Annotated in this window: 85 protein-coding genes, 1 tRNA gene and 2 pseudogenes (2 of these 88 running past the window's edge); 57 read left to right on the forward strand and 31 right to left on the reverse strand. The window is 67.8% G+C overall.

Going from position 1 to position 115,343, the window contains the following annotated elements; all coding sequences use genetic code 11:
- Both IPK85_21410 and IPK85_21415 read right to left on the reverse strand, forming a co-directional pair.
- A protein-coding gene (locus IPK85_21410) for a response regulator (GenBank protein MBK8249924.1) crosses the window boundary here: on the reverse strand, positions 1–1,478 show its 5' portion. 535 nt of this gene lie to the left of the window's left edge; only the first 1,478 of its 2,013 coding nucleotides appear in the window; it begins with the start codon at positions 1,476–1,478; the stop codon falls past the left edge of the window.
- A gap of 284 nt (positions 1,479–1,762) precedes the next feature.
- Positions 1,763–2,677, reverse strand: a complete 915-nt coding sequence (locus IPK85_21415) for a hypothetical protein (protein ID MBK8249925.1) — start codon at positions 2,675–2,677, stop codon at positions 1,763–1,765.
- A 324-nt stretch (positions 2,678–3,001) separates the two neighbouring features.
- Here IPK85_21415 and IPK85_21420 point away from each other — a divergent pair, with 324 nt between their 5' ends.
- The 3 genes from IPK85_21420 to IPK85_21430 all read left to right on the forward strand — a co-directional run bounded on the left by IPK85_21420 (position 3,002) and on the right by IPK85_21430 (position 9,847).
- Entirely contained in the window at positions 3,002–5,266 is a 2,265-nt protein-coding gene (locus IPK85_21420) for a hypothetical protein (protein MBK8249926.1), read from the forward strand.
- A 202-nt stretch (positions 5,267–5,468) separates the two neighbouring features.
- Positions 5,469–7,904: an ABC transporter permease gene (locus tag IPK85_21425; protein MBK8249927.1), complete on the forward strand. Its 2,436-nt coding sequence runs from the start codon at positions 5,469–5,471 to the stop codon at positions 7,902–7,904.
- Positions 7,905–8,035: 131 nt separating this feature from the next.
- The gene (locus tag IPK85_21430; protein ID MBK8249928.1) at positions 8,036–9,847 is read left to right on the forward strand and encodes an amidase; all 1,812 of its coding nucleotides are present in this window, start codon (positions 8,036–8,038) and stop codon (positions 9,845–9,847) included.
- 13 nt (positions 9,848–9,860) lie between these two features.
- Here the strand turns inward: IPK85_21430 and IPK85_21435 are convergent, their stop codons facing one another.
- Both IPK85_21435 and IPK85_21440 read right to left on the reverse strand, forming a co-directional pair.
- Positions 9,861–10,952 (reverse strand): 6-bladed beta-propeller, encoded by a 1,092-nt coding sequence (locus tag IPK85_21435; GenBank protein MBK8249929.1) that lies wholly within the window; start codon positions 10,950–10,952, stop codon positions 9,861–9,863.
- A 102-nt stretch (positions 10,953–11,054) separates the two neighbouring features.
- The gene (locus IPK85_21440; protein MBK8249930.1) at positions 11,055–12,782 is read right to left on the reverse strand and encodes an amidohydrolase; all 1,728 of its coding nucleotides are present in this window, start codon (positions 12,780–12,782) and stop codon (positions 11,055–11,057) included.
- Between IPK85_21440 and IPK85_21445 the strand changes: the two genes are divergently transcribed.
- Positions 12,754–14,913, forward strand: a complete 2,160-nt coding sequence (locus tag IPK85_21445; GenBank protein ID MBK8249931.1) for a M28 family metallopeptidase — start codon at positions 12,754–12,756, stop codon at positions 14,911–14,913. The genes IPK85_21440 and IPK85_21445 overlap by 29 nt on opposite strands.
- Positions 14,914–14,921: 8 nt before the next feature.
- Here IPK85_21445 and IPK85_21450 read toward each other — a convergent pair whose 3' ends face one another.
- Complete coding sequence (locus IPK85_21450) at positions 14,922–15,371, reverse strand: hypothetical protein (protein MBK8249932.1); 450 nt, start codon at positions 15,369–15,371, stop codon at positions 14,922–14,924.
- Positions 15,371–15,598 (reverse strand): hypothetical protein, encoded by a 228-nt coding sequence (locus IPK85_21455; protein MBK8249933.1) that lies wholly within the window; start codon positions 15,596–15,598, stop codon positions 15,371–15,373. The genes IPK85_21450 and IPK85_21455 overlap by 1 nt, the downstream gene beginning before the upstream one ends.
- A 275-nt stretch (positions 15,599–15,873) precedes the next feature.
- Between IPK85_21455 and IPK85_21460 the strand changes: the two genes are divergently transcribed.
- From IPK85_21460 to IPK85_21485, 6 genes and pseudogenes are all read left to right on the forward strand, one after another.
- Positions 15,874–17,145 (forward strand): trypsin-like peptidase domain-containing protein, encoded by a 1,272-nt coding sequence (locus IPK85_21460; GenBank protein MBK8249934.1) that lies wholly within the window; start codon positions 15,874–15,876, stop codon positions 17,143–17,145.
- On the forward strand, positions 17,136–18,158 hold the full coding sequence (locus IPK85_21465) for an FHA domain-containing protein (GenBank protein ID MBK8249935.1): 1,023 nt from the start codon (positions 17,136–17,138) through the stop codon (positions 18,156–18,158). Before IPK85_21460 ends, IPK85_21465 begins: the two co-directional genes overlap by 10 nt.
- Before the next feature lie 98 nt (positions 18,159–18,256).
- A complete protein-coding gene (locus IPK85_21470) occupies positions 18,257–18,787 on the forward strand; it encodes a putative metal-dependent hydrolase (GenBank protein ID MBK8249936.1) in 531 nt (176 codons plus the stop codon).
- Positions 18,788–18,801: 14 nt separating this feature from the next.
- Positions 18,802–19,257 (forward strand): annotated as a pseudogene (locus IPK85_21475) (Lrp/AsnC family transcriptional regulator).
- Entirely contained in the window at positions 19,254–20,144 is an 891-nt protein-coding gene (locus tag IPK85_21480; GenBank protein ID MBK8249937.1) for a DMT family transporter, read from the forward strand. The pseudogene IPK85_21475 and the gene IPK85_21480 overlap by 4 nt, the downstream one beginning before the upstream one ends.
- 75 nt (positions 20,145–20,219) lie before the next feature.
- Positions 20,220–21,032, forward strand: coding sequence for an MBL fold metallo-hydrolase (locus IPK85_21485; GenBank protein ID MBK8249938.1), 813 nt, complete (start codon positions 20,220–20,222; stop codon positions 21,030–21,032).
- A 198-nt stretch (positions 21,033–21,230) separates the two neighbouring features.
- Here the strand turns inward: IPK85_21485 and IPK85_21490 are convergent, their stop codons facing one another.
- The 3 genes from IPK85_21490 to IPK85_21500 are packed head-to-tail and all read right to left on the reverse strand — an operon-like array spanning position 21,231 to position 25,475.
- Entirely contained in the window at positions 21,231–23,606 is a 2,376-nt protein-coding gene (locus tag IPK85_21490) for a carbohydrate binding family 9 domain-containing protein (GenBank protein ID MBK8249939.1), read from the reverse strand.
- Positions 23,603–24,388 carry a cytochrome c oxidase assembly protein gene (locus IPK85_21495; GenBank protein ID MBK8249940.1) on the reverse strand — a complete coding sequence of 262 codons (786 nt, stop codon included), beginning with the start codon at positions 24,386–24,388 and terminating at the stop codon, positions 23,603–23,605. The genes IPK85_21490 and IPK85_21495 overlap by 4 nt, the downstream gene beginning before the upstream one ends.
- Positions 24,389–24,401: 13 nt before the next feature.
- On the reverse strand, positions 24,402–25,475 hold the full coding sequence (locus tag IPK85_21500) for an SCO family protein (GenBank protein MBK8249941.1): 1,074 nt from the start codon (positions 25,473–25,475) through the stop codon (positions 24,402–24,404).
- 64 nt (positions 25,476–25,539) lie between these two features.
- Here IPK85_21500 and IPK85_21505 point away from each other — a divergent pair, with 64 nt between their 5' ends.
- Both IPK85_21505 and IPK85_21510 read left to right on the forward strand, forming a co-directional pair.
- Positions 25,540–26,043: a histidine phosphatase family protein gene (locus IPK85_21505; GenBank protein MBK8249942.1), complete on the forward strand. Its 504-nt coding sequence runs from the start codon at positions 25,540–25,542 to the stop codon at positions 26,041–26,043.
- A 41-nt stretch (positions 26,044–26,084) separates the two neighbouring features.
- Entirely contained in the window at positions 26,085–26,513 is a 429-nt protein-coding gene (locus tag IPK85_21510) for an SET domain-containing protein-lysine N-methyltransferase (protein ID MBK8249943.1), read from the forward strand.
- Positions 26,514–26,589: 76 nt separating this feature from the next.
- On the opposite strand, the gene IPK85_21515 is transcribed toward IPK85_21510, so the two are convergent.
- Together IPK85_21515 and IPK85_21520 are read right to left on the reverse strand one after the other, a co-directional pair.
- Positions 26,590–27,888 (reverse strand): MFS transporter, encoded by a 1,299-nt coding sequence (locus tag IPK85_21515; GenBank protein ID MBK8249944.1) that lies wholly within the window; start codon positions 27,886–27,888, stop codon positions 26,590–26,592.
- A gap of 4 nt (positions 27,889–27,892) precedes the next feature.
- Complete coding sequence (locus IPK85_21520; protein ID MBK8249945.1) at positions 27,893–29,053, reverse strand: epimerase; 1,161 nt, start codon at positions 29,051–29,053, stop codon at positions 27,893–27,895.
- 293 nt (positions 29,054–29,346) lie between these two features.
- Between IPK85_21520 and IPK85_21525 the strand changes: the two genes are divergently transcribed.
- The 5 genes from IPK85_21525 to IPK85_21545 all read left to right on the forward strand — a co-directional run bounded on the left by IPK85_21525 (position 29,347) and on the right by IPK85_21545 (position 37,766).
- Positions 29,347–30,756: a M20/M25/M40 family metallo-hydrolase gene (locus IPK85_21525; GenBank protein MBK8249946.1), complete on the forward strand. Its 1,410-nt coding sequence runs from the start codon at positions 29,347–29,349 to the stop codon at positions 30,754–30,756.
- Positions 30,757–30,826: 70 nt separating this feature from the next.
- Complete coding sequence (locus IPK85_21530; GenBank protein ID MBK8249947.1) at positions 30,827–32,296, forward strand: oligosaccharide flippase family protein; 1,470 nt, start codon at positions 30,827–30,829, stop codon at positions 32,294–32,296.
- A 40-nt stretch (positions 32,297–32,336) separates the two neighbouring features.
- Positions 32,337–35,066, forward strand: a complete 2,730-nt coding sequence (locus IPK85_21535) for a S9 family peptidase (protein MBK8249948.1) — start codon at positions 32,337–32,339, stop codon at positions 35,064–35,066.
- A 187-nt stretch (positions 35,067–35,253) separates the two neighbouring features.
- Complete coding sequence (locus IPK85_21540; protein MBK8249949.1) at positions 35,254–37,143, forward strand: PQQ-binding-like beta-propeller repeat protein; 1,890 nt, start codon at positions 35,254–35,256, stop codon at positions 37,141–37,143.
- A 38-nt stretch (positions 37,144–37,181) separates the two neighbouring features.
- Positions 37,182–37,766 carry a nitroreductase gene (locus tag IPK85_21545; protein ID MBK8249950.1) on the forward strand — a complete coding sequence of 195 codons (585 nt, stop codon included), beginning with the start codon at positions 37,182–37,184 and terminating at the stop codon, positions 37,764–37,766.
- Positions 37,767–37,805: 39 nt separating this feature from the next.
- Here IPK85_21545 and IPK85_21550 read toward each other — a convergent pair whose 3' ends face one another.
- The gene (locus IPK85_21550) at positions 37,806–40,697 is read right to left on the reverse strand and encodes a tetratricopeptide repeat protein (protein MBK8249951.1); all 2,892 of its coding nucleotides are present in this window, start codon (positions 40,695–40,697) and stop codon (positions 37,806–37,808) included.
- A gap of 273 nt (positions 40,698–40,970) precedes the next feature.
- Here IPK85_21550 and IPK85_21555 point away from each other — a divergent pair, with 273 nt between their 5' ends.
- On the forward strand, positions 40,971–42,608 hold the full coding sequence (locus IPK85_21555) for a DEAD/DEAH box helicase (GenBank protein MBK8249952.1): 1,638 nt from the start codon (positions 40,971–40,973) through the stop codon (positions 42,606–42,608).
- 14 nt (positions 42,609–42,622) lie between these two features.
- On the opposite strand, the gene IPK85_21560 is transcribed toward IPK85_21555, so the two are convergent.
- From IPK85_21560 to IPK85_21570, 3 genes are read right to left on the reverse strand one after another with little or no spacing between them, the layout of a single operon-like run.
- Positions 42,623–43,600, reverse strand: coding sequence for an ankyrin repeat domain-containing protein (locus IPK85_21560; protein ID MBK8249953.1), 978 nt, complete (start codon positions 43,598–43,600; stop codon positions 42,623–42,625).
- A 13-nt stretch (positions 43,601–43,613) separates the two neighbouring features.
- The gene (locus tag IPK85_21565) at positions 43,614–44,429 is read right to left on the reverse strand and encodes a fumarylacetoacetate hydrolase family protein (protein MBK8249954.1); all 816 of its coding nucleotides are present in this window, start codon (positions 44,427–44,429) and stop codon (positions 43,614–43,616) included.
- 58 nt (positions 44,430–44,487) lie between these two features.
- The gene (locus IPK85_21570) at positions 44,488–44,865 is read right to left on the reverse strand and encodes a DUF4345 domain-containing protein (GenBank protein MBK8249955.1); all 378 of its coding nucleotides are present in this window, start codon (positions 44,863–44,865) and stop codon (positions 44,488–44,490) included.
- A 228-nt stretch (positions 44,866–45,093) separates the two neighbouring features.
- Here IPK85_21570 and argJ point away from each other — a divergent pair, with 228 nt between their 5' ends.
- From argJ to IPK85_21585, 3 genes are all read left to right on the forward strand, one after another.
- On the forward strand, positions 45,094–46,266 hold the full coding sequence (gene argJ / locus IPK85_21575) for a bifunctional glutamate N-acetyltransferase/amino-acid acetyltransferase ArgJ (GenBank protein ID MBK8249956.1): 1,173 nt from the start codon (positions 45,094–45,096) through the stop codon (positions 46,264–46,266).
- Positions 46,267–46,352: 86 nt separating this feature from the next.
- Entirely contained in the window at positions 46,353–47,027 is a 675-nt protein-coding gene (locus tag IPK85_21580) for an alpha/beta hydrolase (GenBank protein ID MBK8249957.1), read from the forward strand.
- Positions 47,028–47,107: 80 nt separating this feature from the next.
- Positions 47,108–47,626 carry an FKBP-type peptidyl-prolyl cis-trans isomerase gene (locus IPK85_21585; GenBank protein ID MBK8249958.1) on the forward strand — a complete coding sequence of 173 codons (519 nt, stop codon included), beginning with the start codon at positions 47,108–47,110 and terminating at the stop codon, positions 47,624–47,626.
- A 31-nt stretch (positions 47,627–47,657) separates the two neighbouring features.
- Here IPK85_21585 and IPK85_21590 read toward each other — a convergent pair whose 3' ends face one another.
- Entirely contained in the window at positions 47,658–49,637 is a 1,980-nt protein-coding gene (locus tag IPK85_21590; GenBank protein ID MBK8249959.1) for a S9 family peptidase, read from the reverse strand.
- Between the two features lie 164 nt (positions 49,638–49,801).
- Between IPK85_21590 and IPK85_21595 the strand changes: the two genes are divergently transcribed.
- Positions 49,802–50,050, forward strand: a complete 249-nt coding sequence (locus IPK85_21595; GenBank protein MBK8249960.1) for a DUF2007 domain-containing protein — start codon at positions 49,802–49,804, stop codon at positions 50,048–50,050.
- Positions 50,051–50,106: 56 nt separating this feature from the next.
- Positions 50,107–50,559 carry an SET domain-containing protein gene (locus IPK85_21600; GenBank protein MBK8249961.1) on the forward strand — a complete coding sequence of 151 codons (453 nt, stop codon included), beginning with the start codon at positions 50,107–50,109 and terminating at the stop codon, positions 50,557–50,559.
- Positions 50,560–50,592: 33 nt separating this feature from the next.
- On the opposite strand, the gene IPK85_21605 is transcribed toward IPK85_21600, so the two are convergent.
- Positions 50,593–52,065, reverse strand: a complete 1,473-nt coding sequence (locus tag IPK85_21605) for an arylsulfatase (protein ID MBK8249962.1) — start codon at positions 52,063–52,065, stop codon at positions 50,593–50,595.
- Between the two features lie 90 nt (positions 52,066–52,155).
- Between IPK85_21605 and IPK85_21610 the strand changes: the two genes are divergently transcribed.
- From IPK85_21610 to IPK85_21630, 5 genes are all read left to right on the forward strand, one after another.
- Positions 52,156–52,836: a TetR/AcrR family transcriptional regulator gene (locus IPK85_21610; GenBank protein MBK8249963.1), complete on the forward strand. Its 681-nt coding sequence runs from the start codon at positions 52,156–52,158 to the stop codon at positions 52,834–52,836.
- A 55-nt stretch (positions 52,837–52,891) separates the two neighbouring features.
- A complete protein-coding gene (locus IPK85_21615) occupies positions 52,892–54,256 on the forward strand; it encodes a TolC family protein (GenBank protein MBK8249964.1) in 1,365 nt (454 codons plus the stop codon).
- A gap of 11 nt (positions 54,257–54,267) precedes the next feature.
- On the forward strand, positions 54,268–55,347 hold the full coding sequence (locus IPK85_21620; GenBank protein MBK8249965.1) for an efflux RND transporter periplasmic adaptor subunit: 1,080 nt from the start codon (positions 54,268–54,270) through the stop codon (positions 55,345–55,347).
- Positions 55,344–58,430 carry an efflux RND transporter permease subunit gene (locus tag IPK85_21625; GenBank protein MBK8249966.1) on the forward strand — a complete coding sequence of 1,029 codons (3,087 nt, stop codon included), beginning with the start codon at positions 55,344–55,346 and terminating at the stop codon, positions 58,428–58,430. Before IPK85_21620 ends, IPK85_21625 begins: the two co-directional genes overlap by 4 nt.
- A gap of 103 nt (positions 58,431–58,533) precedes the next feature.
- On the forward strand, positions 58,534–59,640 hold the full coding sequence (locus tag IPK85_21630) for a hypothetical protein (GenBank protein MBK8249967.1): 1,107 nt from the start codon (positions 58,534–58,536) through the stop codon (positions 59,638–59,640).
- Positions 59,641–59,669: 29 nt separating this feature from the next.
- Here the strand turns inward: IPK85_21630 and IPK85_21635 are convergent, their stop codons facing one another.
- A complete protein-coding gene (locus IPK85_21635) occupies positions 59,670–60,695 on the reverse strand; it encodes a proline iminopeptidase-family hydrolase (protein ID MBK8249968.1) in 1,026 nt (341 codons plus the stop codon).
- Between the two features lie 90 nt (positions 60,696–60,785).
- Here IPK85_21635 and IPK85_21640 point away from each other — a divergent pair, with 90 nt between their 5' ends.
- Positions 60,786–62,492, forward strand: coding sequence for an amidohydrolase family protein (locus IPK85_21640; protein MBK8249969.1), 1,707 nt, complete (start codon positions 60,786–60,788; stop codon positions 62,490–62,492).
- 45 nt (positions 62,493–62,537) lie between these two features.
- Here IPK85_21640 and IPK85_21645 read toward each other — a convergent pair whose 3' ends face one another.
- Positions 62,538–64,199: a L,D-transpeptidase family protein gene (locus tag IPK85_21645; GenBank protein MBK8249970.1), complete on the reverse strand. Its 1,662-nt coding sequence runs from the start codon at positions 64,197–64,199 to the stop codon at positions 62,538–62,540.
- Positions 64,200–64,285: 86 nt separating this feature from the next.
- On the opposite strand from IPK85_21645, the gene IPK85_21650 reads away from it, so the two are divergent.
- Positions 64,286–65,281: a threonine/serine dehydratase gene (locus IPK85_21650; protein ID MBK8249971.1), complete on the forward strand. Its 996-nt coding sequence runs from the start codon at positions 64,286–64,288 to the stop codon at positions 65,279–65,281.
- A 218-nt stretch (positions 65,282–65,499) separates the two neighbouring features.
- Here the strand turns inward: IPK85_21650 and IPK85_21655 are convergent, their stop codons facing one another.
- Positions 65,500–68,310 (reverse strand): hypothetical protein, encoded by a 2,811-nt coding sequence (locus IPK85_21655; protein ID MBK8249972.1) that lies wholly within the window; start codon positions 68,308–68,310, stop codon positions 65,500–65,502.
- A gap of 338 nt (positions 68,311–68,648) precedes the next feature.
- Here IPK85_21655 and IPK85_21660 point away from each other — a divergent pair, with 338 nt between their 5' ends.
- A complete protein-coding gene (locus IPK85_21660; protein ID MBK8249973.1) occupies positions 68,649–68,921 on the forward strand; it encodes a hypothetical protein in 273 nt (90 codons plus the stop codon).
- A gap of 301 nt (positions 68,922–69,222) precedes the next feature.
- On the opposite strand, the gene IPK85_21665 is transcribed toward IPK85_21660, so the two are convergent.
- Positions 69,223–71,424, reverse strand: coding sequence for a glutamine synthetase III (locus IPK85_21665; GenBank protein ID MBK8249974.1), 2,202 nt, complete (start codon positions 71,422–71,424; stop codon positions 69,223–69,225).
- Positions 71,425–71,740: 316 nt separating this feature from the next.
- On the opposite strand from IPK85_21665, the gene ggt reads away from it, so the two are divergent.
- Complete coding sequence (gene ggt / locus IPK85_21670; protein MBK8249975.1) at positions 71,741–73,390, forward strand: gamma-glutamyltransferase; 1,650 nt, start codon at positions 71,741–71,743, stop codon at positions 73,388–73,390.
- A 52-nt stretch (positions 73,391–73,442) separates the two neighbouring features.
- Positions 73,443–74,393 (forward strand): DUF882 domain-containing protein, encoded by a 951-nt coding sequence (locus IPK85_21675; protein MBK8249976.1) that lies wholly within the window; start codon positions 73,443–73,445, stop codon positions 74,391–74,393.
- Positions 74,394–74,423: 30 nt separating this feature from the next.
- Here the strand turns inward: IPK85_21675 and IPK85_21680 are convergent, their stop codons facing one another.
- Positions 74,424–74,858, reverse strand: coding sequence for a hypothetical protein (locus tag IPK85_21680; protein ID MBK8249977.1), 435 nt, complete (start codon positions 74,856–74,858; stop codon positions 74,424–74,426).
- A 78-nt stretch (positions 74,859–74,936) separates the two neighbouring features.
- On the opposite strand from IPK85_21680, the gene IPK85_21685 reads away from it, so the two are divergent.
- The 3 genes from IPK85_21685 to IPK85_21695 all read left to right on the forward strand — a co-directional run bounded on the left by IPK85_21685 (position 74,937) and on the right by IPK85_21695 (position 78,088).
- Positions 74,937–76,931, forward strand: coding sequence for an Ig-like domain-containing protein (locus IPK85_21685; GenBank protein ID MBK8249978.1), 1,995 nt, complete (start codon positions 74,937–74,939; stop codon positions 76,929–76,931).
- A 7-nt stretch (positions 76,932–76,938) separates the two neighbouring features.
- Positions 76,939–77,580: a carbonic anhydrase gene (locus IPK85_21690; protein ID MBK8249979.1), complete on the forward strand. Its 642-nt coding sequence runs from the start codon at positions 76,939–76,941 to the stop codon at positions 77,578–77,580.
- 64 nt (positions 77,581–77,644) lie between these two features.
- Entirely contained in the window at positions 77,645–78,088 is a 444-nt protein-coding gene (locus IPK85_21695; GenBank protein MBK8249980.1) for an OsmC family protein, read from the forward strand.
- Between the two features lie 137 nt (positions 78,089–78,225).
- Here the strand turns inward: IPK85_21695 and IPK85_21700 are convergent, their stop codons facing one another.
- Positions 78,226–79,659 (reverse strand): beta-lactamase family protein, encoded by a 1,434-nt coding sequence (locus IPK85_21700; protein MBK8249981.1) that lies wholly within the window; start codon positions 79,657–79,659, stop codon positions 78,226–78,228.
- An 81-nt stretch (positions 79,660–79,740) separates the two neighbouring features.
- Entirely contained in the window at positions 79,741–80,691 is a 951-nt protein-coding gene (locus IPK85_21705; protein ID MBK8249982.1) for a pyridoxal-phosphate dependent enzyme, read from the reverse strand.
- Between the two features lie 101 nt (positions 80,692–80,792).
- On the opposite strand from IPK85_21705, the gene IPK85_21710 reads away from it, so the two are divergent.
- Positions 80,793–80,864, forward strand: a tRNA-Cys gene (locus IPK85_21710).
- A gap of 417 nt (positions 80,865–81,281) precedes the next feature.
- On the opposite strand, the gene IPK85_21715 is transcribed toward IPK85_21710, so the two are convergent.
- The gene (locus IPK85_21715) at positions 81,282–81,521 is read right to left on the reverse strand and encodes a hypothetical protein (GenBank protein ID MBK8249983.1); all 240 of its coding nucleotides are present in this window, start codon (positions 81,519–81,521) and stop codon (positions 81,282–81,284) included.
- Positions 81,522–82,024: 503 nt separating this feature from the next.
- Here IPK85_21715 and IPK85_21720 point away from each other — a divergent pair.
- From IPK85_21720 to IPK85_21730, 3 genes are all read left to right on the forward strand, one after another.
- Positions 82,025–82,645 (forward strand): DUF126 domain-containing protein, encoded by a 621-nt coding sequence (locus IPK85_21720; GenBank protein MBK8249984.1) that lies wholly within the window; start codon positions 82,025–82,027, stop codon positions 82,643–82,645.
- A gap of 118 nt (positions 82,646–82,763) precedes the next feature.
- Positions 82,764–83,240, forward strand: a complete 477-nt coding sequence (locus IPK85_21725) for a hypothetical protein (GenBank protein ID MBK8249985.1) — start codon at positions 82,764–82,766, stop codon at positions 83,238–83,240.
- A 2-nt stretch (positions 83,241–83,242) separates the two neighbouring features.
- Positions 83,243–83,770 carry a hypothetical protein gene (locus tag IPK85_21730; protein MBK8249986.1) on the forward strand — a complete coding sequence of 176 codons (528 nt, stop codon included), beginning with the start codon at positions 83,243–83,245 and terminating at the stop codon, positions 83,768–83,770.
- A 119-nt stretch (positions 83,771–83,889) separates the two neighbouring features.
- Here IPK85_21730 and IPK85_21735 read toward each other — a convergent pair whose 3' ends face one another.
- Positions 83,890–86,106 carry a S9 family peptidase gene (locus IPK85_21735; protein MBK8249987.1) on the reverse strand — a complete coding sequence of 739 codons (2,217 nt, stop codon included), beginning with the start codon at positions 86,104–86,106 and terminating at the stop codon, positions 83,890–83,892.
- Between the two features lie 160 nt (positions 86,107–86,266).
- Here IPK85_21735 and IPK85_21740 point away from each other — a divergent pair, with 160 nt between their 5' ends.
- Entirely contained in the window at positions 86,267–86,629 is a 363-nt protein-coding gene (locus tag IPK85_21740) for a hypothetical protein (GenBank protein ID MBK8249988.1), read from the forward strand.
- 130 nt (positions 86,630–86,759) lie between these two features.
- Entirely contained in the window at positions 86,760–87,017 is a 258-nt protein-coding gene (locus IPK85_21745; protein ID MBK8249989.1) for a hypothetical protein, read from the forward strand.
- Between the two features lie 1,791 nt (positions 87,018–88,808).
- Here IPK85_21745 and IPK85_21750 read toward each other — a convergent pair.
- From IPK85_21750 to IPK85_21760, 3 genes and pseudogenes are all read right to left on the reverse strand, one after another.
- A pseudogene (locus IPK85_21750) lies at positions 88,809–89,462 on the reverse strand (carbohydrate binding family 9 domain-containing protein).
- Positions 89,463–89,493: 31 nt separating this feature from the next.
- Positions 89,494–90,333 (reverse strand): polysaccharide deacetylase family protein, encoded by an 840-nt coding sequence (locus IPK85_21755; GenBank protein MBK8249990.1) that lies wholly within the window; start codon positions 90,331–90,333, stop codon positions 89,494–89,496.
- A 59-nt stretch (positions 90,334–90,392) separates the two neighbouring features.
- Positions 90,393–92,447, reverse strand: coding sequence for a CocE/NonD family hydrolase (locus IPK85_21760; GenBank protein MBK8249991.1), 2,055 nt, complete (start codon positions 92,445–92,447; stop codon positions 90,393–90,395).
- A 53-nt stretch (positions 92,448–92,500) separates the two neighbouring features.
- Between IPK85_21760 and IPK85_21765 the strand changes: the two genes are divergently transcribed.
- The 11 genes from IPK85_21765 to IPK85_21815 all read left to right on the forward strand — a co-directional run bounded on the left by IPK85_21765 (position 92,501) and on the right by IPK85_21815 (position 105,773).
- Positions 92,501–93,562, forward strand: coding sequence for a patatin-like phospholipase family protein (locus tag IPK85_21765; protein MBK8249992.1), 1,062 nt, complete (start codon positions 92,501–92,503; stop codon positions 93,560–93,562).
- Between the two features lie 149 nt (positions 93,563–93,711).
- Positions 93,712–95,280, forward strand: a complete 1,569-nt coding sequence (locus IPK85_21770) for an amidohydrolase family protein (GenBank protein ID MBK8249993.1) — start codon at positions 93,712–93,714, stop codon at positions 95,278–95,280.
- Between the two features lie 5 nt (positions 95,281–95,285).
- On the forward strand, positions 95,286–98,132 hold the full coding sequence (locus IPK85_21775; protein MBK8249994.1) for a hypothetical protein: 2,847 nt from the start codon (positions 95,286–95,288) through the stop codon (positions 98,130–98,132).
- 41 nt (positions 98,133–98,173) lie between these two features.
- Entirely contained in the window at positions 98,174–98,797 is a 624-nt protein-coding gene (locus IPK85_21780) for a class I SAM-dependent methyltransferase (protein MBK8249995.1), read from the forward strand.
- A 52-nt stretch (positions 98,798–98,849) separates the two neighbouring features.
- Positions 98,850–100,010 carry a DUF2891 family protein gene (locus IPK85_21785; GenBank protein MBK8249996.1) on the forward strand — a complete coding sequence of 387 codons (1,161 nt, stop codon included), beginning with the start codon at positions 98,850–98,852 and terminating at the stop codon, positions 100,008–100,010.
- Between the two features lie 154 nt (positions 100,011–100,164).
- Positions 100,165–100,548, forward strand: coding sequence for a transcriptional repressor (locus IPK85_21790; protein ID MBK8249997.1), 384 nt, complete (start codon positions 100,165–100,167; stop codon positions 100,546–100,548).
- Positions 100,549–100,550: 2 nt separating this feature from the next.
- A complete protein-coding gene (locus tag IPK85_21795) occupies positions 100,551–101,333 on the forward strand; it encodes a ZIP family metal transporter (GenBank protein ID MBK8249998.1) in 783 nt (260 codons plus the stop codon).
- 53 nt (positions 101,334–101,386) lie between these two features.
- A complete protein-coding gene (locus IPK85_21800) occupies positions 101,387–101,740 on the forward strand; it encodes a cupin domain-containing protein (GenBank protein ID MBK8249999.1) in 354 nt (117 codons plus the stop codon).
- Complete coding sequence (locus IPK85_21805; protein ID MBK8250000.1) at positions 101,741–102,604, forward strand: CopD family protein; 864 nt, start codon at positions 101,741–101,743, stop codon at positions 102,602–102,604. It abuts the gene before it with no gap.
- A gap of 101 nt (positions 102,605–102,705) precedes the next feature.
- Positions 102,706–103,053: a PadR family transcriptional regulator gene (locus IPK85_21810; GenBank protein ID MBK8250001.1), complete on the forward strand. Its 348-nt coding sequence runs from the start codon at positions 102,706–102,708 to the stop codon at positions 103,051–103,053.
- Positions 103,050–105,773 (forward strand): ABC transporter permease, encoded by a 2,724-nt coding sequence (locus tag IPK85_21815; GenBank protein ID MBK8250002.1) that lies wholly within the window; start codon positions 103,050–103,052, stop codon positions 105,771–105,773. Before IPK85_21810 ends, IPK85_21815 begins: the two co-directional genes overlap by 4 nt.
- A 24-nt stretch (positions 105,774–105,797) precedes the next feature.
- On the opposite strand, the gene IPK85_21820 is transcribed toward IPK85_21815, so the two are convergent.
- Positions 105,798–107,990: a S9 family peptidase gene (locus IPK85_21820; GenBank protein MBK8250003.1), complete on the reverse strand. Its 2,193-nt coding sequence runs from the start codon at positions 107,988–107,990 to the stop codon at positions 105,798–105,800.
- A 199-nt stretch (positions 107,991–108,189) separates the two neighbouring features.
- Between IPK85_21820 and IPK85_21825 the strand changes: the two genes are divergently transcribed.
- Both IPK85_21825 and IPK85_21830 read left to right on the forward strand, forming a co-directional pair.
- Positions 108,190–109,272 carry a hypothetical protein gene (locus tag IPK85_21825; GenBank protein MBK8250004.1) on the forward strand — a complete coding sequence of 361 codons (1,083 nt, stop codon included), beginning with the start codon at positions 108,190–108,192 and terminating at the stop codon, positions 109,270–109,272.
- A 1,670-nt stretch (positions 109,273–110,942) separates the two neighbouring features.
- Positions 110,943–112,085, forward strand: coding sequence for a tetratricopeptide repeat protein (locus IPK85_21830; protein MBK8250005.1), 1,143 nt, complete (start codon positions 110,943–110,945; stop codon positions 112,083–112,085).
- An 8-nt stretch (positions 112,086–112,093) separates the two neighbouring features.
- Here IPK85_21830 and IPK85_21835 read toward each other — a convergent pair whose 3' ends face one another.
- Positions 112,094–112,648 carry a sigma-70 family RNA polymerase sigma factor gene (locus IPK85_21835; GenBank protein ID MBK8250006.1) on the reverse strand — a complete coding sequence of 185 codons (555 nt, stop codon included), beginning with the start codon at positions 112,646–112,648 and terminating at the stop codon, positions 112,094–112,096.
- 212 nt (positions 112,649–112,860) lie between these two features.
- On the opposite strand from IPK85_21835, the gene IPK85_21840 reads away from it, so the two are divergent.
- Positions 112,861–114,525, forward strand: coding sequence for a beta-N-acetylhexosaminidase (locus IPK85_21840; GenBank protein MBK8250007.1), 1,665 nt, complete (start codon positions 112,861–112,863; stop codon positions 114,523–114,525).
- A 52-nt stretch (positions 114,526–114,577) separates the two neighbouring features.
- A protein-coding gene (locus IPK85_21845) for an FAD-dependent oxidoreductase (GenBank protein ID MBK8250008.1) crosses the window boundary here: on the forward strand, positions 114,578–115,343 show its 5' portion. It continues 473 nt past the right edge of the window; the window shows 766 of its 1,239 coding nt (coding positions 1–766); its start codon is at positions 114,578–114,580; its stop codon lies off the right edge, out of view.

Below are 115,343 nucleotides of genomic sequence, written 5' to 3' on the forward strand. Positions count from 1 at the left end.
GTGATCCGTTCGCCGGAGAAGGAGGCAAACTCCCGCGTGCGCATGGCGGCCATCACCTCGCGCACGCGAACGGTGGCATTCTCGGCTGTGGCGTCAAACAGACCGACGACGAACTCGTTCGGGCCCCACTGAGAAACGACGTCCTCTGTGCGGAACGACTGCACAAGCAGCTGGCTGAGTGACAACGATGCGGCGTCCAGGGTGGCCTGTCCCACGCGACCCAGCTGCTGCCCAAAGCGATCCAGCCGGAAGACGGCGAGGGTGACCGCGTGCCCGTGGCGTCGGCCGAGTCGCAGGAAGCGATCGATGTCCCGCTCAGCCTTGCTGCGCCCGGTAAGGCCGGTGAGCGCATTGGTCTCGCCGTGGCGCCGCAGGAGCCGCGCGCGCTGCAGGCGGTTCTCGACGCGGGCGATCAGGTCTTCGCGCACCAGCGGCTTGCGCAGGACGTCGTCGCCACCGGCGCGATAGGCATCGCGTACCAACGCAGCATCTGTCGGCGAGGCGACGAACATGACCGGTAACTCCCGCCAGCGCGGGTCGGCGCGCAGGGCGCGACACAACTCGGTGCCGGTGAACGCCCCCAAGGCGATTCCCATCACGATGAGGTCCGGCGCCACCGTCTCAAGCGTTTCCCAGTAACGCTCCGGGTCGGCGAGGGCATGCACACGATGCCCGGCCTGCTCCAGCACCAGGGTGGCGAGTTGCAGCGACCACGGGTCGGTGTCGACGACGAGGATGTTCGCTGCCGGCATCGCGCGAGCGGCGAGCTGGGCTTGCACGCGTTCGAGCGACACGGCGGGCGGCAGGCCGGGCTGCAGAGGGCCGATGGCGCCCGCGCGGGCGATGGCGAGGCGCAGGGCCATGCTGTCGTTAGGCGCGATCACCACCACCGGGCCCGGTGCGCGTCGGGCCAGGGTATCGAGGAGGAAGGTGGCCCGCTCGATCGGTGCGTCGCCCCAGTCGAGGATGATCGCGTCCGGGACCTCCTCGCCGATCGCCTCGAGGGCGGAGGCAACACTTCGCACCACCACCTCGAGTCCGGCGGCGACCCCCTCGGTGACAAAGTGATCGCCGCGGCTGCCGTCGCTCACCAGCATCACGCGCCGCGGCGCTTCGCCGTCGGGTGACAGCGACTCGGCGAGGACCGGGCGTTCGAGTTCGCGCCGGAGGGCGAGCACTTGGTCAGCGAGGCGGGCTGCGAGCCCGCGCTCCAGGGTGTGGCGCGCCGCGAAGGTCTGCTCCAGTGCGCGCGCCAGGCGTGAGCCCGTCCGAAGTCCGAAGGTCCCGACGGCCCCGGCGAGCGAATGTGCCTCGGTCTCGGCGAGTTCACGCAGCGTCTCGTCGAGAGCGCCGTCCATGAGCGCCAACACCGCGCGCTCGAGTACCTCGACGCGCTCGAGGTGCCGGTCCCGTGAGCGGGACCAGACCTCGGTGGCGTGTTGACCGAGGAAGGCGGCGGGAGCGGCGGAGTCGATCACCGGCGTGTGATGACTCCAATGCGCGTGCGGCGCACCTGGCACGCATGCACGTGGCACTTAGGCGAAAGGCGCCCGTCGTGCGGTGTCGCACAACGCGCGCGAATGGCGCCGTGACATGCCGTTCGGATCAATCGGTCCAACTGCCCATGCGGCGAAAAACTCCGGGTGCGGCTGGTGCTGCCGCACCGAACCGTCGGAAGGGCTCAATCCCTTCCCGGAGAAGGACTTAGGCCGCGCGATCGCGTCACGCTGGCGGCAGGTTTTGCCGGGCTGTTGGTCGCGCGCTACGGCGGCAGCAGGCGGGCGAGGAAGGCGGCCATGCCGTGGAGGTGATCCACGTGATCTGGCGCACTATTTCCGGCAAACCCGATCACTTCGAACCCCCCGGCGCGGGCCCGCGACAGCCCCTGCATCCCGACGGGCCCCCACTCGAGGATGGGGGTGCGGGGGAGCCCGAGCTGGGACAGGAGCCAGTCCGAGGCCTCGGTCGTCGAGGCATAGGTCCCGGGAAAGACCTCGCTGTGGGTGATGAGCATGCGCTTGTCGCCCGCGACGGCTCGGCGAGCGAACGGGAGGAAGGGGGCGAGATCGAGGGAGTCGATGGTGCCGCCGTCGGCGAGTGGCCGTCCGTCAGGGCGATAGGACGCGTGCAGTCCGTCCATGAGCAGGATGCCGCGAATTCGTTCCGCGTTGGGAGCCGTGCGCAGGATCTGGCGAATGGCACCGTAGCCGGCGGACCAGGCGGTCAGGTAGAGGTCGCTGACCTGCGGGGCGCCATTGGCGGATGCCAGGCGTGAGTCGATGGCGCTGAGGAGTTGGGTGAAGCGCGTCGAGTCGTCGACGAACGGTCGTGCATTGATTGCCGAGCCACTGCCCAGGTGTATCGTCGCCACCATGACAGGTTGTGGCATCGACGCGATGGCCTGACGCGGGAGCCAGGTGGCGCCCATGAAGTGAATGACGAGAGGCACGTTGGAAAGTCCAACGGCGCGTTGCGGGACAAACAGGTCGACCGCTGTGGGAAGTACGCCCTCGATGCGCAGCTGGAGCCCCGGGGTCTCGCCGTCGATGAGACGTTCGTGCGTCCGTGTGGTCTCGCGCATGGGCGAGGCCTGCTGGGGCGCCACCAGGGGGGCCGCGGTGGGATGGCAGCCCATGGTGAGGGCTGCCGTGCAGGTGAGCAGGATGGAGGTGCGCACACGGAGGAGGGTGCACTGCGCGCGCCCACCGCGCAACGTGCCCCTCCCTCGCGCCCCCTCCCCGTGCCCCCCGTGCTGCCCGTGCCGCTCGTGCTGCCCGTGCCGCTCGTGCCTCCTGCTTCTACCGCCGTTGCCTGAAGCCGAGCCCCACGTTAGGCGCCGTCCCATGAGAATACCGACGAAGAGTCGTTTCGTACACTCGGGGATCTCCCAGTACGAACGTGACCTGCCAATCTCGACCGTAGAGCAGGGCATGCACATTGCCTTGCTGAGAGATGCTCGCTCACGCGACGGGTGTCGCAACCGTGACGAGCGCAACCTTGTATGGAGACGACCATGGCGGAGATGAAGGGAGGGAGGGGAGGTGGTGCGTCGCGTGACGTGTATCACCTCGAGCTTGCGGGACTCGCGACGGGTGTCGAACGCCCCAACGCGATTGTGCAGGCGGTGGGCAAGGGGCGTGACGTGCTGGCGACGGTCGAGGTCGGCGGCGATGGGACCTTCGCGATCGCGGCGGACGTCGTGGCCAAGGCGGATCGGATCGTCATTGGGCCCATGGGGACGGATGGCGCGGTGGCTCGTGAGGCCGCTCTCACGTTACGTGCCCGTGAGTTCTCGCAGTTCGCTCACGGTGGGGTGCTGTCGGTGGCCGAGGGGATCTGGGTCCGTTGGCCGGGATTCCGCACCTGCGTGAGCGGGAGTGTGCGCGTCTGTCGTCGCCGCCCCTGGTGGTACGACCAGGTCTTCACGGTGGCGACGACGGTGCAGCCGCGCCTCAGCTTGAAGGCGGCGAGTCTCATCCGGCCCGAGTTGTCGTTTGCGCCCTCGCTCAACGAACTGATCATCTGGCCGTTCCGCTGCGAGCCGGTGTGCCTGGGCACGGTCGAGGTCTATCGGCGCACCTGCTGCTGCCGTCCGCTCGTGATCGACGACCTGCGCCTGGACGACCTCATTCGTCACCTCGAGATTCAGGTGTCGCGCTTCCCGGTGCCACCGCGTCCCCCGGAGCCGATCGACCCGCTCAAGACGCCGTTCTTCAAGGGTGGCGGGCTCAACGACTTCGCCCTGCATGCGGCGAGCGACCTCAACATCCTGCGCTCGCTCTCGCGTGACCAGGCGGCGCTCTACATCAATGCGCGCCCCTACCTGTTGCACCGCATCTGCACGTGCAGCACGCCGGTCAAGGTCGGGTCCGGTTCGCTCCTGCCCAACGGGGCGTTCAACATCTGCTGGTTCGACCGCAAGCGCGTGCTCGGCCCCGGCTGCAGCGACCAGTACGCCTATGTCGTCAAGCAGACCATCGGCCTCACCACGACCGTCATTTATGACGGGGTCGCGGCCGGAGGGTGGTACAAGCTGTCGGATACGCCGGTCCTGACGACGTACGATCACCGTGCGTATGGCTGCAACGACGCGGGGAGCAGCGATGGCAACGCGTACGTCTTCCTCGACCTGGTGGGAGATACGGAAAGCCATGAACTCACGACGCCAAATTCCACGGCGTGGGGGAGCGTGAACGCACCGACGGCGACGTCGGGGCTGCTCTTCCTCAATCCGGACCCGATGGGGCGCGGCCACTTGCGCAACCTCGGCGGTGGCGTCGAGCTGACCTACAACTTCAGTGAAGGGATGAAGGCGCTGGGGGCCCGGTACTATCGCCTCAGCATCACGCAGGCCGATGCGGTCGGCAACCCGACCGGTCCGCGCCACTTCTACGGCACCGGGCTTTCGTGGCAGAAGGTGAACGGGGGCAACATCGAGCCCGAATCGCTCGGACCGCAGACCGTTGGCGGGCAGTCGTTCCTCTATAAGATCCCGTTTGCGACGGATGCCAACTGGACGGGTGCCGGTCGGTACCACGCGCTTGTCGATACGACCAGCGCGCAGCTGAACGTGCCCGTGGGCACCGACATCGCCTCACCCGCGAGCAACCACCTGGTGACGCTCGAGGTGTTCGATGCCGGTGGACAGCGACTGCGGCCGTTGGGCGCGTTGGACAGTGCGACGGGACCTGGTGGCCTGCCGGGAGCCGAAGCCAACGCGGCGTTCGAGTACCGTCGGTGGTTCCAGCCGGGTGGCAGCGTGGGCGACGACACCGCAGTGGTGCCGTACGCAGCGCTGACGCACCTCTTCTGCTGGGACAATCGCCTGCCCGAGGCGGACATCACCCAGCTGGTGAAGAACGGGGTGGCGTCATCGCAGGAGTGCCAGTTCCTGGTCGGCAGTCCCGCGAGCACCTTCGGAATCGAGTATCGCGCGTATGTGCCAGATGAACGATTCCAGTACCTACACGGGATTTCGTGGGTGCGCGGGCTCAACGGGTCGTCGGCGAACGGTGGCGCTGGGTCGCTGCCAACGCCGCTCAGTCCGGCCAACGTGGGCAAGCCGCCCGCGGCGGCCCAGAACAGCGGGACGAACACGTTCCAGCAGTTGCTGACGCGCATCGATCCCATCACGGGCGCGGTGACGGTGATGAACCGGTGTTCGTTCGCGGTGACGCTCACCACGTACAGCAAGACGACCAATGGTGAGTCGTTCGGGTATCCGCACGACAGCGAGACGGCGGCGTTCGCGTTGCAGATCGAGTAGAACGTAGAAGCCAGGCAGCACGGTCGGGGCGGCGGCGCGCGAGCGTCGTCGCCTCTCCGCGTTTCGGGGTCTCGCGGCTGGTGGTGTCCGGGTGAATGTTCTGTGGGATCAGGTCACCCTTGCTTGCTCCCCGTGAAGGTCGCGGCGGGCAGCCGGGGCGCCAAGTGGCACGGAAGCACGTTCCTCCCGACCGAGTCTGACCATGGGTCGCTTAGAAACAGACATGCAGGCGAACACTGCATCGCTGACGGCGTCGACCTCCGCCTCTCTACGTGTGCACACGGCGTGGATGGTCCTGCGGACCACGGCACGCGATCGCTCCTACGTTGCGGCGTGCATCGCTACGGTTGCGTTGACGCTCGCTCTGAACAGCGCGATCATCGGCTTCGTACGAGGGAACATCCTCGGTCCGACTCCATTTCCGAACGTCGAGCGCACGTACGCCATTGCGGCATCGGGCACACAGGGCCCCGATGACATCGCCGAGCCGACCTATGATTCCCTCACGTATGCGGTTCCTGCCCTCGCGCGGACTGCGGCCTATCAGTGGGCGACCTTTGCCGTGGAGGGTGGCGGCAGCAGGCAGGAAGTCTCAGGTGCATACGTAACTCCGCGCCTGTTCCTGGAGCTGGGGGTCGCGCCGCTCATTGGCAGGTTGCCTGCGGCCACCGAGCCGCTCGAGGCCTTGATATCGCACAGCCTCTGGATGCGTCAATTCTCCAGCAGCCTACAGGTCCTCGGCAGCACCATTCTCATCAACAACGTGGCGCTCGCCGTCGTTGGCATCATGCCCGAGGGCTTCCATTTTCCTGCGCGCCAGGAGCTTTGGCTCTCGCTCGACGCCCGTCAGATCACGGGCGCAGAACCCGGACGCCGACTGTTTGCGCTGGGCTTTCCCGACCAAAAAACGTCGCTCGCGCTGGTCAACCAGCAGCTCCGCGCGATGGCTGGTCCGCGAACAGGTGAGGTGGGATACCAGGGTGTCCTGCAAGCGACGCCGTTTCGCGAGAGTCTGGTCACTTCGGACGCGCGGAATCTGGCGTACCTGCTCCTCGTGGCCGGGGCGATCCTCGCTGCGCTTGCCGCAATGAATCTTGCGGCGCTCACTGCAGCCCGCGAGATCACACGGCTGCGTGAACGCGCGGTGCAACGAGCTCTGGGCGCGTCGGATCAACGAATTCTTGGGGAGATTGTGGTTGCCGTTGCGGGGCCGGTGCTGCCCGGTGTGCTCCTCGGAGTCCTGCTCGGCACGCAGTTGCTGAACGTCGTGCGTGCGCGCGTGGCCGGTCAGTTCCCGTACTGGGCAACCTTCGAGTTCGGGATGGTGGGCCTTGTCTGGTGTGGACTCCTCAGTGGCCTGCTCGTGCTTGTGGCAGTGGGAGCAGCATCGTCTCAGCTTCGGCGGACCGATCCTTCCGCCGGACTGCGAGAAGGTACGAGAGGGTCGTACGACAGCCCCGGTGCTGCGAAGCGCCGAAGAGCAATCGTCTTTAGCCAGATCGCCTGCGCGGTAGCGATGCTGATTACTTCTGCGCGGCTGGTTCTCAGCATGCAGGAGTATCTCCAGCGATCACCTGGCTTCACCAGCTCCGGCCTCCTGACCTTTCGCCTGGTCAAGGTGCCGATGGAGGCTGGCGCCCCGAATGACGCTCTTGAGGATGTGTTGCAGGCTGTCGAACGAGTGCGCAGCATGCCGGGAGTCGCCTCTGCATCCCTGGCAAGTAGTGCTCCGTCAGCCGGTAATGCGGGCATCGCGCAGGTCCAGCTCGGCCCCGGCGCTCAAGACTCGGCGGCCCTCTCTGCCATCGTTACCGGTATTGGGACGGGGTTCCTTGAGACACTTGGGCTGCGGATGGAGGTGGGTCGCAGTCTCCGCCTCGACGACGGCAGCGAGAACGGCCGATCCGATGTGATCGTGAATGAGAGGTTTGTGGCTCGCCTGCTCAATGGAAGTGACCCGCTCGGTAGAGCGTTTACGCTCACCCTCGGCACCACGAGCATCCAGGCAAACATCGTTGGAGTCGTGCCAGACATTTCTGACCTTCTGGTGTCGGAACCGATTGAACCGGCGGTCTATGTTCCTGTTGGAGTCCTTGGGACGTCCAGCTTGTACGTCCTCGCTCGAGCTGCCGAGGGAGACGGCGCGATGCTTCTCCCTCGCGTCGGATCCCTACTGCGCTCGGAGTTGCCGCGTACAACGCTGGGCCGGCAAGCGTCGTTGAATGAGCTCCGACGCGATCTATATGCGCAGGAGTACCTGCTTACTTCCCTCGCGGTATTGCTTGCGACCGTGGCAGGCGCCCTCGCGCTCATCGGCATCGTGTCCCTTGTCCGCCTCGAGGTGGCGAGAGCGCAGCACGACGCGGCGGTGAAGCTCGCGCTCGGAGCCAACCCGCATCGCGTGGGCGCGAGATTGCTTCTGGAGATCACTTCTCTCGGCATCGGAGCGGTGAGTGGCGGGGCGCTGTTGGCATACTGGGCGGCGGGCGGTCTCAGCTTTCTCATGTACGGCATGGTAGCGCACGGGGCAGCCCCATACATCTCGACGTGTATCGGGGTTGCTTGCCTGGTCATCGGGACCGGAACACGGGGCTGGCTGCAGCTAGCTCGACTGGACCCAGCCACGGCACTCAAGTGACCTGCGGGCGTCGCAGCGGCGCGTGAGCATGGTCGCGTAAGCGGCGTGCGAATGACGGCGTTTCGGGGTCTCGCGGCTGGTGGTGTCCGGGTCCATGTTCCGTGCCATCCGGTCCCCCTCGACTTCGCCCCATGAACACGCGTCGCCAGTTCCTCATCAAGGCCCCGCTGGGCCTGGCCACCGTTGCCGCCGCCTGTCGCGGTGAACCACAGGCGGGCGCCCCGGCCGCGGGTACGCCGGCGACACCGGGTGCACCGGTCGCCTTCGGGACCGGGCCGGATTCGGGTCCCCCTGTCGACGCCGGGACCTTTGCCGCGGCCGACAAGCTGTTGCAGCTGAACACGACGGACGCCGAGCGTGGGCAGATGGCGCAGGCATGGCGTCGCACGTTTGGCGCAACGATGGAGCGTCGCGCGGGGCCGCGTGTGGTCGCGCTCGGCAACGAGCTGGCGCCGGCGACCGTCTGGAATCCTGCGGCGGCGGTGGGTTTCGTGCCGCCGACCCGTGATCGATTCGTCCGCTCGTCGGGTGATCCCGGGCCGCTTCCGGCGAGCGACGCCGAGATCGCGTTCAGTCCCGTGACGTCACTGTCGCGGTGGATCGAGCGGAAGCAGCTGACGTCGGAGCGCCTCACGGGGATCTACCTCGCGCGGATCGCGAAGTATGACCCGCAGCTCCGCTGTGTGATCACCGTGACGACGGAACGGGCGATGCAGCAGGCGCGCGCGGCTGACGCGGAGATCGCGCGCGGACGGTACCGTGGCCCGTTGCACGGGATCCCGTTCGGGGTGAAGGACCTCCTGGATACGGCGGGGATCGCGACGACCTGGGGGGCGGAGCCGTTCCGCGATCGCGTGCCGACGGCGGACTCCGTGGTCGTGCGGCGCTTGCAGGATGCGGGGGCGGTGCTCGTGGCCAAGTTGTCGTTAGGCGCTCTGGCGCTCAACGACATCTGGTTTGGCGGCCAGACGATGAACCCGTGGTTGCTCGAGGAAGGCGCGTCGGGTTCGAGTGCGGGTCCCGGATCGGCGACGGCGTCGGCGCTTGTCGCCTTCTCGATCGGGAGCGAGACGGGGGGGAGCATTGTGGCGCCGAGCATGCGGTGCGGCGTCACCGGGTTGCGCCCCACCTTCGGGCGGGTGCCGCGCACCGGGGCGATGGCCCTTTGTTGGTCGCTCGACAAGCTCGGGCCGATGACCCGCACGGTCGAGGACGCGATGCTGGTCCTGCAGGCCATCACTGGACCAGATGGTGATGACGTCGCCAGTGTGGCGTCGCACCTCGACTACGACGCCGCTGCGCCCGTGCGCGGGCTCAAGGTGGGGTATTTCCCGACGTGGATGGAGGCCGCGACCCCGGTGGATCGTGCGGCGCTTGACTTGCTCACGCAGCAGGGGATGCAGGGGGTGGAGCTGACGTGGCCCGACCTGCCACAGGCCTCACTCATGCCGGTGTTGTTCGCCGAGGCGGCGGCCGCGTTCGAGGAGATGACGCTGTCGGGGCGTGACGACCAGCTGAAGGTGCAGGTTCCGGATGCCTGGCCCAACCTGTTCCGGATGACGCGGTACCTGTCGGCGGTGGACCTGGTGCAGGGGGATCGGCTGCGTCGTCGCTTTGCGGTGGAAGTGGCAAAGCTGTTCGAGCAGGTGGATGTGTTGCTCGTCCCTTCACTGCGCGACGAGGCCCTCACGGTCACGAACTTCACGGGCCAGCCGTCGCTGACCGTGCGCACGGGCTTCGTGGAGGTCCGCGAGGCGCGCAGTGACTGGGCGCCTGACCCGGCGAATCCGCTTCCGACCTTTGATCCTCCGCGGCGGGTGCCGCACGGGGTGACGGTGATCGGTCGTCTGTTCGACGAGGGGACGGTCGCCCGCGTCGGGTTGGCGCTGGAGCGCGCGGCGGGAGTGGCGAAGGAGCGGCCGTCCGGATTCGACGCGGTGTGATCGCAGGAGACGACTATCGAGCCGGGGTTGCGCTCGGCAGGGTGACCCACGGGCACCGCGCGGTGCCCACGTGATATCGGGTGATGAAGGTCGCGGCATCGCCCGATGCTGTTTCGCCCCCTTGGAGTACCACCAGCGTATCGCCGGAGAAGGCCACGGCTGGCAGGGGATCTGGTAAGGCTGGGATTCGCATGTCAACGCACGCACGGCGCCGGGCGAGGTCGAGCACGGTAAGCCGCAAGGTCCCGACGAAGTTCGTGCCTTTCTCCAGCTGTCCGTCCACCGTCACAAAGCCGAGGATGCCCGGCGCGAGGCGCTGCAGAGCGACGCCAATGGACCGGTCGTACGCGATGGGCCCTGCCTTCTCCGGGTTGCGCAGCATCTCCTGAAAGAGTTCCGGGCGCACCCCGCGCCGCTCCCGCAATGGGATGGTGGTCACGTCAGCGGACCGAAGGCCTCGCTTCCAGTGATACAGGGCATTCTCGACCTCGAACACGGCATAGGTGTCGTCGCCGTCGTCCGCGGACATCACGATCCCGAACCCACCCACGAGCGGTGGAGCCGCGCGAAAGGCCGGTGGGATAGCCCCCGCACTGCTGCGCCGCGTGCCATCGGGCGCAAGGAGCTGGAGCGGAGGTTCGGAGGCGTCGGCGGAGAGGACCCCGACGGTGAGTACGCCTCGATCGTATCGCAGCTGCGGGAACCATCCTTTGAGCGGGAAGGTGGCTCGCACGTCGAGGGTGCGAAGGTCCCAGGTCACCACACGCTGGTTCCCCGCATCCCACACACTCAGCAGCGAGTCGCCAGCGATGGCCACGGACGCCGGGCGACGCAACTCACCAGGCCCTGCGCCATTGCGACCGATCCGTCGCACCAAGCGCCCATTCGCTTGCAGCTCAATGAGCCGCGGATCGCGCGAGTCGGCGACGAAGTAGTGGCCCCGCGGGCCAACGACCAGGCGTGTCGGCCGGCTGAGCAGGAAGGTGTCCGACTCCGCAACCCGCACGGAGTCGATGAGCCGCAGCAGAGAAGGGCCGGGCTGCCCGGCGAGCGGGCGACCGAGGGCGATGAGGCTGATGACGCAGGCGAGAAGGCGTCGCGACATGAGGCAGGCGAGCAGTTGACCACCACGATACGCCACGCCGCCGGAGATCGCAATCCAACTGCGGATTACGTTTGGGTGAGTGGCTACCCCGTTGTTGCCCTGCTATTGGCGAACGCCGTCGACGACCAGCGCGCGGACGGTGATGCGCTCGATGCTGTCGCGCGCCACGCGAAGCGGATGGCCGCTCCAGACGACAAACGTCGCTGCGTCCCCCGACTTAAGCTGCGGAAGCTGACTCTCCCCGGACGGCGCGAACCAGCGTGTCGCGAGCTCCAGGGCACGGGCGCGCGCTTCCACGTCGGGGAGGCCGTCCCCAACCGCGTAGCGGCGCTCCATGGACGCCAGGAAGCCGGCGAGGGCACTCCCGGGTCGCGTGAAGTAGTCCGAGCCATCGGCGAGCACCGCTCCCATCTCGCGCAACCGTCGCCACGGATAAACCCGCGGCTCGTTCACCGCACCGACACGCGCGGCCCCAAAGGTTGGCACGTCGGTTGGCATGGCGTTGAAGTTCCCCTGGATCGAGAGCACGACTCCCAACCGTACTGCGCGCTCCATGTCGCGTGCGCTGGCGTACGAGAAGTGCTCGATGCGCAGGCGACCGGGGGTGGTGCCCGGTCGTTGGGCCAGGAGCTGCTCGTAGGCGTCGAGCGTGCGCCGAACGGCATCATCGCCGATCGCATGCGTGGCCACGCCGAGCCCGGCGTCGAGGGCACGGGCGGCGGTGCTTCGGATCTCTTCCACCGTCATGCGGGGCACACCATGAGTCGCCGCATCGTCCGCATAGGGATGGGACAGCGCCGCGCCGCGACTGCCTAACGCGCCGTCCACAAATAACTTGATGTGCGTGACGCGTATTCGCGGCGACCAGGTCCAGCGCGCCGGATCCGGTGGCAGGGACAGGACCGAGTCGGCGAACGGACTCGGCGCGGGAAGCATCAGGTGGACCTGGAGCGGCAGGGGGGCGAGGGAGTCCGCCCGTCGCAGCAGGGTCAGGTATCTCTCGAAGGGTGCGTTCATGGCCACCACCCCCGGCAATGGCAGGACGCCGGCATCGTAGACGCGGGTCACGCCGCGCTCCGCCAAGGCCCGGGCCGCCAACTGCCATGCGCGTACCACGTCCGAGTCGGCGAGGACGGGGACGAGTGGCGTCAGGAGTTCGTTGGCACGTTCCAGCAACACGCCATCGGGGGTGCCATCGCGTGCGTGGCCGATCGTCCCGCCCATTGGGGGCGGGGTGGAGCGTTCGACACCGCCAGCCGCGAGGGCACGGCCGTTGGCCCAGCCGGCGTGCCCATCGGATCGGCCAAGGTAGACCGGGTGGTCGGGAGCAGCGGCGTCGAGGATGGTGCGATCCGGGAGAGGGCCCAACCCCCAGGCCGCCTGGTTCCACCCCGCGCCGATGATCCAGCCACCCTTTGGCGTTGCGGCCGCACGAGCCGCGACGGCCGCGCGCACGTCGTCGAGCGACCGGGAACGGGACAGGTCGAGGAACAGTCGTTCACGGTCCCGATCGTTGAGCAGCGTGAGCCCAACGTTGAAGAGATGAACGTGATGGTCGACCAGCGGCGGGGTGATGGCGGCGCCCCGAAACGCGAGGACTTCTGCCCCCGCGGCGCGGGGGTCGTCTACCAGGGTGCTGTCGCCGGTCGCGACGATCCGACCGTCGCGCACGAGGAGCGCCGTGGTCCCGGCGGGGGCGGCCACCACCTCCTCGGCCAGGTAGACCGTCCCGTCGTCGCGCGCGGGCTCAGACGTGCACGCGACGAGGCCGAGCCAGAGGGCCCAACCCGACTTACGACCCGTGAAGGCGCGACGTACGTTCGGCGGCATGACACCAGCTTGGACCGCGGGCTGCCCCCGCGCAATACGTCGGGCGACGTTCGGGGTCGCCATCGCCGCCCTCGCGTCGTCGGCGCAGGCGCCTAACGATCCGCCCCTGCGCGGCTTCTCCCCGGCCGCCGCCGCGGAGCAACATGCCATCGAGCGGCGCCTCGCCGCCCTCATCAGTCGCGACTCGACCGGGGCCGCCTTCCGCGCGTTCACGCGCGTGCCGCATCCAGCCGGCACGGTGGCCAATCGCAGGATAGCCGAGGATATCGCGGCCCGGTTTCGGCGCTACGGATGGGAGGATGTGAAGATCACGTCGTACGACGTGCTGCTTCCATTCCCCGATTCCGTGAGCGTGCAATTGGTCGCGCCCACGCGGTTCACCGCGACGCTGCGCGAGCCTGCGGTGTCCGTCGATCCCGATACGCGTGCGGATGCGGGCCCCACCTACCTGGGGATGTCGGCCTCCGGCGACGTCACGGGGGAGCTGATCTACGCCAACAGCGGCAACCCGGCCGACTACGACTGGTTGGAGTCTCAGGGGATCTCCGTGCGCGGCAAGATCGCGATCGTTCGGTATTCCAATCCCTACAGCTACCGCGGCTTCAAGGCGCAAACCGCCGAGCAACGCGGCGTGAAGGCGATGTTGATCTACTCGGACCCGCAGGAAGACGGGTACCGGCGCGGGCTCACCTTCCCCGATGGGCCCTGGGGGCCGGAGGGGCACCTGCAACGCGGGGCGATCTCCTACGACTTCATTGCGTCCGGGGACCCCCTGACCCCCGGGTGGGCCTCGGTGACTGGTGCGCGCCGACTGGCCGAGGCCGAGGTGCCGTCGATCCCGAAGATCATTGCCGTTCCGCTCTCGGCGCGTGATGCCGCCCCCCTGCTGCGGAGCTTGCGGGGGCCGGTCGCGCCGCCGGGCTGGCAGGGGGCGCTTCCGTTTACGTATCGGGTTGGCAGCGGACCCGGGGTGGTCAAGGTGGTCGTGCAGATGGACGGCAAACGACGCACCATCCACAATGTCGAGGCGCGCCTCCGCGGCTCGGCTGAACCGGATCGCACCGTCCTGCTTGGCAACCATCACGACGCCTGGGTCTATGGCGCGGTGGATCCGTCCAGCGGCACGGCGACGCAGATGGAATTGGCGCGCACGCTCGGGTTGCTGAAGGCGCAGGGGGTGCGCCCCCGGCGGACCCTGGTGATGAACAGCTGGGACGCCGAGGAATGGCACCTCACCGGGTCGACCGAGTGGGGCGAGGAGTTTGCGGAGGAGCTGCGACGGGGAGCGGTGGCGTACCTTAACGTCGACGGCTCCACCAGCGGACCGGCGTTCGGCGCCTCGGCGGTGGCGAGCCTCAACCCGATCATCACCGAGACGGTGCGTGACGTGATTGACCCCGGGACGAACGAGTCGATCCTGGCCACCTGGGCGAAGCGCGAGGGGAAGGGGGGCGATCCGTCGAGCCTGCCGACGAACACCCTCGGCTCCGGGTCGGACTACACCGTGTTCCTCAACTTCCTCGGCATCCCGATCGTCGACATGGCCTTTTCGGGGCCGTACGGGGTGTACCACTCGATCTACGACAACCACTACTGGATGACCCGCCACGGCGATCCGGGCTTTCGCTACATGACGGCGATGGTCGAGGTGTGGGGACGCATGGCGCTCCGCCTGGCCAACGCCGAGGTGCTGCCTCACGACTTCGTCGCGTACGCGGACCGGGTGCGTGGCTTCGTCCGGGCGCTCGAGGGGCTGGATGGTGTGGCCGCCAACCTCGACCTGTCCGACCTGCACGCTGCCGTTGGTGAGTGGGCGCGCGTGGCAGCGGAGGTGGACGGCGCGCTGGCGCGCGCCACGTCGACCGGGGGTTCAGAGAATGCCGCCGTCCTGAATGAGGCACTGCGTTCCGCCGAGCAGGGCTTCCTGCTGGACGAGGGCATCCCCGGTCGGCCGACCTTCAAGCACGCCCTGTATGCCCCGCGACCGACCTACGCGGCGCTCGAGCTCCCGGGGGTCCGTGAGGCGATCGAGGCGAAGGATTGGACGCGGGCACGTGCGCAGGGGGTCGCGCTGGCGGCGCGGATCCGCGCCGTGACCGCACGGCTGCGTGCGGGGCTCGGCCCACGGTAGTCCCGCCCTCAGGTCAGGTCCGGATACGGCGTCACATACTCGAAGCTGAACACACGCCGGATCCGCTCCATGTCGCGGCTGTTGCGGGTAACCAGCACCACGCCCGCCTCGCGACAAGAGTGCGCCAACAGGACGTCGAACGCGAAGCTCCGCGTCACCTTGTTCAGCTGCAGTCCCGCATCATCGTGTAACGTCCCGAGGGCGGTCCCCAGCGCTTCCCACGCGCGTGCACTGGGCGTCAGGATGCGCCCGCGCCGCTCAAAGGGGCCCAGGATCTCGCCCTCGACCAGTTTGCGCGCACGCGCATCCCGCGTACCCGCGCGCAGCTCCGCGCTCACGATCGCGCTCAGGTAGAGGCCGGGCGCCGCCCACTGAGTGAACTCCTGCAACGCCGTCAGCGCACCGGCGTCGTGACTGGCATCGATGTAGCAGTTCGTGTCGAGTGCGTACTTCCGCACTAGCCGCGCCGCGCCAAGGCCAGCCCCGCCAACGCCTGCACGCCGCGCGCCACCTCGGCTCGGAACGCGACGAGATCGATGGCCCGTTCGACGGTCTCGCGCTCGGTCGTCGCCCCGAGGACCGCCTGGGCCCGTTTGAGCGCCTTCGGGTCGAGCCAGAACTCCTTCCGCACCTTCCCCTCGCGCCCCTCGGGGCGCGGACGACTGGGTCGCTTCGTGGAAGACATCGCGCGCCTCGGCTGGTGTACGGACAAGTATCGCCGCCTGTCCGTACGCTGCGCAAGGGATGCCAACTGGCATAATCGAACGCAACATCATGCGGACCAAGCGGGGTGGTCGTCCCGCCGGGGCTGCGGTGGGATCACGGGGCGACAGTCCAAGCGGTCTGGCCACAGCTTCAGTTAGCCCGCACGTGAGTCTTGGGTCGCTGGACGGCGCGCGCGGACTGTCGCCCAACGTGATCTGTCTGCAGCTTAGGCACTCGCGACTCCACCGGACGCCCATGCGAACACCGTGTCTTGCCTTTTGCACCGCCGTCTGCCTCGGCACCGCCCCGGGGATGGCGGTCGCTCAGCCGCCGAGTGTCGCGACGTCCGACGTGTTCCAGCGCTACGCGGACCGCGTCGTCAAGATCCAGGTCGTGGAGACCGGCTCGGCGGCGAAGTCCGGGATCGGCTCCGGGTTCTTTGTCAGTGCCGACGGCCAGCTCGTCACGAACTACCATGTGATCGCCGAGCTGATCCAGTCGCCGGGCCGCTATCGCGCCGAGTACCTCGACGCGCAGGGACAGGCTCATACGGCCGAGGTGCTCGGCGTGGACGTCATCAGCGACCTCGCGGTGCTCTCCACGACCACGCGGCCGAGTCGGTTCTTCGAGATCGCGGCCGGGGCGGTGCCACAGGGGACGCGCTTGTATTCGCTTGGACATCCCCGTGACCTGGGGTTGAGCATCGTCGAGGGCACCTACAACGGCCAGCTGGCGCATACCCGGCATCCGCGCATCCATTTCACGGGGGCGATCAACCAGGGGATGAGTGGCGGGCCGACGATCACGGAGGATGGGCGCGTGATCGGGGTCAATGTCGCGACGGCGGGGAACCAGATCGGATTCCTTGTCCCGGTGGCGCAGGTGGCGAACCTGCTTGGCCAGGTGCGGAATCCGTCGGCGAACCCGCCAGTGCGCACCCTTGCGCAGGTCGCGGCGGCGTTGCGACAGGACCAGGACGGGTGGCTGGGACGGCTCTTTGTCGAGCGGCCGAAGGAGATCACCCTCGGCCCCTGGCGTGTGCTGACGGAGCCCACACCAACATTCCGCTGCTGGGCCGATGCGGACCGGACCCGCGAACGCACGTACGAGAGTGTCGTGCACTCGTGTGAGACCGACGACGACGTCTATCTCGCGAGTGACCACAGTACCGGGACCGTGCGCGTCGAGCACCAACTGCTGACGACGCAGCAGATGAACGCGGTGCGCTTCTACAGCTTGTTCAGTTCCACCTTCGGCGCGGATGGGGCGCCGGGGGGGGACGTGGAGCACGTGACGAGCTGGCGGTGCGAGTCGCGCAACGTGAAGCACGAGGCGATGCGGATGCGCGCGGTGTTGTGCCTCCGCCGGTATCGCAAGCTGGAGGGGTTGTATGACGGACAGCTCAAGGTGGCCGTGCTCGGCCGTCGCAACGCAGGCCTCATCTCCACGATGACTGTGGCTGGCGCGTCGTTCGAGAACCTGCAGCGCCTCACGACGCGCTACCTGGAGTTCATCACATGGAACTGATCCTTGAGGTGGAGCGGGCCGGTGGGGCAAAGAGCTGGCATGCGCTGGGAGAGACGCCGCTCACGATCGGGCGCGGGCTGCGCAACGCGGTGATCCTGGAGGATCCGTACGTGGACGCCCAGCACCTCCAGGTCGTGCATGGTGACGATGGGAGCTGGTGCATCGAGGATGTGGGGAGCAGCAACGGCGTCTGGCTTGGTGCGCAGCGGCTGGCGGGCCGGCTGGCGCTGCACCCCGGGCAGGAGTTCCGCGCGGGTCGCACGATCATTCGGGTGCGCGACCGCGATGAGCCGGTGGCCGCGGCGTTGCCCGACCGTCCGGTCGCTGTGCCGGTGGCGGAGGCGGCGGTGGTTCCCCACGAGCCCGTGTTGGCACCGCGACTTGGCGCGCGCCGCGGAGGACCGGTGGCGGCTGCCGCAATCGCCGCGATCACCGTGTTCTCCTGGTCGACCTCCACGGCACGCACGGTCGGCAGCGAATTGTTTGCCTCGGCAAGTGCCAGCTGGCTCTTCCTCGCCGTGTGGGCCGGGATCTGGGCGATACTGGGTCGCATCATCTCGCAGCGTTTCTTCTACCAGGGGCACCTGGTCATCGCGTCGGTGGCGAGCCTGGTGGCGCTTGCGCTCGTCACGCTGAGCGGCTGGGTGACCTTCCTGTTTCCGGGGTCGGTCGTGTGGGACGGCGTGATGACGGCCGGTGCGATCGCCTTTGTGGCGGCGACGGTGACGGCGCACCTCGGCCTGGCCACGCACATCCGGCGCGAGCGGCTGGTGCGGACGGCCGTGACGATGTGTGCGACGATGCTGACGCTCCTTGGGGTGTCGGCCCTGCTGGATGACGATCGCTTCTCGGACGTTCCGTCGATCGTCTCGGTGCTCAAGCCGCTACGCCCCGGCCTGGTGCCGGCCATTTCGGTTGCCGAGTTTGGCGAGGCGATCGCCGGGCTGCGTGAGGAGGCGGACGAGCTGGCGAAGAAGGGCGAGCTGCCGCCGACGGGGCTCGACCTCGAGTAGGTGCCGGGGTCTGGTTGACGACCAGAGTGCGGTCTTGGGTACGATTGACGGGCGATTCGTCGGTTGCCTGGCCGGTATCGCCAACGTAATGTCTCCGCATGACAGAAGACATGCGCTTTCCGATCGGTCCGTTCTCGCCTCCGGCCTCCCCGGCGAAGGACCGGGCCGCGACCATTCGCCGCCTCGCTCGCATTCCGGCGTCGCTCCGGCTCGCCGTCGCTGACCTGTCCGAGGGGCAACTCGGTACCCCGTACCGTCCCGGGGGGTGGAGCGTGCGCCAGCTGGTGCACCACGTCGCGGACAGCCACCTGAACTTCTACCTGCGCCTCAAGCTGGCCCTCACCGAGTCGAATCCCACGATCCGGCCGTACGAGGAGCAGTTGTGGGCGGAGCTGGCTGATGTCGCGACCACGCCCCTGGCCACCTCGCTCGCCATCCTCGACGGGGTTCACGAGCGCGCGGATCGCGTGCTGCGATCGCTCGCCGCTGCCGACTTCGACCGGACCTACGTACATCCGGCATCAGGACAACACACCATCGACTACCTGATCGCCATGTACGCGTGGCACGGGGAGCACCATGTGGCCCACGTGACGCAGCTGCGCGCGCGCGAGGGGTGGCTGGCGTGAGTCCCGCCGCGTTCGACGACGTCGATCGCCACATCCTGCGGGTCCTGCAGCTGAACGCGCGCACGAGCAACGCGGATATTGCTCGCGACCTCGACATGGCGCCGTCGGCCATTCTGGAGCGCATTCGCAAGTTGGAGCAGCGCGGCATCATCACCGGCTACGAAGCGCGACTGGCCCCGAAGGCGCTGGGACTGGGGCTGACCGCCTTCGTGTTCGCGCGCTTCACGGCGTCCGGTGGTGGCGACGAAACCGACCGGGCGCTCGCCACCATTCCCGAGGTGAGTGAGATCCACCACGTGGCGGGCGAGGACTGCCTGCTCGTGAAGCTGCGGGTGCGGGATACGGACGACCTGTCGCGCGTGCTGGGCGAGATCAAGCAGCAGCCGCACCTCACGCAGACGCGGACCACGATTGTCCTGTCGACGGCCAAGGAATCGAGCACGATCACCGTCCCCACGGACCCTTCGTGACGCCACGCGACCTGGTGGAGTTGGTGTTGCTCGCGGCCATCTGGGGAGCGTCGTTCCTCTTCCAGCGCGTCGCTGCTCCCGAGTTTGGCCCGGTGCCTCTCGTGGCGACACGCGTCGGGATCGCGGCGGTCATCCTGCTCGGCCTGCTGGTCGCGCAGGGCGGGCTGCGCGGGGTACGCACGCACTGGCGTTCGCTCCTCCTGCTCGGCGCCATCAACACCGCGATTCCCTTCACGCTGTTTGCCTTCGCCACGCTGCATGTCACTGCGGGCATTGCGTCCGTGCTCAACGGCACGGTGCCCCTCTGGGCGGGGGCGATCGCTCGTTTCTGGTTCAGGGAACGCCTCGGCCCGAACAAGACGGCCGGGTTGCTGCTGGGTTTCGTTGGTGTGGTGATGCTGGTCTGGCGGGATGGTGGGCGGGCGGGAGGTCCTGGGGTGGTAGCGGGACTGCTGGCGGCGTTCCTCTACGCCATCGCGGCGCACCTCTCGCGCCGTCGCCTGGCCACGGTGGATCCCATGGTCGTCGCCGCCGGCTCACAGGTTGGCGCGTTGCTGCTCACGGTCGGACCCGCTGTCGCGCTCCTTCCTGCGACCCCAATCTCCGCCCGGGCCGCGACAGCCGGAATCCTGTTGGGGGTGTTCTGCACCGGGGTGGCGTATGTCCTCTTCTTTCGGCTGATCCGTCGCATCGGGGCCATGCGCACGATGTCCGTCTCCTACCTGATTCCAGTGTTCGGGATGCTCTGGGGCTGGGTCTTCCTGCGCGAAGGGGTCACGTTGCGCATGGGGATCGGTGCCGCGCTCGTCCTCGCCGGCGTGGCATTCGCCACTGGCGTACTGCAACCCATCCCCGAGTCCGCGACGGTCGAGCGACGGCCTGCCTAGCTTGGCACCGTCATGAAACCAATACTCGGTCTCTTCGCATTCCTGTGCGCAACGAGCGTCGCCGCACAGGACGTCATGCGCATTACCACGGAACGTCTGGCGCCAGGGCTCCATGTGTTCTCCGGCTACGCGAACGGCAACGTGCTGGCGCTGGAGACCCGCGATGGAGTCTTCCTGGTCGACGCGCAGAGCGCCAAGCGGGTGGCCGCGCTCGACACGGCGTTGCGGCAGGTGACGCAGGCGCCGGTGAAGTGGATCGTGAACACGCACTACCACGGGGACCACACGGAAGGGAACGCCTTCTTCCGTGCCCGGGGCGCCGAGGTGTGGGCGCATCCTCGCGTGCCGGTGCAGGCGGCGAAGGACACGACCATCGCCGCATTGGAATGGCACCGGACCCCGCTGGATCCGGCCGCGATGCCGACCAAGCTGGTAGGCGATCTCCTGGAGATGACGTTAGGCGGCGTGCGCGTGACCGTGCGACACTACGGGGTCGCGCACACGGACGGGGACCTGCTGACCTGGCTGCCGGCGTACAACGTGCTGCACATCGGCGACCTGTTCGAGGTGGGCGCCCCGCCGTTCGTTGATTGGTGGGCGGGGGGCAGCCTGGACGGGATGATCAAGGTGATCGACACCGTGCTCACCGAGGTGAACGACTCCACGCGGATCGTGCCGGGGCACGGGGCGGTGTCCACGCGAGCCGACCTGCGCCGGTATCGCGAGATGCTGGCGACGGTGCGGGCACGCGTTCGCGAAGGGCTCGCCGCTGGGACGGCGGATGCGGTGCTGGGCGCGTCGGCGGTGGCAGGCTTTGAGGGGATGCTTGGGGGAGAGCGGAGAGCGAAGCAGTTTGGGGGACAAGTGATACTCGGGCTTCGTCGGTAGGGGCACAGCAACTCCAAGGGCGCAGTACGGGCAGCACGAGCAGCCCGAGGAGCACGGGGGGCACGCGTTCAGCCCGTGCTGCGCGTACTGCGTTGTGGCGTTTCAGGCTGCCGGGCGGGGGGGGGGGGGGGGGGGGGGGGGGGGCGCCCCCGCGCACGTACTGCCCGTGCCGCTCGTACCGCGCAGTGGCAGTTGCCCCTATCGCCGGAACAGATACGACATCTTCACAAAGACGCCATCCCGCACCCGCCGCATCTCGCGGAACCGGAAGGCATCGTCTTCCGTCAGCGACGACCCGTAGCCCGCGAAGAACACCGTGCCCGGGCTTGGGACGAAGTTGATCAGCCAGTCCACGCGGAAGTCGCGCGTGGCGGTCTTGCCGGCGCGGGCGTAGGTCGACCCGTTCCAGATCGCGATCGGGAGGTCGTTGACCGGGTCGCGCAGGGCATCACGGACGCGGTTGTCGTATTGACCGACAAAGCGGAGAAAGAGGGCGCGGGAAACCTGGTACTCCAGGCGCATCCGCGGGACCGTGGCGCGTGACAGCGTGGTGCCGTCGCGCGAGCGGGTAAAGTGCGAGTAGAGATACGATGCGTTGACCCGCATCTGGTCGGTCGGCCGGAAGTCGACCTCGCCGGTGAGGTCGATCCGGCGCGCGGTGCTGGTCTCGAAGAACTCGATGTCCTTGCCGAGGAAGCCGGTGAAGCGGCCAGTCCATCGTTCGAACTGCGGTGTGTTGAGCCGCAGGAGGACCACGGCGGTCGGGGTGCGCGGTGACTGCTGGAATGAGAGGGTGTCCTCCAAGCTCGAGCCAGTGCGCGCGCGAAGGACGCGATAGCGTGCATAGGTCCGGCTGTCGAACAGGAACGATTCACGCACCGGCGTCACGCTGAGGACCCAGCCGCCGCGAATATTGAAGACGTTCTCGGCCTGGATCTTGGTCTCCTGCACGGCCTTGCCGTCCCAGAAGCGGTCGAAGAGCCAGAGGAAGTCGAAGCCCTGGCGAATCAGGTAGCTCTCGATGAAGTCGCCGGGCTTGCCGTACCAGCTGAAGCGGTTGTACGCCGCCCCCGAGACCAGGTCTCGCCGTGGCACGAATCCGCTGGCGGCGTCGAAGCTCGAGTCGATCCCGCTGAAGACGTAGCGCAGGCCGTAGCGGAGCCCCGTGCGGTTCACCCCAACCTCCCAGAACGGGGCCGTCGCTGTCTCACCGCCAGTGGTCGGGCGCGTCGCACTTCCACCGACGGTTGCATTGAAGGCGTAGGCACCCTTGAACAGGATCCGCGTGTCGGCCATCGCCACGCGGCTGAAGCCGTCGCGTTCGGTGCGGTCGGTGAAGGTGAAGCCGGCGGTCGAGGCCTGGAGGATGTCGCGACGCAGGCGCACGATGTTGAACAGCGGCCGATCCTTCCCGCTGGCCGATGCCACGGGATCGTCGAGTGCCCCCATCCAGCCAATGCTCGTGCGTCCGAAGCGCCCAGTGAGCTTGGATGCGAAATCGGGCTGCAGGATGCGTCGCGTGTAGATCAGGTTGTTGGGCGCGTCAAACTGCTCGATGCCGTCAATGAAGAATGGGCGGCGCTCCGGGAAGAACAGCGCGAAACGCGTATCACCCGGGACCTGCGCCGCATCTGCCTCGACCTGGGAGAAGTCGGGGCGTACCGTGGCGTTCAGCGTGAGGTTGGGCACGATGCGCCAGCGCACGTTCCCGCCCACGTTGGGTGTTGAGGTGTAGCCGAAGTCCGTCGAGCCCGCGGGATAGGCTCCGTTGTACGACTCGGTCAGTTCCGGGTTCAGCTCGACCACCGCCTCGCGCCGCAGGTCGTGCAGCCCGGTGAGAGTTCCGGACTGCACCAGAAAGGACGCGGCGCCTCGCCGTGCGGGGGTCCAGGTCTGTTGGTATCCGGAGTGCTGTACGAACCGGAGCACCTGCACAGCCCATTGCTGGGTGTTGCTCCCCTGGAAACGAATGCTCTTGAGTGGGATCGCGACCTCGATCTCGTACCCGGTGTCAGTCAGGCGACCCTTCGATTCGAAGACGAGGTCGGGGCTGAGGTCGATGAACGCCGGTGGGTTGCCGCCAAAGGTCTGCCCACGGGGTTGGGGCGGGCTGAACCCCTCGGTACGGACGCCATCGGCCTGGGCGCCTAACGGGTTGATCCCGAAGACAAAGGCACGCCGTCGGTCGTTGAATGGGTCGAGCAGGATCTGGATGTAGTCATCCGAATCGATCTTGTCCCGAGCGGCCAGGGTCGCGTGGACGGCGCCATGGCTCTCGAAGGCGCGCACGGCGAAGTAGACGTGGGTACTCGAGTAGTACACGAGCACGTCCGTGGAATCCGCCGCGGGCCGATCGTCGAGCGGGAGGTACGCCGAGAACCCGGTCAGCAGCACGGCCCGCGACCAGACCGCGTCATCCAACATGCCGTCGATGGTGGGCGCTTCGTCCAGTCGAGGAAGCTCGGCGACGGTCTGCCGGTTGCGGCCGTGGTAGGTGCGCACCTGCGCGTCGAGCCCGGTCGTCAGGGTCACCGCGGCAAGGGCCAGGGTGACAAGGCGTCGTACAGTGCTCACGCGTCGGTCTTGCTCCACTTGAAGAAAATCGTTGACAGGCCGATGAAGGCCACCAGCGCCCCGGTGACCGACATCATCACGGCGGCGAGTTCGTGGTCCATCTTGGAGGTCCAGCCGGGGAATGGCGGCGCGAGCTCATATAACCCGTAGAGCGGGTGCTCGGCATACAACATGAATCCAACCAGCCCGAACATCACCGGCGAGAACATCAACCCCACCACGAGATAGAGCATCCGGAGAGGCGGCACAAAGCGCGGGCGCACCGGCGCGTCAACCAACATGGGGAACCAGAAGATCAGCCCCGCAACAAACCAGAGGAGGTCGATCGCCATGGAGCCGAGCTGGGTGGGCATGAGCCGATCCACGATGGGCGGCAGGTGCGTGATCAGCACGATGACGTTGAAGAGGATCAGCGCCGTCACCGGGCGCGTGATCCGCTCGAGTACTGTCCCCGTGCGTGACTGCGCGATCGCCACCTGGGACTCCGGTCGCAACCCGGCGAGCAGTGCGGCCGGCACCAAGAGGCCGAGTAGGAGGAACTGGGCCATGTGCACGCTGGCGAGGTATCCCGCGCCTAACGCGCCGACCGGCCAGTCCAGTGCGATCCAGGTGAGGGCCAGACCAAGGAGGGTGAGCGGGTGGATGGGACGTGGGGTCCCGCCACCCGCACGGTTCAGGCGGAATGCACACCAGCCGAGGAGTAGCACGAAGAGCCAGACTCCCGGGAACGGACGCCAGCTCCAATCCCAGGCCGTATTGGTGAAGGAACACCAGAATTGCATCAGCCTTGCTCGCTCATTGGGGGCGCCGAAGCTGCTCCTCCAGCTCGGCGTACGGTACGACCATCGGCGCGATGGCAAACTCGCCAGCCCTGGCGAATCGCAGTCGCAGGGGGAACGACTCGCCCGCCGCCGGCAGTCGCGACAGCTGCATGAGCATCACGTGGGTGCCGCCGGGAAGGAAAGAGACGGTCTCGCCCGGTGCCAGTGGCACGCGGTCCCGCATCTTCATAATCTGCTGTCCACCGCTTGGTTCCGTGGTGTGGATCATCGCGCCCGCCGCCTCGGGGCTCGACACGCTGACGAGGGTGTCGGCCGTGCCCGAGTTGGCGATGACGAGATAGACCGCGGCCTCGCTGGTGGAGGGTGGCGCCGGCATCACGGCCACCTGCACCCGGATGGCCGGACCTGTGACATCAGAGGTCGATGGGGTCAACTCGACGTTCTTGCCAGGGAGCGCGCTCCCCGGGTCGCTGGGCAGCTCGCCGCGCGCGAGCCGCGGCAGGTCCTTCGCCCAGTCCTCCTGCCGCACCCCCATGGGGTACTCGGTGCGGGCGAGTCCGTCGCGTCCGAAGGCGATGACCTGGGCCGCATGGCCCACGAGGTACGCGCTGGAGTCCGCCCCCGGGAGGAACTCCTTCTTCGCCGGGGCAATCCGCAGCGCGGTCTGGACGCGCGCCAGCTCGTCTACCGACCCTGCCAGTCCGATGAAGTCGCGATTGAAGGCACCCAGCCACGACTTGAGGCGCTCTGGCGTATCGCGTTCCGGGTCGGTCGTCACGAAGATGAACTGGATCTTCTCTCGCTCCTCGAACGGCATCTCCTTGAGCACGGCGGCAATGTTCGCGGCGTGCAGCGGGCAGACGTCGGGGCAGTGTGTGTAACCGAAGAACAACAAGGCCACCTTGTCGGCGGTCTCGAGCCGGAAGTTGAAGGGCTGTCCGTTGAAGTCGGTGAACGTGAAGTCCGGCTTCTCGACCGGGGGGCTCACGTAGACCCCCCGAAAGAGCGCCTCATCCTTGGGCGCTTCACCTCGGCAGCTGCCAAAAACGGCGAGGGCCGGGACGAGCAGGGTAAACAGGCGACGCATGCCGAAAGCTAACGGGCCGCGTCATTTCGGTTGCCGGCCCGCCCGCACGGGATAGGTTCCGCGCATGCGAATTCTCCCATCCCTACTCGCCGCGCTCCTCGTCACGACGGCGGCCTGCCGAGCCCCGGTGACCAGCACGATCATCCTGGTTCGCCACGCCGAGCGGCCAGCGGGGGCCGATCCGGACCTCAATGCGGCGGGGTATGCGCGCGCCGAGTCGCTGGCGACGGCGCTCGCGCGGACCAATGTGGACGGGGTGCTGCACACACAGTTCAAGCGCACCCTACAGACTGCTGCCCCCCTCGCGAAGTCGAAGTCACTGACCCCGGTGGTGGTGAGTGCGGCAGGGACGGAAGCCCAGCACGCCCAGGCGGTCCTGGCGGCCCTGGCGCCCTTCGTGGGGAAGACGGCGGTCTATGTCGGCCACTCGAATACCGTGCCCGCGGTGATCCAGGCGCTCGGCATCGCCCCGGCGCCGGCCATCGCCGACACGTCGTACAGCCACTTCTTCATCGTTCGCAAGCGCGGCCAGTCGGCTGAGCTGGTGCGTGTGCGCTACGGCAAGTGAGCGAGACGGTCCCGCGCCGTTCCACCGACGGGCCGTTCGAGATACGAGACTCGCCCATGCAGGGATTGGGGGCCTTCGCGATCGAGCCGATCCCCGAAGGGGTGCGGTTGGTGGAGTACTCCGGGCAGCGCATCACCCCGGCGCAAGCCGACGCGCGGTATCCCGACGTCGAAGGGGAACGGCACCACACCTACCTCTTCGCCATCGATGACGAGTGGGTGATCGACGCGGCGTTTGACGGGAACGACGCGCGCTGGATCAATCACTCGTGCGACCCGAACTGCGATGCGGTGGTCGAGGACGGGAAGATCTGGATCGAGACGATCCGGGAGGTGTCTCCGGGGGAGGAGCTGGCGTATGACTACGCGTACGTCCTCCCGGAGCGGCACACGCCGGCGGCCAAACGGCGGTATCCCTGTTCGTGCGGGGCGGCGACGTGTCGCGGGACGATCCTCGCGCGCAAGCGTTGAGCGCCGCCGTTGGGGAGACGTGTACCCCTGACTGCCGCGCCGCCGACCGAGCTCCCTCCCCGGCCGGCGGAAGACACTAACTGGTTGCTGCCTTCTTCTCCTGTTGGCGCCCGAGCCAGAGTCCGGTGAGCAACCACAACCCGGAGAGCGGGACGGCGACGATCGCCTCCATGCTGGTCGTGAACCCGAAGGCCTGCATGGCCGCGGTGGACCAGGCGCCGATCTGGTCGCCGAGTCGATAGACGAAGGTGTCGATGAAGTGCTTGGCCTTGTACTTGTCCTCGCGCGGGACAACGGTGTAGAGCACCTCGCGCGCCGGGCGTGCGACCGCGTATTCCCCCGATCGCCGCAACACCTGAAAGACGACGAAGACGGCGATCGTGGGCCACATGGCCAACGATCCGAAGCCGATCATCGAGAGGGCCGGGAGGAGGGTCAGCGTGAGGGCCACGCCGAGCGCGCGCACGATGCGCCCGGTGAGGAAGACCTGGGTGAACAGGGTCAGGGAGTTGACCGCGAAGTCCACACTGGCAAAGAACGATGTACGTGCTCCGGAGTCCGCGAACTCGCGATCGGCGATGGCAGCCTGTTGCAGGTAGAGCGTCGTGGAGCCGATCGTGTACAGGAGCATATACGCGCAGATCCCCAGCAGGTAGGGCGACTTGGCCGCCTGGCTGAGCCCGGCCCACAACGATCCACCAATCACCGCCTCGCTGCTGCCCGACTGCCGGGAGCCCAATTGTCCCTTGGCGGACAGTTGGTTGAGCTGCCGGACGGCATACGTGCTCAATTCGAGCAACGCCATCGAGATGAGCAGCAGGTTCACCGGGCGCAGCGGCTCGGCGAGCAGCGACGTGACGCCCGAGCCGACGATCCCGCCAAAGGTCCCGCCAAAGCCGAGGAAGCCGAAGAGGCGCTTCCCCTGCTCCGGCGTGAACACGTCCGTCATGAACGACCAGAAGTTCGAGATGACGAACAGGTTGAAGACCGCCGTCCAGACAAAGAACACGCGGCCGGCCCAGACCTGCTGCCCTTCCGGCAGCAGGTGCAGGAGGATGAAAAAGACGGCGAGGTTGCTGATGAAGAAGCGGTTCGCCCACGGGATGAATTGCCGGCGCGAGTACTTCATCACGAGCGCCGAGAATGGCGGATGGGCCGCGAACATCGCGACCATGGTCGCCGTGAAGAGCCACGGGATGTTCCGCGTGCCGCCGGCCACGGCCATCTCGTCCCGGAACGGGCGGATGATGTAGTAGCCGGACAGCAGGCAGAAGAAGTACACGCACGACCACAGCATCGCCGCGACTTCATTGGGACGAACGTCAACGACGCGCTGCAGCCAGTGCCGGTCCGTTCCGGTGGGAGGGGTGGTCATCGGTTCAGCCGTGCAGCTGGTGCCACTTCGCCAGCAACTCCTTTTCCCGCTCTGGCGTGAGGCCGGCCAGCATCTTGCCCTGTCGCTCGGCCGGCAACGTCTTGAACCAGTCGATCGTATCGCGGGCCGTCACGGCGAGGGGGCGGAAGGTGAGTCCCTGCGCCACCGCACGTTCGATGCTTACGCGACCCCACCCGTCGTTATCGTCACGGGGAGCCACCCAGGTTGGCATGTCGCTCCAGCCACGCACCGCGTGATCAGCAAGGAACTTGTAGTCCACCCAGGTGAGCTTCACGTCGTTGCTCCCGCTGCTGGCCGCGCGACAGCCGGCGAGCATCTCGCCGACGGTGAGCGGGGCGCGCGGCCCGGTCGCGTTGAAGGTCCCGATGATATGGTCTTCACACAGCCGGATGACCCATTCCGAGAGGTCGCGGGCGTCGATCACCTGGTCCGGGTCCTGTCCAGCCCCGGGGCACAACACCTCGCCGCCGCGGTCGATGCGCACCGGCCAGTAGCTGAACCGATCCGTCGGGTCATTCGGTCCGACGATGAGCCCCGGACGCACGATGGTCGTCTTGCCCGGGAACCACTTCTCGCACTCCTTCTCGGAGAGGACCTTGAGCGGGCCGTAGAGGTTGCCCCCGGCCTGCTTGATGGTCATCGGATCTTCTGCGCCGGTGTAGGCCGCCAGCTCGTAGGTCTCGTCCATCCCCGCCTTGCGATAGTGCGCATAGGTCGAGATGGTCGAGATGAAGACGTAGTGATCCGTGTTGCCCTTGAGCACCTGGCCGGCGTCGCGCACCCAGAAGGGGAGGGTGGTCGGGTTGTCGATCACCACGTCCCACTTCTTCCCCTTCAGGGAGGCGAGGTCGCCGGTCATCCGATCACCCTGCAGCTGCTCCACCGACTCAGGCAACCCGGCCTGGCGCCGACCGCGATTGTACACGGTGACCTTGTGGCCGCGGGCGACCGCGTAGCGCACCTGGTACGGTCCGATGAACCCGGTACCCCCGAGGATGAGGATCTTGAGCGGCTCGGCGCGCGGGTGCAGTTCCGCCCGTTCCAAAGCCTCGGCGAACGAACCGGCGCGTGCCAGTGACGGAGCCATCGCCGTGGCGCCGAGTCCGGCGACAGTGCGGGAGAGGAAATCGCGGCGGGATGACATAACGGGGAGGGGAGGAAGTCACACCGCGAGCCGGCTTTCGCGCGGACACGGCCAGACAAGACGGGCGAGCAAGGAGCGCTCCCGCCCCCGGCCGAAGCCAGGGGCCGACGGATCGCGGGAGAACCTACCTCCGGGGCCGGGAGGTCACTACCCTCCGCCGTGGTTGACGGTGAACGCTCCCGTGGTCTACCGTGAGCACGCGCCATTGGAGCAGCGAACCTCCACCGCCTCTACCCGCGCCACTTTCCGGGGCTGACCCGCCCCCTGTCCAGCGTTCTTCCGCCCCATCGACCATGCGCTTCAGACTGCCAGCACTCGCCGCCCTCGCGACCCTGACGACCGTCGGGGCCCATGCCCAGTCGACCCCAAGGACCAAGTGGGATTCGCTCGGCCGATCACTGCTCAAGGAACTGGTCGAGATCAACACGCAGGGCAGCAACGGCAGCACCCTGGCCGCGGCGCAGGCGATGGCGGTTCGCATGAAGCAGCTGGGTTTTGCGGACGCCGACGTGCGGGTCGTGGAGAACGCGCCGAAGAAGGGGAACCTGATCGTCCGCCTGCGTGGACGCGCGACGGGCAAGAAGCCGGTCCTGCTGCTCTCCCATATCGACGTGGTCGAGGCGAAGCCCGAGGACTGGACCCTGCCACCGTACCAGTTCACCGAGAAGGACGGCACCTTCTATGGAAGAGGGGTCGCCGACGACAAGGACGAAGGGGCAGCGCACCTGACGGTGATCGCGCGGATGAAGGCCGAAGGGTTCGTCCCCGATCGTGACATCATCGTGGCGCTGACGGCGGATGAAGAAGGTGGCCCGGCCAACGGTGTCGCGTACCTGCTCGAGAAACACCGCGACCTGATCGAGGCCGAGTATGCGTTCAATGAAGGGGGCGGCGGTCGGGTGAATGCGGCCGGCAAGTATGTGTCGCACGACATCCAGGCGAGCGAGAAGAAGTTCCAGATGTTCACGCTCGAGGCGACGAATCCGGGCGGCCACAGCTCGGTGCCGGTGAAGGACAACGCGATCACGGAGTTGTCAAAGGCGCTGGTGAAGCTGGGGGCGTATGACCTTCCGGTCCGGTTGAACGAGGTGACGCGGGCGTACTTCACGCGGCTCGCACAGACCGTTGAGCCATCGCTGGGAGCGGCGATGAAGGCGGTGGTCGCCAACCCCAATGATGCGGCGGCGGTGGCCAAGGTGTCGGAGGACCCGCGCTACAACTCGCAGCTGCGGACCAGCTGCGTGGCCACGATGCTGGATGGCGGGCACGCGCAGAACGCGTTGCCGCAGCGGGCACGGGCGCAGGTGAACTGTCGCATCCTGCCTGACGAGTCGCCGAGCTATGTGAAGGGGTTGCTGGAGCAGGCCATCGCTGGCACCAAGGTGTCGGTCACCATGCAGGGTGAAGCGCGCAACTCGCCACCGTCGCCGCTGACGCCCGAGCTGATGGGCGAGATCGAGCGGATCACGACCGAGATGTGGCCCGGGGTTCCGGTGATCCCGACGATGAGCACGGGCGCCACCGATGGCGTGCACCTGCGCTCGGCGGGGATCCCGGTGTACGGGGTGTCGGGACTGTTCTACGGCGACACGTTCGCGCACGGGATGAACGAGCGTATTCCCACCAAGGGGTTCTACGAGGGGCTCGAGTTCATGTACCGGCTGGTGAAGGGGGTGTCGTCCACGCGTCGTCCGGTTTCGTGATCCACGGCGGCCCTCGAGCCTGCGCGTTGAGCGAGTCGCGCATGTGGCGTCTCCATCGGCGCGACATCGCGTGAGCACTGGCGCACAATCTGTCCGGTCCGGAGTCATCACGGTCGCCGGCCGTGCCGCGCAACTCGTCCTCCAACTCGGGCTCGGGATCATCCTCCAGCGCATCCTGACGAAGGAGGACGTGGGGGTACAAGCGTACGTCTTTCCGGTGGCGTTGCTTGTGCAGAACATCGCCAACGGTGGATTGCAGAGCGCGATCATCCAGCACAAGAACCTGACGGCGGTCGAGTCGAGCGCGGTCTTCTGGGCGTCGTTGCGATGGAATGCGCTGCTGGCGGCGGCGATGGTGCCGGCCGCGGCGGTCCTGGCGCTCCTGAACGGGGATGCGCGGGTCATCCCGGTGGCGACGGTGTGGGCGGTCATCATCTTTGGGGCGACGTTCAGCGCCATTCCCGAGGCACTCCTCAAGCGGCAGTTTCGCTTTGGGGTCGTGCTGGGAGCCCACCTGGTGGCGCTCCTGGTGTCCATCGTGGTGTCGGTGCTGGCGGCACGCGCCGGGGCGCGGTACTGGTCCTACCTGATCCAGATGGCGGTCGTGGAGTTTGGTCGCGTGGGGATCATCTGGACCGTCAGCGGGTGGCGACCACTCCCGCTCGCGGCGCTGGGCACGGCGACACACGAGGCCGTGCACGAGCTTCGCTCGTATTGGCGCGGCTTTGCGGGGTCGCGCTTTCTCGGTTGGATGGGGGAGCAGTGCGACCGCCTCGCCGTCGGGGCCTTGCTCGGATTTGGCCCGCTCGGGCTGTATGACACCGCCAAGCGATGGGGTACCTTCGCGTTCATCGAGCCGTACCTGGCGCTGACCGAGGTCGCCATTGCGACGCTGAGTCGCGTGCGCGACGACCCCGCACGTTTTGCACAGTACGCGCGGAATTCCTTCCTCCCCGTGCTCGCGGCGTCCCTCCCGGTCGCTGGCTTCCTGTTCGCGGAGCCACTTGGCGTCTTGCATGTCCTGTTTGGTGATGAGTGGGTGGACTCGGCGCCCATGTTGCGGCTCATCTCGCTGGCCGTGGCCATCGCCAGCATCAGTCGCCTGGCGCAGTGGGTCTCGCTGGCCAGTGGGGGTGACGGTCCCCACCGGCAGCTCCGCTGGTCGTTTGTAACGACGCCCGTCTTCCTGGTGTGCGTCTTTGTGGGCGTTCGGTATGGCGCGGTCGGAGTCGCCGCGGGGGTGGCGGTGGCCAATGCCCTGACGTCACTCCCTGGTGTCCTGGTCCTCCTGGGTCCCACGCACGTGAGGGCACGCGCGGTGCTTCCGGTATGGCTAATTCCCATGCTCGCGAGCGCGAGTGCCGTGCTGGTGTTGCACCTCGCAGACGCGCGACTCCCCGACGCCGGCAAGCTGGGGGGGCTGTTGGTCCGCGGGTTCGTCTTCGTCGCGGTGTATCTGCTCGCGTGGGCAGTGATTCCCGGCGGTCGGGCCATGGTGCGGGCTGCGCGTCCCGGTGGCGAGGGGGCGCTCGGGGGATAGCTTGGGGCGTCGGTCTGTCACGCGTTCCCCGGAGTGCCCCATGCGCGGTCCAGTCATCGCCCTCGCCTTCGTCGTGCCCTCGGCGCTTGCCGCACAGGCTCGACCCATCGTGCCCGCCGCGGAATACGGCCGGTGGGAGACTCCCGGTGCCGCGGCGCTGTCGCCCAACGGCTCCTGGTTTGCCTGGACCGTCAACCGGGTGGATGAAACGACCGAGTTACGCGTCCGCCGCATGGATCGCGCGGCCCCGCAGGTGGTGGCGCAGGGTGGTGCGCCGGTGTTCAGCGTCAACAGCGCCTGGCTGCTTTACACCGTCCAACCAACGCCAACCGAGCGCGAGAAGCTCGAGCGGGAAAAGAAGCCGGTGCGGGGGACGACCGGCGTGATGGACCTGTCCAGCGGTGCCGAGCACATCCTGGGTGCGGCGACGGCCGCACGGTTCAGCGCGGATGGACGGTTTGTGGCCGCGCGCCTCCACCCCACGGATGCAAGCAAGCGCGACGCCGCGGATCTTCTGGTGCGCGACCTCACGGCAGGGACCACGCAGGTGGTCGGCAACGTGGCGGCATTTCAATGGGCCGAGTCGGGTGCGTTGCTTGCGATGACGCTGGAGACCGACGGAAACGCCGGGAATGGGGTCCAACTTCTGGATGCAGGGACGGGACGACTCGTGACCCTGGCGTCGTCGACGGAACGGTACCGGGCGATGTCGTGGCGTCGTGCGGCCGCAGACCTCGTGGTGCTGCGCAGCCAGGTACAGCCAGCCTTCCGGGACACCAACCATGTGGTGCTGGCCTGGCGCGGGCTGGGCAGCCCGGCGATGACGCCCTTGGTCCTTGATCCCGCGTCTGGCACTGCCGTGCCCCGCGAGCTGCGTGTGGCGGATGCCCGCGCCCCCGAGTGGTCGCGCGATGGCGCGTCGATCGTGATCGGCTTGCGGCCGCGCGATGCCCAACGAGACAGCGCCCGCAGCAGCGCCGCGGCGCCGAAAGCGTCGGACGTACAGGTCTGGCATGCGAGCGATGTGCGTCCGATCCCGATGCAGAAGGTGCAGGATGCGCAGGATGCGCGACGGACCCTCGCGGCGGTGTGGTGGCCCGCCGAGGGTCGCGTGGTTCGCATCCAGGATGACCTGATGGACCAGGTGACCATTGCCGAACAGGGGCGCATGGCCGTGGCGGTCACCACGTCGCCCTATCCATGGAACCAGATGTTCGGCCGTCGGCGCGTGGACGTTCACGCGATCGACCTGGTCACCGGGCAGCGACGTGTGCTGGGGGATAGCGTGCGCTTCACCGGGGGATTGAGCCCGCGCGGCACGTACTACGCCTTCTTCTCCGACGGTCGCTGGCGCATCGCGAACACCGCCACCGGCGCCGTGACAGCGGCCAACGTGCCGGGAGCCGACTTCCAGCAGCGTGACACCGACTCTCCAACCGACGAGTTCGGGCCGTTCGGTTTGGGGGGCTGGTCGTCGGATGAACGCTGGCTCTACGTGTACGACAGGTACGACATCTGGCGCATCGCGGCCGATGGCCAGACGGGGGCGCGCCTGACGAACGGCGTGGGCGAGCGGTTGGTGCACCGCTTCGCCCCGACGGCACCGTTCGGGCGCGGAAGCTCCACGATAGAGACGGGAAAGACCACCTGGATCTCCCTCACGGGGGAGTGGTCCAAGCAGGGCGGGTATGCGCGACTGCTCCCTAACGGCACCGTGGAGCGCGCGACGTTGGGCACTTTCTCACACGGCGGGCTGCTCAAGGCAGACAGCGTGGCGACGGTGGCCTTTACGCGTGAGAAGTTCGATGTGCCCCCGACCTGGTTTGTCGCAAGCACCGACCTGAATGCGGCGCGTCCCGCGGGGACGTTCAACGAATTCCGCGGCGCGCAGGCCTGGGGGCGCGCGGAGCTGGTTGAGTTCACCAGCGACTCCGGGCGGCGCCAGCAGGGGGCGCTCTACTACCCGGCGAACTACGATCCGTCGAAGAAGTACCCAATGATCGTGAACACCTACGAGCTGATGTCGCAGGATGTGCACCGCTTCATGGTGCCATCCGAGAAGACGTACTACAACCGCACGGTCTGGACGCAGCAGGGGTACTTCGTCTACACGCCGGACATCGTCTTTCGCTGGGGTGACCCGGGGCGTTCGTACATGGAGAGCCTGGTGCCGGCGGTGAAGGCGGTGATCGCGATGGGCGTCGTGGATTCGGCGCGCATTGGCCTGGTCGGGCATTCATGGGGAGGATACGAGGCGACCTACGCCCCCACGCAGACCAACCTCTTCGCGACGTCGATCGCCGGCGCGCCGATCACGAACTTCCTGTCGTTCGCCGGCGCCTTCCACTGGAGCGCCGGGATGCCGGAGTTCGACCACTGGGAGACGGGGCAGGGGCGGATGGTCAAGCCACCCTGGGAGGATTTCGAGGGGCACGTGCGCAACTCGCCCGCCGCCTTCGTCCACAAGCTGGAGCGCCCGATGCTGATGATGTTCGGCGACGCCGACGGCACGGTGGACTGGCACCAGGGGGTCGAGTTCTACAACTTCGCGCGGCGGGCCGGCAAGAAGGATTTTGTCATGCTGGTCTACCCCGGCGAGGACCACGGGCTGCGGAAGAAGGAGAACCAGGTGGACTATCATCGCCGCATCCTGGAGTGGTTTGGGCACTACCTGAAGGGAGAGCCGGCGCCGGAGTGGATCCGGCGCGGGGTGACCTGGCAGGAGCGCAAGGCGGTGGTGGCGAGCCCGGTGCCGGATGCGGGGAGGTAGGTGGTGGACGGGAGACGGGAGACGGTGTGAAGCGAGCGACCGAAAGACGACCTGGAATCAACCGCGAGGCGCGACGGGTATGAGCAGCAGCACGAGGGGCACGGGCAGTACGAGCAGCACGAGTGGCACGAGTGGCACGAGTGGCACGCGAGGGGGCCTCACTGGGTGCGTGGTAGCCTTCGCCTGCATGACGTTTGCTCAGGCTCTGCCGGCGCAGTCGGTGGGGACGCAGACCGACGGGGAGTGGCGGGTGCATCATCGCGACTACGCGGGGACGCACTACTCGCCGCTGGCGCAGATCGATAAGTCGAATGTCGGTCGGCTCGCGATCGCCTGGCGCTGGGCGCCGGATACGGCGGAGCGTCCGCCCGATGTGCGGAACATCTCCACGCCGCTGATGGTGAAGGGGACGCTATACTTCACGAGTGGGGTGAATCGCTCGGTCATCGCTGTGGACGCGGCGACGGGGGCGGCGAAGTGGCGTTGGGACTATGACGATGGATCGCGCACGGCCGTGTCGCCGCGGCGCAACTCGGGGCGCGGGGTCTCCTATTGGGCACAGGGCACCGACGAGCGGATCTATGTCACCACTCCCGGCTTTCGCCTCGTCGCGCTCGACGCAAAGAGCGGGAAGCCGGTGGCTGCATTCGGCGAGCAGGGTGTCGTCGATCTCAAGCGGCACCTCGGGGTTGAGGTCAACGTGGACTCGGCAGCCATTGGCTCGAGCTCGCCGCCGTTGATCTGGGACAACACGATCGTCATCGGCCCCGCGCTCGAGCTCGGGGGCCAGCCGCGCTCGCGTCGCAATGTTCCCGGGCGCATCATCGCCATCGATGCGCGGACCGGTGCCTTCAAGTGGCGATTCAACACGATCCCGGTGAGGGGAGAAGCCGGGAACGAGAGCTGGGAAGCCGACTCGTGGACCTACACAGGGAACGCTGGCGCCTGGGCGCCCCTCTCCCTGGACACGCGGCGCGGCTGGGTCTTCCTGCCCGTCGAGGGCGCGACCGGTGACTACTACGGCGGGCACCGCCCCGGGAACAACCTCTATTCCAGCTCGCTCGTCGCGCTCGACGTCCGCACCGGGAAGCGGCAGTGGCACTACCAGATCGTCCATCACGACATCTGGGACTACGACACCCCCACGGCGCCGATCCTCGCCGACGTGACCGTGGGTGGGCGTCGCCGCGAGGTCGTCATCCAGATCACCAAACAGTCGTTTGCCTACGTGTTCGACCGGGGCACGGGGCAACCGATCTGGCCCATCGAGGAGCGGGCGGTGCCCGTGAGCGACGTGCCCGGGGAACACGCGGCGCCCACCCAGCCCTTTCCCACGCGGCCGGCGCCGTACGACCGCCAAGGGGTGAGTCTCGACGACCTGCTCGACTTCACTCCGGAGATCCGCGCGAAGGCGTTGGAGGCGGTGAAGGGATTCCGGATGGGCGGGCTGTTCACGCCGCCCTCGCTCGCCAGTGCGCCGGACGGCACCAAGGGGATGCTCTCCCTCCCCGGCTCCGTCGGAGGGGCCAATTGGGAACACGGCGCATATGACCCGGAAACGGGGACGTTGTACGTCGGGTCATTCACCAACCTGGCCCTGTTGGCACTAGGCAACCAGCCGCAGCGCTCCGACATGAACTTCGTGCAGGCCGGCGGTCAGTTGCCATCGTTAGGCGAGGGGTTGCCGGTGATCAAGCCGCCCTGGAACCGGGTCACGGCGATCGACATGAACACGGGCGACCATCGTTGGATGGTGCCAGCCGGCGAGACACCGGACCGCGTCCGCAACCATCCCCTGCTGAAGGGATTGACCCTGCCGCCGCTTGGCGGCTTCACCCGCCCGGTCCTGCTCGCCACCAAGTCCCTGCTCTTCGTTGGCGAAGGCTCTGGTGGGGCTCCCATACTCAAAGCGCTGGACAAGGCCACGGGAGAAACGGTCTGGTCAACGCGTCTGAACGGGGCGGTCACGGCGCAACCCATGACCTACATGGTGAACGGGAAGCAGTACCTTGCCGTCTGGACCGGTGCGGCGAGGAACAAGCCACCCAGCGAGCTGGTTGTGCTTGCACTCCCGTAACGTTCCACGCGGATCCGGTACCTCGCCGGACCCCGCCCGTGTTCCACGCCTCGAAGCCCTCGATGAACCTCGCCGACGCCATTCGCACCCGACGTTCTGTTCGCCAGTTCACCAGCCGCCCGGTGACCCGGGAGGAGCTTGAGCAGCTAATTGCCGCGGCAACCCTCGCCCCGAACCACCGCCTCACGCAGCCGTGGCGCTTCTACGTCATGGGTCCGGAAGCGCGCCGGGCATACGGCGCCGTCCTCGGCGCTCGCAAGGCGAAGAAGATCGAGGATCCTGCCGCCGCACAGGCGATGATCGACAAGGTCGCCGCGGCTGGTGCGGCCCTGCCGGCACAGGTTGCCGTGGCGATGGTCCTCGCCGAGAACCTGGAGACGCGCGAGGAGGACTACGCGGCCACGATGATGGCCGTGCAGAACCTCGCGCTCACGGCAACGGCGCTCGGCCTGGGGACGCACATCAAGACGGGGGCGATCATGGAGGATCCGCGCGCGCGTGCGGCGCTCGGGGTCCCGGATGGAGAACGGATCGTCTCGCTGATCGACCTGGGCGAACCAGCCGAGCAACGTGAGCCCGTCGCGCGCCGCGCGGCTGCCGAAGTCACGGCCTGGTTGGCCTGAGCACCGTTGGTCGCCGGGTGACAGCAGGTCGCGCGGCTGTCACCCCTTTCGCACCGCGGACTCGCCCAGCACGGCAGTGATCGCCCGCCCCAGATCCTCTCGCTGGAACGGCTTGGCCAGCGCCGCCTGAAATCCCGCATCACGGAAGGCGGACATCGTCGGGTCATCCGCGTATCCACTCGCCACGATGGCCCGAGCATTTGGGTCGATGGCGAGAATCTCCGCCATTGCCTGCCGGCCACCCATGCCGCCGGGAATCGTCAGGTCCATGATCAGCAGGTCAAAGGGCATGCCCTGCGACAGGCGTTCTGCGTAGCGTGAAACGGCTTCGGCGCCGTCCGAGCACTCCTGCACGGCGTACCCCCAGTCCGCCAGCATGCGTTGGAGGACGCGACGGACCATCGGTTCGTCGTCGAGGACCAGGATGGTGCCCGCGCCGTCCGGCTGCTCCGAGGGAGCTGGTGGCGCGACCACTGCCCAGTCCACGCCCGCCGGAAACCAGGCACTGAACGTCGTTCCGGCGCCTTCGCGCGATGTCACGCGCAGCGTGCCGCCGTGCTGACGGCAGATGGAGTAGGCGGTCGCGAGCCCGAGTCCGTTGCCGCCGGCTTTGGTCGTGAAATACGGATCAAAGACTCGATGCAGCACAGTATCCGGAATGCCGGGGCCATCGTCCTCCACGTCGATGCGAACAAACTGCGCACTGTCTGACGCCCCTTCCGGCTCCAGTGTCCCGGCATGGTTCGACGCCCGCACCCGCACGTGGCCACGCCCGTCGGTGGCCTCGATCGCGTTGAGCACCAGGTTGGCGATCACCTGGCTGAATTGTCCGGCGTCGACACTTGCAGCCCAGAGTCCCTCAGGGATCTTCAGGTCCACGGCGGCCTTCACGCCCGCCTCGGCCAGCGCGACGGCGCCTGGCAACAGCTGTGCGATGCTCGTGGCTCGGCGCACGGGCTGTCCGCCCCGCGCGAAGGTGAGCAATTGTCGCGTGAGGCGGCTGGCACCCAGTGTCGCCAGTTCTGCCTGTCCGAGCAACTCGTTCCGTTGTTCGTCCGCGGCATTCCTGGCCAACGACACGTTGCCGAGGATCGCCATCAGGGCATTGTTGAAGTCGTGGGCGATCCCACCGGCGAGCACCCCCAGGGATTGGATGCGGTCCTCGCGCTCGCGTGCTTCGTCCTGACGGTGACGGTCGGAGGTATCGCGCACCGTGACCAGGAGGGAGGTCCGGCCGTCGAGTGCGACTTCGCTGCCGCGCACCTCCGTCCAGCACGTCTGCCCGGTTGCGTCGGTCCACCGGTCATCGAAGGCCATGGACCCGTCTCGCGGCGCATCCAGCAGGCGTGCGAGCGCGAGCCGGATGGGCTCGGCGGCGATGTCCGCCAGCGGCAGGGCTCGCACATCTGCCGCGAGATCAAGCAGCGATCGTGTGGGGCCGTTGAGGTCGATGACCGTTCGGCGCTCCCGATCCACGAGGAGGGTCGGAATGGTCGAGGACTGGAAGAGCGTGCGGTATCGCGCCTCGGATTCTGCGTGCGCGCGGCGCGCACGCCGCTTCGTCGCGTGCAGGACGCCGACCAGCATGAGGCTGCCGGCGAGCAGGGCGCTTGCGATCGACAGGCTGATCAGCCATCGGCGGCGAGACTCGGCCAGCTGTCGAACCTGCGTGAGGTCGCGTTCCCGCTCGCGCGTCCTGTACTGTGCCTCCATCTCCGCAATGCGCTGGTGACTCGCGCTGTCGAGGAGGGCTTGCTGCCGTTCGTGGAAGAGCCTAAACGTCGCGTACGCCCCGGCGCTATCGCCGGCGGCTGCCTTCGCTTGCGCGAGCAGCCCGAGCTGTTCGGCTTCGTCTATCCGGTTCTGGATCTCGCCCGCGAGCGCAATCGAGCGCTCGAAGAGTGGGATCGCGCTGCGCGGGTCGCCGGTTCGCATCCGCACCTTGGCGATCGCACCGATCGATCGCACCATCCCATCCTTGTCACCGATTTGTTCCCGCAGGGCGAGCGACTGCGTGAAGTAGTCGAGCGCGCGCGCCGGTTGGCCCAGATCTTCATAGGCACCGCCGATGTTGATCAGCTCCTTGGCCTCACCATAGGGGTTTCCCGCTTCGCGATCCATCGCCAGCACCCTCGTCAGGTACGGCAGCGCTTCCGCGGGCCTTTCCTCCTCGAGGAGGGCGAGCCCGATATTGTTCAGGGTGTTGGCGAGGTTGGATTGGGGGCCAAGTCGCTCGTGAATCGCGAGTGCCCGGCGCAACGCGTCGAGTCCCTCGGCCGTTCGCTCGAGATCGAGGTATATGAGGCCGATGTTGTTGTGCGATCGGGCGGCAGCGATTTCGTTCCCGAGTGAGTCGGAGATCCGCAGCGCCGCCAGGTACCCCTGGAGCCCGCGCTCGAGGTCGCCCATGGCGTGATGGATGGCCCCAACCAGAGACACTGCCCGGATCCACGTATCGGTGGCCCCTCCCGTGGCCAGGAGGTTGCGGGCACGTTCAGCGTGCACGAGCGCGGAGTCGTACCGTGCCATGCGCCATTCCACGGTGGCCGTCTGGTACATCGCCGCGCCCAGCGACGCGGCGCGTCCTGATGGGCGCGCGACCGCCTCCGCACGCTGCGCTTCGGCGAGGGCGTCCGGAAAATTGCCCTTGACCTCGAGGGCGTGGCTGCGCGAGGCGCGGATGCGGGCTTCCCACTCGACGGACGGGTGGGTGGCCAACAGCAGCAGTGCTTCGTTGGTGATGGCGAGCACGGTATCCGCTTCCTCACGGCGCTGCTCAGCGAGGTTCGCGAGCAGGGGGATGCGGGCGGCGCCCTGGGCGGCAGCCAGTCGGCGCGAAACTGACAGGTCGGCGGACGCCTGGTTCGCCGACGGTTGCGCCGTTCCGGTGACCAGGCCAACGAAGTTGAGCAACAGCCAGATGTGGCGCACAGACCGACTCCGCGTGACAGGGTACAAACAGCTCCCTGACCAGGATTGGTCGCACGCGCCTGCCTGTCGAGGTGGGCTAGGGTTCCTTACGGCCCGGGACAGGCGGTGTCGACGCCCGATTCTACCGGTTGGCCAACCGCGGGAGAAGGGGTGTACATCCCTCCCATCTTGGCGCACTCCAATGACTGGGCGCGCCGCTTGAAAGCCGTCGTCGACACCACGCGGCGATCGAAAAACGCCAGTTCCGATTGAAGGGGCCCGTTAGCTTGCTGCATGAAGAAAACCACACCGACGCCCGCAGCGACCTCCTTCGAGACCCTCAACCTTGATGCGAGGCTCTTGGAGGCGCTCGCCACGCTCGGCTACGAGGAACCGACCGAGATTCAGGCTCAGGCGATCCCGATCCTGCTCGAGGGCCGTGACCTGATCGGGCAGGCAGCGACCGGGACCGGCAAGACCGCGGCGTTTGCCCTGCCGCTCATCCAGCGGCTGTCGGGTACCACGCGACCGCCCGGTGCACCCGGCGCGCTGATCCTCGTTCCTACGCGGGAGTTGGCGATGCAGGTGGCGGAGGCGGTACATCGGTATGGCAAGGCGCTGGGGGTTTCGGCCCTTCCGATCTATGGCGGCGCGGCCATGGACGGCCAGCTGCGGGCCCTCAAGCGGGGCGTGGACGTGGTCGTGGCCACCCCGGGCCGCGCGCTGGACCACATTCAGCGCAAGTCGCTCAAGCTGTCAGCGTTAGGCACCGTGGTGCTGGACGAGGCCGACGAGATGATGGACATGGGGTTCGCCGAGGACCTCGAGGCGATCCTCTCGGCCACGCCGGCCGAGCGCCAGACCGTGCTCTTCTCGGCCACGATGGCGCCGCGCATCGCGTCGTTGGCCTCGCGGTACCTGCGGGACGCGGCCCGGGTGACGATCGCGCATGCGCCGTCCAACATGGACCAGGCGCCGCGCGTCCGGCAGGAAGCGTACATCGTGGCGCGGGCGCACAAGGTCGCCGCCTTGAGCCGCGTGCTGGACGTGGAGCAGCCGACGTCAGCGATGGTCTTCTGCCGCACGCGCACCGAGGTGGACGAACTCACCGAAGTGCTGGGTGCGCGCGGGTTGCGTGCCTCGTCCCTGCACGGGGGCCATAACCAGCAGCAGCGCGATCGGGTGATGGCGGCGTTCCGGTCCAAGGCGACCGACCTCCTCATCGCCACCGACGTGGCTGCGCGCGGGCTCGACGTGAAGCACGTGAGCCATGTGATCAACTACGACGTGCCGGCGGCGGCGGAGAGTTACGTCCACCGCATTGGCCGCACGGGGCGGGCGGGACGGGAAGGGGTGGCGATCACCTTCGCCGAGCCGCGCGAACATCGGCAGCTGCGGATCATCGAGGCGGAAACGCGCCAGAAGATCGTGATCAAGGCCGTGCCAACGGTCGCTGACCTGCGCGCGTTGCGCATGGAAGCGCTCCAGGCCAGCCTGCGGGAGGCGATTGTCGCGGCGAAGTTCGAGGGCTCGCGTCCTGTCGTGGAGCACCTGGCCGAGGAGTTCGACATCATGGACGTGGCCGCGGCCGCGGTGCAGATGATTGCCTCGCGCTACGGGGACGACACCGCCGAGGAGATCCCGGATCCCAAGGCACCGAAAGCATCCAAGGTGCGCGCCAACGCGCCGGGGCCGCGCGAGCGGCTGTTCATCGGCGGGGGTCGCAAGCTCAAGATCCGTCCCGGGGACATTGTCGGGGCCATTGTGACGCATACCTCGCTCGAGGCGCGGCAGCTGGGGTCCATCGTGATCCTGGACCGGCACTCGCTGATCGACGTGCCGGCCGATGCGGCCGAGGGGGTGGTTGCCGCCCTCACGCGCGCGGGGATCAAGGGGAAGAAGCTGGCGATCCGGCGCGACGTGAAGAAATAGGCGCCCGGCACGTGTCAGGCACCGGCTAGCACCAGTGTCTCGACGACCGCCGTGTGATTTCTCGAACGCGCCCACGCGAGTGGTGTCGCCCAGTCGGCGCCCGCGGCACGCACGCTGGCGCCGCGCTCCAGGAGCAGTGCGACCACGTCCTCCCGGCCCTGCCGCGCCGCCAGGCCGAGGGGAGTGGAGCGGAATTCGTCGTCGATCCGGTCCGTGGCGGCCCCGTGGTCCAGCAACAATCGCACTTTCTCCACGGTGCCCTTGAAGCACAGGTCGTGCAGCAGGGTCACGTTGCGCCAGGTGTGGTGGTTCGGGTCCATGCCGTTCGCCAGCAGGTGGGCAGCCATGTCGAGATGCTTGACGTAGTACTCCTTTGGCCACTTGGACATGGTGGGCACCGAGGCGCCATACCGCAGCAGGAGGTCGACCATCTGCCGATCGTTGGCGTTGGCAGGCGCGGAGAGGACGCCTTCGCCCCAGAAGAGGTCGGGGTCGGTGGCCAGAAACGGTCGGTCGCGGAGAAACGCCTCGACAGCCGCGTAGTCACCGCGGTCGACCGCGTCCTGGAATGCCCGCTGGTCCTCATTGTGGCCGCGCTCGATGCGTGCGGTGTCGCCCTTCGGGCGGAGCAGCGCCGGGTCCGCGAGGCTGGTCGTGAGGAACGCCTCGATCGCGTGCAGTCCGCGATCGTGCGCCACCGTCGGCAATGACTCGAGGAACGGGTGGGTGCGGTACGCGGGATCGATGCCGCCGCGCTGCACCAGGAATTGCACCACCTCAAGGTGCCCCTCGCGCACGGCAAGGTGCAGCGGCGAGGTGTAGTCGTACTGACAGGTCGCGAGTGCAGGGCAGTGATCGACGAGCCGACGGACGCGCGCGAGGTCGCCGTCGTGGCCGGCGACCAAGGTCTCCCACACGTCGGTGGTCGTCGAGGTCACACCATCGTGCAGCAAGATCGGTCGCGCGACACTCAGCTCCAACGGCTGTCGCATCGATGACCTGTGGCTACTTCCCCTGCACCACGGGGTTGCGGAGGATGCCGACTCCTTCCAGCTCCACCTCGACAATGTCACCCGGCTTCATCGCCTTCGTGGAGCCCGGGGTGCCGGAGTAGATCACGTCACCCGGCATCAGGGTGACGTACTGCGAGATGTAGCTGACGATCTCGCTGACATTGAAGATCAGGTCCTTCGTGCGCTGCGACTGCACGACCTCGCCGTTGAGGCGGGTCTGGAGCAGGAGGTCGTCGTAGTTGAGCCCCGTGACAATCCACGGGCCTAACGGTCCGAAGGTGTCGCTGGCCTTGGCACGGAACCACTGCAGGTCCTTCTGCTGCCAGTCCCGTTCGCTCACGTCGTTGCCGACCGTGACGCCGAAGACGTATGACTTGGCGTCTTCCTTCGAGACCTTCGACGCCTTCTTGCCAATGACGAGCACCATCTCGCCCTCGAAATGCAGGTTCTTCGCGTCGGGGGGTGAGACGATGTTCTCGCCGTGGGCGATGATCGAGGTGGGGTACTTGGCGAAGAGGCCGGGGTAGGCGGCCGCCGGGCGCTCGCCCAGGTGGGATTTGTAGTTGAGGCCCACCGCGATGACCTTCACCGGGTCGACCGGGGGGAGGAGCTTCACCGCCGACAGCTTGACGCTGCGGCCGGTTGGGCGCGGGTTGTTGAACAGGTCGCCGCGCAACTCGCGGATGTTTTCCCCGTCGATGCTCCCCAGGGTGGGTTGGCCGTTCTGCAGATAGCGGACGTAGCGGACCGTCTGGGCCGGCAGGGCGGTGGCGACAGCGAGGAGGGCAAGCAGCGTGATCGGGCGCATGGCGATCCGGAACGTGAGCAGGAAATGCTACCCGCCGGACGCGATCCGGGAAGGAGCCTCAGCGCGATTCCTTGCGATACAGCCAGATGCAGAGCGCAGCCGCCGGGAGCTCGAAGGCGAGCAGCTTCCACATGAAGGGGTCGAGTGGCCCGTCGAGGACGTGTCCGGCGAGTCGCGTGAGACCGAACCCGCCGAGGGCGAGGGCAGCGGCGTAGAGTCCCGGCGCATGCCAGGCGGGGCGATGGGCACAGGCGGCGAGGAAGAGGCCAAAGGCGAGGTCGAACCCTCCGTAGGTGGCGCGGAGGTCGGTCCGGGCCATGGCGGTCGGCAGGACGATACCGACGGACTCGGCCCAAGAGACGGGGACGGCGATGAATCCCACGCCGATGACGACGAAGATGAGGCCGGTGATGCCTAACGTGAAGCGCGCGGGCAAGGGAGAGGGGGCTGGTTGGTGGTGACTGGTGGCCGTGGAGCTGGAGCTGGGGGCTTGCGCGAGGAGCGGCAGAGGCACAACCATCGGTGCCGTCTGCCGTCTGCCGTCTGCCGTCTGCCGTCTGCCGTCTGCCGTCTGCCGTCTGCCGTCTGCCGTCTGCCGTCTGCCGTCTGCCGTCTGCCGTCTGCCGTCTGTATTTGCGTTCGCCGCCACCCCGACCGACTTCACGTGCTCTTCCACACCCCATCCCGCTTTCCCCGCGGCTTTCGCTGCGCGAGCCGAAATGTAGGGCTCAAGCCGTCGGACAAGGACCTGGCGGCGTTCGTCTCCGACGTGGATGCGGCAGCGGCGGCCGTCTTCACCCGAAACCACTTCCCGGGTGCGCCTGTCATCCTGGGCCGCGAGGTCGTTCGTGGTGGGGTGCTGCGCGCCATCGTGGCGAATTCCAAGTGTTCGAACGTGGCGACCGGGGACGAAGGCGTTGCCAACGCACGGCGGATGGCGGTGGCCGGGGCGGCGGAGTTTGATACGACGCCCGATCTCGTCCTCGTTAGCTCGACCGGCGTCATTGGGGTACCGCTTCCCATCGAAAAGATCGAACTCGGGATCGTCGGGATGGCTGCGGAGCTGCAGGACGATCCCCTCGTCGGTGCGACCGGGATCATGACGACCGATTCCCATCCCAAGACGATCTCCTGCGCGGTCCCCGGGTCCGAGGCGACGATCACCTGGGTGGCCAAGGGCGCCGGGATGATCGAGCCGAACATGGCCACCATGCTCGTCTACATCTTCACCGATGCGCGATTCACGGCGGCGGAGCTCGATGAGATGTTGCGCGAGGCGGTGCGCGACTCGTTCAACATGCTCTCGGTGGATACGGACACGAGCACGTCGGACACCTGTGTGATCATGGCCAACGGGCTCGCTGGCCACGCGCCACGCGCGGGGTTTTCGGCGGCGCTCACGCAGGGATGCATCAGGATGTCGGAGATCATTGCCCGGGACGGTGAAGGGGCGACGCGGATGCTGCGCGTGAGCGTGCGTGGCGCGCTGGACGAAGGCGAGGCACGTTTCGTCGCCAAGGCGATCAACAACTCGCCGCTGATCAAGACGATGGTGCACGGCGCCGATCCCAACGTGGGCCGCATCCTGATGGCGATCGGCAAGTGCTTCGACTGCACGATCGTTCCCGACCAGACCGATGCGTGGGTCAACGGGTTCCAGGTGGTGCAGGGCGGACGACGCCTGCCCTTCGATGATGCGGTCGTCCGCCAGTCGCTTTCGGCGGACGAAGTGCACATCGAGGTCGCGTTAGGCGTGGGAGAGGGGCAGGCGATGGCGTTCGGGTGCGACCTGACGAAGGGGTACGTGGAGGAGAATGCGGCGTACTACAGCTCCTGATCCGGGGGGCGCTGCGCCGGGCGGTCAACTGCCAGGGCGCGGCACGAGCAGCACGGGAGGCATTCGGGAGCACATTCACCCAGGCGATGAATACACGCGAGACCACGGTCGACTATCCGGGTGGGACGGTGACGGCGCTCCTGGATGCGCCGGCATCCCCAACGATGGTGTACGTCCTTGCGCACGGCGCCGGGGCCGGGAAGCACCACGCCTTCCTCGCCGACTTCGCCGCGCAACTCGTCGCGCGGGATGTCGCGGTGTTGCGGTACAACTTTCCGTACATGGATGCCGGCCGGAATCGCGTCGATCCGGTGGAGGTCACCAGCGCCGTTGTGCGCGCCGCGGTCGGTCGCGCGCAGGAGTTGGTCCCCGGCGTGCCGTGCATTGCGGGTGGCAAGTCGTTTGGTGGGCGCATGACCAGCGAGGCACAGTCCCGCGATCCCCTGCCCGAGGTCGTTGGCCTCGCTTTCCTCGGGTTCCCCCTCCATCCGCCCGACAAACCGGGGATCACGCGCGCCGAGCACCTGGGGAAGGTCCGCATCCCCTTGTTGTTCCTCCAGGGGGATCGCGATGAGTTCGCGCGGCTGGAGCTCCTCCAGCCCGTGGTCGCCACCCTGCCGACATCCACGTTGTCGTTGATCCCTGACGGGGACCACTCGTTCAAGGTGCGCAAGAAGCTCACGGGCATGGGTGCGACGGAGGTGATGAACACACTCGCGGCCAGGTGGTGTGAGTGGGCCGAGGCCATACAAACCGGATAGGTCTTGCGCCGGGGCCCGCGTGAGCGCAGACATGGCCCTGCCGTCTGCCGTCTGCGTTCTTCCGCCCCCCCCACGAACCCATGCGACTTCCCCTGTTCATCCTCGCGCTGTCACTCGGCGCTTGCCGCTCCTCCGGCCTTCCGAAGCTTCCCGCGTCTGTCCCGGTAGCTGCCGGGGAGGCCAAGACCCTGTATACGGTCCGGTTCATCGACGTCACGACCGGTTCCGGTAAGTCGGCCGCGCCCGACAAGTGCCTCTACGCCCACTACACCGGGTGGCTCACGGATGGGAAGAAGTTCGACTCCTCTCGCGACACCTTGCCCAACGGCCAGCCGCGGACTCCGCTGGTGTTCCGACAGGGCGCGCGTCAGGTGATCTCCGGATGGGACGCCGGTTTCGAGGGGATGAAGGTCGGCGGAAAGCGTCGGCTCTTCCTGCCCTACCAGGCGGCGTACGGCGAGAACGGTCGCCCGCCCACCATTCCGGCGAAGGCGACGCTGGTCTTCGACGTCGAGCTGATGGATGTGACCGATGCGCCCCCAATCCCGCAGGGCACACCGGCCAACCAGGTGCGTTGTCGCACCTGGGACCAGCGCTAGCCTGACGGCGCCGGCGGTCCCAGTTGGTGGTTCAGCTCACCGCCTTGGTCCGCTTGAGCACGTACTCCGAGAACCACTTGTCCTGCTCCACCTCGAGGTGGAGCCGATGCATGGGCTCGGTGATGCCGTGCCCTTCGCGTGGATACCGGAGGAATTCCACGGTCTTGCCGAGCTTCTTGAGCAGCCGGTAGTACTCGTCGGCCTGCGGGATCGGCACCCGCAGGTCGTTCTCCCCGTGCGTGATCAGCAGCGGCGTCGTCACCTTCGCGGCATGCTCGATCGGCGACCAGCGCTCATACGTCACCTTGCTCGCCGACGGGAGCCCCCCAAAGCCGAACTCCAGCAGGTTCGGGATGTCCGTCTGACCAAAGAAGGAATACCAGTCGGAGATGCCGGCATGGCCGATGGCCGCCTTAAAGCGGTTGGTCTGGGTGATCGTCCAGAAGGTCATGAACCCGCCGTAACTCCCGCCCATCACCGCCATGCGCGAGGAGTCGGCCACCCCCATGGCAATCACGCGGTCCACGCCCTTCATCAGGTCGGTGAAGTCCTTGCCGCCCCAGTCATTCGTGTTGGCATTGCTGAACGCGAGCGTCCGCCCGGAGGAGCCACGCGGGTTCCCTTGCAGGACTGCGTAACCGCGCGCCGCCCAGGTCTGCGCGCTCTGGTTGAAGTTGGCGCTGAACCGCCCGTGTGGCCCGCCGTGCACCTGCAGGACCAACGGGACGCGCTGGCCGGGCTGATAGTCGAGCGGATACGTCAGGATCCCCTCGATGTCCCAGTTGTCTGCCCCCTTCCAGGTCAACGGCTCCGCGCGCGCGACGCGGAAGCCGTCTAGGGCGTTGTGTTGGGCGAGGATGCGCGTCGGTTGGGCGCCGTCGGTTCCGGTCACATACACGATTCCGGGATCAGACAGCGTCCCCCCGGTGACGACCCACTTCGCGCCATCGGCCGTCGCACTGAAGTTCCCGTAGACGAAGTCCTTGCCAAACGAGACCTCCTGCGGCTTTCCTCCATTGGGCGACACCTTGTAGAGCTTCGACGTCAATCCTTCGGCTGTCGAGAAGTAGAGGGTTTTGCCGTCGGGCGACCAGTCAATGTCTGCCACCGAGTAGTCGAGGTCCGCCGTGAGGTTGCGCGGCTCGCCGCCCTGCGTGCTGATCACCTTCACGTCCGTCTGGTCGGCCGAGGAGTTGCGACGATCGCTGGACGCGTAGGCGATCCACTGCCCATCAGGTGAAAACCGCGGACCATTGTCCGGGCCGGGGTTCGTCGTCAGCTGGCGGGGCTCACCACCATCGGTGGAGACCAGGTACAGGTCGCTGTTGTTGCTCCAGTTGGCGTCGCGGATGGTGAGATTGCTGCGATTGCTCGAGTACACCACCCACTTCGCATCCGGGGAGAACGCCGGGCCGTTGTGGTCGAACTCGCCCTTGGTCAGCTGTTTCTTCGTGCGCGTGGCCAAGTCAAACATCCACACGTGCGTGTACGTCAGCTTCTTCTCGGCGTAGTACCCGTCGTCCTTCTTCTTGACCTTGTCGTCCCATTCCTTCTTGTCCGGTCGCTCGGTGGTTTCGGTGTAGACCAGGCGCGTGCCGTCCGCGGAGAACTGGCCGCCGGTCGGGATGCTGTCGCCCTCCACGAGCTTGACGGCCTCGCCGCCTCCCGGGTTGATGACATACCAGGCGGTGCGAGTCTCGCGATTGGATGTGAAGGCGATGCGCCCATCGGGAAGGAACCGCGGATTGCTCTCGCCACGCGCCGAGTTGGTGAGCTGGTAGGTGCGGCCTCCCTGGAGTTCGTGCAGCCAAATGTGGGAGGTGGCCGCCCAATCCTTGGGGTCGCGGTCGGTGCGCGTGAACAGCACCATCCGGCCATCCGGCGAGATCTGGTAGCCGCCGTAGGTCGGGCGCGCGAGCATGTCGCGCAGGTTGATGAGCTTGGGCGCCTGCGCCGCGAGGGAACTGGCGAAGGCGAGGGTCGAGAGGCCGAGGAGGGTCAGGCGGCGCATGGGCGTTTCCGTTGGGTCGAGGCTCTCGCGAAGCTGCAGGTGGGGACGGGCGTGCGCAACGGTTTCCGTGCCCAACGGGTGCCCTAGCGAAACGTCACGCCCAGGCACTAGTTGATCCCAACGTGAACCGGGCGAAGTGGCCGGTACATTCCGGGGAGGACTTCATGTCGGACGACATCGTCGTGCTGGAGACGTACCTCAGCGAGATCGACGCCGGGTTGGCGGCGAGCATCCTGGAAGCAAACGGGATCCCCGCGCGCGTACTTGCGGACACCGCCGGCGGGGCGCTCCCGAGCCTTGCGCTCGCCTTCCCCGTGCGCCTCTACGTGCGCCGCGAGGATGAGACACTCGCGCGGGAATTGTTGCACACCGCCGTGGAGCATCCCGCGGACGAAGGGGGCGCGGGTACCTGACGAGCGGAGCCCCGCTCCTTCCTCCGGTCGCGGAGGGACGGAGTACATTGTGCGCCATGACGAACCCGGCCCCCACCCTTGTGGCCCAACGCGCCGCGCTCATCAGGTTGCTGCAGCAGGACACCTGGGTGGCGCTCCGCCCGTCTCCCGTGGAGGGCATCGGCGTCTTCGCGCTTCGCGATATCCCCCAGGGATGCCGCACCATGTTTGGCGCGCCCGACGCGGCGGACGACTGGGTCACGGTGCGGCGCGAGGAGGTGGAGTCACTCCCGGAACACGCGCGGGTCCTCGTGGAGACGTACTGCCTGTTTGATGAAGACCACTACTTCGTCCCCGCACACGGCTTCAAGCGCATGGACCTGTCGCTCTTCCTGAACCACTCGGACACCCCGAACATTGCCTCGGTCGATGAGGGGGCGTGGTTCGAGGCACTGCGCCCCATAGCCGCGGGCGAGGAACTGTTCGTCGACTACGGAACGATCGTCAGCGAGCCGGCGGACGCCTCCTGAACGCACCCTCGCCCGTACGCACGCGGGCGCTGCTTACCACTTGAAGTTCCAGGCGGTGACGGCGGACGGAGTGCGAGACTGCATCACCTCGCGGACCCTGGCCACGACGTCGGGGTGATCCGCGGCGAGGTTCTTCACCTCGGACGGATCGGCCACCAGGTCATACAGCTCAATGGGAGCGTCGGGCTGTTCATGCCCGCCGAGGCGCACGCCCTTCCAGCGTCCCAGGCGCACCGCCTGCGCGCCCTTCCACAGGCCGTGGTATTCCCAGTAGAGCGCGGGTCGATCGGCTGGTGCGCTTGCACCAAGCAGTTGGGGCATGAACGAGACCCCATCGAGCCCCGACGGCCCACGCACGCCAATGACCTCCGCAAAGGTCGGCAGCAGGTCCCAGAAGGCGGTGACGGCGTCCGACGTTGTGCCCGGGGGAATGCGCCCCGGCCAGCGCGCGATGAGCGGCACACGGATCCCGCCCTCGTATACCGATCCCTTCAACCCCCGCAGCTCGCCCACCGACTGGAAGTACGCGGCATCCACACCACCGGTGTAGGTCGCCCCGTTGTCGCTGGAGAACATCACCAGGGTGCGGTCGTCGATCCCGAGTTCGCGCAGGAGCGCCATCACGCGACCGACGTGCGCGTCCATCTGCGAAATCATTGCCGCGTAGGCGGAGAAGGGCCGCGGATGTGGCAGGTAACTCTTGTCGCCTGGGTAGGGGCGTTCGTCGAAGGCGCCCTCGTATTGGCGGAGCGATGAGTCCGGGACCTGGAGCGCGAGGTGGGGAACGGTGAACGGGAGATACAGGAAGAACGGCTTCCCCTGCCCGTGCTGATCGCGGATCCAGCGCAGGGCATCATCGGCCATCACGTCGAGGGAGTACTCCTGTCCCTTGAAGGCGGCGTAACTTGCCGCGTCGCCGGCCGCCCCGGTGAGCTTCTGGTGCGGGTTGAAGTACGGGTTGTTAAGGGCCACGCGCTGCCCGTTCCGCCACAGGTGCGTCGGGTAGTAGTTGTGCGCCTGCTTCTGGTCCATGTACCCGAAGAAGTAGTCGAAGCCATGCTCGTTAGGCTCGCCTTCCGTTCCCGGGCCGCCTAACCCCCACTTGCCAATCGCGCCGGTGGAGTAGCCCGCTCCCTGGAACATCCGCGCGAGGGTGAACGTCCCGCGCGGGAGCGGCATCTGGCCGTTTTCCTCGTGGTCCCCCCATCCGCCGAACTCGAGGTTGTCCTTCACGACGCCGCTCCCGGTATGCCGCCCCGTCAGGAGGGCGGCACGTGAGGGCGCGCAGACCGGGGACCCGGAGTAGTGCTGGGTGAACTTCACCCCTTCGGCCGCCATGCGGTCCAGGTGCGGCGTGCGGATCTTCGCCTGTCCGTACGCCCCCAGCTCCCGGTACCCGAGGTCGTCGGCCAGCATGTAGATGACGTTGGGCCGCGTCGGCGGAGCAGCGGGCGGCGTCGCGTGGCACGCCACAAGGGCGACAGCAATGAGCGAGGCGATTCTCATGCCGGGGGAAGCTGCGCCCCGCCACGGGGGAGACAAGGGGTGACAAGATGCCGAGGTTGACGAGTCGTGTAACACTGTTAACTTCACGGCATGTCTCCCCTCAGGCGCCCCGTCCGCGCCGCCCGCCGCGTCGAGGCGGTCGCCTCACCATCCCGGCTCCGCCGCGATCGCGAGAAGGCTGCCACGCGCGCCCTGATCCTCGAGGCCGCCCGTGAGCTGTTCACGCGGGAGGGGTACGCCGAGACGTCCATGCGACGGCTGGCCGAGACAATCGGCTACACGGCGACCACGATTTACCACCACTTCAAGGACAAGGACGCGCTCCTCAACGAGCTGTGCCTGAACGACTTCCGGGCACTGGGCGAGGCACTCCGGCACATGGAGCAGGTCTCCGACCCCATTGCCCGCATCCGCGCGATGGGGGTGAATTACGTCAGATTCGCCCTGGAACACCCGCAGCAGTTCCGCTTCATGTTCATGGTGGAGCGTCCGGTGCCGGGTCCCGACGAAGTGCAGATCGATCCCGCCGAGGACGGCTACGTCTTCCTGAAGACGGCCGTCGCGGAAGCGATCTCTGCCGGCCTCCTGAAAGAGGACCTGCACGACGTCGAGTCCGTGTCCCAGATCATGTGGGGCATCGTCCATGGCATCGCCACCATCCACCTGAGCAAGGGGCACGACCAGCATCCGTGGATCGAGCTGCGGGATCCCATGGCCACGGCGCGCCTGGCCTGCGACACCCTGATGCAGGGGATGCTCCGAAACCCATGAGCGTGTTCGGGCGTTTTTTTTGCACCCACACTTAACGACGTTACATATCGTGACGATGTTTACAATCCGTCCCGCCTTGCAGAGATCGGTGCCCGCTGTGCGCCTCGGGGCGGTGATGGCACTGCTGGCGATCCCCATCCGCGCGCAGGATCCCTTGGACTCGATCGCCCGCATCGCCATCACCCGGAATCTGGCGGTGCGTCAGGGGCGGGAGGCGGAGGCACAGGGGCAACTGGCCGTTCGACAGGCGCGGGGGCTGTACCTGCCCACCGTCGGCCTCGACGCGCGCTACTCGGAACTCAGCGGCGCCGTCAACATCGGGGACGCCGTGAACCCGGCCTACGCGGCGCTCAACCAGCTGTTGGGGCGCAACGTCTTCCCGACCAACATCAACCAGACGCTCCCGTTCAAGCAGGAGACCCGCCTTCGGACGACGGTCCCGCTCTTCAACGGTGCGCTGCACGCCAACCTCGACGCCGCCCGTGCGGTGGCGACCCTTCGCGGTGCCGAACGCGCCGCCGCGGTCCGCAGCCTCGATGCCACGGCCCGCCTGGCCTACCTGGACCACGCGCGCGCCCGGCGTGCCGTCGATGTCTGGGATGCAACGCTTTTGGTGCTACGGGAAAACGAGCGGGTCGCGTCCCGGATGCTCGCGGCCGGCACGATCACCGGCGACGTGGTCTTTCGTGCGCGCGCCGCGGTGGCCGATGGGGAGCAGCAACTCGCAGAGTCGGTTCGCCTGCGCCAGGCATCGTTAGGTGCCCTGAACCTCCTGCTCGACCGCGAGCTGGACACTGCGGTGCCCGAGCTCATCGACTCCCTGCTCCCGGCCCAGGCGCCGGTGACGCGCGACGAGGCCCTCGCCAACGCCCGTCGCCGCGAGGAGTTCGACCAGGCGGAGGCCGGGGTCGCGGCCGCGCGCGCCCAGGGGCGTGCCGCGTCGAGCGCCTTCCTCCCCTCGGTCGCCCTCGCCGCGGACGTGGGGGTGCAAGGGGCGAACTACGCCTTCAACAGCAAGCACGACGTGGCCATCGCCAGCCTCGTGTTGAGCTGGAACCTATTCAATGGCGGCCAGGATGCGCGCCGGCGCGAGGTCGCCGCCTCGGCCGAACGCGCCATGACCTACCGTACCGCCGAGCTGCAGCGCGCCATCGCCCTCGAGGTGGGCACGGCCCATGACGCGGTCGCCGTCGCGCAGAAGGCACTGGCCGCCGCCCACGCCCGGGTGGACGCCGCCCGACGCGCCTTCCAGATGGTGGACCGGCGCTTTGTCGAGGGGCTCGCCGCCCACCTCGAATGGTCGGACGCGCGCACGCAGCTCACGTCGGCCGACCTCAACCTCGTCCTCTCCCGCTACACGCTGGCCGCCCGCGTGGTCGACCTCGAACGCGCCGCAGCCCTGCGGCGCCTTCCCCAATGATCGCTTCTCCCATGTCTCACCTCGCCATCGTCCCCGCCCATCGCATGCGTTTCACCCTCCTGCTCCTCCCGCTCGCGCTCGCATGTGCCGACGCCACCGAGGATGCCGCCGCGGCCCCTGTCATGGACGCTGCCACCCCGGTCCAGCTGGCGCCCGTCGCGGCGGGTGGCGATACCTCAACCATCACCGCGGTTGGCAGCTGGGGAGCGCGGGACGAGGTGACGCTCTCATTCAAGATTGGCGGGATCGTCGCACGGGTCCTCGTCGATCAGGGCGCAACGGTACGCCGCGGCCAGGTGCTGGCCGAGCTCGACCAACGCGAGATCGATGCAATGTTGGCCAAGGCCACGGTCGGCGTGGAGAAGGCGCGCCGCGATGCCGCGCGGGTGGAACGACTCTTTCGCGACTCGGTCGCGACGATCGCACAGTGGCAGGATGCCCAGAGCGCTCGCGATGGCGCCGAGGCCGACCTGCGTGCCGCGCAGGTGAACCACGAGTATGCCACCATCGTCGCCCCCGCGGACGGCACCGTGCTTCGTCGGCAGGCAAACCCGGGACAGCTGGTTGGGGCCGGCTCCCCGGTGCTCGACTTCGCCTCCCGGGGGCGTGGGCAGGTGATGCGCGTGGGAGTGCCGGATCGCGATGCGGTCCGGGTGCGGGTTGGTGCCGCAGCGACGGCGACCTTTGATGCCGTCCCGGGACGCACCTTCCGGGGTACTGTCGTGCTCGTGGGTGCTGACGCCGATCCTCGCACCGGAACGTGGGAGGTCCAGGTGCGCCTGGATGGGGCGGCCGAGCTGCCGAGTGGCCTGGTGGGCCGGGTGTCCATCGCTGCCCGGTCCATGCGCGGTACGGCGGCGGCGCGTGGTGTGGCCGCCATCCCGGCCGAGGCCCTGGTGGAAGGTGATGGCGAGGTGGGCGTGGTCTACACCGTGGATGCCGGCGGCACGCGCGCGCGGCGGATCGCGGTCACCCTGGTGGGGCTCGAGGGGAACCGCGTCCTCGTGCGCGGGCTCGATGGCATCGCGCAGGTCGTGACCGCCGGGGCCACGTGGCTCACCGACTCCGCGCGCGTGGAGGTCAAGCGATGAAGCTCGTCGCGTTCTCGGTTCGCCGATGGCAGTTCACGATCCTCGTCTTCCTCATGCTGGCCGCGCTTGGCGTGGCCAGCTGGTTCAAGATCCCGCGGGGCGAGGACCCGATCTTCCCGATCCCGATCTACACCGTCGTGGCGGTCTATCCCGGTGCAAGCCCGGGCGACATGGAGCAACTGGTTGTGGATCCGTTGGAAGACCAGCTGAACGCGCTTGAGCGCGTCAAGCGCTTGTCGTCGGAGGCGAAGGACGGGCTCGCGATCGTGGAAGTCGAATTCGACCCCGAAGTGGATGCGGATCGCAAGGAGGATGAAGTGCTGCGCGAGTTGAATGCGCTCCGTCCGAGCCTGCCGTCGGGATTGACCCGCCTCCAGGTCGTCCGGGCGTCGGGCACCAACGTGAGCATCCTGCAAGCGGCGTTGGTGAGCGAGACGGCGACATACGCCACCCTGGATTCGCTCGCCCACCAGGTGGAGGATCGACTGGAGCGCATCGCGGGGGTGAAGAAGGCCGAGCGATGGGCCGCGCCGAGCCGGCAGGTGGAGGTCAACCTCGACCTGGAGCGACTCGCGCGGCTCGGGCTGCCGGCGATGCAGGTGTTGCAGGCGATCGGGAGCGACAACGCCACGATCCCCGGCGGCAGCATCGACGTCGGCGCCCGTCGCTTCAACCTGGTGCCGGTGGGTCGGTACCGCTCGCTGGATGAGGTGGGGGCCACGGTGATTGGCGGTGGGGCTGCGGGGATCGTGCGGCTCAAGGACGTGGCCCAGGTGCGATGGGGATACGGCGACCCCGTGCACATCGGTCGGTGGAACGGGCGTCGGGCCGTCTTCGTGACCGCGGCCATGCAGGAAGGCGGGAACATCGCGACGCTCAAGGCCGCGATCTGGCCGGAACTCGACCGGATCGAGGCGACGCTACCGCCTGGGGTGACCCTCGAGCGTGGTTTCGACCAGGCCGCCAACGTGGCCCGGCGCCTCTCGCGCCTTGGCACCGACTTCGCGATTGCGCTCGCCCTGGTCCTCCTCACGTTGCTGCCGCTCGGGTGGCGAGCCTCGGTGGTCGTGATGGTCTCGATTCCCCTGTCACTGCTCATGGCCGTGACCATGCTGGAGGCGACCGGGCTCAGCATCAACCAGCTGTCGATTGTTGGGTTCGTGATCGCGCTCGGCTTGCTGGTGGACGACAGCATCGTGGTCGTGGAGAACATCACGCGCTTCCTTCGCGAAGGACATTCGCGACGCGAGGCGGCGGTGGAGGCGACGCGGCAGATTGCGGTCGCGGTGATGGGGGCGACGGCGACGCTCATCTTTGCCTTCCTGCCGCTGATCTTTCTCCCCGGGTTGTCCGGGCGGTACATCCGGTCGCTGCCGATCGCGGTGGTTTATGCGGTGCTGGCGTCGCTCTTCGTGAGCTTCACCATCGTGCCGTGGCTCGCCTCGCTGGTGATGCCGCGGAACGCCCCGGCACACGGGAACCGTTTCCTGCGATTGCTGGAGCGCGGGATCCAGGTGACCTACGCGCCGCTCCTGCACCGGGCCCTCGCGTATCCCTGGCGGACCCTGGCGGTGTCCGGCGTGCTCGTCGTGGCGTCGCTTGCCCTGGTCCCCGCGGTGGGGTTCTCGCTATTCCCCAAGGCGGGGACGCCGCAGTTCCTCGTGGATATCGAGACGCCGGAGGGCGCGTCGCTCGAGGCCACCGATGCGGCGGCGCGTTTCGTTGAGCGGACCGTCCTGCCGCATCCGGCCGTGCGCGGTGCCTTCACGAACGTCGGGCGCGGCAATCCCTTTGTGTACTACAACGTGGCGCCCCGCCAGGAATCCACTAATCACGCCCAGCTGTTCGTCCTGTTGCATGCCTACGAGGCGGACGGCACCCCGGCCATGCTCGACTCGTTGCGAGTGCGACTGGCGGCGTATCCCGGCGCGCGCATCGAGGTGCGCGAGTTCGAGAACGGTCCGCCCATCGACGCCCCGATCGCGCTGCGCGTCGAGGGGCCGGACCTGGACTCGCTGCGTGCGCTCTCGGCCCGCGTCGCGCGGGTGATGGGCGCGACGGCGGGGACACAGTACGTGCGTGACCCGCTGGCCCTGCAGCGCACCGACCTGGCCGTGCAGGTCGACCGCCAGAAGGCTGGCGTCTTTGGCGTCACGACCGTTGAGCTGGACCGGACCGTGCGCCTCGCTGTCGCGGGACTCGAGGCTGGGCAGTTCCGCGCCGGCGACGGGGATGAGTATCCCATCGTGGTCCGCGTGGCGCGCGAGGGTCGCCCGACCCGTGCCATCCTCGACCGGATCGAGGTCGCCTCCACCACCGGGGCCTCGGTGCCACTCGGCCAGCTCGCCACCGTGCGGTTCCGCGGGTCGCCCACCGTGGTGACGCACCGGGACCAGCAACGCGCGGTGACCGTCACCAGCTACGTGCGCACCGGCTACAACACGGACCGGGTCACGCGGACCATCCTGAACAGCGTGCAGGCCCTGCGGTTGCCCGAGGGGTATCGCCTGGTCGCCGCTGGTGAGATCGAGAGCCGGCAGGAGAGCTTTGGTGGCATCGGGGCGGCGATCATCGTCGCCACGTTCGGGATCCTTGCGATCCTTGTGCTGGAGTTTCGCACCTTCACGAGCACGCTGGTGGTGGCGTCGGTCATCCCGCTGGGGATCGTCGGGGGCATTGTGGCGCTGTGGCTGAGCGGGAACACCTTGAGCTTCACCGCGATGATCGGGTTCGTCGCGTTGATCGGGATCGAGATCAAGACCTCGATCCTGCTCGTCGACTTCACTGATGAACTGCGACGGCAGGGGATGGCCCTGGATGACGCGATCCAGCGTGCGGGCGAGGTTCGCTTTGTGCCGATCGTCCTCACGTCGCTCACGGCCATCGGGGGATTGTTGCCACTCGCCGTGGAGGGGTCGTCGCTCTATTCCCCCCTGGCCTGGGTCATCATCGGTGGGTTGGTGTCGTCGACCCTGATCGCCCGCCTCGTGACGCCGGTGATGTACCGCATGCTCGCCCCGCGACTGGAGTTCACCCAGGAGCAGGCTGTGCCGGCCGACCTTGCGGTGCTTCCGGCCCACTAGGCTGGCTGCGGTTCGACCTCCGTCGGGCACGGCTGGTCCCCAATCCACCACCAGGTCGCGCTGGTGGTGGTAACTTGGGTCGGCCATCACCCGGCGGCGCTCCGTGTACACGCACTGCACCTTCTGCTACGGCCCACTCGGCGCAAATCGCGAGCTGGAGTCGTTCCCGGTGTCCCGCCGCGTGGCCTTTGATCCGGCGCGCGGATGGGTGTGGGCGGTGTGCACCACCTGCCAGCGATGGAACCTCGCCCCCATCGAGGAGCGATGGGAGGTGGTTGACGAGTGTGAGCGTCGCTTTCGGCGCACGACGCTGCGCTACACCTCGGGGAACATCGGGCTCGCGTGGCTGGGCGCGGAGTTGGACCTGGTGCGCATTGGACCGGCGTTGCGCCCCGAAGTGGCGGCGTGGCGGTATGGGCGCACGGTAACCCAGCGGACCCACGACGGCACGCGGGTGTTGGGTCGCAGCGCCGTGCGTGCCGCGATTGCGGTGCGGCGGTTGTTGCGTGGCAGCTCCCCTAACGCAACCGTGCGCCACACCATGGGCGACCTCCTGCTTGGGGCCATGGGCCACACGGTGGCCGACGTCGTCCGAATCGGTGACGCTCCCCAGGGCGCCGACCTCCCCCTCGCGGTGATTCGGTTGCGCCACCTGGTGCAGGCGCGGCTCGTTCGACCCGAGCCCGGGCAGCCGTGGTCACTCGTGATCCCGCATGACCAGGGGACGATGACACTCGCCGGTGAGGCCGGGCTCCGTGCCGCCGCCCGCATGCTCGCCATCGTGAATGGCACGGAGCGCGGTCGTGGCTTCACGCCGGAGTTGCTGGCGTCTGCCTCCGCCAAGGTGGACGAGTCGGCGCGTGCGGACTCCTACTTCAATCGGGTGTTGTCGATCGCGCTGCGCACCTCATGGGGCCGGCTCCAGCATGAGGAGGGCGGTGTGGCGACGGTGGAAGCGCTGGAGGTGGCGACGAGTGAGACCGAGCGACTCGCCTGGCGGCTGACCGGGCGCACCTTCTGGGGGCGTGGCGGGATCGGCAGCGATCCGGCCACGGAGCTGGTGGATGTGCCGTTAGTGGACCGACTGGCGCTGGAGATGGCCGCCCACGAGGAGTCGGAGCGGCGGGCGATGGACGGCGAACTCGATGCGCTACGGGAGGCCTGGAAGGATGCGGCGGAAATCGCCGCGATCGCTGATGCGTTGATTTAGGGGCGGTGCGGCAGGGCGCCGGGCCGGCGTTACGGCTTGACGCCCTTGAGGAACGCGATCACCCCGTCCACGTACGTGCGCTGGTCGTCGTACATCGACATGTGGCTCCCGTTCGGGCAGTAGAGATACTCGCCCTTGGGGAATTGCGTCGACATCCACTCCATGTGCTTGGGGTCCATCGTGTCGTGCCCCCCACCGATCACCAGGGTAGGCACCGTGATCGACGCGAGATCGGCCGTCCGGTCCCACTTCTCCAGCTTGCCGCTCGCCCCCAGCTCACTCGGGCCCTGCATCGGCACGTAGATGTCGGGGTTCACGTGGGCGATTGCCCGCGCCACCCCGCTGGGCCATTCCGCAAACGGCGTGCGCATCACGTGTTGCTCGTAGTGATGCGGGATCAGCAACTCCATATACCGGGGATCGGCGTACTTGCCGGCGGCTTCCAGCGCCTTCACCTCGGCCAGTACCTTCTGGTCCATCGCCGGCATGAGGGTGTTGCGCGCATACTCGTTGTAGGCCGGGATGCTCGCCATCATGTTCGAGACGATCAGCCCCTTGAGGTGCTGCTGGTACTTGAGGGCGTACTCCATCGCCAGGATCCCGCCCCAGGAATGGCCCAGCAGGAAGAAGTTGTCCTTGCCCAATCCCAGGGCCTGGCGCACCTGCTCGACTTCCTCGACAAAGCGCTCGGTGTTCCAGAGGGACGAGTCCTTCGGCTGGTCGGAGTAGAAGGAGCCGAGTTGGTCGTAGTAGTAGTACTCGATCCCGGCGCCGGGGAAATACGAGTCGAACGCCTCGAAGTACTCGTGCGTCATCCCCGGGCCGCCGTGCAGGAGCAGGAGCTTGATGGTCGGGTTGTTGCCGGTGCGTTTCGTCCAGACCTTGAACGTCCCCTTGGGGGTGGTGATGGGGATCAGCCGGACCCCGCCGGTGAGGGTGTCGCTCCGGCCGGTGTTGTCGAAGTAGGCCGCCGCCCGCGGCGATGGTGATTCGGGGGCACACGCGGCGAGGAGGGAGGCGAGGGCGGTGCAGCCGGCGAAGGCGAGGCGACGCATGAGCGGGGCGTCCTGGGAAGGAAGGGTGACTCCGGTAACGTGCGCCGAAACCCCGGCGCCGCAAGGCACCGCTCCTGACAGGTCCAGGGCATGCGCGCAGATTGGGGGATGCGACCGACCCTGCTCCTCGCCCTCGCCCTAGGTGCGCGCCTTGTCGCCGCCCAAACTCCGCCGTATGACCTCCTGATCACGGGCGCTCGTGTCTACGACGGGACCGGGAACCCGGCCTTTCCGGCGGATGTGGCCGTCCGCGATGGGCGCATCGTCGCGGTGGGGCGCCTTGGGCCGGCGGCCGCGCGGCAGCGGATCGATGCGAGTGGCAAGGTGGTGATCCCGGGGATCATCGACATTCACTCACACGCCGATGACGGGAGCTCACCCGACGGCGGGTTCCGTGACGCCGACGCCAAGCGTCGCGCGGCCCCAAACCTCGTGATGCAGGGCGTGACCACCGTGGTCGTGAACCAGGATGGTCGTTCGCCCCTGCCCATCGCCGAGCAGCGTCGGCGCATCACCGAGCTTGGTATTGGCCCCAATGCCGCGCTGATGGTGGGGCACGGCAGTGTGCGTGGCGCGGTGATGGGGCGGGATGTGCGCCGTCCCTCGCGGCCGGATGAAGTGGACCGGATGCGCGCGATGGTGCGCCAGGCAATGACGGACGGGGCGTGGGGACTGTCGGCCGGGCTGGAATACGCTCCCGGTCGTTGGAGTACCACCGACGAGGTCGTGGCCCTCGCGCAGGAGGTTGCGCCGTTCCATGGGGTCTACATCTCGCACGAGCGCAGCGAGGGGCAGGACCCGATGTGGTATTGGCCGAGCCAGGACAGCGCGGGGCCACCAACGCTGCTCGACGCCATTCGTGAGACCATCGAGGTGGGTGAACGGGGAGGCATTCGCGTCGTGGCGTCGCACATCAAGACGAAGGGCGCCAACTACTGGGGGAGCAGTGGCGCGGCGATCCAGCTGATCGAGCGTGCGCGGGCGCGGGGAGTGGATGTGTGGGCGGACCAGTATCCGTATGCCACGAGTGGCACCGATGGCAGCACGGTGCTGGTGCCGACCTGGGCCCTCGCGCGCGATGAGGCCCCGGTGGACGGCGCGCGTGGTGCCGCCGACTACCACGCGGCGTTGCGGCGTGTCCTCGCCAACCCGGAACAGGAGGCGCGGTTGCGTCGCGACATCACCCATGAGATCCAACGACGTGGGGGCGCCGAGCAGGTGCTCGTCTTCGATCACCCGGATACGGGGGTGGTCGGCAAGAGCCTGCGGCAGGTGGCGACGCGCTGGAACGTGAGCGAGGTCGACGCCGCGATCCAGCTGCAGTTGCGCGGGCGCGCGGATCGTCCGGGGGGTGGTCGCGTGCGCGGCTTCTCCATGGACGAGCGCGACATCGAGGCATATGCCGCGCTCCCGTGGGTCGCGACGGCGTCGGACGCCGGGATTGCACTACCCGAAGACGGACCGGCCACGCATGCGCGCTACTATGGGACCTTTCCGCGGAAGATCAGGCACTACGCGTTGACGCGTGGTGTGTTGTCGGTCGAGGACGCGATCCGGTCCATGACATCCTTGCCGGCGCAGATCATGGGGATGCGCGACCGCGGGCAAGTGCGCGAGGGGATGGTGGCCGACCTCGCGATCATCGACCTCGACCGGCTCACTGACAAGTCGACGTTCACCAACCCGCACCAGTATGCGGAAGGGGTCGAGTGGGTGTTGGTGGGCGGGACGCCGGTTGTGGCGCGTGGCGCGTTGACGTGGGCACTGCCGGGCAGGATCCTGATGCCGGCGCGTTAGGCGCCGCGTGTCGCCGGCCCGTCGTCGCTCCGTCTCAGCGACGGGCTAGCTCGCGCCGTACCCCTTCGCCAGCAGGGCCACCAACTCGTCGTTGTACTTGTAGACGTCCTGGTAGCTCCGTAGGACACCGGCCGTGTCGACCGCCGCGGTGTGGTAGACCAGGAGCACCGGGATGTGCTCGCTGAGCTTCACCAGCTCGGGCTTCTCCGCCTTCATCGCCTTCTTCATCCGGTCCAGGGACCAGGCGGTGTCGCCGGCCAGGACCCACTGCGCCAGCTTCTGCGGCTCGGCTACGCGCACGCACCCATGGGAGAGGGCGCGCGTGGTGCGCTTGAAGAGGTGCTTCTCGTTGGTGTCGTGCAGATAAATGTTCAGGTCATTCGGCAACATGAACTTCACGCGGCCGAGCGAGTTGTAGTCCCCGGGCAGCTGGCGCACCCGAACGCTCTTGCCGATGCGGGCGAGGCTCGCGGAATCTGGCGTGACCACCGGGGCCTTCTCGCTGTAGCCGCGCACCAGGACGTAGCGGTTGCGCACGAGGTACGTGGAGTCCTTCGTGGCCTTGGGGACGATCTCGTCCTTCGCGATGGTCTGCGGGACCTCCCAGTACGGCGAGAAGATCACGTGCTCCATCTCCTCGACAAACAGCGGGGTGTATCGGTCCTTCTCGCCGCGACCGACCACCACGTTCATGCTGAACGTCGGCGTGCCGGTGGTCGCCTGCTCATAGACGTGGAGCCGGAACTCCGGAATGTTGACGACGATCGCCCGACGGTCGCCGGAGCGGGGAAGCCAACGCCATCGCTCGAGGGAGAGCACGGCATCGCGTTCGCGTCGCCGGAGGTTCGTGCGCAGGTGGTCACGCGTGCGGGGGTCGAACACGCCGCTTCGCACAATTCCCGCATCCTTTTGATAGGCCGAGAGTGCGCGGGACAGCGACGGGTCGAGCAGGGTGTCCGCCGCAGGCGTGGGGGCAGTACTGTCGGACGGATAGCCGATGGCGGCGAGGACCAGGCGGAGCGGCGCAGCCGTGGGAAGCGGGCGCCCCCGAAGAGTGGCGATCGGGGCCCCCGGTGAAACCGAGGTGTCCGCGGCGAGCCGACGGACGGCGGGAAGGGCGCGCGTGAGGTCGCGGTAGGCCGTCCATTGGGGACCGGCTTGGTCGAAGACCGCCACCGGATCGGGGCCCACGGCGAGTGCGTACAGCCCGGCGGCGAGGTCGAACCCCTCACCCGGCGCAGGGAGGCGCGGGTAGGCCTGCGGCTGGCGGGCGCGTCCCCAGCGGAGCGCACGCAGGAGCCGCGCATTGGCCACGCTGAGGGTGGTCTCGAAGTCGGCAATTGCCGCTTCGGCTGGCGCCTGGTCGATGGTGCGGGCGAGCGAGTCCAGGCGCGCCACGTCAAAGTCGCGCGGGTCCAGCCCTAACGAGTCGACCTGGGTGAGGAACGCGAGCGTGCCGCGCGCCGCTGGGGTCAGCCGCCCGCCGTTGCTCCAGAGGGGGCGCCACTGTACTCTCTCGTAGGCGGCCGTCACGGCGGCGGCGACATCGCCGACCCGCGGCCACCGCAGGCCAGGCGCATTCGCCTCGAGCAAGCGTGCACGGACCGCCGCCGTCTCCGGCGCCGCCGGCACGGAATCGATCGGCGCCTGGGCACTGGCGCCCAGGGCGAGGACAGCAAGAGCGAATGCAGCGAACAGTGGCTTCACAGGACCAGATTAGCGGTCTCGAATCATAACTCCGACGGGCGTCCGAGGCAGGAGTATCGGACGTCGCCAGCGGGCTGGCTCATACTATGGAATACACGGCGGGTGCAGCAGGTGATACACCGGTGAGCGCGGTTGACGTCGACGAGGCGGATCGGCGGATCCGGCCGCGGGTAGCCGAAACGCCATACCGTCAAAGTGACGGGTGGTCGGCGGCCGCCGGGATCGAGGTCTGGCTCAAGGAGGAGCAGCACCTCCCGACGGGATCGTTCAAGCTCCGGGGCGCTGTCAACAAGTTGCTCACCTTGAGCGCTGCGGCCAGGGCGGCCGGGATTGTCGCGGCATCCAGTGGGAATCACGGGGCCGCGGTGGCGTACGCGGCCTCCGCCATGGGAGTCCGGGCGCGCGTGTATGTGCCGGAGGGTGCGTCGCCGGCCAAGGTGGACAAGATCCGGGCGAAGGGGGCCGAAATCGTGCTTTTTGGCACTGACGGCCTGGATACGGAGCTGGAGGCGCGGGCGGCGGCGGCGAGAACGGGTGCGGCCTATGTCTCCCCGTACAACGATCCCGCGGTGATGGCTGGGCAGGGGACCGCGGCGGTGGAGATGCTGCGACAGGGACCGGTGCCGGACACGATCTACATCGCCGTAGGTGGCGGTGGGTTGATCGGTGGCATGGCGCTCTGGTTGCGTGCGATGGCCCCCCAGGTGCGGATCGTTGGGGCGCTGCCCGCGAATTCGCCAGTCATGGCCGAGAGCGTGCGGGCTGGCCGGATTGTGGAGATGGTGTCCGAGCCGACGTTGTCCGACGGGACGGCTGGGGGGATCGAGGCTGGTGCGATCACCTTCCCGGTGTGTCGCGACCTGGTGCACGAGTGGGTGACAGTGACCGAGGACGAGATTGCCGCGGCGATGCGGCAGTGGGCGCAGGTGGAGCCGGGCCGGATCGAGGGCGCGGCCGGCGTGGCGCTCGCGGCGATGTGGCGCGATGCGCCGAAGCTGAACGGTCAGCGGGTGGCGGTCGTTGTGTGCGGCGGGAATATCGCGGGGGAGGCGTGGGGGCGGGTGGTGGGGGATCGGCGGTAGGTAGACGGCGGACGGCGGACGGCCGGAGGCGAAGTGTGTGCGTGGCGGAAACAGCCAGTGCGCGGCACGGGGGGTACGAGCGGCACGCGCAGCACGAGCGGTACGGGGGGGCACGGGAGCCGCGGGAGGTGCTCGGATCGCGGAATCACCAAGGGGCGGATGCAACACGGGCCCCGGCAGTTTGCCGGGGCCCGTGCGTCGCTCAGCTGCGCTGTACCTCAGGGCGTGACGTTGCCGTATCGGAGACCCGTCCGGCTGATCGCACCTTCAGCGGTTTGACCGCCACCGACAACCCATCCGAAGCTACCAGAGACCCAGACCGTGCTGGTGCCGGTGGCTGGGCCCCACGTGTTCAGCCATCCCGAGACCGCGGTGAAGTCCGGGATGGTGACATCAAAGGCGCTGGCGGATCCGAGGTAGGCTTCGGTCATCGAGATAGTGATCGATCGTTGAGTGGCCCCCGCCTGCGAGTAGGTGGCCGTCCAGAAATTGTTGTAGTCCGCTTGGCGGGCCAACTGCATCCGGAGACGTGCGTACGGTGCCCCGGCCACGTTGCTGACCGTGGGAGTTCCGGGCACGGAACCGAGAGTCACCTGGGTGTTCGTGGCATCGCGGAAGACCGTCGAGACGGCACGGGCAAAGAGCGGCGTGAAGCCCTGCAGCGTGATGGCCTGCCCACTGACGATGTGCAGGTCACCGGCGATGGTGCGCGACGAAGGAACCGCAGCATAGGACATGGCGCCGCCCCCCACTGCCGTGCCGAGCGAGGCAAATCCGCGGTTCGCGGTGACGAAGGTCGCGCCAGCCGTGACGGTCTCTCCGGCCTGCCCGCCCACAACGGTCAGGGTCTTCGAGTCAGGATCGAAGGCGTTGGCGCCGTTGAAGTCGAGCGTGCCCAGGCTGCTGCCGTCGGCCGGGTTGAGGCCGCGCTGCAGGATGAACTTGTTGGGGGCCTGCACGAGCGGGTTGCTCAAGTTGATTGGCGTTCGGCTGGCGAGAAGGTCCACCAGGCCGGTTGGCACGCGGTTCAGCGTGAAGTTGGTTGCGGCGAAGGAGGCGCTGGCGGACGCTCCGCCGAGCGAGACCAGCACCTGGTCCGTGGCTCCCAGCCCAGCCACGGTGCCGGTCACGGTCTTCAGGGTTGGCGTCGTGCACCCCGTCCCGAGGCCACCAAGTTCAGCTGCGGTCCCGTAGTGGATGTTCAGCTGGAAGTTGTTGGCTCCGCTGGACGTGACCCAGGCCACGGCTCCCGAGGTGCCGACGCTGAACGTGTAGGCGTTGTTCACCCCGTTCACGCGCGTCCACGGCCCGCTGCCATCCTGCGCGGCAAACCAGATGGGCAGGTTGGCCGCGTCACAGGAGAAGTTGATCGTGCGATTGTTACCTGAGGCGGCCGGCGTCACGTTGAGTGTGACCGTGGTCGTCGCATTCGGGATGTTGGTGCCGGATCCCGTGACGGTCACCGTGTAGCTCCCGGGCGTCGCGTTGCTCGCTGCGGCAAAGGTCAGCGTCGAGCCGTTGGTGAGGGTCGACGGACTGCCGAGTGTTGCCGTAACGTTCTGGGGAACATCGGAGAGCGCCAGGTTCACCTGTCCGGTGAAGTTCGTGCGCGCGATGACCACACTGGTGTTGCCGCTCGCACCTTGCTGCACCGACAGGGGATTCTGCGAGATCGACAGCGCGATGCTTCCCGCGGCCGCCGGCGCTATGGTCGCCATCACCTGGATGGTCACGGGCGCGATGTTCGTCCCGCTCGCCGTGACGTTGATCGGATAGGTGCCCGCCGTGACGGTCCCACCAAAGGTCAACGAAAGCGTCGTGCTGTTGCCGCTCGTTGGGGACGGGCTGAAGCTCCCCTGTGCCCCCTGCGGGAGGCCGGTTACCGCGAAGGACACGTCACCGGTGAAGTTGGTGCGGGTGATCGCGATGCTCGAGGTCACCGCGGCACCGCCAGCCGTCGCATTGACGGCATTCGGCGTCGCCGCGATGGCGATCGAACCCTGCGGTGCGGCCGTCACGGTGAGGGCGACGGTGACGGTCCCCGTCGCGGCCCCGGTCCCGGTGGCCTGCAGCACGACATTGTAGGTGCCCGGCGTGGTGGAAGCCCCGGCGGTGAAGGTCGCCACAGAGCTGTTCTCGCTCGTGGTCGGTCCCGGGTTGAAGGTCACCGTGGCGCCCGCTGGCAGCCCGGTCTGGGCGCCGAGCGTCACACTGCCGGCGAAGTTGGTCCGCGTGATCGTGAGGGCGCTCGTCGCGCTCGCCCCACCGGCCTGGATCGAAAGGGCCGCAGGTGCCGCAGCGAGACCAATGACGCCAGGTGGCGGCGCAGTCACCGTCAGCGTAAACGTTGCCGTGGCCGACGTGACCCCCGTTCCCGAGGCCGTCGCCGTCAGCGTGTACGCGCCAGTTGCCGTCGCGGCACCCACCGCGACCGCGACCGTATGCGCGTTTCCGCTGGTTGTCACCGTCGTCGTGACGCCCGCCGGCGCACCGGTGATCGCGACGCTGGTCGCGCCGGTGAAGTTGGTCGGATTCACCGTGGCGGTGAACGAGGTGTTGCCACCCTGCGCGACACTCGCGCTGGTCGGCGAGAGCGCGACGGCGATTGACGGTCGCGCGGTCACCGTCATGCTCACGGTGGCGGTCCGTTGATCGTTGATCCCGGCCGCCTGCCCACGAATCGTGAAGGTGTAGGCGCCGGGCGCCACACTTGCTGCCACCGCGACATCCAGCGTCGTCGACGTCGTACCGGTCGCAACCGCCGACGGACTGAACGAGGCCGTGATCCCCGCCGGCACGTTCTCGGTCGACAGGTTCACCGTCCCGGAGAAGGTCCCGGTGCGGGCAATCGTCGCGGTGATCGATCCACTGGCGCCCTGCTGCACGCTCAGGGTGGTGCTCGAGAGCGATACGGTGAAGCCACCAACATTCACCGGCGGGTTCGTCCCGCCATCATCTCCACCGCCACATGCCGTGGCCATGGCGAGGACCAACAGGGTCGCGCTAGCGCGAAAGAACGTCTTCAACACGGGGATCTCCTGGGGTGCAACAAAGGGGGGTCGTAACGACCGAAGTACGGCTGGATTTGCAAGAGGCAGGCCGCGAGCCTCTGCCTTCCACCAACGGCGCGACCGGGTCGTGGTTCTCACTCGGTATTGCGCAAAACTGGGAAGATGTCGGTCGGCGCGGTATAGGTCGAAAGCCCTACACCCAGCTACGACGCTGGCACATGCACCCCGTGGCCGACCCGGCGCGACTCCCGACGAGGCCGCTTCCCGGAGTTCCGCGCGCCGCGCGCCCGTGGGATCGCCCCTCGTCAAGGAGTTGAACGGCTAACTTCCCTCACCACCTGTCGCCGTACCCGCCGATGTCCCGAGCATTCCTGCGCGATGACGCCGAGGGCGAAATGCCCCGCCGCAACTACGCCCTCCCCGAGCGGGATGACCCGGCGTACGACGCAGCCTGTGCACGCGCCCTGCTCGAGGCCGCCCGCGTGAACGAGACCCAGCTGGCCGAGCGCGCGACGGGGTACTACTGGGGCGAACCGCGGCTCAAGCCGTTCGTGGCCCAGATCCTGGCGGAAGCCGAGCGCGACAAGGACGACCGGCTCGAGCAACTCGCGCGGCGGTTCCTCAAATAGTCGTGTGGGCTGGGCGAGCGGCCACGCACTAACGTCACCGACCCTGGGCCCCGGCCTTCACCGGGGAAGACCAGAGGCACCGGTGCGCGGTACGAGCGGCACGAGCAGTACGCGCGGCACGGGAAGAACGCGAGCTCCCCGTGCTCTCCGTGCGGCCCGTGCTCCTCGGGCTGCTCGTGCTCCCCGTGCATCGCTGTGGCAGTTGCGAAGTCCTTTCACCCCACGCATCGACACCGCAGAAACGATGAGGCCGCCCCCCGATCTTCCGGGGAGCGGCCTCTACCGTGCGTGACGCCCCGTATCAGACCGGGAACAACATCTCGCGGTACTTCGGCAGCGGCCACGCGTCGTCCGACACCAGCAGCTCCAACGCGTCGCTGCAGTCGCGGACCTTGGCCATGGCGTCCGCACCAGCACCGGTGACCAGCTTGCCGCACCCTTCCAGATCCTCGTGCATGTGCTCGGCCTTGTCGATCAACTTCGCGAGCGTGTCGCGCTCCGCCTTGAGCTTCTTCGCCAGCGCTCCCACCTCGTTGGCGCGATCGACGGACGCGATTTCCTTGATCCCTGCCGCCTTCGCTTCCGCTGCGCCACGGGCCAGGCTCCCCTGATAGCCGTAGACCGCCGGGAGGATCATCGTGTCGACCATCTCCTTCAGCGTGTGCATCTCGATCAGCATGTCCTTGACGTAGCGCTCCATGCGGATGTGATACCGTGACTCCAACTCCTCCTTGCTGAGGATGCCGAGTTCCGTGAACAACGTCTTGGCCCGCGGGGTCTGCAGCTGCGCGAGGGCTTCCGGCGTGCGGCGCAGGTTGAGCAGGCCGCGCTTCTCGGCCTCCTTCACCCACGCATCGGAGTAGTTGTTCCCCTCAAAGCGCACGGCGCTCGTCGAGCGGAAGGCGGCGCGCACGACCTTGAGGATCGCGTCGTCGACCTTCTTGGTCTTCTTGAGCTCCGCGGCCAGCTGCTCCGTGAGTTCCTCGATCGCCTCGGCGACGGCGGCGTTCACGATCGTCACCGGCCAGGCAATCGCCTGCGACGCACCGACCGCGCGGAACTCGAACTTGTTCCCCGTGAAGGCAAACGGCGACGTGCGGTTGCGGTCGGTGTTGTCCTTCTCGATCTCCGGGAGCTTGGCGACGCCCAGCGAGATGAGGGCCTCGGCCGCTCCCTTGCCCGCCTGCTTGCCGGCGGCGATGTCCTCGATGAGGCGCGTCAACGTGGCGCCCATGAAGACCGAGATGATCGCCGGCGGGGCCTCGTTGGCGCCCAGCCGGTGCTCGTTGCCCGAGGTCCCGATCCCCGCGCGCAACACCCCGGCGTGCTTATGTACTCCCTTGAGCACCGCTGCCAGGAACAGGAGAAAGCGCACGTTCTGGTGCGGCGTCTTGCCCGGGCGCAGCAGGTTGAGGCCGTCGAGTTCGTTGTCCGACGAGATCGACATCGACCAGTTGCAGTGCTTGCCCGATCCGTTCACGCCGGCAAACGGCTTTTCGTGCAGGATGGCCTGCAGCCCGTGCCGCATGGCGACGCGGCGCAACACGGACATGACGAGCTGGTTGTGGTCGACGGCGAGGTCGGTTTCCTCGAAGAGCGGCGCCATCTCGAACTGGCACGGCGCGACCTCGTTGTGCCGCGTCATGATGGGCACACCGAGCTTGTACAACTCGTGCTCCACCTCGGCGATGCAGGCCTGGATGCGCTCCGGGATGCCACCGAAGTAGTGGTCCTCGAGCTGCTGGCCACGCGGGGGCGGGGCGCCGAGCAGGGTGCGGTTGGCCATCACGAGGTCGGGGCGCAACGCGAAGTGCGTGCGGTCGATCAGGAAGTACTCCTGCTCGGGGCCAAGGGTCGTGCCGACGCGGTCGACCCCCTTGTCGCCAATCAGGGAAAGCAGCTTGATCGCCTTCTCGCTCAGGATGTCCGACGAGCGCAGCAGCGGCGTCATCTCGTCGAGTGCCTCACCGTTGTAGCCGATGAAGACCGACGGGATGCACAACGTGCGGACATTGCCGGACTCCACGATGAAGACCGGGGAGGCCGGGTTCCAGGCCGTATACCCGCGCGCTTCCCACGTGGCCCGCAAGCCACCGCTGGGGAACGACGAGGCGTCCGGCTCCGACTGGATGAGCTGCGCGCCCGAGAACTGCTCGATCGCCGACTTGTTCTCGTCAAAGGTGAGGAAGGCGTCGTGCTTCTCGGCGGTCATCCCGGTCTGCGGGAGGAACCAGTGCGTGAAGTGCGACGCGCCGCGCGAGATCGCCCACTCCTTGATGGCCTGGGCGACCGTCGGGGCGATCTCGATATCGAGCTTCTTGCCGTGGCGAATCGCCGACTGAAGCTTGGCGAACACGTCCTTGGGCAGCTTGGCGCGCATCTGCCGGGCGCCGAACGTGTTGATGCCGAAATACTCGGCGACGGTGCCGGCCGGGGTCGCCGACCCCTTGGGGAGCCTGTTGGCGATGGAGGTGAGTGCTGCCTTTCGGGACGAGCTGGCCATGGTCTGGAGGTCGGATCGAGGTGAGCGGATATAAAGGGCCGTCGAAAGCGACGGCAGTGTCATCAAAAACTTGCAGAAACTGCAGAACGACTGTGGCGTGAGTGGACAAACGTAGCATGAAATTGGCCGAATGTGCAACCAGAAGTGCATTTTGTGCACATTTTCAGCCACGCCATGTGACGACGGGACGCTCAGGGTGCAACTTCTGCAGAAGCGACGGTCAAAAGGTCCGATTCGCAGTGCCGCTTGACGGCGACGGTCCAGCGGTCAGAATTGCGGTAAGTCATTGCGTCCTAATCGTTTGCACATGGAGAACATGCGCCACCTCCGCCCCATCCTGATCGTTGCAGCTCTCGCTACCCGTCCGGGAGCGGCCCAGGAGCTCATGCGGCCCGACGTGACCGGGCGCTTCGCGGCCCTCACGTCCGATCACTCGCTGGCCACGGCGGCCGGGTCCGAGGTGCTGCGACGTGGCGGCAATGCGGTGGATGCCGCCATTGCCATGGCGGGGGTTTTGGCGGTGGTGCGACCCCACATGAATGGCGTCGGGGGCGACCTCTTCATGTTGTACCGCGAGGCGAAGTCCGGACGGGTCTACGCGCTGAACGGCTCGGGGGCCGCGGGGTCGGGTGCCACGCCGCAGGCGTTCGCGGCAAAGGGGCTCAAGGATGTCCCGGGGACCGGGATCATGTCCGTCTCGGTGCCCGGCGCGGTGCGCGCGTGGGAGGATGCCCTGCGCCGTTTCGGTAGGACGACGCTGGCCACAGCCCTGGCCCCGGCAATCCGGTATGCCGAGGGTGGTTTCGCGGTATCCACGCGGCTCTCGCTCGACATTGGGTCGGAAGTGCGGAAGGTCTCCAACGATCCGGAGCTGGCGCGCACCTTCCTGGTGGACGGGAAGGCGCCGGTGCCCGGGACGCTCCTGGTGCAGAAGGAGCTGGCGGCGTCGCTGCGGCGCATTGCGACGGGTGGTGCCGCCGCGCTGTACACCGGCCCTCTGGCCCGTACGATCGGCGGCTTCATCGAGCGCGAAGGCGGGTTCGTCACCGTGGCGGACCTCGGCCGCCACCGCTCGGAATGGACGGACCCGATCCGCACGACCTACCTTGAAAAGACAGTCCTCGCGTTTCCGCCGAATACCCAGGGGGTGACGTTCCTGCAGATGCTGAACCTCGCGTCGCAGGAGGACATCACAGCGATGGGGCGCAACACCGCGGACTACATTCACACGTTGGTCGAGGGCGCCAAACTGGCGTATGCTGACCGGGACCGACTCATCGCCGACCCGCGCGTGACGCCGGTGCCCACGGATCGGTTGCTGTCGATGGACTACGCGCGTGAGCAGGCGCGGCGCATCCGCCGCGACACGGTCGTCGCCCCCACGGCCGGCGAGGGGCGCGACGGAAACGGCGACACGGTCTACCTGAGCGTGATCGACAAGGACGGCAACGCGGTCTCGCTCATCCAGAGCCTCTTCGCGGCGTTCGGCAGCGGGCGCATGGTTCCCGGTACAGGGATCGTGCTCCACAATCGCGGCTCGCTCTACGAACTGGATCCCAGCCACCCGAACATCATTGCGCCGGGGAAACGCCCGTTCCACACCCTGAGCCCGGCGATGGTGCTCAACGCCGACGGGAGCGTGGCGATGGTCCTGGGCACCCCCGGTGGTGACGGGCAGCCGCAGACCCTGATGCAGATCCTGAACAACGTCCTGCGCTTCGGGATGACGCCGCAACAGGCGGTGGAAGCGTCACGCTGGCGGGTGTACGGTGTGGGCCGGCTTGGGGTGGAACCGGGGATCGAGGAAGGCGTACGAAAGGCCCTTATGGCGCGTGGCCACCAGGTGCAGGTGCAGCCCCCGAGCGCGGAGTTTGGCGGTGCCCAGATGATCTACGTGCATCCGAAGTCGAAGACCCTGTGGGTGGGATCGGACTTCCGGCGCGAGGCGTTCGGCCTGGCGTGGTAGGCTGGCGGCACTGAGCGAACCCAGCGAGCGGCATGTCTTCATTTATCAGTTAGTGCGACGGATCCTCATTGTGCTCGGCGCCCTGGTCGGCGTCGTGCTGCTCGCGGTCGGCGCTGCCCAGGTGCGTACCTGGTGGCGGGCCACCGGCACGACCACTGGCGCGCTCGACATCCCCGCCGTCGCCGAGGTGCGCGAGGTGGCGTCGACGTTAGGCGTGCCGGACTCGATGTTCGGGCGCAGCGGCGCGTTGCGGGTGCGCACCGTGACCCCGGCCGAGGCGCTGCGCATCCCGGGATTCCTCGACGTGCTGGGTGAACGCGCCCTGCACGTGGCGGCCGCCCACGCCGTGCCGCTGCCCGGTGGCGATACGTTTCACTATGTGGTGCTTCGACCCTTTGCCGACAAGAAGGGCGATGTGCTGAATGGCTACCGTCTGGGCCGGTGGCCGGCGGAACGCTGGATCATGTCGCGCAGCTACTTCAACCCGGACGGCTTTGTCGAGGTCACGGCGGCGAACGCGGCCATCTCGTTGACCCCGCACCTCACGCTCGGTGACTTCGTGACGCACGACCAACGCGACCGTTGGCCAAAGTACGTCGTGCTGGAAGAGAAGCTCCTGGACAAGGTGGAGCTGATCCTGCGGGAGCTGAACGCGAAGGGAATTCCCACCGGCACGGTCCGTGTGCTGTCGGGCTTTCGTGCACCGTACTACAACGACCGTGGCGCTGGCGAAGGAATGGCGCGGTCCAGCCGGCACCAGTACGGAGATGCGATCGACCTGATCATCGATGACGATGCGAACGGGCGCATGGACGACCTGAACAAGGATGGTCGGGTTGACATGCGCGACACCGAGGTGATTTCCCTCGCGCTGGCGCGGGTCGACCGCGCGCATCCGGAACTCCGCGGTGGCCTCGGAACGTATGCAGCGATGGGGCCGAGCGGCCCGTTCGTGCACATCGACGTGCGCGGGACAAGTGCACGCTGGGAAGGGCGCAGGTAGCGGGCCGCCGTAGGCCGTCCGGCCCCTGCGTCACCCTCGCGTGAGCGCCGCGAGCTGCAGTGGCAAACGGTCGGGTTCGACCCACTCCGCGCGCGCGGTCGGCGAGAACAACTGTTCCTTCGAATAGAAGCGCAACAGGACGTCGGGCGCGGCGATGGTCGATGCCTGGAGTTCACAGATGAGGTCGTCCGTCAGGTCGCGCGGATGGGCCTCGCGCCACTGCGACAACAGGATGACGTAGGCGCCGGTGATGGTCTCGTGATAGCCCGAGCTGTCGGAGTTGACCACGCCGTGCGCCTCGTTCAGGGATCGAATCCCCACCCGAAGACGTTCGAGCGCTTCCGCGGGGCCATAAGTGGCCACATGCCAGAGACCGACGGCGAGGTGGGCTTGGTGTGTCCAGTCAGCCTTGGGGAGGACCCGGCGCTGAAATGATGGGACCAGGTCGTCGAGTGCGCTCGCCATGCGCCAAATGTCATTCCCCCGTGCGTGATCGGGAACCACGGCGCATCTTGCTGGCACCCAACCATCCTGGTGGCCTCTATGTCTACGAGTCTTCGAACGCTCCCCGTCTTGCTCGTGGCGCTCGCACTGCCGCTGACGGCGCAAGAGGTCATGCGGCTGCGTATCCTGCCGCCTTCGCGGGTCGTGGCGGTGGGCGACTCATTGCGCCTGGTGGTCGAAGCGCTCGACGCCGGCGGCCGCGTGGTGGCCGGTGTCCCCGTCCGCTTCGCGGTGCAGGGGGGACGGATGCAGGGCAGCGTCGATTCCACGGGATTGGTGCGCGCGGGGTCTCCCGGGGTGATCCCACTATCTATTGCGGCGCTCCCTCGTGGTGGCCGGCCGGTGGTTGAGAAGATCGAGGTACGGCTCGTTCCAGGGCCGACGCGCAAGGTGGACGTCGCGCCCGTGGTGACGAAGATGCTGGTGGGGCAGCGCATTCGCCTGGACGCTACGCCGATCACGGCGACCGGGGACGCGCGCGAGGACGTGGTCTCATGGGCCAGCTCGAACCCGCGTGTGGCGTCGGTGACCGACGGGCTGCTTGCCGCCGTTGGCCCGGGGACCGCGACGCTCACGGTGCGCGCCGGGACTGCGGAGACAAACCGTACGGTGCAAGTCCTCCCGAGCACGGGGGTGACCGCCACGCTGGCACCGACCACCGTGCGCGCGCGGCAGGGCGACGTGGTGCGCTTTGCTCTCACCGTGAAGGACGCGCGCGGCCAGGCCATCACAGGGCTGACGCCGGCGTGGAGCTTCTCGCCGGGGCAGGGCGCGATCGACCAGGACGGCGCCTTTGTGGGTAACGTCCCGGGACGCTACAGCATCACTGCTTCCCTCGGTGCGCGCGAAGCGGTGAGCACGGTAACGTTGACCACCCGGGACGTGCGGCGCCAGGCGAAGGTCGTGGGCCACCTCAATCGCGCGGCGTTCCCCACCTCCGAGGTGTGGGTGCATCCCGATGGCAAGCACGCCTACCTGGGCACCACGCTCGGCGGCGACCGGATCTACGCGATCAACATTGCCGATCCGTCCAAGCTGACGATCACCGACTCGATCGTGGCGAATTCCCGCTCGATGAACGACATGATGACGACCGAGGACGGCAAGTGGCTCGTCTTCACGCGGGAAGGAGCCACCGACCGTCGGAACGGCATCGTGATCGCGTCGGTCGCGGATCCGGCCCATCCAAAGCCGGTGGCCGAGTTCACGGATGGCGTGACCGCTGGCGTCCACTCGGCCTTCGTGTACACGCAGGCGAAGCACGGCACGCATGTCTACCTGACCAACAGTGGGACTGGCGCCCTGAACATCATCGACATCAACGATCCCACCAAGCCACGGCGTGTGGGAGAGTGGATCTCGCGTGATACGCGCGCCGGGCGCTCCCTGCACGACATCGACGTGAAGGACGGGATTGCGTACGTGAGCTATTGGAGTGACGGCCTGGTAATCCTCGATGTCGGCAACGGCTTGAAGGGCGGCAGCCCATCGAACCCGGTGATGATTTCCAACTATCGCTACAATTCCGAGGCGCTGTATCCCGGGGCCGCATCGGACTGGGGGCCGGGGTTCATTAGCGGGACCCACACGGCATGGCGCCATGGGCGATACGTCTTCATCGCCGATGAGGTCTTTCCCCCCTACGCCCCCACGGGGACGTGGGACGTGGCGACGATCCGCGCGTACGGCCGGCTGCAAGTGATCGATGTGAGCAACATTGAGCAGCCGAAGTCGGTGGCCTGGTATGAGCCCGAATACGGTGGAGCGCACAACATCTGGGCAGCGGGCGACACGTTGTATCTGGGGGCCTATAACGGTGGCTTCCAGGTGTTTGACGTGAGCGGGGAGCTGCGTGGGGACCTGAAGGCCCAGGGCCGGACGATTGCCGAGTTCATGCCGGCATCGTCGACCGGCCACACCCCCAACAAGACGATGACCTGGGGGGTCGTGGTGAAGAACGGCCACGCATTCGTAAACGACATGCTGTCCGGCTTGTGGGTCGTCAAGCTCGAGCCGAAACCTGTGGTGCCCTGAGGACCGGATGAAGCAATTCGAAGCGATCTTTCGCGACAACGCGGCCTGGGTGGCGGCGAAGCTGGCGCACGACCCGGCGTACTTCGAGAAGCTCTCGCGGGGACAGAGCCCGGAGATCCTGTATATCGGCTGCGCGGACAGCCGCGTGACGGCAGAGGACCTGATGGGGGCCGAGCCAGGGGAGATCTTTGTCCACCGGAACGTGGCGAACCTGGTCGTGGCGACCGACAACAACGTCAATGCGGTGGTGCAATTCGCCGTCGAGCAGTTGAAGATCAAGCACATCGTGGTCTGTGGTCACTATGAATGCGGCGGCGTCAAGGCGTCGATGCATCCGAGCGATCTCGGACAGCTGAACAGCTGGCTGCAGTCGATCCGGGATGTCTATCGCATCCACCAGGCGGAACTGGACGGCATGCCGGACCACCGGGAACGATTTGACCGGTTGGTGGAGTTGAATGTGCTGGAGCAGTGCCTGAATATCGTGAAGATCGACCATGTCCAGCGGGCCTGGTACAAGACCGGCTTTCCGCAGATCCACGGATGGGTGTTCGACGTGCGGACGGGACGGTTGATTGACCTGGAACTCAAGATCGGTGACGAGTTCGAGTCGATCCGGAAGATTTATGACCTGCGGCCGATTGATTAGCGATTGAGACGGCACACAGCAGACGGCGGTCCATCACCCAACGAGTTAACACGGGAGTCACATCATGGCATCATTCATTCGACGCGCGACGGCGGTATGGCAGGGCACGGGCAAGGACGGCTCGGGGCACCTATCGAGCACCAGCGGTGCGCTGGCCAACACGCCGTACGGCTTTGCGGCGCGTTTCGTGAGCGAGGACGGGCAGGCCGGGACCAACCCCGAGGAACTCATCGGGGCTGCGCACGCGGGGTGCTTCACCATGGCGCTCTCCTTCCAGCTCGCGGGCGCGGGATTCACGCCGGAGTCGCTGACGACCATCGCCCACGTGACGGTCGAAAAGAAGGAAGCGGGTTTCGAAGTCACCGGCATCACGCTCGAGCTGAACGGTAAGGTGCCGGGGATCAGTGGGGAACAGTTCCAGCAGCTGGCGACCAACGCCAAGCTGGGCTGCCCGATTTCCAAGGCGCTGGCCGCCGTACCGATCACCTTGCAGGCCACCCTGGGCTGAGACGGCGTTAGGTCGTCTGGCTCCACGACACGGGCCCCGGCTTCCGCCGGGGCACCTGGGTGGGGTATCGCGAGCGGTGATGAGAGCCCAACGACCCTGGTCGCGGCGTTCGCCAGGGTGCGAACCCTCGTCCTTGCCTAACGTGGTGTGGTGGCCACTCGCGTCGCCACAATACCTCGCACACGACCCGCATCGATCGCGAAGCGCGTGACGCGGCCGCGCGCGTCGCGCGCAAAGGTGATGCTCAGTCCGCGCGGCACGCCGAAGGTATCCTCCCCGGATCGGGGAAGTCGCTCGTTCACGCCCCGGCCGATGCGCATGGTGACTCCATTCGTATCCGCTTCCACCTGGTAGGTCGCGTCCACCTCGGCGGCGTAGTAGGTGCCGACATAGGCGGTGGCCTGCGCCGCGGTCAGGGGCGGTGGCGCGGGGAGCGTGGGGCGCGGTGCCGCTGCGGCGAGGGCCGGCGCGGCGGCAGCCGCGGTGGCCGGTCCCAGGCGATCACGGAGTACAATCGCGGCCACCGCATCGGCGAGGGCGCTGGGATTGATGGTGCCGAGGTTGCACAAGGTCGCCACCGCGGTCTTTGCCTCCGGGAAGCGCAGCAGCTCGGCGCGATAGCCGGCCCACGAGCCGCCATGTCGCACCCGTCGCAAGCCGCGATGTTCGTCGACAAACAGGCCGAGGGCGTAGGCGATGGTGGAGTCATTGTTGAGCTTGCCCCGCGTGTGGAGGTCGCGTAGCAGGCGTTCACCACCGACGGTGGGCGTGTAGAAGTTGCCATCCCACTTGATGAGGTCTTCTATCGTCGTGTAGACCGCCCCGTCCCCGGTCTGCTCGAACAGCGACATGTCGATGGCGAAGCCGGTGGTGGACGGGCTGTATCCGGTCGCCCGTTGCGCGACGATCATGCGGTGGTCGTCGTGGAAGTGCGTGTCGTGCATGCCCAATGGAGCGAAGATCCGCTCGTGCGCAAACTGGGCGAGGGTCTTGCCGCTCACGCGCTTGACGATCTGTGAAAGCAGGAAGAAGCCGGAGTTCGAGTACAGGAACTCGGCGCCGGGCTCGAAGTTGAGCGCCTGCTGCCGGACGATGAGGTCGAGGGCATCCTGGTCGCCCGTCACGCCATCGAAGTCCGTGCCGTGCAGCCCCATGAGGGTGAGGTAGTCGCGCAAGCCGCTCGTATGGTTGAGCATATGGCGGATCGTGAGCGGGCGCTGGTAGGCGGGCAGCTCCGGGATGTATGTCCGCACCTCGTCGTCAAGGTTGAGCTTGCCGTCCTGCTGCAGGAGGACAACGGCGGTCGCGGCGAACTGCTTGGATGTGGAGCCGATGTCGAACACGGTGCGCGCCGAGATGGCGATCCCATGTTCGAGATTCGCCATTCCGTACCCACGCGTGTAGGTGATCGCCCCGTTCTGGTAGATGCCGAGGGCACACCCAGGGGAGGTCGTGCGGTCGTAGGCGGCAAAGACGGAGTCGATGCGGCGGATGTCCGCAGTCGCGATGGATTGACCGGCTGCCGGAGTGACCAGCAGCGCGAGTGTGAATGCGCAGGTGAGGAATCGCATCAGGGAACTGGAGGGGAGCTGGGGTGCCACGAACAAGTGAGCGAAAGCGTCCACAGGCTGGAGGCGGCCGGCCGCATGGGCTCAGGACGCGCTGAACAGCACGGCGACCTTCGCCAGGTCGATATTGCCGCCGCAGATGATCGGGACCACGCGGGCGCCGTGCGGGATCAGCGGATGTGGGGCGAGGAGCGGTGCGACAGCGGCACCGGCCGACGGTTCCACAAAGAGCTTGCAGCGTTCCATGAGGACGCGCATGCCGTCCAGGATCTGCGCTTCGCTGACCGTGATGACCTCGTCGACCAGCGCGCGCACATGGGCAAACGCGTTCGCTCCCGTGAACGGCGGCGCCAACCCATCGGCGATGGTTGTGTTAATCTGGAGTCGTTGGGGACTGCCCGCCGCAAGGGAGAGCGACATCACCGCGGACCCCTCGGGCTCGATGCCGATCACCCGGGCGGACGGCCGGAGCGCCTTGACCGCAGCGGCCACGCCGGAGAGCAACCCGCCACCTCCGCACCCCACCAGGACGACATCCACGTCCGGGACATCCTCGAGGATCTCGAGCCCCACCGTTCCCTGGCCGGCGATCACGCGCGGGTCGTCGAACGGATGGATGAGCGTGCGCCCTTCGCGCTCCATGATGCCGCGCGCGGTCGCGAGCAGGTCGTCCGTCGTCTGGACCACCGTCCCGCCGTAGCCGCGTGTTGCCTCGACCTTGCTGGCCATGGCCGTGGCCGGCATGACGATGGTGGCGGCAACGCCAAGTTGGGTCGCTCCCCAGGCCAGCGCCTGCGCGTGGTTGCCCGCACTCATGGACACGACGCCGCGCGCCCGCTCGTCGGGGGTGAGCTGGGCGAGGGTGTTGATCACCCCCCGGACTTTGAACGACCCGGTCTTCTGGAACAGCTCCAGCTTGGGGGAAACCCGGGCGCCGGAGGTGCGGGAGAGGTACTCGGAGCTCCCCTGGCCGGTGCGGTGGACCTTGCCCCTGATGCGTTCCTGGGCGGCGCGGAGGTCGTCTATGGTGGTCAACGTCATCCGGGAAAGGTGCGAGCCCTCCGGTCCAATCGCCATGTGAGGGATGGGCGCGGCCTTGAGCGGGCCCCCCCTCCCCCCTAGCTTCCCTCCTCCACGGCGCCGTAGCCAAGTGGTAAGGCAGCGGTCTGCAAAACCGCTATTCGCCGGTTCGATTCCGGCCGGCGCCTCTTTATCGACAGGGCTGGGGGTCCATGACGAAGACGTCCTTGCGACTCTCCGCTGACGAGCGGGCGATGCTCGCCGGTGAAGGCACCCGGGCCGAGCAGATGGCCATGGGCCTGGTCGCCCGCCTCGCGTCGATCACCGGCGCGACCGAACTCCTCCCGATCACCCGCGCACACATCGACGGCTGCCTCTACCACGGGCAGGCCTCGGTCGATTTCGCGCGGACGATGGCTGACGCGGGTGGCCAGGTCCGGGTTCCGACCACCCTGAACGTCGGGATCATCGACCTCCTGCACCCCGAGCTGTTCCGCGGCGATCCGGCCGTGGCCGCCGCTGGCCGGGAGATGATGGCCCACTACCGCACGATGGGGTGTCGCCAGACCTGGACCTGCGCGCCGTACCAGCTGGTCGAGCGTCCCTCACTCGGCGAACAGGTCGCCTGGGCGGAATCGAACGCGATCGTCTTCTGCAACAGCGTGCTCGGCGCGCGCACCGAGCGGTACGGCGACTTTATCGATCTGGCCGCGGCGATCACGGGCCGGGTGCCAAACACGGGACTGCATCGCGACGAAGGACGCCTGGGCCAGGTCCTGGTGCGCGTGCGGAACGTGTCGCCCGAGGAGATCGGCGAGGATCTCTTCTTTGCCGCGCTGGGACACATGGTGGGGCGGTTGGTGGGCACGCGGATCCCGGTCATCGAGGGGGTCGAGGCGGCGCGCGGGAGGATGACCTCAAGGCCCTCGGCGCGGCGTCGGCGTCGGCCGGTGCCGTTGCGATGTTTCACATGGTTGGGGTCACCCCCGAGGCCCCGGATCTCACGACCGCCTTCGGTGGACGTGCCCCCGAACGCACCTTCGAGATCGGCCCGGACGAGATGGCCGCTGCCCTCGCCGAGCTTTCGACCCCGACCACGCAGCTCCTCGGAACGATCTCGGTCGGGACGCCGCATTTCTCCTACGACGAGTTCCGGCGCGTGGCGGCGCTCTTCGCCGGACGACGTGTCGCACCGGGACTGGCGTTCTACATCTCCACCGGGCGCGACGTGCTGGCCCGCGTCGACGCCGAAGGGTGGGGCGACGCGCTGCGGGCGACTGGGGTGACGATCGTGACCGACACCTGCACCTACCTCACGCCGATCCTCCGCGAGCGTCCCGGTGCCGTGATGACCAACTCGGCGAAGTGGGCGTGGTATGCCCCCGGCAACCTGGGGTACGAGGTGATCTTCGCGACGTTGGATGATTGCGTCGAGTCCGCGGTGCAGGGCGTCCGGGTGACGCGGCCACTCCCGCGCCGGGCGCCCGCGCAAACGTCGGCGCCGGCGACACATGAGGGTTCGTCGTCGGCGAGCCCCACGGTCCCAGGAGACGCCGGGGCGGCGGGCGCGACATTGATCAAGGGGAAGGCCAGTGGATTGGTGCTCGCCCTCGACGAGCCACTTTCGTTCTGGGGTGGGGTGCGCGAGCACGATGGCCGCATCATCGACGTGCACCATCCACAGCAAGGCCACAACGTGGCCGGGAAGGTGTTGGTGATGCCCGGGGGCCGGGGGTCGAGTTCCAGCTCGAGTGTGCTGGCCGAACTGGTGCGCGGCAGGGTGGCCCCCGCCGGGATCGTGCTCCGCACGCCCGACCCTATCCTCGCGCTGGGGGCCATGGTCGGAGAGTTGCTGTATGAGCGAACCGTCCCGATGCGGGTGCTCCCACCGGACGAGTACGCTGCAGCACAGTCCGCTGCACAGATCCGGATCGATGGAGACGCAGTACAAGTCGTATCGCCGTCCTGAGGGCTGCCACGCGGACGCGGTGACCGAGAATCGGTCAGGGTGGCCCCCGCACGTTCCGGGGGCGTAACGGCACGGGTCTTCCATGTGACGGTTACTGAACCATCCACCATCGGTCGACTTGTCCCGCGTCTTCGCCGTGCTCCTTGTTGGGTTGGCCGCCGGTGCGTGTCACGCGCCGGGCGAGGCTCCGCCGACGGCGGCGAACGACGCGGTGGCGCATGCGTTGATCGACTCCCTGGTCGTGGACGAGGCGCGGGCGGCTGATCGGTACCAGCGCATCGTCAACCGGTTCGGGGGTGTCGCGCCCTTCGTGGAGCTGGCCGTTGCTCCGCGTCCGCGACTCGATGCCCTCCTGGACGTCGTGGCGCGTCGTGGATGGGTGGCTCCCGACCCCTTTGCGGGCCAGATCGGGCTTGAGGTCTACGCGGACGTTGCCGGTGCCTGTGACGTCGCTGCGCGGTTCACCCAGTTGATGGTCAACCGGTACGACCGGCTGCTCGCCCGAACGCTCGACACCGACATTCGCGCGGTCACGCGATCCAATCGCGCCGCCGCCATCGGCGCGGACCTCGCGCGCACCACGGCCTGCCACTGATCATGACCACTGCACGAGTTCGGTCCCCTCGCGTGTCGCCGCGTCACCTCCTGGCGTTGGTCACGGCCGCGCTCCTCGCCCTCGCCGCGACGGCGTGCGGCCCAGGTAGTTCGCTGTTTGTCCCCGCTGAGCGACTGTCTCCGTCGCTGGCCGCCGTCGTGGACTCCCTGGTGCTGGATGAATGGCGGGCGCAAGCGCTGTATGGCGATGCCGCGGATCGATTCGCCGGGGCCGCGCCGTTCCCTGCGCTGGAACGTGCCCAGGGGGATCGTGTGGGATACCTCCTGCGGATTTACGAGCAATACCCGGCGTTCCCCCCGGTGAATCCCTGGGGCGTCACGGCGGCGCGCGAGGTGAATCCGTCGCAGGCAGGGGTCTGCGCCCTCGCGGCCGCACACGAGCAGGCGACGGCCGATCGCTATACGCGTGCGTTATCACTCAAGCCGCCGCCCGTGGTGGAGAAAGTGCTCAAGGTGAACCGCGCCGCGACATTGTCTGCGGACCTCGCCGCGGCCAAGCGGTGCCGTTAGGCGCGGGATCCGGCGTTAGCACCAGCTGAGCCCCTGCTCCTCCGATGGGCGGGGAGCTTGTGAAAAACGGCAGACAGCAAACGCATCGGTTCGTCGTCTGCCGTCTGCCGTTCCGTTCCCTACGGGCTCGTCGTCGTGATGGCCTTCGTCGCGGCGCCGTCCTCGAGCGTCTTCAACACATCCTGCCAGTTGAAGCCACCCTTCCCAAGGATCCACTTGTCCATCCAGGCCTTCTCGGCCACGGACTTGAGCAGCTGGTTGCGCGGGTCGGGGATGCCGTGCGTCATGCCGGGGTAGACGAAGTACTCGGTGGGGACGCCCATCTTCTTGAGCCCCATGTGCAGTTCGTCGCTTTGTGGCCGCGGGACGCGCGGGTCGCCGTCGACGACGTGGATCATGGTGGGGGTCTTGACGGCCGAGATGTAGCGGATGGGGGACTGCTTCCAGTAGGGCTCGAAGTCTTCATACGGCAGCTTGTTGCCGAGGTAGTGCATGCGGACGTGCTGCATGTCGGACTGGGCGTACATGGAGATCCAGTTGACGGTCCCCGCGCCTGACGACGCCGCCTTGAAGCGCGTGTTGTGGGTGATGATCCAGTTGGTCCAGTGGCCGCCGGCGCTCCAGCCCAGCACCCCCATCTTGTCACCATCGACCATGCCCTTGGCGATCAGCTGGTCGACGCCGGTCATGATGTCTTCGTAGCCCTTCTTGAAGTAGTCGTTGACGATCCCCCATTTGTGCGCCTCGCCGTAGTTGGTCGAGCCGCGGTAGTTGGGCTTGAGCACCATGTAGCCGTCGCCGGCGTAGGCCTGGGCGCCATATCCACCGTTGAACGACAGGATGTCGGCGGACTGCGGGCCGCCGTGGATCGCGACGATGAGGGGATAGCGCTTGCCTTCCTGGTAGCCCACCGGCTTCACGAGGATGCCGCAGGTCTGCTTCTTGTCGGCGGAGGTCCAGCAGATCTCCTCTTCCTCGCCGAGCTGGAGGTTGGCGACCTGCGGGTTCGCGTTGGTCAACTGGCGCCAGGCGGAGCGGTTCGCTGCGTCGTCGATGCGGTCGGCGACGAAGTGGACCGTGGGGGTCTTGGGGTCGGCGTAGGTGATGAGCAGCTTGCCGTTGTTGGGGTCGCGCGCGGCCGCGAAGGATGCCTTGTAGTCGGTGACCTGCTTCACGGTGTTGGCCGCGATGTCGAGGGCGAGGAGCTGGCTCGTGGCGCGGACGCCGTCGCCAAAGTAGATCGTCGTGCCGTCCTGGCTCCACCAGCCGATGGTGACGTTGCCGTCGTACGCTGCACCGAGTTTGGTCCATGGTCCGCCGACCGCGTCGATGGCGCGGGTGTAAACCTTGTTCGCCTTGAAGTAGGTAAAGTCATCCGGCGCGCTGAAGGCAATCGTGCGACCGTCCGGTGAGAACGAGAGGTTGCTCTCCCCGATGATCTTGTTGTTGGTCAATCGCTCAAGGTTGCCGGTGGCGATGGTGAGCAGGTACTGGTCGCCGGAATTGTTCGCCTCGGTGATGGTGCGCTGGTACCGGTCGTTGGGGAGCGCGCGCACGCCGGCAAAGCGGCCATCATCGGAGAGGGAGAATCCCTCGATGGAGAACTCTGCCCCCTGGGTCAGCCGCTTCTCCTGCGCCGTGGCGATGTCGACCATCCACAGGTGGTTGAGCGGGATGTCCTCGTTGCGGATCCGGACGTCGAACCTTGCCTCGAGGCGCTTCTTGTTGAGCGTGTCGATGGAGTCCGGGGCGAGGAAGAAGGCGCGCGTGCCATTCTTCGAGAGTTGCCAGGTGCCGACCGGCGTCGCGTGTTTGGTCAGCGGAGTGGGCTTCGCCTCGGTGAGGCTCGTCACCGGGAGCGTCCACAACTGCTGTTCCCCGGACTTGCCCGCAGCAAAGACCAACGTGCGGCCGTCGCGGGTGAACATGTAGTTCCCCACGCCGTCCTTCACGTCGGTGATCTTCTGCGCCTCTCCGCCATCCGGGCGCATCATGTACAGTTGGTTGGCAGCACCGTCCCGGTTGGATGAGAAGACGAAGAACGCGCCGTCCGGCGCCCAGCGCGGTGTGTTCTCGTTCTTGTCCTTCGTGAAGGTCAGCTGTCGCGTGGTGGACAATCCACCGCTGGTGTTCACCACGTAGATGTCCGTGTAGCGCTTCGCCTCTTTCCAGTTGGGGATGGAGAGGGTGTAGAGCGCTCGATCGCCCGTGGGGCTGAGCTCGAGCGCACCTGCCTGGCGCATCAGCTGCTGGTCCAGGAAGGTCATCGGGCGAGGAGTCTGCGCGGCGACGAGGGATGGGATCGCGAGCGCGGCGAGGACGGGAAAGCGGCTCATGGCGGGGAACCGTGGAGAGGGAAGTGCGACACTGGGGCAACGGGCACCCCGGCGTGTCATAAGGTTGGGGGATGGGACGGGGGACGGCCAGAGGGGTAGGCCGGTCGGCCGGAACTCGGGGGGATTCGCGCAGTATTCACCGGGGAGCCAGGAGGGCACGATGAAGGGGATGATGATGCACTTCGCGCTGGGCGCGGCGCTGGTCCACGGACTGGGCAAGCCGGTCGCATATCGCTATCCCACGGATGCGGAGACGGTGAAGAAGGGCCAGACCGTGGTGCAGGTCGAGAACACTGCGGTGAACGAGGCGGTGGTCTACGCGGTGCAGGGACTCCGCCGCCAGCGACTCGGCATGGTACACGGGTTGAGTGTCACGAAGTTCTCGATTCCTCGCGACATGGTGGTGGGGGGCCAGCAGGTCCGGTTCGTCGTGGACGCGATCGGCGTTCGTGAGGACGGCGTCTCCGATGCGATCACGGTCGCGCAGGGTGAACGCGTCAACCTGTTCATCCCGCCGTTCTAGCGGCACGCCGTGGTCTCCGAGTGACGCGGGCCCCGGCGATGGTCGGGGCCCTGTTGTTTCTGGTCGTCGACGACGTAGGGTTTGTCAGCCGTTGTTGGTCGTGAGGGTACCCTCACGATTGTTCGCTGCCATGTCTCCACATCACGATCAGCACGACCACGACGACCACGGTGGGCTCGTCCGGATTCGCACGTCGCAGTTGGCCTTTCCGGAGGCGACGTGTCGTACGGCCCACGCCGTGAGTGGGTATGCCTCGAGCCTCACCAACCTCAACGGGGTCAGCCTGGCGAGTGACAACGTGTTCGGCGAAGATCGCGCGGCCAACCAGTTGGCAACAATCACTGGTGACGCCACCGGCTATACGGCGACGCTGACGGTGGCCGTCTGACGTCACACGGTCCCGGCATTGGCGGCCGAATGCCAGGCCCGTCCGGGGAACGGTCGGCCGCACGCAACGGGGCGCAGGAGGAACGCCCTTCCCGCACCCCGTGAATAGCTACCAGCGGAACAGCCGCGTCAGCTTCACCACGATCGATCGATTTTGGAGCTCGGGATAGTTTGGCCCGATCGTGGTGCGGCCGTCACTGTAGACCACGAACAACTCGCTCCCCAGCTTGTACTCCCAACGGAAGCGCAGGTTCGTCGACATGGACTGCGTCCGCGACTGGTACTGCACGAGGGCGGCGGCGAACATACGAGGCGTCACCGTGTAGGTGACGCGCGATCCGACCACGTTGGTCGCGCCGCGCCCATACGGGCCGTCCACCAGGTTGAAGGAGAGCGTCGGCTCTGCCACGAGTTGGGGAGTGAACTCGACCCGACCCCGATAACTCGCCTCGCTCAACGTTCCCTCGTAAAAACCGCCGTGGCCAAGGGTGAAGGTGCCGCTGAACGGACGTTGCGTGCCCATGGTGTACGACACCTTTCCCTGCGTGAACGTGTACCCGCCGACGGGAACGGTCACGTTGCGCGCGACCTCGAACGGCTCGTCGAGCCGCTCGTGCGCCCGCGTCACCTCCGCGTTCACAAAGTCGCCTGCCGCGGTCTCGATGATGAACGTTCCCTGCGCCTCCGTCGACTGCACGCGACCATCGATGCCGGTGATGTAGTCCCCGCTCCCCTGATAGGTGAACTTGCGGATCGCCGGCATGCGGGTGGGTCGGGGGCTGAAGCGTAGCTGCGCGAAGGACCGCCGGAACGCCGACCGGCGCAGGAAGCCGACCGACGGATCAAAGCCGTCGCCGACAAAGAGGTGCTCGACGTTGACGCCATAGCGGTCATGATTCCAGTCGAACCGCGTGCGGTAGCTCGTGCCTTCCTCCTGCCCGTTGTTTGTTCCCGCGAGATAGGCGTTGACGAAGATGTCGTCGCGCAGGTTGACCTGGAGGTCGGACCCAACGGCCTGGCTGCTTCCACCGAGGGAGTCCGTTGGGTTGCGATTCGTCGCGATGAACCCAAGGCGGCTTCGGCTCAGGATGTCGCGATTGAGGCGAAGGACGGTGAAGTTGGTCGTCGGAGACGCGGTAGCATCCACCGCGTCGGTCTGCATGTTGAGTGCACCCACCTGCCATGGCCCCGTGCGGCCGAGCATGCGCGCGCCGCCGATGATGGGAACTGCTCCTCCGTTCCCCAGCCCGATGCGTCGACTATAGAACAGGATCGGGGTCAGGTTGTCCTGGCCGCCACCGCCTCCACCGCCACCACCCCCACCGCCTCCACCTCCCCCACCGCCGCCTCCCCCACCGCCGCCTCCCCCACCAACACCACCAAAGGCAAAGGCGTCCTGCCCTTCGAGGAAGAACTCACGTCGCTCGGGGAAGAAGAGCGAGAACCGCGTCAGGTTCACCTGCGCTTCGTCGTCCTCCACCTGGGCAAAATCGGTGTTGTAGGTGAAGTCGGCGACCAGTTGCTGCGTGATCCCCCACTTGGCGTCGCCACCGAAGTTGGCATCCCCGCGATTGGAGAACGCCGGCGTGGCCACGCGATTGGTGAGGAGCGAGCCGAGGGTGTACGGCTTCACGTCGAGGTTGATCGAGCGGCTGGGTGTCTGCATGCCGCTCAGGGTCGCGGCATTCGACAACTTGTTGAGCCCGCGACGCCCCCAGGCGCGTGGGACCTGACTGAGGAACGACAACTCGTTCTTCCAGCGCACCATGCGCCGGATGTTCACCCCCCAGGTGTCGCTCCCGTCCTTGAACCGGATGGACCGGAAGGGGATGCGCACTTCGACGGTCCAGCCGCCGTCGAAGTCCTGCGCCTTCGACTGCCAGAGCCCATTCCAGTTGGAGCTGGGTTGTTCGTTCGTCGTCGCAAAGTCGAACATCCCGCCCAGGCGGTTGGTCGCAAAGCCGAACCCGTTGCGGCCATCATGGAACGTGTCGAAGACGACCGAGATGTGGTCGTTGTTGTACAGGTTGTTGGAGTCGCGACGCATGTCGCTGGCCACGCGGCGCGTCGGCTCGGTTTCCCACAGGCGCGCGGCGACGTAGAAGTACTCGTCGTCATAGACGATCCACGCCTCGGTCCGTTCGGTGGCCGGCTGCCCCTCATGGGGCTCCTGCTGTACAAAGTTGGTGTAGGCGGGGGTGGACGCGTATACGGCTTCGTTCAGGGCCCCGTCAAAGGTCAGCGCCACCGGCGCCCGGGTGGCCTTGACCGACACCTTGCCCGCGGCATCCCGCGTCATCGAGGGGTTCGAGACGATCGTGGTCCCGTCTGCCGCCGGCGGGACGTTGCGCTGGGCCGCCGCGGCCCCGGGGAGGGCCAGGACGCACGCCACCAGCGCGGCCAATCGGCCGGCGCGCAGGGCGGTGAGGCGTGCGGGTGGGGACATGGGAGCGAAACCGGGGAAACGGGGCGCAGCCTCAGACTACGCACGCCGTCCAAAGATCATTGGGCCGGTTGGCGCCGGACAGGGGGCAGGGGCGGCGGGTGGGGGCGACCGGGTTCACGATCGACCGGAAGCGCTTCATGTCCTCGGTCGCCGGAAAGGCCCGGAGCCGCCAGCGGGTCGCCCAGGAATTCCACGGTCCCCCGGCGTAGGCACGCCCGGCCCGGTAGCCGGCCGCCCGGACCGCGGAGTCCCCGGCCGGGGCGAGGATCCCGAAGGGGTACGCGAACAGCTCCCCCGCTGCCGGCCCCAGCCGTTCGATCAGGGTCCGGCGGCTCCCCTCGACCTCGGTCCGCATCTGGGCCGCGTCCTTCATGCGGTCCACCCGCACATGCAGCGAGGTGTGGGAGCCGATCGTCATCCCCGCCTGCTGCATCTCCTTGAGCTGCGCCCAGGTGAAGTACCGCTTGTTCCGGTCCATGGCGTGCACAAACGGGAAGAACGTCGCCGTGAAGCCGTGGGTCCGGAGGACCGGGAAGGCGTTGACGTACTGGTTCAGGCGTCCGTCATCGAAGGTCAGGACGACCGCTCGCGCCGGGAGGGTGCGCTTGCCCTCCAGGGCGTCGAGCAGGGCGCCCAGCGAGACCACCGGGATCTTCTCGTCCTTGAGGTACTGCATCTGCGCCGCAAAAACCTCCGGGCGCATGGTCAGGTCGGCCGCGCGGATGCCGCGTGCCTCGCTCGCCGGCTGGATGTTGTGATAGACGAGGATCGGGACGCGCAGGGAGTCCGGGGCGCGTTGCGGCGGGGCGACCACCGGTCGATCCGGGACGAGGGGGGCGTGCAACCACGCACCAAGCAGGAGAAGCCACATGGCCCAAGGATAATCACTCGGCGCCTAACGACGAAGTGGCGACGCGATGCCGGTCGCGGCTACTGGTGGTCCCGTGGGATGCTGGTGCTCCAACGCCTCTCGCGGACCAGGGTCGCGCCGTTCCACAACCGACGTCGGTGCACGTAGTGGAAGTGGGTCCGGTCCGAGCGCACCCGGACGTCCACCGCCCACCTCAGGGTGCGGTCGGGGAGGCGCACGATCGTTTCGTACTCCCCATGGACGCTCGTCCGAGACGGCGTCCGCGCCCAGGTCTCGTGCGTGATCCGCTCCGACGACTCCTCCTCACCCCACGGCAGGCGACGCGCCGAGCTGCTGCTAGCGATCACGCGACTGCGACCGGTGCGCGGGTCCCGCTCGACCCGGTCCACCTCGCCGAATCCCGACGTGGTCCCGCGATCGAGCCACTGGTAGCCGGGCCACGGGTCCGGGGTGGTGTCGATGGGGGCCCAGGCGGGGGTGGCGCGGGCGTAGCCGGCGGGCACCACCGGGAGGACCACGCGGGTGTCACCCCCCAGGAACAACGTGGTCGTCATCGGATCCGGCGTCGGCCAGATCATCGGCCACTGCGCGTTGGTCACGCTGAGCCGCAGACGATGCCCCGCAGGAAAGACCCACGAGGTCGCGTGCATCTCGATCTCCAGCGGAAACCGCACCCCCGGGACGATGGCCTCTGGTGAACGTGCCGACCGTCGATGGGCCCCGTTCTGTCCGGCACTGGCGACCAGAGTGACACGCCCATCCGGGGCGACGTCGCTCAGCCTCACGAGCCAGTGCGCCTGGCGCGCGGTTGCCGACACGGAGAGGACGGCGCGCGGAAGCCCGAGGATCTCCAATGGAGCGGCGAGAGGCTCGGTGTCGAAGTTGAGCGCCGACCGGTCACCGGGGGCGAGGTCCGGGGTGACATCGCCAAACCACATCACGGGCCCGCCGGCCTCGACGCCGGTGCCGGGGTCGTAGCGCAGGGTGGGACGGCCGGATCCCGGCCTGTCGCCAAGGGTGCCGGAGACTCCGGGGAAGAGCGCTGTATCGCGCAGTCCTGTGAGCGGCCAGGTGGGCTCGCTCCGCCAAAACCCCGGCGTGGTTGGCAGGTCGGGACCGGGAGGGTGGTACTCGCGCACGAAGACGCGCAGTGCGGGATCGTCGCGCACTCCCGTCGGCGCTTCCTTCAACCAATGATCGAACCATCGAACGGCCTCGTGCCGCCACTCCACTCCAGGGCCCGGGTTGGCACGATGCGGAAACACATGACTCCATGGGCCGATGATCGCCTTCACTGGTGCCCGCAGGTTGGTGAGGAGGCGCGGGACGGCGTCGCGGTAGCCGTCATACCATCCGCCGATCAGGAGCGTGGGGGTCGCCAGCGCGCCGTAGTCCGTCCGGAGGGAGGCGCGATCCCAGAATGGGCCATCGCGTTGCTGCCGCTTGTAGGTGAGGAACCAGGGCGGCTGGTCAAAGCGATCGGCGAAGTACTGCGCATCTATGCGATAGGCGGGGGCGCCCGGCATCAGGTTCGACAAGTCCTGGCTCATCTCCCAGGAATCCACGTGCATCATCCCGTCCATGAGGTGGACGTCTTCCTGGTAGAGCTCCTCGGTTGCGTGCAGCGCAATGATCGCCTTGAGCGCGGGCGGACGCCGCCGCGCCATCATCAGGGCGTTGAATCCGCTCCAGGAGATCCCGAACATCCCCACGGCCCCGGTGGAAAACGGCTGTTTCGCAAGCCAGGCGATGACGGCGTCACCGTCGGTGAGCTCGATATCGCTGTACTCGTGCGGGATGAGGCGGCCCGAGCTGTTCCCGGTCCCGCGAATGTCCACGCGCGCGACGACATACCCGCGCCTCACGAAATACGCGTACAGCGCGTATCGATCCGCCCGCGCCTCGTCCTTTCGATACGGGAGGTATTCCAGCAGGACGGGCAACGGTCCCGCCGCCGTCGGACGCCATAGGTCGACGGCGAGTCGTGCGCCATCCGGCATCGGGATCGATGCGGTATCGAGCACAACCTCGCCATCAGGCGAGCGACCCTGGGCCCACGCGCCGGTGCCCACGAGGAGCAACGGCAGCGCCAGCTGAAGAAGCCTCGTCCACATGCGCACCAAGGTACGCTGCCATCCAGCGCTGCGGGCGACGAGATTGTGGGGCGATGGCTTCTCCGTTGACGATCAAGGCCGGAACGGACGCACTGCGCGTACTGCGCTCGCGCGGGCTGCAGCTCGCCGACATCGACGTGGTTCCGGGCGCATCGGGCGGTGCCAAGTGGCTCGTCCTCGGCGGGATCGACCGATACCTCTTTGGGGAGTTCCTGCAAGGCCCGCGCGTGCGTCCGCTGCATCTGATCGGCTCGTCGATCGGCAGCTGGCGCATGGCCTGCCTGGCGCAGCGGGACCCGGTGGGCGCTCTCGCGCGCGGCCACCACGGCTACATTGCCGGACAAGGGTATTCGCCCAAACCATCGACAGCAGAGGTCTCGCGGATCCTCGGCGCGGTCCTCGACGACCTGCTCGGCCCCACCGGTGTGGACGAGGTCCTTGCGCACCCAACCTTTCGCGTGCATGTGATCACGGCCGAGGGACGTGGCCTCGCGGCGAGCGACCGGCGACTGGCCCTCGCGACCTCCCTGGGGGTGGCGGCGGCGGCCAACCTCGTGACCCGTCGCACGTTGGCCCTGCATTTCCGGCGTTGTGTCTTCCATTCGGCCGGCGATGTCACGCCGTTTGCGCACCTGGACGACCTCCCGACGCGCCACGAGCCGTTGACCCGCGAGAATGTCCGTGCCGCGCTGCTGGCGTCCGGGTCGATTCCCCTGTTGATGGACGGGGTGCGCATCCCCGGCGTGCCCGGGACCTACTGGGACGGCGGGGTGCTCGACTACCACCTGGACATGGACCTGGGGGACGGTCCCGGGTTGGTGCTCTACCCGCACTTCTATGACTTCATCGTCCCCGGCTGGTTCGACAAGGCGTTGCCGTGGCGGCGCGCGGGGGCGGGGAACTTCACCCACACGGTGCTCATCGCCCCGTCTCGGGAGTTCGTCCGCTCCCTCCCGGGCGGGAAGATTCCGGACCGTCGCGACTTCTACGACCTGTCCCATGAGGGGCGCATGGCCCGATGGCAGGGCGTCCTGGATGCGAGCGCCGCGTTAGGCGAGATGCTGCGCGACCTGGTGGCCAGCGGCCGCATTGCCGATGAGGCGCAACCCTTCTGAGATGTTTCCCGGGGCACGGCTCGGCCGTGGGGCGGGCTGTGCTCGCCCCCCGCATGAGCGGGCGGGTACTGGCCCCGATTTTCGCGGCGCGCCAGTTGTCCGGCGCGTTCTCCGCGCCGTAGCTTGGGCGTGACCAACCCGACTCCACCATGCGCCTTCGACTGAGCTGTGCGGCCCTGGCCGCAGTGTTCCCCGCCCTCCTGGCGGCACAGGAACGCGTCGACCTGCTCGTGCGAGGGGGGCGCGTGATCGATGGAACCGGCAGCCCGGCACGGGAGGCCGACGTGGGCATTCGGGGAGACCGCATCGTGTTCGTCGGTGATGCCTCCGCGCGCCAGGTAACCGCCGCGCGCGTGATCGAGGCGCGCGGGATGGTGGTGGCACCCGGATTCATCGACCCCCACACGCACACCTACGGCGACCTGCAAAGCGACCGCGCCGAGCGGCGCCGCAACGCAGCGTATCTAATGCAGGGGGTGACGACGGTGGTCACCGGCAACGACGGCGGGGGTCCAGCGGACGTAGCCGAGCATTTCGCGCGGTATGCGCGTGTGGGGATCGGGACCAATGCCGCGCTGTTTGTCGGATTCGGGACGGTGCGTGGCAAGGTGCTCGGGCCATCGAGCGCCCCGGCCGATGCGGCACAGCTCACCCGCATGCGCGAGCTGGTCGCACAGGGGATGCGCGGCGGCGCGCTCGGCCTCAGCACGGGGCTGTACTACGCCCCGCAGAGTTATGCGTCCACCGAGGAGGTCATTGAGCTCGCCAAAGTCGCGAGTGCTGGAGGCGGGGTCTACGACTCCCACCTGCGCGACGAGAGCTCCTATACGATTGGGGTGGTCGGCGCGGTGCAGGAGGCCATTCGCATCGGTCGCGAGGCGAAGCTCCCTGTGCACATCGCCCACCTCAAGGCACTCGGCGTGGACGTGTGGGGGCGGTCGGACTCGATCGTCGCGGTGATCACTGCCGCCCGCGCGGGTGGCCAGCGGGTCACGGCCGACCAGTATCCCTACACGGCGAGTGGATCCGGTGTGGGGGCGTCGTTACTTCCGCGATGGGCGGAGGCGGGCGGGCGGGATTCCCTCCGACGTCGCTCGCAGGATCCGGCCACGCGGGAGCGCCTGTTGGCCGACATGCGCGACAACCTGCGGCGTCGCAACGGGGCGAAGTCGCTCCTGATCACCGATGCGGGGCGCAAGGAACTGGTGGGGAAGACCCTCGAGGCGGTTGCTGCTGCCCGTGGCGTGGAACCGGTCATCGCCGCGCTGGACATCGTGCTGACGGGTGACGCGTCGGTCGCGTCGTTCAACATGAACGAAGCGGATATCGTGCGCCTCATGCAGCAGCCATTTGTCTTCACCGGTTCGGACGGGTCGGATGGGCACCCGCGCAAGTACGGCACCTACCCCAAGAAGCTGCGCGAGTATGTGCTGGAGAAGCGTGCCCTCACCCTCGAGGCGTTTGTCCAGCGATCGAGCCTGGAAGTCGCCAATGCGTTAGGCATCCCGGAGCGTGGGGCGGTGGCGGTGGGGCGATACGCCGACGTCGTCGTGTTCGACCCGGCGGCGGTGCGCGATCGCTCGACCTACGAGGCGCCGACCGAGCTGGCGACGGGGATGTCCTGGGTGCTCGTCAACGGGGTGGTGGCAGTGGAGAATGGGCGCGTGCTCGAGGTGTTGCCCGGTCGCGGGGTGACACGCGCCGGCGCGCCGCGCTGAGTGTGATGCGACGCTGGGCAGCGGTCGTGGTGGCGTGTTGCCTGGGCAGTCCTGCACCCGCCCAGGCGCCGATCACAGCCCGGTTGTCCACCCTGCAGAACCCGCGCGGGCTCGACTGGCAGGAGGTGCGCACGGCGCACTTCACGGTGATCTACCCCAGGGCGCTCGACGGCGAGGCGCGACGCGCGGCCCGCCTGCTCGAGGATCACTACCGACCCCTGGCGGCATCGTTAGGCGTGGCGCCCCGACGCATCCCGGTCGTGTTGACCAACCAGTCCCTCACCACCAACGCCTACGTGGGCTGGGCCCCGCGCCGCACGCAGTGGTACGCGATGCCGAGCCCCACGGTGGATGCCTTTGGTCCCATGGACTGGTACCGGTTGCTCGCTGTGCACGAAGGACGGCACATCGTGCAGGAGCAGGCGTTGCGCACCGGGTGGGTCGGGCTGCTGTCGCGGATCTTTGGGGACCAGACGATGGCCTTCCTCGGTGGCCAGCTCTACTTCCCCGCCTGGTTCTGGGAGGGAGACGCCGTGGGGATGGAGACGGCACTGTCGTCGTCGGGGCGCGGGCGGTTGCCGTCGTTCACCGGGCGGTTGCGCACGATGGTCGCGGGTGGCGAGACGCCAGCGTACTACCCCACCTGGCAGGGGAGCCTCCGCACCCTGTACCCGGACTGGTACGAGCAGGGGTTTCTCCTCACGTCGTACGTGCGTCGACACCACGGGGATAGCGCCTGGCGCCGCGTGTTGCGATCCGCTTCGTGGAACCCGCTCCCACCCTTCGCCCTCTCCTTGGCCCTCAAGCGGGAGACCGGCAAGGGGCTGGTCGACCTGCAAGCGGCCGCTCTGGCCGAGGCGGACAGCGCGTGGCGCGTGCAACGTGACGCCGTGCGTGAGACCCCGGGGACGCCGCGTTCGCCGACAAACGACGCATATCATGTGTGGTCGCTCCCGCAGGTGGCCGGCGATGGGAGCATCATCGCCACCTACTGGGACATGGACACCCCCACGCAGCTCGTGCGACTCGCGCGGGGTCGGCGCGAGGTGCTGGTGGATCGCGTCGGCCTGGTCGGGGACCTGCAGTTCCATGTGCGGGGCAACCAGGTCGTGTGGAGCGAGTATGAGGTGGACCCCCGGTACGGTGAGCGCAATTATCTCGTGGTAAAGCGGCTCGACCTGGACACGCGACAGGTCGTGCGCCTGTCCGATCGGTCGCGCTACTACGGTCCGTCGTTGTCCCCGGACGGCGCCCGGATTGTCGCCGTGGAGTTCGATTCCACGCGGCGCACGCGGCTGGCGTTCATGGATGCGGAAAGCGGCGTGGTGCGCCCCGCGCTGGACGTGAGTGGCGGCCACCTCGTGACGCCATCATGGACCCCGGATGGACGCGGGGTCTTTGTGGTCGCCGTGGATACCGCACGCGGGAACGCGCTCCTGCGCGTGGACGTGCTCTCCGGGCAGGTGCGCACCCTGGTGGATTTCACCCATGACGCGATCTCGCGTCCCGTGGCAAGCGGTGGCTACGTGCTCTTCGACTCACCCCGCGATGGGTTGGACAACGTGTGGGCCGTGGACACGAGCAGCGGGCGCGTGACGCGGGTGACCTCGCGCCGGTTTGGGGCGAAACACGCGTCGCCAGCGGCCGATGGGCGCACGATGGTCTACGCGGACTACGGGCCCAGCGGCTGGGACATTGTGGAAGCGCCGTTGGACCCGGGCTCCGGCGAGGAGGCGAGTGTGGTGCGCGCCGCGCCGGTACGGCTGGCCGATTCGACCGTCGCGCAGGAGGCTCGGCTCGGTGCCGCACTCGCCCCCGCAACCCACGACGCGTGGCGGCCGCGACCCTATGGCGGGCTGCGGACCCTGTTCGACTTTCACAGCCTCATGGTCGCCCCTGGAAGCGATGGCGTGAACCAGGGCCTCTCCCTGGAGAGCCGGAACCTGCTGAACACCTTTGGGCTCAACGCCGGCGTTCTCTGGAACACCAACGAGCAGAAGCTCTCGATGGATGTGGGGGCCAGCTATGCCGGGCTCCCGGTGATCGTCGATGCGGGGATGCGCTGGGGATCGCGTGGGTCGTCGTTCACCGATTCGCTGGGCGCCGTGGTGCCCTACAGCTGGAATGAGCAGTCGGTGCAACTCGTCGCGCGACTTCCCCTCACGCGCCTCATGGGCCAGCGTCGCCAGTCCCTCACGCTCGCGGCCGGTGTCGCCCGCACGCGCGTGACCGACCAGCCGGTGCGGTTCCGCTTTGACAACAACAACGGGCTGTTCACCCCCGTCGTGTACAGCGCCACCGCGAGCCATGTGCGCTCGGCGGCCTTTCGCGACCTGATGCAAACCGGGGCGTCGGCCTCCGTGGTGTACCGTCACACGCCACTGCAGGGTGACTACGACAGCCACCTGCTGGCCGCGCGTGGCACGGCGATCGCCCCGGGGCCGTTTCGCAACGACGCCCTGGTCCTGGATGCGGGGCACGAGGAACAGCGTCCCGACGAGTATCGCTTCTCCAGCGAGCTGGTCTTCCCCCGCGGCTTCAGCCGGCGGTACCACGACCGGCTCACGCGCGCGGGGGCATCGTATCACCTGCCGTTGCTGTACCCTGATCTCGCCCTCGGTCCGCTGGCCTTCGTGCGTCGCATCCAGGGGGCCGGCTTCGTCGATGTCGCCCGTGGCGCCGATCGTACTGGCGCGCGCGTCGTCGACTATCGTTCCGTCGGCGGGGAGCTTACCGCCGACATCGCCCCGCTCGGCATGAGATCCACCATGCGGTTAGGTGTGCGGCTCTCGCAGCAGCTCACGGGCGAGAAGCGGGCGCGCACCGAGTTCCTGGTGGTGCTGCCGCAGTAGCCCCCCTCCCCCCCCGCGTCGCGCGTCACCCTCCACCTTGCGTGCTCCCGTTGTCCATTCGCTCCGCAGCGCACTACGACCAAGCGTACTTCGACAAGTGGTATCGCCACCCGAAACATCGCGTGAAGTCGCCGCTCGACATTCGCCGCCAGCTGTCGTTTGTGGTCGCCGCCACCGAGTACATCCTCGAGCGGCCGGTGACCAAGGTGCTGGACGTCGGCGCCGGTGAGGGAAATTGGGGAGAGGCGCTCAAGACACTGCGCCCGCGCGCGAAGTACTACGGCGTCGATCCAAGCGAATATGCCGTCGAGCGGTTCGGCAAGGCGCGCAACATCCGGCGCGGCGGGTTTGGGGACCTCGGCGATCTTCGCCTCCCCGACGACTTCGACCTGGTGCTCTGCTGCGGCGTGATGAACTACGTCGCCCCAGCCGAGCTGGCGACCGGGCTGAGGTGGCTCACGACCGCGTGTCAGGGCGTGGCGTATTTCGAGATCTTCACCGCCGCCGATGACGCGGTCGGTGACTTCACCCGTTCCGCCGCACGCTCCCCTCGCTCGTGGCGCGCGCTGCTCAAGCGCACCGGCTGGACCCCCCTGGGGATGCACCTGTACCTCCGCTCCGACATGGCCGGGATCGCGTCGGCGCTCGAGCGCGCCGTGCCGTGACGATCGCGTCGCACCGTGACGCATGTTGCGTTTCCCTCTCCCTCGGTCACCCATGCGTGACGCCCGCACCATGACAAACTTGCCGATGCGTGTCTTGACCCTCGCGGTCCTCACTGCCACGACGGCGATGGCGCAGGGACGCCCCGCGCGCGCCGACCTGCCGTTGCAGCTCACCCGCGAGACCGCCACCTGGCTCGCCGCACTGCCTATCGGTTGCGTCGACAAGCCACATGAGCCGCCGCGGAGTCGCGGGTACCTCTACGAGTCCTCGATCCGGATCACGCCGGACTTCCAGAAGACGCGGGCCTTCTATGGCTGCTCCGACTGGCATTCCGCGGTGAACTCCACCTGGACCCTGGTGAAGATCCTGCGCGCGCACCCGGACCTCAGCGTGGCGCGGCTCATTCGCGAGAAGCTCAACGAGCACCTCGCCCCGGGCCCCATGACCGGCGAGGTCGAGTTCTTCAACGGGGAAGGAGATCGCACCTTCGAGCGCCCATATGGGTGGGTCTGGTTGCTGCGACTCTATGGGGAAGCGAAGGCATGGGACGATCCCGACGCGAAGAAGTGGGCCGCCGCGCTGGAGCCACTCGCGCGCCTCTTCCTCGAACGGTTCCCCGCGTACCTCAAGGGACTGGCCGCACCCATTCGCGTGGGGACGCACGCCAACACGGCGTATGCGCTCCTCCTGCTCCACGAATACGCGCGCACCACTGGTGAGTCCGCCGTGCAGCAACAGGTGGAGGAGCGTGCCCGCGCCTTCTTCCTGGCCGATGCGGGGTGCGCGCCTAACGTGGAGGTGTCCGGTTCGGACTTCTTTGCGCCCTGCCTGCTCGAAGCCTCGTTGATGGGCCACGTCCTCCCCCAGGCGGAGTTCGTCCGCTGGCTCGGCGCCTTTTTGCCGGAACCGGAGAGCCCCGCGTTCAAGGCGTACACCACGACGGTGGAGATGGCCGGTGCCAACGCCGACCTCGAGAAGGCGAACCTCATGGGGGCCAAGGCGCACCTGATCGGGCTCGCCGTCAGCCGCGCGAAGAATCTCGAGGACATCGCGAAGGCCCTCCCGCCGACCGACAAGCGGGTCGCCGCGTATCGCCGGCTCGCCGCCGTCCAGGCGAAGGCGGGGATCAATGGGATGTACGACGCCGACTACGTCGGGACCCACTGGCTCGGCACCTACATCGTCGACTACCTGGTCAGCGCCGGCCGGTAGCGGAACCTTGGCCGGGGACACCCCCGGCCGCAACGACCTGCGCCCCTCCTTCACGCCCCTGATGGGTCCTGCCATGCGGCCGGCTCGAAGGGGGTCGCCGGGAACTTCCCCTGGCGAGCGATATTGATATCTTGTTATCAGTAACGCGATGCCCATGGAACGAAACACTCGGCAGAAATCGGCGGTCAGGGAGGCCTTAGTTGTTGCAGGAAGGCCACTTACGCCGTTCGAGATACTGGAAGGCGCCCAGGCGCTGGTCCCTGGACTTGGGATCGCGACCGTCTATCGCGTCCTGAAATCCATGACGTCGGACGGGAGTGTGGTCCCCGTGGAGCTACCGGGGAGCGCGACTCGCTACGAAACGGCGCACCGCGGGCATCACCACCACTTCCACTGCCGCGGCTGCGAACGCGTCTATGAGGTGGCGGGGTGTCCGCCGGATCTGGCCCGTTTTGCCCCGCCGGGATTTGTCCTCGACGGCCACGAGGTGGTGTTGTACGGGCGCTGCTCGACCTGCGCGGTCGTCGCGGAGGGCTGAGCATGTCGCCCTGGGTGAGCAGCCTGGCCGTCGTGGCCCTTGTGTCGGCCCTTCCGTTGATCGGGATCACGTTCGTCGCGCAGCGACAGGCCGTATTGGGGATGTACCTGGGTCGGCTGGTGCCGCTCGCGGCGGGGGCGCTCGTTGGCGCGCCCCTCTTTCACCTCATCCCCGAGTCTCTGGCGAAGGGTGGGAGTGCAGTTGGCCTGTTGGGGTGGATGGCGGTGGGTGGCACCGCGTTCTTCATGATGGATCGCGTGCTCCACACGCGGGTGGCGCCGGTCGCCATCGGTGGTGCGGTGGCGGGTGGTCCCCTGGATGTTGGAGGGAGGGCACGACTGCGGGAGCTGGTGCCGTTGCTCGTGATCGGTGACGCCCTGCACAATGCGGTGGACGGCGTCCTGATCGCCGGCGCCTACCTGGACGAACCCACGTTAGGCATCGTGACCGGGGTCGCGATCGCGCTGCACGAGCTGCCGCGTGAGCTGGGCACGGTTGCCCTGTTGCTCGCTGCTGGCATCAGCATGCGCCAGGCGGTGGGGCTGAACGTGTTGACCGCATTGCTGGCTGCCGCGAGCGCGGTGGCGACTCTGGTGGCCGGGGTCGGGGTGGTGGGATCGAGCGGGGTCATCCTTGCCCTGGGGGCGGGCACTTTCCTCTACCTCGCGGGTGCGCTGCTCCTCACGGAGTGGCGCGGGGTGACGTCGCGTAGCGACCTCGCGGTGCGGGGGCTGCTCTTTGCGCTCGGCTTGTTGCTCACGACCTTCGGGCGCCACACGCACTGACCGTTCGCGGGACGGTGGCATACCTTTGCCGTCGTCCCTTGCCTCCGGTGTGAATGGTGGAACGCGTCAACCTTGCCGAAAAACTCGCTGCCGTCCAGCACCCCTGGCAGCCACACACCGTGGCCGAGTTCAACGGGCACGACCTGATGGTCGCGAAGTTCCAGGGAGAATTCCGGTGGCATTCCCATGACGACACCGACGACCTCTTCCTGGTGTTGCGCGGGCATGTGACCCTGCAGCTGCGAACCGGCAATGTTGAGTTGGGGCCTGGCGAGCTGTTCGTCGTGCCCCAAGGGGTCGAACACAGCCCTCGCTCGGACGAGGGCGCCGAGGTACTGCTGATCGAGCGCACGGGAACGCCGAACACCGGCGACGTCGCGACCGCGGAGCCTCGTCGGGTCCTGTAAATGGTCGAGACGTTGCTCTCCGAGGGCGGAGTCGCCCTGGCACGCTGGGTGTCGTTCGCGGGCACCCTGCTTGCCATCGGCGTGGTGATGCTGCGGCGCGTCTCGCCCGAGGATTGCGCGACAACACCCGTGCACCGCATCGCGCGCCTGGCCGGGTGGTGCCTTCTCGCCGGTGCGGTGTTGCGCATGGCGCAGCAGGCGCTGTTGTTCGCGCCGGCGCCGGAGGAAGCCCTCGGGATGGTGGGCACCCTGGTCGCGATGCCGTGGGGCTACGCCTGGATGGTGCAGGTGGCGGCGTCCCTCGTGCTCGTCTTCGCGCCTCGCCGCGTTGCCGTCCCGGAGCCGCCAGTCACTGGGACACTCGTGGCACTGGCCGTTGCGTTCGTACCCGCGCTCCAGGGACACGCCCTAGGCTCGGAGCGACTGACGACACTCGCCATGCTCGCCGACGGCCTGCACGTGCTGGCCGGTGGGCTCTGGCTCGGGACGTTGGGAGTGTTGCTGCTGGTGACCTTTCGACGGCGCGATGTGGCCCTCGCAGATGTCGTTGCCCGGTTTTCGCCGATCGCCCTTGTCGGAGTGGGGATGATTGTCGTCTCGGGCGTCTTCGGCAGCTGGTTGCACGTGACGCCGCTCTCCGCGCTCTGGCAATCGCCCTACGGGCTGATGCTCGTGCGCAAGCTCGTGGTGTTTGGTGTCATCGGCGCGCTCGGGGCGCTCAACTGGAAGCGCCTCACCCCGCGGCTGCGCGATGCGGGGGCGGCAACGCAACTCCGCCGTGCCGCCGCGTTCGAGGTGCTGGCCGGGATCCTCCTGCTCCTGCTGACGTCGTACCTCGTCGCCACGCCGCTTCCCGGCGAGTAGTCGGCCGCGCAGGCCGGTCCCCGGGTCGCGCTTCCACTTGACAAACTAGTGGTCGAGGCCGATCGTGTCCTCACCACTAGATAAACGAGTGAAGAGCACCGATGAGCGGCTCGAACTTCCTCCCTGGCACCCTCGAACTGATCGTGCTGCAGCTGCTGCGGGCCGAGCCGACCAATGGCTACGACCTCACGCTCCGCATCCAGGCGATCAGCGGGGATGTCCTGAATGTGAACGCGGGCTCGCTGTATCCGGCGCTCTACCGGCTCGAGGAACGTGGACTGCTGAAGTCCGAGTGGGCGCCGTCCGAGAGCGGGCGTCGCACGAAGGTGTACGCGGTGACGGCGGCCGGGCGTAAGCAGCTCGCCCAGCAGCGGGCGAGCTACGAGCGATTCTCGCGCGCCCTGGCGGCGATCCTCAAGGTGCAACACACGGCTGGCGACGCAGCATGATTGCACGCGCGATGCGTTGGATGCGAGCGGTGTTGCTGCGCCGTCGCCTGGACCGCGAGATGCAGGCGGAAATGGCGGATCACCTCCGACGTTCGACCGAGCGACTGATCGCGCGCGGGCTTTCCCCGGACGACGCGCGTCGTGAGGCGAGGCGCGAGTTCGGCAACGTGCTCTTCCTCGAGGAAGAAGGACGCATCGCGCGCGGCACCTCCGGGTTCGACGCCCTCGTGGCGGACCTGCGCTTCGCTACCCGGCATTTCGCCCGGCACCCGCTGTCGACCCTGACGATGATCACGGTCCTCTCCGTCGGGATCGCGATCAACGTCGTGCTGTACACCCTACTGCACTCCGTCACGGATCGACCGCCGAGTGCGGTACCAGCGTCGGCCGACATGGTGCGCATCCGCGGGAGCCAGCTGAAGGACGGCTCGCGCATTGAGCGCGCTGTCACCCGGGACGAGGTCGAGGGGTACGCGAATCTCACGAGTCACTTCTCGTCGGTGGCCGCATGGACCTCGCAACCGGTCACTGCCACGGCCCCGGGGGTGGACGACGCGACGGTCACGGCGACCTTCGTCACCGAGACATACTTCGATGTGTTAGGGGTATCGGCCCTGCGTGGTCGCGCCATCGCCGAGGGAGATGCCGCCCAGATGGCCGTGATTTCCCATGCCCTCTGGACGCGTACCTTTGCCCAGGATCCGGCCATCCTTGGCCGCACGATCACCCTGGCCGACGTGGCGTTCACCGTCATTGGGGTGGCCGCCCCGAAGTTCCGCGGCGCGGCGTGGGAAGCGCGCGACGACATGCAGGTGTGGGTTCCCGTCGCCAGCCAGCGCCGGGTGTTTCCGGGCGTGTCGACGGAGGTGGCCCAATTCTCTGCGATCGGCCGTCTGCAGCCCGGTGCCACCCACGATGCCGCCACTGCGGCCGCGAAGGTCGTCGCGGCTCGGCGTCCGTCACCCGGTGTCGCGGTCACCGACACTGCGCTCTCGCAGCGCGATCCGTCGGTGGAGGTCGTTCCGCTCCTCGCCGACAACCTGGAGCCCGGCGCAGAAGCCAATGTCCGGCTCGTCGCCGTCGCCTTTGCGGCACTCGGCCTGCTCACCTTGCTCGTGACATGCGCAAATGTCGGCGCGCTCCAGACCGGGCTCGCGCTCGCACGGCGTCGCGAGATCGCCATTCGCCTGTCGCTCGGCGCAGATCGCGCGCGTGTGATCCGGCAACTGGTCACCGAGAGCCTCCTGCTCGCGCTGGTCGCGGGGGCGGGCGCGGTCGCCGTGACGAGCGGGATCATTCGCTTCATCCTGCGCATCGTTGGGTCCTTCTCGTTCGAGCTGGCGTTTGATGCCACCGCAATTGCCGTCGCGTTCGGGACGGCGTTGCTTGCCGGCCTGCTGTTCGGCCTGTCGCCGGCGCTCCATGCCACCCGGCTGGCCGTCGCGGGCGCCCTCCGGGATTCCACGCGCACGACCACCGGCGGCCGGGGGCGGCTCCAACGCGGCTTGGTTGTCGCGCAGATCGCCCTCACACAACCGCTGGCCGTCTGTGTCGCCGCGATGGTCTACATCGGGATTGACGAATATCGCCGGAATCCGGCCAACCCGAACGGGGAGCAGATCATTCAATTGCGCCTCACGTCAACGGGGGCGCGCGGCATGACCGGTGATGCCGCGCCGGACGATACGCTCGCGACGGCGCGCGATCGCGCGCAGACGGATCAGCTCGTCGACGCCCTTCGCAGCATTCCTGGCGTCACACACGCGGCCTTTGTTCCGTCGCGAACGCCCATCAACCTCTCAGCCTTCGCGTTGCCTGGCGGATCGCGTACGTCGGCGCCGGGCGGCGGCGAGAGGATCTACCTCACGGGTCGGTCGGCGATGCCCGGCTACCTCGACCTCGTCGGCACACCCGTGGTTCTCGGCCGCGACCTCCAGGCGATCGATTCGGCGGGAATGCGATCGCGCGTGATCCCGGTGGTCATTGGCGACGACATGGCGCGGCATGTGTGGGGTGCGGCCAGCCCGATCGGCGCGCGGATCGAGCGGGCGGGCAGTGGAGCGCCGCTGAGTCTCGAGGTCGTCGGGGTGTTCCGGGAAGAAGTGGCGGCGCACGGGCACGCGCGCAATCCGTTCACGGTGATCGTGCCGCCCGATCCGCAACTTGCCGCTGCGGCGTCGAGCCGGCAGCTGATGATCCGCCTGTCGTCGCCCCTCGCGACGATGGCGCCGCTGATCCGCGCGACCGTCCGTGACAAGGCGCCCAACGCCGCGATCATGGAATTGCGCACCCTGGCGGCGCAGCAGGCGCAGGAGCGGCTCATCCTGTGGGGTGCCATCGGCCTCTTCTCTGCGGCGGGCTTCGCTGTCCTGCTGTTGTGTGCCCTCGGGCTCTACGCCGTTGTGGCGTTTTCGGTGGGGCAACGGACCGGCGAGATCGCGGTCCGCATGGCCGTGGGCGCCCGCGCCCGGCAGATCGTGGCGCACTTCGCCGCTGACGGACTTCGCCTGACGACGATCGGCGTGCTGGTGGGACTGCCGATCAGCCTCGTGGGACTGCGTCAGGTCGTGGCGCTCTCACCCGACCTGCCGGACGTGAGCGTTGCGCTCATGACGGTCGTGATCGCGATCGGGGTGATGACCGTGGCCGGACTCGCGAGCTGGCTCCCGGCCAATCGCGCCGCCGACGTCGACCCGGCGGTGATCCTGCGAAAGGAGTAGGACCGCCGGGTGGAGTGCTGAAGCTCAGGGGCGCGGGCCGCTCCCGAGGTATCGATCGAAGTGGTCGACCATCTTCTGCAGCAGGTACCGCGCGTAGTATGGTCGCTGCGTCCAACCATGTGTTGCTGCCGGCGCGAAGGCGACGTCGAAGTTCTTGCCGGCGCGCATCAGCGCCTCGGCGAGGTCCACCGTCGTCTTGAACGGGACCACATCGTCCTCCATCCCGTGGATGATGAGCAGGTGATCGCGCAGGTTCGCCGCGTATTGCGCCGCGCCGCGCTGGAAGGTCGCGGGATGTGATTGCGGCCGACGCGCGATCGCGACGTCATCACTCCCGAAGAAGGCCGGGTCGGTGGCGGGCGCGCCGGCCGCCCCCGCCTGGAAGAGTCCGGGCTTCTTCAGCAGCGAGTACACGGTCAACGTGCCGCCGTAGCTGCTCCCCCAGATCCCGAAGCGGTTGGCGTCGACGTACGGCAGTGTCTTCAGGTATGCCACGGTGCTCTCGAGGTCGTCGAGGTCCTTCCCGCCCCAGTCCATGAGGAACGCCTCGCGAAAGTCGCGGCCGTAGCCGGTGCTCCCTCGCACGTCGACCTGCACGATGATGTACCCCTTCTCGATCGCCATCATCTGCTGCACCATCCCGTTGAGCCCGCCCCACCGGTTGCGCACGGTGTTGGAGTACGCCGGGCCAACCAGGACCGGGTACTTCTTCGTCCGGTCCATGTTGGGCGGCTCGATGATGCGGGCGTGCAGCGTGTACTGCGGCTCGGTGCGATGCGGAAAGCTCACGTACCGCGCCCGTTGCCACGGCACCTCGCGGAATGCCGCTGGTTGCGACTCCGTCACCCGCACCAGCGAGCCCGCGCGCGTGGCATCGCCGATGTACAACTCGCTTGGGGTGACGTCGTCCGTTGAGAGCACTGCGAGTCGCTGCCCATCGGGGGACACGATGGGCGTGTGGTGCCCCGGCGTTGTCGTAAGCTGTACGGGGGTGCCTCCATCGCCAGGGATGCGCCAGACATGGCGCTCGTACGGCGACCGCGCGTTGGAGACATAAACGATGTCGCGCGTTCCCGCAGCCATCCCATGCCCGGTGACGTCCGAGGTCGCCGGGGTGAGGGGACGTGGGGACCGCTCCCCCGGGGTCACCGCGTACAGGCGATAGCGATCCTCGAGGTCACCCGTCATCAGGATGCGCCGGCCGTCCGGGTGCCAGGTGGACGCAATGTCGTTGTAGATGCGCGTGGCACGATGATCGTCCCACACGAGTCGCGGCACCGTGTCGCCCGCTGCGACCAGATGAATCCAGCGATCGATCGCGTCGTCGCTTTCCCGGTCGACCATCAGCGCCCCACTCGGCGACCATCCGAAATCGACCACGCGAACGTCGCTCTCCTGGGACAGCGGCAACCACCGTACGCGGCGTGCCGCGACATCGAGCAGCCCGATGCGACGCACCTCGTTCGTGTCGCCGGGATAGCTGCGCCGCAGCCGGTTCATCGTGGCGGAATCGCCGAGGTAATACGGAAAGCCCACGGCCCGCACGCGCCGTCGGTCCACGAAATGGATGGCGACCTGGCGCGAGTCCGGCGACCACGCGTAGGCCGGGGCGCTCCCACCCCAGGTGGCCGTCCCTACCTCGGCGTCGCGGCGAAAGTAGGTGCCTAACGGGACATGGCCGATGGGCGCGACCGCGAGGGAGGTGAGCCGCTGGGGGGGGCCCCCGCCGGCTTCCACGAACCAGAGGTCGCCGTCGCGCAGGAACGAGAGGGACCGGCCATCGGGCGAAAGCGCCAGCTCCGACTTGCCGCCCCCGTCTGTCGTGAGCCGCTGCGGAACCGTGGGACTGTCTGGGAGGGCCGTGCGTTCGTTGGCGGGGGTCGGGGTGGTGGACATCCGGTAGGCGTCCCCCCCGCGAAGGAAGTACACCGTACGCGAGTCACGGGACCAGATGACGTCGCTGACGCCCTCGGCACCTCCAGCGAGCCGTCGTCGTCCGGATCCGTCCGCGTTGACCAGCCAGAGTTCGCGCGCGGGTGCGCCGCGGTCATTCCAGAGAAAGGCCAGGGTGCGGCTGTCCGGCGACCAGGATGGCGCGGCGGGTGAAACGCCAGCGAACGCCGGGGTCGCGACCAGCCGGTCGATGGTGAGCGGAGGGCGTTGTGCGCCGACGGCGATGGGAAGCGCGAGCGCGAGGAAGATCAGGCGAGGACTCATGCCCTGAAGATTGCCCTCTTCCCGCGTTGGCGGCGAGGTATGCCGCGCATGGCGGCTCCGGGTGCCATGGCGACCAGGACGACGTCGCCCACCCCCTCGCCGACGGTCCGGGGGCCGGCGGATCGGTCGCGATCCCGGGGGATGGCCGCATTTCCCGGCCCGTTACGCCTCTTGGGTACACCTCAGAGAGAGAACTTCCATGCGCGCCATCCCATCCCTGCTCGTCGCCGCGTTCGGCCTCGTCGCATGCAGCGACTCCGCCGTCGGTCCGCGGCCCCTGATTGACCGGCCTCTGGACGCGCACGCCGCCAACCTCACCCTGTGGGTTCCTGAGATCCTGTCCCTTCCGTCGGGGCATGACATCGGCGAAGTCCATGACATCAATGACAGCCGACTCTCCGTGGGTTGGACAGAGGACTACAGCGCCAACAGTCCGATGCCGGTGCGCTGGTCAGCAGGCGGCACGCCCTCCATCCTCACCATGCCCGGTACCGCAGATGGAGGACGGGCCCACGGGATCAACAACGCGGGACAAATCGTCGGATGGGTGAAGAGCAGTGGGGTGAACCAGCCGGCGCGCCTGGGCGCGAGTCCCGCGTTGCTGATGCCCGGCTTCCGTGGCAGCGCGATGGACAACAACAGTGCGGGCGCGGCTGTTGGCTACGTCCACCTCTCGCCGTCCTCGAACACCACCTTGCCCATCCACTGGTCTGCCTCTGGCGCACCCACCTTCCTCAAGGTCCCGACCGGCTACTTCGAGGCGGAGGCGACCGGGATCAGCGACAACGGGACTATCACGGGATGGGCCCACTCCTGGTACGACAGCGGGGACATCATCTTCGAGGGACACCGAGCCGTGATGTGGAGCTCGCCGAGTGCCACCCCGGTGATCCTCGGCCAGTCGTTCGGCCTCTCTGCGCCGACGGTGTCCATGTCGCCCGACGGGATCATCATGCTTTCGAAGGACAATGGGACGTCTGGCTTCTCGCAGTCGTTCGCCCCGCCGTACGATGTGATGCTGGGAAGCACCACGAGCATCGCGACCCGCGCCCGCAACGACCGCAACCGCATGGTCGGCCATGACCCGGTCACCAACCTCGCCCGAACCCGTCGTGATGGCGTCTCGACCAACATGGCGCAGCCGGCCGGTGCGGTGGCCTCGACCGCCAATGGCGTCAATGCATGCGGGTCAGCCGTTGGGTACTTCCGCCTCACGACCGCGATCAACGCCCCGCTGCCCGTTCGCTGGGAGCGCAGCGGCGTGTGCGATGCGCCGTTCTGATGTCAGGGGGACGAGGCCGCGTGCACCCTGACCGGTGAGTCAACCACCGTTCGTCCTCACTTGCGCTTCGTCTCGTGACGCTGTCCCATTCCCGCCATGCGCAGCCCAACGCCCACGCAGTGGGCACAGCTCGAGCCGATCCTCGACGAGGCGGTCTTCCTCTCCTCCGCGGAAGCGGCCGAGCGTGTGCGAAGCGCCTGCGGGGATGATGACGAGCTGCTGGACTGGGCACTCAAGTTCCTTGCCGGCGCCCGCGACGACCAGTTCCCGGCCACACTCTCCGGGGAGCTGGTCGCCCGCGCGATGGCCCATACGGACGCGACGGACCCGGTGGCAGGCGAGCGGTACGGCCCCTGGCGCATTGTGCGCGAGGTCGGGCGTGGGGGGATGGGCGCGGTCTTCCTCGCCGAACGCGCGGACGGACAGTTCGAGCAGCAGGTCGCGCTCAAGCTGGTCCCCCTGGTGCATGGCGGCGATGACGCGCGCCGCGCCTTCTTCGCCGAACGCCAGATCCTCGCCCGGCTCGATCATCCGAATATTGCCCGGCTGATCGACGGAGGGATCACGCCCCACGGCCAGCCGTGGTTTGCGATGGAGTATGTCCCCGGTGAGCCGCTCGACGACTACTGCGACCGGCGCGCGCTGACGATCGAGGCGCGCCTTGCCCTCTTCCTCGCGGTCTGCGAGGCGGTGCAGTCCGCGCACCAGCGCCTCGTTATCCACCGGGACCTCAAGCCGTCGAACATCCTGGTGACGGCCGAGGGGCAGGTAAAGCTCCTCGACTTCGGCATTGCGAAGTTGGTCCAACCAGACGATCCCACCACCACGCGGACCGGGCTGCGGGCCTTCACGCCGGAGTACGCCGCGCCCGAGCAGTGGCGCGGGGAAGCGATCACCACGGCGACGGACACCTGGGCGTTGGGGGTGATCCTGCACGAACTCCTCACCGGGGCACGCCCGTTTGTCTTTCGCGGCCGCCCGGAGGCGGAGTGGCCGTCGATCGTCGCGCGCGAGCCGGTGCGCACCCTGGTGAACCTGGTGGAGGACGCCGCCGCGAGTCGGCGCGGGACCACAACGCCCCGCCTACGGTCGCGCCTGCGCGAAGACCTCGACACGATCGCCCGCACGGCGCTGCACACCGAGGCGGAGCGGCGGTACCGCACGGTGGACCAACTGGCGGCCGATGTGCGTCGTCATCTCGACGGTCTCCCCATCTCGGCGCGGCCCGACACCTGGCACTACCGCACACGCAAGTTTGTCGCGCGCCATCGTGCGGCGGTCGCGACCGCGTCGCTCGGTTTCCTCGGCCTTGTCATCGGCAGCGCCGGGATCGCCTGGCAAGCGCGTGCGGCGGCGCGCCAGGCCGAGCACGCCCTGGCCGCGCGCCGGTTTCTCGCCGAGATGTTTGCTGAGTCGGATCCCTACCATGCCCGCGGCGATTCACTCACGGCAGGGGACATGCTGGATCGCGCCGCCGGGCGCATCGACGCGACCTTTGCCGGGCAGGCGGAGGTGCGCTTCGACCTGCTCACCGCGTTAGGCGAGATCTACCGGAACCTCGGGCGTCACGGCGCGGCGGACTCCCTCCTGCGGCGGGCCATCCCCTCGCCGATTCCCTGGTCGACGATCGTGAGGTGGCGCGGGGCCGGGTGCGGCTCCTGCTCGCCACGGTGCGGCACGCCGCCGGCCGCCTCAACGAGGCGGACACGCTCGCGCGAGAAGCCACCGCGATCTGGCAGCGTGCGGGGATGCCGGACTCGGGGCTGGCCAGCGCCCTGTGGCAACGCGCGGTCGTGGCGCGGTCCCTGTATCGCTACGACGACGCAGATTCGTTGTTCCAGCGCGCGCTCGACCTGGCGGCGCGCGGACATGCGTCGCCGGACCTGGTGGGGAATCTCTGGAATGACCTCGGCCTGCTGCGCCTGGATGTGGGGCGGTATGGTGCGGCACTCGAGGCCCTGCGTCGCGCCTATGCGCTGAGCGGCGACCGACCGGCGGACGACCCTGGTCGTGTCACGACGCTGGCGAACATGGGCATTGCACTGGATGGGATCGGACGCAAGGACACCGCGCTCGTGATCGCCGAGGACGTGCTGCGCCTCACGCGCCGCGCGTATCCCAGCGGCCACCTGCGGGTGGCGTCGGCGATCAACGCCCTCGCGTTCATCCGGATGGACCAGGGGGCGTTTGTCGAGGCCGATACCCTGTTCCGCGAGGGCGCCGGCCTGCTGGCGCAGCTGAACGGTCCCGGCACCCTCCAGGAGTTGATCATGCGCAACAACGCGGCGCGCGCCACGTTGCTCGGTGGTCGCACCCGCGAGGCGGACCAGCGCTTTCGTGCGGTATGGCGTGAGGCCGTGGCGACCCTCGGGGCAACGCACGGTTTCGTCTCGCAGCCGGTGCATTGGCTGGGCCGGCTGCACCTCGTTGAGGGGCGGCTCGCCGATGCGGCGCGATTCCTGGATAGCGCACTCGCCATGGCGGGCCCATCACTTCCGCCGGATCACGAGCGCTTCACCGACCTGGCGGCAGCGCGTGGGTTCCTGCGACTCGCGCAGGGTGATACCGTGGCCGCCGATTCACTCCTCCAATGGTCCCTCGCGCGGCGAGCGACGTCGCAAGGCGCAGGGAGCGAGGACGCGATGGAGCCGACACTCGTGCGTGCGCTGATCGCCGGGGCGCGCGGGGAGTGGGGGCGTGCCGATTCACTCCACGCCCTGGTGGACTCGTCGCTCACCCGGTTTCCCTGGGCGCGCTGGCGTGTGGCACGGGCGCAGCCGGTGTGGGACGCGCTGCAGGCGCGCCGTCGCTGAGCGGGGCGTCAGTCGCGCGACAGTTCCACCGCCAGCCACCCTTTGGCCTTGAGCCAGTCGCGGCGGACCGTGCGGAGCGACATGCCTAACGCAACTGCCGTTTCGTCCTCGGTCATTCCGCCAAAGAACCGGCATTCCACAACCTGGGCCAGCCGTGGTGCGACGGCGGCCAGTCGCTGCAGGGCTTCATCGAGCTCGAGGAGGCGGCCGGTGTCATCAGTGGCCGCTTGGAGAGCATCGTGCAGCTCCAGGGGCACCACACCGCCTCCGCGCTTTTCGGCGCGATGGGCCCGCGCGTAGTCCACCAGCACGCGGCGCATCGCGACGGAGGCGGTCATGAGGAACCGGGTGCGATTCTCCTCCGGGACGTTACGGGCGTTGACCAGCCGGAGGTACGCCTCGTGCACGAGGGCGGTCGTGGTGAGCGTATGGCCGACTGCCTCCCCCCGCAGGTGACGCCGCGCGATCCGACGGAGTTCGTCGTAGACCATCGGGACCAAGCCGTCGGCCGCCGCTGGGCTCCAGTCTGACGCGAGGACGAGCGCAGTGACGTCGGTGGGCATGCCGAGGGCGGGGGACGGCGGTGTAGGGGTAGGTACTCCCTCGATCCGAACGTGGCAAGGTGTGCGGTCAGTGTGACATGCGGTCCGTGCTGTCGTCCACGGGCTCGAGATCTGGCCATCGGGCCTCCGTCTGTGCCGGCGTCTCACCGATGGCGGCCATCACGACGGCCATGCGCTCACCGACGCGACGGGACACGCCCTAGATTCGTCGCATGACCCGAATCTTCCACGGACTCGTCGCGGTGTGTGCGGTGTGCCTCGCCGCACCGGCGTTCGCCCAGTCGGCGCCTGTACCAACGCCGGCCATCTTCACGGCCCTCACCAGCCTCGACGCCCATCGCCTGGTTCCGCTGCCGTCTCGCGTCACGCCAGCGGCCACGGCGCCGTTCCTGTTCACGACCGCGACGCGCATCGTGGTTGATGGGCCGGCCGAGGTAACACGCACCGCCGACTTCTTCGCGCGGATCCTGCGGAAGTCGATGGCCGTGTCGCTGCCGGTGACCAACGTGCGAGCGCGTCCGCGCCGCGCCGCGCGCGCGCCGAGCGACTCCGTGTCGGCGGGCGGCAACGTCGTCATGCTACAACTCGACACGGCGTCGACGCAAGGCAACGAGGGGTACACGATCGACATTGCCGCGGACACGCTCCGCCTCGTGGCGCGCACACCAGCCGGGCTCTTCTTCGCCGTGGCCACGCTGCGGCAGCTCCTCCCCGTCGGCATCGAAGCCGAGTACACCCTGCCGGGCCGTGCGCCGATCGTGTCGGTGCCGGCCGGGCGCATCGTCGATGCCCCGCGCTTTGCGTGGCGCGGCTCGATGCTCGATGTGGCGCGGCACTTCTTCACGGTCGACGAGGTGAAGCAACACATCGACCTCCTCGCCCTGTACAAGGTCAACACGTTGCACCTGCACCTGGCCGATGATCAGGGGTGGCGCATCCAGATCGCGTCGTGGCCGCGACTCACGACGGTGGGGGGCAGCAGCGAGGTAGGTGGCGCATCCGGAGGCTTCTATACGAAGGCCGACTATCGCGAGATCGTGCAGTACGCGGCGGCGCGCCACATCACCGTCGTGCCGGAGATCGACATGCCGGGGCACACCAATGCCGCGATCGCGGCGTACCCGGCCCTCGGGTGCAGCCGCGCGACCCCGAGCCTGTTCGGGGCGGACTCGCAGCCGGCGGGGGTGTACACGGGCATTCGCGTCGGGTGGAGCGCCCTCTGCGCCGAGAAGCCGATCACCTACCGCTTCGTCGAGGACGTGGTGCGCGAGCTCGCGGCGATGACGCCGGGCCCCTACATCCACATTGGCGGCGACGAGGTCGAGGTGTTGTCGCATGCGCAGTACGCGCGATTTGTGGAGCGGGCGCAGGGCCTGGTCCACAAGTACGGCAAGACCATGGTCGGGTGGGAGGAGGTCGGGAAGGCGACGCTGCGTCCCGGGTCGCTCGCGCAGCTCTGGCGGAGCGATACGGCGCTGCGCGCGGTGAAGCAGGGCAACCAGCTTATCATGTCGCCGGGGCCGCGCACCTACGTGGACATGAAGTACACACCGGAGACGGAGCTGGGGCTGCGGTGGGCCGGGGCGATCGAGTTGCGTACCGCGTACGACTGGGACCCGGTGACCTACATGGCGGGGTTGACGGAGAAGAACATCGTGGGCGTCGAGGCGCCGTTGTGGTCGGAGACGGTGAAGAACCTCACGGCGGCGCAGTACCTCCTGGTGCCGCGGTTGCCGGCCATCGCCGAGGTGGGGTGGAGCGAGCAGGCCCAGCGCAGCTGGGAGGGGTTCCGCACGCGCATTGCTGCGCACGCGTCACGCTGGCGACTCCTCGGCATCAACTACTACGCATCGCCACAGGTGGAATGGCCGCGGTAGCTGGGGGTGTGTCGTGTCCTCTCAGCCCTTCCCAGGGAGAGCATCGCATCGGATGAAGCGCACTGTGGTCGTGGGAGGTGGTGCCATCGGCCTGGCGTGCGCGCACGGGTTGGCCAGGCGCGGGCGACAGGTCACGGTGTTGGACAAGGGCGCCCTTGGCGACGCGTGCACGAAGGGCAACGCGGGGTGGGTCGTTCCTTCCCTCTCGGCCCCGATTCCGGCGCCGGGGATGACATGGACGTCGCTCAAGTGGATGCTGTCGAGCGAGAGCCCGTTGTACATCGCTCCGAGTGCAACGCCGCGGCTCGCGCGCTGGCTGTGGCGCTTCTGGAGACACTGTAACGAGCGCGACTTCGAGGCGGGGCTGCATGCGGTCGCGACGCTCAACCGTGGGACCCTCGCGGCATTCGACGCCCTGGCGCGCGACGGCATCGAGGTCGAGCTGCATCGCAAGGGCCTGCTGTGCGCCTTTGAACGGTCGACCCACATGGAAGCGTACCGCGCCGAGTTCACCTACCTGCGTGAGTACGGCTATGCCGTCCCGACGGCGATGCGCGGTGACGAGGTGCGTGCACTGGAGCCGGCGCTGTCGGACCACGTCACGTGCGGCTTCCTGACGCCCGAGGAGTATCATGTGCGCCCCGAGTCGCTGGCCTCCGGATACGCGGCCAAGCTGGCGAGCATGGGCGTCGAGATCCGCGCCGGTGTCACGGTGCTTGGAGGACGCGCCGATGCACGATCCGTGCTGCTCGAGACGACCGAGGGCGCCCTGGAGGCGGATGATGTGTTGGTCGCGGCCGGGGCGTGGTCCGGTGAAG

Source organism: Gemmatimonadota bacterium (assembly GCA_016712265.1).
GTDB lineage: Bacteria > Gemmatimonadota > Gemmatimonadetes > Gemmatimonadales > Gemmatimonadaceae > RBC101.

What these genes read in the sequence shown, in the direction of transcription:
- IPK85_21420 (MBK8249926.1), top strand. Translation starts at nt 3,002, where the DNA reads ATGGAGACGACCATGGCGGAGATGAAGGGAGGGAGGGGAGGTGGTGCG.
- IPK85_21425 (MBK8249927.1), top strand. Translation starts at nt 5,469, where the DNA reads ATGGGTCGCTTAGAAACAGACATGCAGGCGAACACTGCATCGCTGACG.
- IPK85_21430 (MBK8249928.1), top strand. Translation starts at nt 8,036, where the DNA reads ATGAACACGCGTCGCCAGTTCCTCATCAAGGCCCCGCTGGGCCTGGCC.
- IPK85_21435 (MBK8249929.1), bottom strand. Translation starts at nt 10,952, where the DNA reads ATGTCGCGACGCCTTCTCGCCTGCGTCATCAGCCTCATCGCCCTCGGT.
- IPK85_21440 (MBK8249930.1), bottom strand. Translation starts at nt 12,782, where the DNA reads ATGCCGCCGAACGTACGTCGCGCCTTCACGGGTCGTAAGTCGGGTTGG.
- IPK85_21455 (MBK8249933.1), bottom strand. Translation starts at nt 15,598, where the DNA reads ATGTCTTCCACGAAGCGACCCAGTCGTCCGCGCCCCGAGGGGCGCGAG.
- IPK85_21460 (MBK8249934.1), top strand. Translation starts at nt 15,874, where the DNA reads ATGCGAACACCGTGTCTTGCCTTTTGCACCGCCGTCTGCCTCGGCACC.
- IPK85_21465 (MBK8249935.1), top strand. Translation starts at nt 17,136, where the DNA reads ATGGAACTGATCCTTGAGGTGGAGCGGGCCGGTGGGGCAAAGAGCTGG.
- IPK85_21470 (MBK8249936.1), top strand. Translation starts at nt 18,257, where the DNA reads ATGACAGAAGACATGCGCTTTCCGATCGGTCCGTTCTCGCCTCCGGCC.
- IPK85_21485 (MBK8249938.1), top strand. Translation starts at nt 20,220, where the DNA reads ATGCGCATTACCACGGAACGTCTGGCGCCAGGGCTCCATGTGTTCTCC.
- IPK85_21495 (MBK8249940.1), bottom strand. Translation starts at nt 24,388, where the DNA reads ATGCAATTCTGGTGTTCCTTCACCAATACGGCCTGGGATTGGAGCTGG.
- IPK85_21500 (MBK8249941.1), bottom strand. Translation starts at nt 25,475, where the DNA reads ATGCGTCGCCTGTTTACCCTGCTCGTCCCGGCCCTCGCCGTTTTTGGC.
- IPK85_21505 (MBK8249942.1), top strand. Translation starts at nt 25,540, where the DNA reads ATGCGAATTCTCCCATCCCTACTCGCCGCGCTCCTCGTCACGACGGCG.
- IPK85_21515 (MBK8249944.1), bottom strand. Translation starts at nt 27,888, where the DNA reads ATGACCACCCCTCCCACCGGAACGGACCGGCACTGGCTGCAGCGCGTC.
- IPK85_21520 (MBK8249945.1), bottom strand. Translation starts at nt 29,053, where the DNA reads ATGTCATCCCGCCGCGATTTCCTCTCCCGCACTGTCGCCGGACTCGGC.
- IPK85_21525 (MBK8249946.1), top strand. Translation starts at nt 29,347, where the DNA reads ATGCGCTTCAGACTGCCAGCACTCGCCGCCCTCGCGACCCTGACGACC.
- IPK85_21535 (MBK8249948.1), top strand. Translation starts at nt 32,337, where the DNA reads ATGCGCGGTCCAGTCATCGCCCTCGCCTTCGTCGTGCCCTCGGCGCTT.
- IPK85_21540 (MBK8249949.1), top strand. Translation starts at nt 35,254, where the DNA reads ATGACGTTTGCTCAGGCTCTGCCGGCGCAGTCGGTGGGGACGCAGACC.
- IPK85_21555 (MBK8249952.1), top strand. Translation starts at nt 40,971, where the DNA reads ATGAAGAAAACCACACCGACGCCCGCAGCGACCTCCTTCGAGACCCTC.
- IPK85_21560 (MBK8249953.1), bottom strand. Translation starts at nt 43,600, where the DNA reads ATGCGACAGCCGTTGGAGCTGAGTGTCGCGCGACCGATCTTGCTGCAC.
- IPK85_21565 (MBK8249954.1), bottom strand. Translation starts at nt 44,429, where the DNA reads ATGCGCCCGATCACGCTGCTTGCCCTCCTCGCTGTCGCCACCGCCCTG.
- IPK85_21580 (MBK8249957.1), top strand. Translation starts at nt 46,353, where the DNA reads ATGAATACACGCGAGACCACGGTCGACTATCCGGGTGGGACGGTGACG.
- IPK85_21585 (MBK8249958.1), top strand. Translation starts at nt 47,108, where the DNA reads ATGCGACTTCCCCTGTTCATCCTCGCGCTGTCACTCGGCGCTTGCCGC.
- IPK85_21590 (MBK8249959.1), bottom strand. Translation starts at nt 49,637, where the DNA reads ATGCGCCGCCTGACCCTCCTCGGCCTCTCGACCCTCGCCTTCGCCAGT.
- IPK85_21595 (MBK8249960.1), top strand. Translation starts at nt 49,802, where the DNA reads ATGTCGGACGACATCGTCGTGCTGGAGACGTACCTCAGCGAGATCGAC.
- IPK85_21600 (MBK8249961.1), top strand. Translation starts at nt 50,107, where the DNA reads ATGACGAACCCGGCCCCCACCCTTGTGGCCCAACGCGCCGCGCTCATC.
- IPK85_21605 (MBK8249962.1), bottom strand. Translation starts at nt 52,065, where the DNA reads ATGAGAATCGCCTCGCTCATTGCTGTCGCCCTTGTGGCGTGCCACGCG.
- IPK85_21610 (MBK8249963.1), top strand. Translation starts at nt 52,156, where the DNA reads ATGTCTCCCCTCAGGCGCCCCGTCCGCGCCGCCCGCCGCGTCGAGGCG.
- IPK85_21615 (MBK8249964.1), top strand. Translation starts at nt 52,892, where the DNA reads ATGTTTACAATCCGTCCCGCCTTGCAGAGATCGGTGCCCGCTGTGCGC.
- IPK85_21620 (MBK8249965.1), top strand. Translation starts at nt 54,268, where the DNA reads ATGTCTCACCTCGCCATCGTCCCCGCCCATCGCATGCGTTTCACCCTC.
- IPK85_21625 (MBK8249966.1), top strand. Translation starts at nt 55,344, where the DNA reads ATGAAGCTCGTCGCGTTCTCGGTTCGCCGATGGCAGTTCACGATCCTC.
- IPK85_21635 (MBK8249968.1), bottom strand. Translation starts at nt 60,695, where the DNA reads ATGCGTCGCCTCGCCTTCGCCGGCTGCACCGCCCTCGCCTCCCTCCTC.
- IPK85_21640 (MBK8249969.1), top strand. Translation starts at nt 60,786, where the DNA reads ATGCGCGCAGATTGGGGGATGCGACCGACCCTGCTCCTCGCCCTCGCC.
- IPK85_21650 (MBK8249971.1), top strand. Translation starts at nt 64,286, where the DNA reads ATGGAATACACGGCGGGTGCAGCAGGTGATACACCGGTGAGCGCGGTT.
- IPK85_21660 (MBK8249973.1), top strand. Translation starts at nt 68,649, where the DNA reads ATGTCCCGAGCATTCCTGCGCGATGACGCCGAGGGCGAAATGCCCCGC.
- IPK85_21665 (MBK8249974.1), bottom strand. Translation starts at nt 71,424, where the DNA reads ATGGCCAGCTCGTCCCGAAAGGCAGCACTCACCTCCATCGCCAACAGG.
- ggt (MBK8249975.1), top strand. Translation starts at nt 71,741, where the DNA reads ATGCGCCACCTCCGCCCCATCCTGATCGTTGCAGCTCTCGCTACCCGT.
- IPK85_21680 (MBK8249977.1), bottom strand. Translation starts at nt 74,858, where the DNA reads ATGGCGAGCGCACTCGACGACCTGGTCCCATCATTTCAGCGCCGGGTC.
- IPK85_21685 (MBK8249978.1), top strand. Translation starts at nt 74,937, where the DNA reads ATGTCTACGAGTCTTCGAACGCTCCCCGTCTTGCTCGTGGCGCTCGCA.
- IPK85_21690 (MBK8249979.1), top strand. Translation starts at nt 76,939, where the DNA reads ATGAAGCAATTCGAAGCGATCTTTCGCGACAACGCGGCCTGGGTGGCG.
- IPK85_21695 (MBK8249980.1), top strand. Translation starts at nt 77,645, where the DNA reads ATGGCATCATTCATTCGACGCGCGACGGCGGTATGGCAGGGCACGGGC.
- IPK85_21700 (MBK8249981.1), bottom strand. Translation starts at nt 79,659, where the DNA reads ATGCGATTCCTCACCTGCGCATTCACACTCGCGCTGCTGGTCACTCCG.
- IPK85_21720 (MBK8249984.1), top strand. Translation starts at nt 82,025, where the DNA reads ATGACCAACTCGGCGAAGTGGGCGTGGTATGCCCCCGGCAACCTGGGG.
- IPK85_21730 (MBK8249986.1), top strand. Translation starts at nt 83,243, where the DNA reads ATGACCACTGCACGAGTTCGGTCCCCTCGCGTGTCGCCGCGTCACCTC.
- IPK85_21735 (MBK8249987.1), bottom strand. Translation starts at nt 86,106, where the DNA reads ATGAGCCGCTTTCCCGTCCTCGCCGCGCTCGCGATCCCATCCCTCGTC.
- IPK85_21740 (MBK8249988.1), top strand. Translation starts at nt 86,267, where the DNA reads ATGAAGGGGATGATGATGCACTTCGCGCTGGGCGCGGCGCTGGTCCAC.
- IPK85_21745 (MBK8249989.1), top strand. Translation starts at nt 86,760, where the DNA reads ATGTCTCCACATCACGATCAGCACGACCACGACGACCACGGTGGGCTC.
- IPK85_21755 (MBK8249990.1), bottom strand. Translation starts at nt 90,333, where the DNA reads ATGTGGCTTCTCCTGCTTGGTGCGTGGTTGCACGCCCCCCTCGTCCCG.
- IPK85_21760 (MBK8249991.1), bottom strand. Translation starts at nt 92,447, where the DNA reads ATGTGGACGAGGCTTCTTCAGCTGGCGCTGCCGTTGCTCCTCGTGGGC.
- IPK85_21765 (MBK8249992.1), top strand. Translation starts at nt 92,501, where the DNA reads ATGGCTTCTCCGTTGACGATCAAGGCCGGAACGGACGCACTGCGCGTA.
- IPK85_21770 (MBK8249993.1), top strand. Translation starts at nt 93,712, where the DNA reads ATGCGCCTTCGACTGAGCTGTGCGGCCCTGGCCGCAGTGTTCCCCGCC.
- IPK85_21775 (MBK8249994.1), top strand. Translation starts at nt 95,286, where the DNA reads ATGCGACGCTGGGCAGCGGTCGTGGTGGCGTGTTGCCTGGGCAGTCCT.
- IPK85_21785 (MBK8249996.1), top strand. Translation starts at nt 98,850, where the DNA reads ATGCGTGACGCCCGCACCATGACAAACTTGCCGATGCGTGTCTTGACC.
- IPK85_21790 (MBK8249997.1), top strand. Translation starts at nt 100,165, where the DNA reads ATGGAACGAAACACTCGGCAGAAATCGGCGGTCAGGGAGGCCTTAGTT.
- IPK85_21795 (MBK8249998.1), top strand. Translation starts at nt 100,551, where the DNA reads ATGTCGCCCTGGGTGAGCAGCCTGGCCGTCGTGGCCCTTGTGTCGGCC.
- IPK85_21800 (MBK8249999.1), top strand. Translation starts at nt 101,387, where the DNA reads ATGGTGGAACGCGTCAACCTTGCCGAAAAACTCGCTGCCGTCCAGCAC.
- IPK85_21805 (MBK8250000.1), top strand. Translation starts at nt 101,741, where the DNA reads ATGGTCGAGACGTTGCTCTCCGAGGGCGGAGTCGCCCTGGCACGCTGG.
- IPK85_21810 (MBK8250001.1), top strand. Translation starts at nt 102,706, where the DNA reads ATGAGCGGCTCGAACTTCCTCCCTGGCACCCTCGAACTGATCGTGCTG.
- IPK85_21815 (MBK8250002.1), top strand. Translation starts at nt 103,050, where the DNA reads ATGATTGCACGCGCGATGCGTTGGATGCGAGCGGTGTTGCTGCGCCGT.
- IPK85_21820 (MBK8250003.1), bottom strand. Translation starts at nt 107,990, where the DNA reads ATGAGTCCTCGCCTGATCTTCCTCGCGCTCGCGCTTCCCATCGCCGTC.
- IPK85_21825 (MBK8250004.1), top strand. Translation starts at nt 108,190, where the DNA reads ATGCGCGCCATCCCATCCCTGCTCGTCGCCGCGTTCGGCCTCGTCGCA.
- IPK85_21835 (MBK8250006.1), bottom strand. Translation starts at nt 112,648, where the DNA reads ATGCCCACCGACGTCACTGCGCTCGTCCTCGCGTCAGACTGGAGCCCA.
- IPK85_21840 (MBK8250007.1), top strand. Translation starts at nt 112,861, where the DNA reads ATGACCCGAATCTTCCACGGACTCGTCGCGGTGTGTGCGGTGTGCCTC.